At 58.4% G+C, this 94,971-nt stretch carries 80 protein-coding genes, 2 tRNA genes and 1 other RNA gene; 35 read left to right on the top strand and 48 right to left on the bottom strand.

Translation table 11 applies throughout. The features are described from left to right. Positions 1-236: hypothetical protein (locus JFT58_RS30485; RefSeq protein WP_219858566.1), on the top strand; the 236-nt coding region annotated here is incomplete at its 5' end. A 28-nt stretch (positions 237-264) separates the two neighbouring features. Here the strand turns inward: JFT58_RS30485 and msrQ are convergent. The 9 genes from msrQ to mrcB all read right to left on the bottom strand — a co-directional run bounded on the left by msrQ (position 265) and on the right by mrcB (position 10,081). Then, positions 265-885 (bottom strand): protein-methionine-sulfoxide reductase heme-binding subunit MsrQ, encoded by a 621-nt coding sequence (msrQ, locus tag JFT58_RS25180; protein WP_054898036.1) that lies wholly within the window; start codon positions 883-885, stop codon positions 265-267. Beyond that, positions 885-1,898 (bottom strand): protein-methionine-sulfoxide reductase catalytic subunit MsrP, encoded by a 1,014-nt coding sequence (msrP, locus tag JFT58_RS25175; protein WP_054898035.1) that lies wholly within the window; start codon positions 1,896-1,898, stop codon positions 885-887. The genes msrQ and msrP overlap by 1 nt, the downstream gene beginning before the upstream one ends. Before the next feature lie 63 nt (positions 1,899-1,961). Continuing rightward, positions 1,962-2,819 (bottom strand): CDP-diacylglycerol--serine O-phosphatidyltransferase, encoded by an 858-nt coding sequence (gene pssA / locus JFT58_RS25170; protein ID WP_014719927.1) that lies wholly within the window; start codon positions 2,817-2,819, stop codon positions 1,962-1,964. Positions 2,820-2,962: 143 nt separating this feature from the next. Further along, positions 2,963-3,979, bottom strand: a complete 1,017-nt coding sequence (gene ilvC, locus JFT58_RS25165) for a ketol-acid reductoisomerase (protein WP_003194132.1) — start codon at positions 3,977-3,979, stop codon at positions 2,963-2,965. 46 nt (positions 3,980-4,025) lie between these two features. Continuing rightward, positions 4,026-4,517, bottom strand: coding sequence for an acetolactate synthase small subunit (gene ilvN / locus JFT58_RS25160; protein WP_003176102.1), 492 nt, complete (start codon positions 4,515-4,517; stop codon positions 4,026-4,028). 2 nt (positions 4,518-4,519) lie between these two features. Further along, positions 4,520-6,244: an acetolactate synthase 3 large subunit gene (locus JFT58_RS25155; protein WP_014719928.1), complete on the bottom strand. Its 1,725-nt coding sequence runs from the start codon at positions 6,242-6,244 to the stop codon at positions 4,520-4,522. A gap of 432 nt (positions 6,245-6,676) precedes the next feature. Continuing rightward, positions 6,677-7,006 carry a YqcC family protein gene (locus JFT58_RS25150; RefSeq protein WP_034127027.1) on the bottom strand — a complete coding sequence of 110 codons (330 nt, stop codon included), beginning with the start codon at positions 7,004-7,006 and terminating at the stop codon, positions 6,677-6,679. Further along, the gene (locus tag JFT58_RS25145) at positions 7,006-7,740 is read right to left on the bottom strand and encodes a tetratricopeptide repeat protein (protein ID WP_034127026.1); all 735 of its coding nucleotides are present in this window, start codon (positions 7,738-7,740) and stop codon (positions 7,006-7,008) included. Before JFT58_RS25145 ends, JFT58_RS25150 begins: the two co-directional genes overlap by 1 nt. A gap of 16 nt (positions 7,741-7,756) precedes the next feature. Then, the gene (mrcB, locus tag JFT58_RS25140; RefSeq protein WP_034127025.1) at positions 7,757-10,081 is read right to left on the bottom strand and encodes a penicillin-binding protein 1B; all 2,325 of its coding nucleotides are present in this window, start codon (positions 10,079-10,081) and stop codon (positions 7,757-7,759) included. Positions 10,082-10,199: 118 nt separating this feature from the next. Here mrcB and JFT58_RS25135 point away from each other — a divergent pair, with 118 nt between their 5' ends. The 3 genes from JFT58_RS25135 to JFT58_RS25125 all read left to right on the top strand — a co-directional run bounded on the left by JFT58_RS25135 (position 10,200) and on the right by JFT58_RS25125 (position 12,670). Beyond that, positions 10,200-11,756 (top strand): bifunctional aminoglycoside phosphotransferase/ATP-binding protein, encoded by a 1,557-nt coding sequence (locus tag JFT58_RS25135; protein WP_054898034.1) that lies wholly within the window; start codon positions 10,200-10,202, stop codon positions 11,754-11,756. Between the two features lie 92 nt (positions 11,757-11,848). Continuing rightward, a complete protein-coding gene (locus tag JFT58_RS25130; protein WP_034127023.1) occupies positions 11,849-12,193 on the top strand; it encodes a pentapeptide repeat-containing protein in 345 nt (114 codons plus the stop codon). Positions 12,194-12,397: 204 nt separating this feature from the next. After that, positions 12,398-12,670, top strand: a complete 273-nt coding sequence (locus JFT58_RS25125; RefSeq protein ID WP_003194139.1) for a TfoX/Sxy family protein — start codon at positions 12,398-12,400, stop codon at positions 12,668-12,670. 243 nt (positions 12,671-12,913) lie between these two features. Here the strand turns inward: JFT58_RS25125 and JFT58_RS25120 are convergent, their stop codons facing one another. From JFT58_RS25120 to JFT58_RS25110, 3 genes are read right to left on the bottom strand one after another with little or no spacing between them, the layout of a single operon-like run. Beyond that, positions 12,914-13,681, bottom strand: a complete 768-nt coding sequence (locus tag JFT58_RS25120) for a heme ABC transporter ATP-binding protein (protein ID WP_054898033.1) — start codon at positions 13,679-13,681, stop codon at positions 12,914-12,916. Continuing rightward, positions 13,681-14,718 (bottom strand): FecCD family ABC transporter permease, encoded by a 1,038-nt coding sequence (locus tag JFT58_RS25115; protein WP_054898032.1) that lies wholly within the window; start codon positions 14,716-14,718, stop codon positions 13,681-13,683. The genes JFT58_RS25120 and JFT58_RS25115 overlap by 1 nt, the downstream gene beginning before the upstream one ends. After that, complete coding sequence (locus JFT58_RS25110; protein WP_054898031.1) at positions 14,715-15,593, bottom strand: heme/hemin ABC transporter substrate-binding protein; 879 nt, start codon at positions 15,591-15,593, stop codon at positions 14,715-14,717. The genes JFT58_RS25115 and JFT58_RS25110 overlap by 4 nt, the downstream gene beginning before the upstream one ends. Before the next feature lie 156 nt (positions 15,594-15,749). Here JFT58_RS25110 and JFT58_RS25105 point away from each other — a divergent pair, with 156 nt between their 5' ends. Further along, positions 15,750-16,067, top strand: coding sequence for a Rieske (2Fe-2S) protein (locus JFT58_RS25105; protein ID WP_034127019.1), 318 nt, complete (start codon positions 15,750-15,752; stop codon positions 16,065-16,067). Here the strand turns inward: JFT58_RS25105 and sfsA are convergent. Both sfsA and JFT58_RS25095 read right to left on the bottom strand, forming a co-directional pair. Further along, positions 16,064-16,777, bottom strand: a complete 714-nt coding sequence (gene sfsA / locus JFT58_RS25100) for a DNA/RNA nuclease SfsA (protein ID WP_054898030.1) — start codon at positions 16,775-16,777, stop codon at positions 16,064-16,066. The genes JFT58_RS25105 and sfsA overlap by 4 nt on opposite strands. Then, a complete protein-coding gene (locus tag JFT58_RS25095) occupies positions 16,777-17,949 on the bottom strand; it encodes a pyridoxal phosphate-dependent aminotransferase (RefSeq protein ID WP_054898029.1) in 1,173 nt (390 codons plus the stop codon). The genes sfsA and JFT58_RS25095 overlap by 1 nt, the downstream gene beginning before the upstream one ends. Before the next feature lie 320 nt (positions 17,950-18,269). On the opposite strand from JFT58_RS25095, the gene dksA reads away from it, so the two are divergent. The 13 genes from dksA to JFT58_RS25030 all read left to right on the top strand — a co-directional run bounded on the left by dksA (position 18,270) and on the right by JFT58_RS25030 (position 36,924). Beyond that, positions 18,270-18,713: an RNA polymerase-binding protein DksA gene (dksA, locus tag JFT58_RS25090; RefSeq protein WP_003194150.1), complete on the top strand. Its 444-nt coding sequence runs from the start codon at positions 18,270-18,272 to the stop codon at positions 18,711-18,713. Between the two features lie 83 nt (positions 18,714-18,796). Beyond that, positions 18,797-19,684: a tRNA glutamyl-Q(34) synthetase GluQRS gene (gluQRS, locus tag JFT58_RS25085; protein ID WP_034127016.1), complete on the top strand. Its 888-nt coding sequence runs from the start codon at positions 18,797-18,799 to the stop codon at positions 19,682-19,684. A gap of 62 nt (positions 19,685-19,746) precedes the next feature. Further along, the gene (locus JFT58_RS25080) at positions 19,747-19,923 is read left to right on the top strand and encodes a hypothetical protein (protein ID WP_003176118.1); all 177 of its coding nucleotides are present in this window, start codon (positions 19,747-19,749) and stop codon (positions 19,921-19,923) included. Then, positions 19,907-22,861, top strand: a complete 2,955-nt coding sequence (locus JFT58_RS25075; protein WP_161975095.1) for a sensor histidine kinase — start codon at positions 19,907-19,909, stop codon at positions 22,859-22,861. Before JFT58_RS25080 ends, JFT58_RS25075 begins: the two co-directional genes overlap by 17 nt. 22 nt (positions 22,862-22,883) lie before the next feature. Next, complete coding sequence (locus tag JFT58_RS25070; RefSeq protein ID WP_014719942.1) at positions 22,884-24,320, top strand: sigma-54-dependent transcriptional regulator; 1,437 nt, start codon at positions 22,884-22,886, stop codon at positions 24,318-24,320. A gap of 695 nt (positions 24,321-25,015) precedes the next feature. Continuing rightward, positions 25,016-26,419, top strand: a complete 1,404-nt coding sequence (locus JFT58_RS25065; protein ID WP_003194157.1) for a polynucleotide adenylyltransferase PcnB — start codon at positions 25,016-25,018, stop codon at positions 26,417-26,419. Between the two features lie 2 nt (positions 26,420-26,421). Then, entirely contained in the window at positions 26,422-26,904 is a 483-nt protein-coding gene (folK, locus tag JFT58_RS25060) for a 2-amino-4-hydroxy-6-hydroxymethyldihydropteridine diphosphokinase (protein WP_054898027.1), read from the top strand. A gap of 321 nt (positions 26,905-27,225) precedes the next feature. After that, positions 27,226-28,026 carry a 3-methyl-2-oxobutanoate hydroxymethyltransferase gene (gene panB / locus JFT58_RS25055; RefSeq protein ID WP_034127012.1) on the top strand — a complete coding sequence of 267 codons (801 nt, stop codon included), beginning with the start codon at positions 27,226-27,228 and terminating at the stop codon, positions 28,024-28,026. Continuing rightward, a complete protein-coding gene (gene panC / locus JFT58_RS25050) occupies positions 28,023-28,874 on the top strand; it encodes a pantoate--beta-alanine ligase (RefSeq protein ID WP_054898026.1) in 852 nt (283 codons plus the stop codon). The genes panB and panC overlap by 4 nt, the downstream gene beginning before the upstream one ends. Before the next feature lie 223 nt (positions 28,875-29,097). Continuing rightward, positions 29,098-30,762, top strand: a complete 1,665-nt coding sequence (gene pgi, locus JFT58_RS25045) for a glucose-6-phosphate isomerase (RefSeq protein WP_054898025.1) — start codon at positions 29,098-29,100, stop codon at positions 30,760-30,762. 105 nt (positions 30,763-30,867) lie between these two features. Next, positions 30,868-32,805, top strand: coding sequence for an acetate--CoA ligase (gene acs / locus JFT58_RS25040; RefSeq protein WP_054898024.1), 1,938 nt, complete (start codon positions 30,868-30,870; stop codon positions 32,803-32,805). 92 nt (positions 32,806-32,897) lie between these two features. Further along, positions 32,898-33,914, top strand: a complete 1,017-nt coding sequence (locus JFT58_RS25035) for a class I SAM-dependent rRNA methyltransferase (protein ID WP_054898023.1) — start codon at positions 32,898-32,900, stop codon at positions 33,912-33,914. Between the two features lie 88 nt (positions 33,915-34,002). Continuing rightward, a complete protein-coding gene (locus tag JFT58_RS25030) occupies positions 34,003-36,924 on the top strand; it encodes a DUF748 domain-containing protein (RefSeq protein WP_198834697.1) in 2,922 nt (973 codons plus the stop codon). A gap of 284 nt (positions 36,925-37,208) precedes the next feature. Here JFT58_RS25030 and JFT58_RS25025 read toward each other — a convergent pair whose 3' ends face one another. From JFT58_RS25025 to rlmE, 16 genes are all read right to left on the bottom strand, one after another. Continuing rightward, on the bottom strand, positions 37,209-37,829 hold the full coding sequence (locus JFT58_RS25025; protein WP_054898021.1) for a BON domain-containing protein: 621 nt from the start codon (positions 37,827-37,829) through the stop codon (positions 37,209-37,211). Positions 37,830-38,123: 294 nt separating this feature from the next. Continuing rightward, a complete protein-coding gene (pnp, locus tag JFT58_RS25020; protein WP_003194180.1) occupies positions 38,124-40,229 on the bottom strand; it encodes a polyribonucleotide nucleotidyltransferase in 2,106 nt (701 codons plus the stop codon). A gap of 195 nt (positions 40,230-40,424) precedes the next feature. After that, on the bottom strand, positions 40,425-40,694 hold the full coding sequence (gene rpsO, locus JFT58_RS25015) for a 30S ribosomal protein S15 (RefSeq protein WP_003177875.1): 270 nt from the start codon (positions 40,692-40,694) through the stop codon (positions 40,425-40,427). Positions 40,695-40,809: 115 nt separating this feature from the next. Continuing rightward, positions 40,810-41,727 (bottom strand): tRNA pseudouridine(55) synthase TruB, encoded by a 918-nt coding sequence (truB, locus tag JFT58_RS25010; RefSeq protein WP_014719950.1) that lies wholly within the window; start codon positions 41,725-41,727, stop codon positions 40,810-40,812. Positions 41,728-41,730: 3 nt separating this feature from the next. Next, positions 41,731-42,126 (bottom strand): 30S ribosome-binding factor RbfA, encoded by a 396-nt coding sequence (rbfA, locus tag JFT58_RS25005; RefSeq protein WP_003176137.1) that lies wholly within the window; start codon positions 42,124-42,126, stop codon positions 41,731-41,733. A 159-nt stretch (positions 42,127-42,285) separates the two neighbouring features. Next, the gene (infB, locus tag JFT58_RS25000; protein ID WP_003194185.1) at positions 42,286-44,802 is read right to left on the bottom strand and encodes a translation initiation factor IF-2; all 2,517 of its coding nucleotides are present in this window, start codon (positions 44,800-44,802) and stop codon (positions 42,286-42,288) included. 27 nt (positions 44,803-44,829) lie between these two features. Further along, positions 44,830-46,311: a transcription termination factor NusA gene (gene nusA / locus JFT58_RS24995; RefSeq protein ID WP_003194187.1), complete on the bottom strand. Its 1,482-nt coding sequence runs from the start codon at positions 46,309-46,311 to the stop codon at positions 44,830-44,832. A gap of 47 nt (positions 46,312-46,358) precedes the next feature. Then, positions 46,359-46,817 (bottom strand): ribosome maturation factor RimP, encoded by a 459-nt coding sequence (gene rimP, locus JFT58_RS24990; RefSeq protein WP_032873230.1) that lies wholly within the window; start codon positions 46,815-46,817, stop codon positions 46,359-46,361. Positions 46,818-46,957: 140 nt separating this feature from the next. Then, positions 46,958-47,034 (bottom strand) — tRNA-Met (locus tag JFT58_RS24985). 96 nt (positions 47,035-47,130) lie between these two features. Further along, positions 47,131-47,216 (bottom strand) — tRNA-Leu (locus JFT58_RS24980). A gap of 22 nt (positions 47,217-47,238) precedes the next feature. Next, complete coding sequence (secG, locus tag JFT58_RS24975; RefSeq protein ID WP_003194191.1) at positions 47,239-47,622, bottom strand: preprotein translocase subunit SecG; 384 nt, start codon at positions 47,620-47,622, stop codon at positions 47,239-47,241. 4 nt (positions 47,623-47,626) lie between these two features. After that, a complete protein-coding gene (gene tpiA, locus JFT58_RS24970) occupies positions 47,627-48,382 on the bottom strand; it encodes a triose-phosphate isomerase (protein WP_003194193.1) in 756 nt (251 codons plus the stop codon). A gap of 66 nt (positions 48,383-48,448) precedes the next feature. After that, positions 48,449-49,786 carry a phosphoglucosamine mutase gene (gene glmM / locus JFT58_RS24965; protein WP_003194195.1) on the bottom strand — a complete coding sequence of 446 codons (1,338 nt, stop codon included), beginning with the start codon at positions 49,784-49,786 and terminating at the stop codon, positions 48,449-48,451. Between the two features lie 16 nt (positions 49,787-49,802). Next, complete coding sequence (gene folP, locus JFT58_RS24960) at positions 49,803-50,654, bottom strand: dihydropteroate synthase (RefSeq protein ID WP_054898020.1); 852 nt, start codon at positions 50,652-50,654, stop codon at positions 49,803-49,805. Positions 50,655-50,662: 8 nt separating this feature from the next. Beyond that, positions 50,663-52,573 (bottom strand): ATP-dependent zinc metalloprotease FtsH, encoded by a 1,911-nt coding sequence (gene ftsH, locus JFT58_RS24955; RefSeq protein WP_034127004.1) that lies wholly within the window; start codon positions 52,571-52,573, stop codon positions 50,663-50,665. A gap of 200 nt (positions 52,574-52,773) precedes the next feature. Continuing rightward, positions 52,774-53,424, bottom strand: a complete 651-nt coding sequence (gene rlmE / locus JFT58_RS24950) for a 23S rRNA (uridine(2552)-2'-O)-methyltransferase RlmE (RefSeq protein WP_014719954.1) — start codon at positions 53,422-53,424, stop codon at positions 52,774-52,776. A gap of 107 nt (positions 53,425-53,531) precedes the next feature. Here rlmE and JFT58_RS24945 point away from each other — a divergent pair, with 107 nt between their 5' ends. Beyond that, complete coding sequence (locus JFT58_RS24945) at positions 53,532-53,840, top strand: YhbY family RNA-binding protein (protein WP_003176146.1); 309 nt, start codon at positions 53,532-53,534, stop codon at positions 53,838-53,840. A 9-nt stretch (positions 53,841-53,849) separates the two neighbouring features. Here the strand turns inward: JFT58_RS24945 and JFT58_RS24940 are convergent, their stop codons facing one another. The 8 genes from JFT58_RS24940 to grpE all read right to left on the bottom strand — a co-directional run bounded on the left by JFT58_RS24940 (position 53,850) and on the right by grpE (position 64,322). Then, a complete protein-coding gene (locus tag JFT58_RS24940; RefSeq protein ID WP_054898019.1) occupies positions 53,850-54,254 on the bottom strand; it encodes a hypothetical protein in 405 nt (134 codons plus the stop codon). Between the two features lie 28 nt (positions 54,255-54,282). Then, positions 54,283-54,759 carry a transcription elongation factor GreA gene (gene greA / locus JFT58_RS24935; protein ID WP_032873232.1) on the bottom strand — a complete coding sequence of 159 codons (477 nt, stop codon included), beginning with the start codon at positions 54,757-54,759 and terminating at the stop codon, positions 54,283-54,285. 2 nt (positions 54,760-54,761) lie between these two features. Further along, positions 54,762-57,983: a carbamoyl-phosphate synthase large subunit gene (gene carB, locus JFT58_RS24930; protein ID WP_054898018.1), complete on the bottom strand. Its 3,222-nt coding sequence runs from the start codon at positions 57,981-57,983 to the stop codon at positions 54,762-54,764. Between the two features lie 105 nt (positions 57,984-58,088). Next, a complete protein-coding gene (gene carA, locus JFT58_RS24925; RefSeq protein WP_003194208.1) occupies positions 58,089-59,225 on the bottom strand; it encodes a glutamine-hydrolyzing carbamoyl-phosphate synthase small subunit in 1,137 nt (378 codons plus the stop codon). A 259-nt stretch (positions 59,226-59,484) separates the two neighbouring features. Further along, on the bottom strand, positions 59,485-60,291 hold the full coding sequence (gene dapB, locus JFT58_RS24920) for a 4-hydroxy-tetrahydrodipicolinate reductase (protein ID WP_054896113.1): 807 nt from the start codon (positions 60,289-60,291) through the stop codon (positions 59,485-59,487). 10 nt (positions 60,292-60,301) lie between these two features. Beyond that, positions 60,302-61,426 carry a molecular chaperone DnaJ gene (gene dnaJ, locus JFT58_RS24915; RefSeq protein ID WP_054896114.1) on the bottom strand — a complete coding sequence of 375 codons (1,125 nt, stop codon included), beginning with the start codon at positions 61,424-61,426 and terminating at the stop codon, positions 60,302-60,304. Positions 61,427-61,742: 316 nt separating this feature from the next. Beyond that, positions 61,743-63,659, bottom strand: a complete 1,917-nt coding sequence (gene dnaK, locus JFT58_RS24910; protein WP_014719959.1) for a molecular chaperone DnaK — start codon at positions 63,657-63,659, stop codon at positions 61,743-61,745. Positions 63,660-63,761: 102 nt separating this feature from the next. Beyond that, positions 63,762-64,322, bottom strand: a complete 561-nt coding sequence (gene grpE / locus JFT58_RS24905; protein ID WP_034126999.1) for a nucleotide exchange factor GrpE — start codon at positions 64,320-64,322, stop codon at positions 63,762-63,764. Between the two features lie 254 nt (positions 64,323-64,576). Here grpE and recN point away from each other — a divergent pair, with 254 nt between their 5' ends. After that, the gene (gene recN, locus JFT58_RS24900; protein WP_054896115.1) at positions 64,577-66,250 is read left to right on the top strand and encodes a DNA repair protein RecN; all 1,674 of its coding nucleotides are present in this window, start codon (positions 64,577-64,579) and stop codon (positions 66,248-66,250) included. Positions 66,251-66,335: 85 nt separating this feature from the next. On the opposite strand, the gene fur is transcribed toward recN, so the two are convergent. Then, positions 66,336-66,740 (bottom strand): ferric iron uptake transcriptional regulator, encoded by a 405-nt coding sequence (gene fur, locus JFT58_RS24895; protein ID WP_003194220.1) that lies wholly within the window; start codon positions 66,738-66,740, stop codon positions 66,336-66,338. Positions 66,741-66,838: 98 nt separating this feature from the next. Here fur and JFT58_RS24890 point away from each other — a divergent pair, with 98 nt between their 5' ends. Beyond that, positions 66,839-67,366: an outer membrane protein assembly factor BamE gene (locus JFT58_RS24890; protein ID WP_054896116.1), complete on the top strand. Its 528-nt coding sequence runs from the start codon at positions 66,839-66,841 to the stop codon at positions 67,364-67,366. A gap of 305 nt (positions 67,367-67,671) precedes the next feature. On the opposite strand, the gene JFT58_RS24885 is transcribed toward JFT58_RS24890, so the two are convergent. Beyond that, positions 67,672-67,974 (bottom strand): RnfH family protein, encoded by a 303-nt coding sequence (locus JFT58_RS24885; protein ID WP_034126996.1) that lies wholly within the window; start codon positions 67,972-67,974, stop codon positions 67,672-67,674. After that, the gene (locus tag JFT58_RS24880; RefSeq protein ID WP_003194226.1) at positions 67,967-68,401 is read right to left on the bottom strand and encodes a type II toxin-antitoxin system RatA family toxin; all 435 of its coding nucleotides are present in this window, start codon (positions 68,399-68,401) and stop codon (positions 67,967-67,969) included. The genes JFT58_RS24885 and JFT58_RS24880 overlap by 8 nt, the downstream gene beginning before the upstream one ends. Positions 68,402-68,568: 167 nt before the next feature. On the opposite strand from JFT58_RS24880, the gene smpB reads away from it, so the two are divergent. Further along, complete coding sequence (gene smpB / locus JFT58_RS24875) at positions 68,569-69,051, top strand: SsrA-binding protein SmpB (protein ID WP_003176160.1); 483 nt, start codon at positions 68,569-68,571, stop codon at positions 69,049-69,051. Between the two features lie 27 nt (positions 69,052-69,078). Here smpB and JFT58_RS24870 read toward each other — a convergent pair whose 3' ends face one another. Continuing rightward, positions 69,079-69,846 carry an FCD domain-containing protein gene (locus tag JFT58_RS24870; RefSeq protein WP_014719963.1) on the bottom strand — a complete coding sequence of 256 codons (768 nt, stop codon included), beginning with the start codon at positions 69,844-69,846 and terminating at the stop codon, positions 69,079-69,081. Between the two features lie 251 nt (positions 69,847-70,097). On the opposite strand from JFT58_RS24870, the gene JFT58_RS24865 reads away from it, so the two are divergent. From JFT58_RS24865 to JFT58_RS24845, 5 genes are all read left to right on the top strand, one after another. Continuing rightward, the gene (locus JFT58_RS24865) at positions 70,098-71,792 is read left to right on the top strand and encodes a lactate permease LctP family transporter (RefSeq protein ID WP_054896117.1); all 1,695 of its coding nucleotides are present in this window, start codon (positions 70,098-70,100) and stop codon (positions 71,790-71,792) included. Between the two features lie 70 nt (positions 71,793-71,862). Then, positions 71,863-74,673 (top strand): FAD-binding and (Fe-S)-binding domain-containing protein, encoded by a 2,811-nt coding sequence (locus JFT58_RS24860; RefSeq protein ID WP_198834696.1) that lies wholly within the window; start codon positions 71,863-71,865, stop codon positions 74,671-74,673. Positions 74,674-74,809: 136 nt separating this feature from the next. Further along, positions 74,810-75,088 (top strand): hypothetical protein, encoded by a 279-nt coding sequence (locus JFT58_RS24855; RefSeq protein ID WP_003194233.1) that lies wholly within the window; start codon positions 74,810-74,812, stop codon positions 75,086-75,088. Positions 75,089-75,182: 94 nt separating this feature from the next. Beyond that, positions 75,183-75,579: a transfer-messenger RNA gene (gene ssrA / locus JFT58_RS24850) on the top strand. 186 nt (positions 75,580-75,765) lie between these two features. Next, positions 75,766-77,022, top strand: a complete 1,257-nt coding sequence (locus tag JFT58_RS24845) for an integrase domain-containing protein (protein WP_150804664.1) — start codon at positions 75,766-75,768, stop codon at positions 77,020-77,022. Between the two features lie 164 nt (positions 77,023-77,186). Here JFT58_RS24845 and JFT58_RS30480 read toward each other — a convergent pair whose 3' ends face one another. The 5 genes from JFT58_RS30480 to JFT58_RS24825 all read right to left on the bottom strand — a co-directional run bounded on the left by JFT58_RS30480 (position 77,187) and on the right by JFT58_RS24825 (position 81,768). After that, a complete protein-coding gene (locus JFT58_RS30480; protein ID WP_150804663.1) occupies positions 77,187-77,456 on the bottom strand; it encodes a hypothetical protein in 270 nt (89 codons plus the stop codon). Then, positions 77,453-78,433 (bottom strand): integrase domain-containing protein, encoded by a 981-nt coding sequence (locus tag JFT58_RS24840; RefSeq protein WP_198834695.1) that lies wholly within the window; start codon positions 78,431-78,433, stop codon positions 77,453-77,455. The genes JFT58_RS30480 and JFT58_RS24840 overlap by 4 nt, the downstream gene beginning before the upstream one ends. Further along, the gene (locus JFT58_RS24835; protein ID WP_198834694.1) at positions 78,417-78,770 is read right to left on the bottom strand and encodes a hypothetical protein; all 354 of its coding nucleotides are present in this window, start codon (positions 78,768-78,770) and stop codon (positions 78,417-78,419) included. The genes JFT58_RS24840 and JFT58_RS24835 overlap by 17 nt, the downstream gene beginning before the upstream one ends. Beyond that, positions 78,757-80,163: a YfjI family protein gene (locus JFT58_RS24830; RefSeq protein ID WP_198834693.1), complete on the bottom strand. Its 1,407-nt coding sequence runs from the start codon at positions 80,161-80,163 to the stop codon at positions 78,757-78,759. Before JFT58_RS24830 ends, JFT58_RS24835 begins: the two co-directional genes overlap by 14 nt. A gap of 1,068 nt (positions 80,164-81,231) precedes the next feature. Further along, positions 81,232-81,768, bottom strand: a complete 537-nt coding sequence (locus JFT58_RS24825; protein WP_034115120.1) for a LasR-specific antiactivator QslA — start codon at positions 81,766-81,768, stop codon at positions 81,232-81,234. Positions 81,769-82,491: 723 nt separating this feature from the next. Between JFT58_RS24825 and mads1 the strand changes: the two genes are divergently transcribed. From mads1 to JFT58_RS24785, 8 genes are all read left to right on the top strand, one after another. After that, positions 82,492-82,758 carry a methylation-associated defense system helix-turn-helix domain-containing protein MAD1 gene (gene mads1, locus JFT58_RS24820; protein ID WP_224795703.1) on the top strand — a complete coding sequence of 89 codons (267 nt, stop codon included), beginning with the start codon at positions 82,492-82,494 and terminating at the stop codon, positions 82,756-82,758. Next, a complete protein-coding gene (locus JFT58_RS24815; protein ID WP_034115122.1) occupies positions 82,758-85,502 on the top strand; it encodes a DUF499 domain-containing protein in 2,745 nt (914 codons plus the stop codon). Before mads1 ends, JFT58_RS24815 begins: the two co-directional genes overlap by 1 nt. Beyond that, entirely contained in the window at positions 85,502-86,509 is a 1,008-nt protein-coding gene (locus JFT58_RS24810) for a hypothetical protein (protein WP_198834692.1), read from the top strand. The genes JFT58_RS24815 and JFT58_RS24810 overlap by 1 nt, the downstream gene beginning before the upstream one ends. 67 nt (positions 86,510-86,576) lie before the next feature. Beyond that, positions 86,577-89,789: a DUF1156 domain-containing protein gene (locus JFT58_RS24805; protein WP_198834691.1), complete on the top strand. Its 3,213-nt coding sequence runs from the start codon at positions 86,577-86,579 to the stop codon at positions 89,787-89,789. Beyond that, complete coding sequence (locus JFT58_RS24800; RefSeq protein ID WP_034115125.1) at positions 89,786-90,304, top strand: hypothetical protein; 519 nt, start codon at positions 89,786-89,788, stop codon at positions 90,302-90,304. The genes JFT58_RS24805 and JFT58_RS24800 overlap by 4 nt, the downstream gene beginning before the upstream one ends. 9 nt (positions 90,305-90,313) lie before the next feature. Further along, on the top strand, positions 90,314-93,088 hold the full coding sequence (locus JFT58_RS24795) for a DEAD/DEAH box helicase (protein ID WP_198834690.1): 2,775 nt from the start codon (positions 90,314-90,316) through the stop codon (positions 93,086-93,088). Between the two features lie 75 nt (positions 93,089-93,163). Beyond that, complete coding sequence (locus JFT58_RS24790; RefSeq protein ID WP_150804655.1) at positions 93,164-93,595, top strand: hypothetical protein; 432 nt, start codon at positions 93,164-93,166, stop codon at positions 93,593-93,595. 713 nt (positions 93,596-94,308) lie between these two features. Beyond that, on the top strand, positions 94,309-94,611 hold the full coding sequence (locus JFT58_RS24785; protein WP_054897182.1) for a hypothetical protein: 303 nt from the start codon (positions 94,309-94,311) through the stop codon (positions 94,609-94,611). 262 nt (positions 94,612-94,873) lie between these two features. Here the strand turns inward: JFT58_RS24785 and JFT58_RS24780 are convergent. Then, a partial coding sequence (locus JFT58_RS24780) for an IS3 family transposase (RefSeq protein WP_146186410.1) occupies positions 94,874-94,971 on the bottom strand: 98 nt, incomplete at its 5' end.

The following is a 94,971-nucleotide window of genomic DNA, read 5'->3' as shown; positions in this document are numbered from 1 at the left end:
AGTGGTTATTTTCAGAAGTTTTCGAAGATTTCTTCAACAACTTCAACCACTTGCGCTTGCGATCTCTCGTAAGCGGGAGGCGAATTCTACAGCGTTACACGCTGCTGTCAACACCTCTTTTTCAACTCCCTTTTGGCCTCGATGAACTGAAGCAACTTGCTGCCGAAAACTGCGTAACTCATTGTTTGCCAAGGAGTTTTCCGTTTCGACTGCGCCGGAAGTGGGGCGAATTATAGGCCTCCAGAATCTGCCGTCAAGGCTTAATTACGCTTTTGTTGCAGAAGGCGCTTTTTTAGCAATAAGGCGAGGGATTCGACGCATTACCGGCGGCACGCGGATCAACAGAAGTAGCGCACCTATAGAAGCGTAGATAGCCCACTCCTTCAGATCCGCCCGCACTATCCACAGCATGTGCAGCAAACCGAGCCCAAGAATCACATAGACCAGACGGTGCAGCTTCTTCCATCGACTCCCCAACCGACGCTGGCTATAGCGGTTCGACGTAACGGCCAACATAAGGAGAGCAACAAACCCCAGCGCCCCCACAATGATGTAGGGCCGCTTGCTCAACTCTACGCCGAGCTGCGACCAATCCAGCCCCAGGACAAACACACAATAGGCCGCCAGGTGCAGCACAACATAAGCAAAGCACCACAGCCCCAACTGTCGTCGCACTGCTATCCACCCCGCCCAACCGCTCAACTTCTGCAGCGGCGTCATAGCAAGCGTGATCAGCAATAAAATGAGCGTCCCCAAACCCAGGCGATCAACGAGCACCTTGCCTGGATCAGGCCCCAGCGCAGAACTCCACGCTTCATACAACCAGAGCAATGGCCACACTGCTGCGGCTACAAACACGCCGATGCGCCAGATGGGATAGCGCATCAGTAGTTCTTCCGCAGATCGAGGCCTGTATATAAAGAAGCGACCTCATCCGAATAGCCATTGAACATCTGCGTCTCGCGCACATTCGGACTAAACAGGCCGCTCGGCAGACGGCGCTCCCGCGCCTGGGTCCAGCGCGGGTGATCGACCGTAGGATTCACATTCGCATAAAACCCATACTCATCAGCTGCAATACTCTGCCACGTCGTTTTCGGCTGCTCACTGACCAGACTGATACGCACGATGGACTTCACACTCTTGAAGCCATACTTCCACGGCACCACCAAGCGCAACGGTGCACCGTTCTGGTTAGGCAACTCCCGCCCGTACATGCCCACAGCGAGGATCGCCAACGGATTCATCGCCTCATCCAGGCGCAGCCCTTCCACATAAGGCCAATCGATCAAGCCGAAACTTGAGCGTTGCCCAGGCATGCTCTTGGGATCCTGAAGGGTTTCAAAACGGATGTACTTGGCTTTGGAGGTTGGCTCGACCTGCTTGAGCAACGCCGAGATGGGAAAGCCTATCCACGGAATCACCATGGACCATGCCTCGACGCAACGCAGGCGGTAGATGCGCTCTTCCAGCGCATAGGGTTTCATGAAGTCTTCCAGGGCATAGCGCCCAGGTTTTGCGACTTCACCATCAATCACCACACTCCAGGGCTGCGTCTTGAGCGAGCCCGCATTCGTTGCCGGGTCGCCCTTGCCTGTCCCGAACTCATAGAAGTTGTTGTAGTGAGTTGCGTCCTTGAATGGCGTGATGGCCTCATCTTTGACCGTCACCGACTGCCACTTCGCATTCGGAAGTTTTTCCGTAAACCAGTTGGGCGCACTGCCCGGCTCGACGTCGGCATACCGCGAAGCATCGCCGGCACTGGCCCAACGCGGCAAGCTGCTGGCGGCAACACCGGCAAGCGCACCACCGAGCAGGCTGCGGCGAGAGAGATAGAAAGATTCAGGCGTGACATCCGATTCGTGACAATCGGACGCTTTGGGTAATTTGATTAACATGGTAACTCCGCAGCGTTGGAGAACTGATGCACCAATAGACTGCGGAGTATGGGGGAAATTACATTAAGACAATGTTTTGTCCCGACGCAGACGCAACAAGTACTGAATCGGGCCAGAAGCCGCATAGGCCAGGAACGCCAGCAGCAGGATACGCGGTGGATCACTGAACACGACCGCGAACACCAGCACCACCACAAGGATGGCCACGAAAGGCACGCGCCCCTTGAGGTCAAATTCCTTGAAGCTGTTGTACTTGATGTTGCTGACCATCAGCATGCCGGCCGCTGCCACCATCAGGGCAACCAGGAACGACATCTTCGATCCCTGAATCCCGTAGTCACTGAACGCCCATACAATCCCCGCGACAACACCCGCCGCTGCCGGGCTGGCAAGGCCGATGAAGTAGCGCTTGTCGGCAGTCCCTACCTGGGTGTTGAAGCGCGCCAGGCGCAAAGCGGCACCCGCGACATAGATGAAGGCAACCATCCAGCCGACCTTGCCCATGTCACCCAATGCCCAGGCAAACGCCAGCAGTGCGGGGGCAACACCAAAGGCAACCATGTCCGACAACGAGTCGTACTCGGCGCCAAAAGCACTTTGAGTATTGGTCATACGCGCCACGCGACCATCCAGGCCGTCGAGCACCATGGCCACGAAAATTGCGATAGCAGCAAAGCCAAAGTATTTGCTGGCACTCGCCGCATCACCCGCCGCCAGCGCGCTCTGGGCACTCATGGAGTTGATGATGGAGTAGAAGCCGGCGAACAGATTCGCCGTGGTGAACAGGTTGGGCAGCAGATAGATGCCACGATGCCGGACCTTGCGGCCTTCGGCGTCATGCCCTTCTTCGACATGTTCATCAATCGGCAGCATGCTTTCGGCGTCGGAAGCCTGGTTTGGCTCTTCGGGACGTTCGCTCATGGACTTTACCTTGCAACGGTGTGAAAAATTCGACAGATACTTGCAGCGAGTGTTCGCCTGCAAACGATGCAGCTTTATACCAGAACCAACCCCTCAAACGAAAAAACGCGGCCTAAGCCGCGTTTTCCCTTGATGCGTACGACTTAGTTCTTGGCTTTGTCGACGATCTTGTTGGCACCGATCCACGGCATCATGGAGCGCAGTTGCTCGCCGATGACTTCGATACCGTGAGCGGCGTTGTTACGACGCTTGGCGGTCATCGAAGGGTAGCCGGTAGCGCCTTCGCTGATGAACATTTTGGCGTATTCGCCGTCCTGAATACGTTTCAGGGCGTTGCGCATGGCCTGACGGGACTCGGCGTTGATCACTTCCGGACCGGTCACGTACTCGCCGTACTCGGCGTTGTTGGAGATCGAGTAGTTCATGTTGGCGATACCGCCTTCGTACATGAGGTCAACGATCAGCTTGAGTTCGTGCAGGCATTCGAAGTAGGCCATTTCCGGCGCGTAGCCAGCTTCAACCAGGGTTTCGAAACCAGCTTTTACCAGCTCAACGGTACCGCCGCACAGAACGGCTTGCTCACCGAACAGGTCGGTTTCGGTCTCGTCCTTGAAGGTAGTTTCGATGATGCCGGTACGACCGCCACCCACGCCAGCAGCGTAGGACAGTGCAACGTTCTTGGCGTTGCCCGACGCATCCTGGTAGATCGCGATCAGGTCAGGGATACCGCCGCCTTTGACGAACTCGGAGCGCACGGTGTGGCCCGGTGCTTTCGGCGCGATCATGATCACGTCGAGGTCAGCGCGCGGCACGACCTGGTTGTAGTGAATCGCGAAGCCGTGGGAGAAGGCCAGGGTAGCGCCCTTCTTGATGTTCGGCTCGATTTCGTTCTTGTACAGCGAGGACTGGAACTCGTCCGGGGTCAGGATCATGACCAGGTCGGCAGCCGCAACAGCAGAAGCAACGTCGGTCACTTTCAGGCCATGGGCTTCAGCCTTGGCGACAGTGGCCGAGCCTTTACGCAGGCCAACGGTCACGTCAACGCCAGAATCTTTCAGGTTGCACGCTTGAGCGTGACCCTGGGAACCGTAGCCGATGATGGCGACTTTCTTGCCCTGGATGATCGACAGGTCACAATCTTTATCGTAATAAACTTTCATGAGGTTCCTCTATATATCCAGGCCGTAAGGCCATTCGCTAATTGGGTTAGATGCTGAGTACTTTGTCGCCACGGGCAATCCCGGTGACACCACTGCGTACGGTTTCCAGAATCGAGGCCGTCCCGATCGACTGGATGAAGCTGTCCAGTTTGTCGCTGGTACCGGTCAGTTGAACGGTATAAACGCTGGCGCTCACATCGACGATCTGCCCGCGATAAATATCGGTAGTGCGTTTGATCTCGGCGCGCTGGGCACCCGTGGCCTTGACCTTGACCAGCATCAGTTCGCGCTCGATGTGAGCGCTTTCCGACAGGTCGACCAGCTTGACCACTTCGATCAGCTTGTTGAGGTTCTTGGTGATCTGCTCGATCACCTCATCGTGGCCTACGGTGGTCAACGTCAGGCGCGACAGGGTCGGGTCTTCGGTCGGGGCCACGGTCAGGCTTTCAATGTTGTAGTTGCGTTGCGAAAACAGGCCGACAACACGGGACAAGGCGCCGGGTTCGTTCTCCAGAAGCAGGGAGATAATATGCCGCATGATTAAGTACGCTCCGTCTTGTTCAGCCACATGTCGCGCATAGAGCCGTCTTTGATCTGCATCGGGTAGACGTGCTCGCTGGTATCCACCTGAATATCGATGAACACCAGGCGGTCCTTCATGGCGAACGCTTCTTCCATCTTCGGCTTCAGATCTTTCAAATCAGTGATGCGAATGCCGACGTGCCCATAGGCTTCAACCAACTTGATGAAATCCGGCAACGATTCCATGTAGGAATGGGAGTGACGGCTACCGTAGCTCATGTCCTGCCATTGACGAACCATGCCGAGCACGCCGTTGTTCAAGCAGACGATCTTCACGGGAAGACCGTATTGCAGGCACGTCGACAGTTCTTGGATGTTCATCTGGATGCTGCCTTCGCCGGTGACGCAGGCAACGTCGGCATCCGGGAAGCTCAGTTTCACCCCCATGGCCGCAGGGAAACCAAAGCCCATCGTGCCGAGGCCACCGGAGTTGATCCAGCGGTTAGGCTTGTCGAACTTGTAGTACTGCGCCGCGAACATCTGGTGCTGGCCAACGTCGGAGGTCACAAAGGCGTCGCCCTTGGTCACTTCGCACAGGGTTTCGATCACGGTTTGTGGCTTGATGATGCTGCCGTCGCCCTTGTCATAAGGGAACAGGCCGCGATCACCGCGCCATTCGTCGATCTGCTTCCACCAACTGGCAACGGACTCCTTGTTCGGCGTTTCGCCGATGTCCTTGAGTGCAGCGACCATTTCGGTCAGTACACTTTCTACAGGCCCCACGATTGGCACATCGGCCTTGATGGTCTTGGAGATGGACGCCGGGTCGATGTCGATGTGGATGATCTTGGCATTCGGGCAGAATTTGCTCGCGCCGTTGATCACTCGGTCATCGAACCGCGCGCCCACGGCGAGGATCACATCGGCGTGGTGCATGGTGAGGTTGGCGGTGTAGCTGCCGTGCATGCCGAGCATGCCGACAAACTGACGGTCCGAACCCGGGAATGCGCCGAGGCCCATCAGGGTGTTGGTCACCGGCAGGTTGAGCAGCTTGGCCAGTTCGGTGAGTGGCGCGGAACCGCCGCCCAGAATCACGCCACCGCCGGAGTACAACACGGGGCGCTTGGCCGCCAGGAGCATTTCTGCCGCCTTGCGGATCTGCCCCGAGTGCCCACGGACGGCCGGACTGTAGGAACGCAGCTTGGCTTTCTTGGGAAAAACGTATTCGAATTTTTCGGCCGGGTTGGTCATGTCTTTCGGGATATCGACCACCACAGGGCCCGGGCGACCGGACTGTGCGAGGTAAAACGCCTTTTTCATGACTTCCGGGATTTCCGACGCGTGCTTGATCATGAAGCTGTGTTTCACAATCGGGCGGGAAATACCGATCATGTCGGTTTCCTGGAAAGCGTCGGTGCCGACCATGGTGCTAGGCACCTGGCCAGAGATGATCACCATCGGGATGGAGTCCATATACGCAGTCGCGATGCCGGTGATGGCATTGGTTGCGCCTGGGCCGGAGGTTACCAGTACCACGCCGGCTTTACCGGTGGCACGGGCGTAACCGTCAGCCATATGGGTCGCGGCCTGTTCGTGGCGAACCAGGATGTGGGTAACAGCCGGTTCCTTGAACAGTGCGTCGTAGACATGCAGCAGAGCACCACCTGGGTACCCGTAGATATAGTCGACGCCTTCGTCACGCAAAAAGCGGACGAGCATCTCACCGCCAGATAAAAGCTCCACGTTGTTCACCTCTAAAACGCCAGAATACCGTCCGTTAAAAAACCGACGGGTCTTAATAGGTTTACTTCTCAACAGAGCATGAGCGACGGTGGTCGCCGACTACGTCAGCACTGACTGAGCAAGTATTGGGATCGTCCCAAGTGTTGCGGGCTTTTCCCACCCAGCGCGAGGTAACGCGTTGCGGGTGTTACAGGTCGGCGCGGATGTGCGCCTCATGATCTGCTGAGCGGGCCTGCTTCTGGCAGTCCCGATACAGCGGACTTTGGATTCTTCTGTTTCACGCCCTTCAAGTCAAGCAATAATTGCGCTTTTTTCCAACTAAGCGCATGAGAACGCAGAAGAAAGGGCTTTGAGGAGGGATAAAACTCGCCTGAATGTCGTCAAGCGGTAGAAATGTGCGCAAGACTGCCGGAAAAACCGGCAGTCAGGCAATTAACGAGCGTCGGCGATCAATTGATCGAACTTTTTCAGCGCGTTACGCAAGCCGAGGCTCTCCCGCGGCCGGTCGGCGTAGACCATCTCGGCCATTTCCAGGATCCCCGACGCATTCGGCAAGGGCAGGTCCTGTTCCAGGATTTGCTTCATACGCGCGAGGAAGATCCACTGCAGCCATTGGTGGAAGTCCAGAGTATCGACGGAAAAGGGTTCGACACTGCTGAGGGCTTCAACACCAGGGGATACTTCATCCCACCAGCCCTGCACGCGCAGTTCGCGCTCGATCAACAATAACTGCTCGGCAATCGCGGGAAAACGCGCATCCATCAGAGGCTGACCTTGGCTTTTTGCCGCGCCTGGGCGGCACCCGCTGCATCGCCCTGGGCGGCACGCGCATCCCCGATCAAGGCCCACAGGCTGGCTTGCAGGTCTGGGCGCCCATTGGCCAGGCTCAGGCCACGGCGAGCGAATTGCTCCGCCTGGGGCGCATCGCCCTGAGCCATGCGCACCTGGGCCAGGCGATAGAGCACTTGTGGCTCACGCGGCGCCACGCGCTGGGCACGTTCAAGGCTCGACGAGGCGCCATTCAAATCGCCACCCGCCTGCTGCTGCTGAGCGGTGGTGAGCAACGCCAGCACCGGGCCATCAAGTTGTTCGTCCGCCGACAACCCGCCCGCACTGGACGATGACGGAATACCGCTCGGCGTCGAAGGCATGTTGTAGGTGCCCTGATTGACCGGCGCGGTTTGAATCGGCGTGGAGTTCACCGGCCCGGAAGTGCTTGGGCCTGGGGTCCATGGCTCGGCACTGATAGGCGCCGAGGTTGCAGCCCCACTGCCGGGCACCATCACTACGACGCCGGAATCCTGGGGAATTGCCTGGGTTGCAGCTTGGGCAGGCCGTTTGACCACGGTCTGACGGAAGCCGCCATTGGCCGAAATGCGGTCGTTATTGGAAACGGACGTGCTTGAGTCCACCACAGGGATAGAGCCGCGCTGCACGCTGGAGCAACCGCCGAGCAAAACCAGAGCCGTAATTGCTGGAATCCACAACTTGTTCACTTGAAACCCTCTTTGCTTAATTCATCCAGCCCTTGACCCAATCCATCACCGATTCCGCGTCAGCAGGTGTACTGCCACCGCACGCGGCACCGGGTGGTGGTTCGCTGCCGCGAATATACGGCATCTGCACCGCGCCCGGACAGTTGGCATCGGAGCCTTGGCCGGTGTGCGGATCAATCCAGGCCTGCACAATATTGTCCGGCTGCGGCATGTTGAGCGGCAACGGGTCAGCCTTGCGCATGAAACTGGTCCATACCTGCAGCGCGCCGGTGGCACCGGTGAACGGCGTCTTGCCATTGTCGTCGCGCCCCAGCCATACCACGGCCAGTACATCTTGGCCGAAACCTGCGAACCAGCTGTCGCGGGAGTCGTTGCTGGTACCGGTCTTGCCCGCCAGGGTCAGGTTCGACGGCAGCACGCTGTAGACCGAACGCCCCGTACCCTCGCGCATCACGCGCTGCATGGCGTTCTGGATGAGGTAGATGGAGCCCGCGTCGAAGCGCTGCTGAATCTGGAACGGGTAACGCTTGAGCGGTTCGCCATCGGCGGTCAGCACACTGCGAATACCGCGCATCGGCGTATTGAAGCCACCATTGGCCAGGGTCTGGTACATGGTGGTCACTTCCATCGGCGTCATGGCCGCAGCGCCCAGGAGCATGGACGGGAACGCCGGGAATTCACGTTCGACTCCCAGTCGCGCCAGAGTCTTCAGCACGTTCGGCACACCCACTTCAAGCCCCAGACGCGAGGTCGAGATGTTGTAGGAATGCGCCAATCCTTGATACAGGAACACCGTGCCATGGGAACGGCGGTCGAAGTTCTTGGGCGTCCATACCTGGCCATCCGCGCCTTTGATCGACAGCGGGTCATCGGACAGCCAACTGGTCAGCGTGTACTTGCTGGGTTTTTCCAGTGCAGTGAGATAAACCGCAGGCTTGACCAGCGAGCCAATCGGCCGCACGGCATCCAGTGCGCGGTTGAAACCGGCGAAACTGGCCTGGCGGCTGCCGATCATGGCCTGGACCTCCCCGGTTTCCGGATTGGTCACGACCATGGCGGCCTCGACTTCATCCGAGCCCTTACGGCCAGTCAGGCGCTTGAAGGTGTCGTTGACCGACGCTTCGGCCTTCATCTGCAAGATGGGGTCGAAGCTGGTGAAGATCCGCAGCCCCTCTTCGGTCAAGTCTTCGTCGCGGTAGTCTTCGCGCAGTTGGCGCTTGACCAGGTCGATAAAGCCCGGGAATGAGCTATCCGCCAGCTTGCCGCGGGTTGTCACACCCAGTGGCATTTTCTTGGCAGCGGCCACTTGCTCAGCGGTGGCGACACCCTGCTGCTCCAATACATCGAGCACCAGGTTGCGACGTTCAAGCGCACGCTCCGGGTTGCGGCGCGGGTTGTAATAGGACGGCCCCTTGACCATCCCCACCAGCAACGCAACCTGATGCAATTTCAACTCGGACAACGGCTGCCCGAAGAAGAACTGGCTGGCCAGGCCGAAACCGTGCACGGCGCGCTGGCCATCCTGACCGACGAATACCTCGTTGAGGTAAGCCTCGAGGATTTCCTGCTTGCTGTAATGCAGCTCCAGCAACATCGCCATCATGGCTTCGGTGAGTTTACGGGTCAGGCTGCGTTCGTTGGTCAGGTAGAAGTTCTTGACCAGTTGCTGGGTCAGCGTACTGCCGCCCTGGGTCATCTTGCCGCCGGACGTGTTGACCCAGATAGCACGGGCGATCGACTTCGGCGACACACCCCAATGGCTATAGAAATCGCGGTCTTCGACAGCGACCAGGGTTTCGAGCAGATACGGCGGTACCTGATCGAGCTTGATCAGGATGCGATCTTCAAGGTTCTTCGGGTAAATACCGCCGATCAGCAACGGTTCGAGACGCACCACCGGCAGCTTGGAGCCATTGAGCGAGGACAGCTCAGCCACATAATCGCCAGAGAAACGCACGCGCACCGGCTGGGCTTTTTCCAGGCCTTCGTAGAACTGGAAGCCACGGGTGTTCAGGTCGACGGTATTACCGCTGACCGCCGCAGCGCCAGGGCCATTGCTCACGGGTTCGCGGCGGTAGCCCAGCGCATCGAGCTCGGTAAGGAAGTCTTCCTTGCTCAGCTTCTGACCAGAGAACAGCTCCAGCGGGCGTGCATACACCTTGGCCGGAATCGTCCAGCGCTTGCCGGAGAATTTTTCCTGCACCACGGCATCGAGGTACACCGCAAGGCCGGCGACCGCCACAAGGCCCACAAGGCCAAGCTTGATCACCCAGCCCAGCCAAGGGCGCGGGCCGCGGGAAGGAGGTTTTTTACGGGAACGGGGAGATCGGGTTCGAGTCATGGCGGCGGATTATACGCACTTTATTGATGATCAACATGAGCCGGACAGCGGTTTGCACGACTGGCATCAGCAGCCATAATGCCCCCCATGATTTTCCCCCGACTTTGAAGGATCGCCCGTGAGCCAGACCCTGATCGCTGCCCTGCAAAACCCGGCCTTGTACCCTCATCCGGTTGACGCGTTTCAAGTCATCGAGACCCATATTTCCTGGGTGATACTGACGGGCCCCTATGCATATAAGCTGAAGAAACCGATGAACTTCGGCTTCCTGGACTTCACCAATCTGGACGACCGCGGGCATTTCTGCCACGAGGAACTGCGCCTCAACCAGCGCCTGACCGAAGATTTGTATCTTGAAGTGTTGCCGCTTACCGGCACTGCCGAGGCGCCGCAACTGGGTGGCGATGGCCCGGCCATCGAGTACGCGCTGAAAATGCGCCAGTTCCCGCAAAGCCAGATGCTCAGCACCCTGCAAGCCAACGGCGAACTGACCAGCGCGCACATCGATGAGATGGCCAAGCAGATTGCGCAATTCCACCTCAGCGCCCCCAAAGTCCCGCAAGATCACCCCGCCGGCACGCCGGAAGAGGTGATGGCTCCGGTACGCCAGAACTTTGACCAGATCCGCCCGTTCCTCAGCGACAAGGCCGACCTGACTCAGCTGGAGGCTCTGCAAGCCTGGGCTGAAAGCAGCTTCGAACGCCTCAAGCCTTTGCTTGCGCAGCGCAAGCTCGATGGCTATACCCGCGAATGCCACGGCGACATTCACCTGGGCAACGCCACGCTGATCGATGGCCGCGTGGTGATCTTCGACTGCATCGAGTTCAACGAGCCTTTCCGCTTTACCGACGTGTACGCCGACACCGCTTTTTTGGCGATGGACCTGGAAGATCGTGGCCTGAAATGCCTGGCACGGCGCTTCATAAGTCAGTATCTGGAATTGACCGGCGACTACCAGGGCCTGGAGCTCCTGAACTTCTATAAAGCCTACCGTGCATTGGTGCGCGCCAAGGTTGCGCTGTTCAGCATGCCGAGCGAAGCCAACCCCGTGCAACGCGCTACCACCCTGCGCCAGTACCGCAACTACGCCAACCTGGCGGAAAGCTACAGCACTATCCCTTCGCGCTTCCTGGCAATCACCCATGGCGTTTCAGCCGTGGGCAAGAGCCACGTGGCCATGCGCCTGGTCGAAGCCCTGGGCGCGGTACGCCTGCGTTCGGATGTAGAGCGCAAGCGCCTGTTTGGCGAACAACAGGTAGAGAACACCCTGCAGGCCGGTATCTACAATCAGGACGCCAGCGCTGCCACCTACGCACGCCTGAACGAGATTGCCGACACCGTGCTGCGCGCCGGCTACCCGGTGGTGCTGGATGCCACTTTTCTGAAACGCGCACAGCGTGAGGCCGCCGCTCAGGTTGCCGAAGCCACTGGGGCGCCGTTCCTGATCCTCGACTGCAACGCCCCGCAAGCCGTTATCACCAGTTGGCTGGCACAACGCCAGGCGGATAAAAACGATCCGTCTGACGCCACACTGGCCGTTATCGAAGAACAACAAGCCAGTCGTGACCCGCTGACTGCCGAGGAGCTGCTGCTCAGCAAGCGTGTGGAGACCAATGAAAGCGGGACGCTCGACGCGTTGGTCGGGCATATCCGTCAACACCTGCCGGGCCTGTAAGAAATATTTCTTGGTCGCGTCGTCGTCTTCGGCGCGCGACCCAGCGATAGTGGCACTATAATGGCTCTATAACGCCAACCAGAGTCGCGATCATGAGTCAGCCAAAGCTTCTTGATACCCCGCTCTACGCCTTCCTGCACAAGGACGACATCCGCGGCTTCAACCAGGAGCGCCCTGAAAATGGCCCCATCGACATGCGCGGTGGCGACTTTCGAGGGCTGGACCTGCGCGACCTGAACGCCACCGGTATTGACTTCACCGACGCCTATTTTCGCTCTGCCGACCTGCGCGGCCTGGACTTGCGTGGCTGCTCACTGGAAGGCGCCAGCCTGGCCCATGCGCAGATTTCGGGTGCTTATTTCCCGCCCGAACTCACGGCTGACGAAATACTCATGTCGGTCAATTTCGGCACTCGCCTGCGCTACCGCACCAAGTAACCCCACACACCGAGTACCGGCCAGCCCCCCTGCCTGCCGGGCACTTTGCGCCTGCCTGCGAGCAAGCGCCGTCGCGCCATCCTTATAAGCTTTTCAGCCCTTTCTGATCAAAGAACCACGCTTTTCCTACTGAGCGCTACACTCATTTTCAGGCTGCCTGGTCACGACACCCACCGCACCATTCGGCCAACGCAAGGAGGCTTGATGAACGATGAGCTGCAACACCTGAAAAACCTTGGCAAGACGTCAGCGCAGTGGCTGCATGCGGTGGGCATCCACAGCGCGTCCGACTTGCGTCGGCTAGGGGCGGTCGATGCCTACCGAGCCGTGCGCACGCGCGGGTTTCGAGCTTCGAAGGTTCTGCTGTATGCCATTGAAGGGGCATTGATGGATGTGCACTGGAACGACATACCCACGGAGCGCAAGGAGGCCTTGAACCGTCAGTTGGAAGCGATTTCAGTGCATCAGAAGAACTAGAGCGGCACTCAAACCCAGTGTTGATGGGCATTGCAAACGAGCGTTTGAGAAAAATGGATGAAGCAGAAAAACAAATGTTGACTCTCAAATGAGAATCGTTATGATTATCACAACTGGTCGCGAGATCAGCCGATAACTGAAAGACCATTGGTTCGGACTCTCAGATTATCTCCTCATCAGGCTAATCACGGTTATTTGACCCGGCTCTTGCCGGGTCTTTTTTTGCCCGCGAATTAACCGGCCTTAACGCGCAATGATCAACGGATGCCCACGCTCCGGATGCGGCTGTACCAATACATCCAGACCGAATACAGCCTTCAGTGGCTCTGGTTGCAGGACTTTAGAGGGCGTATCCAACGCGTGGGGGCGGCCGTTTTCCAGCAACAGGATCCGGTCGCAGTAGCGCGCCGCCAGGTTCAAATCATGCAGGATGACCAGCACCGCAGCGCCTCTGTCGGCAAAATGTCGGATAGCTTGCAAGGTGGTGTGTTGGTGCAGAGGGTCGAGCATTGATGTGGGCTCATCCAGCAGCAACGTCTGCCCTGCCTCACCCGGCCATAACTGCGCCAATACCCGTGCCAGGTGCACACGCTGCCGCTCGCCACCCGACAAGGCCAGGTAACTGCGGCCACTCAGGTGGCCTACATCAGCAGCCTGCAGCGCGGCGTTGATGATTTCGTCGTCGCGCAATCGCCCGGTCTGATGAGGCAAGCGGCCCATGCCCACCACCTCTTCGACACGAAAGGCAAAGTCCAGGGTGGAGGATTGTGGCAGCACCGCCAGGCGCTGAGCACGTTGCACACCTGTCATGTGCTTGAGCGCCTGCTGATCCAGCCACACCTTGCCCTGATCCGGCTGCAGCTCCCCGCACAGCGCCCCAAGCAAGGTACTTTTACCGGCGCCATTGGGGCCCAGCACGCCCAGCACTTCGCCCGGCAATAGGTCCAAGGTGACATCGGCCAGCACGGTCTTACCACCGCGCCGGATCTGCAACGCTTCTACCCGCAACATCAGGCGCGCCCTCGTAATAATAAATAGAGGAAAAACGGCGCACCGATAAACGCAGTGACAATACCGATCGGCAGCTCCGCCGGCGCCAACGCCAGACGCGCCACCAAATCAGCAAACAACAGCAGGCTCGCACCCGCCAGCACTGAAGCCGGCAACAATACCCGATGGTCCGGGCCCGCCAGCAGCCGCACCAGATGTGGCACCACCAACCCGACAAAACCAATCATGCCCGCCGCTGCTACTGCGGCGCCAACGCCCAGGGCCGTGCAGAACACCAACTCGCGCTTGAGCCCCTCGACATCAATACCGAGATGGTTGGCCTCGGACTCACCCAGCAACAACGCGTTCAGCGCCTTGGCCCGGCGCGGTAACCACAGCGCCACCCCTGCACTCACCAGCAGCAAGGGCCACAACCTTGAATAACTTGCGCCATTGAGGCTGCCCAGGTTCCAGAACGTGAGGGTGCGCAAGGTGGCATCGTCCGCCAGATAGGTAAACAGGCCTACGGTGGAACTGGCCAGGGCCGTCAGCGCGATACCGGCAAGCAACATCGTCGCGACATTGGTCTGGCCATTGCGACGCCCCAGGCGATAGACCAGTGCCGTGACGCCCAGGCCACCGAGGAAGGCGCATAGCGACAACAGGTACGGCCCGAAAGCATCCGGCAGCCCGCCAAATAGCGAGCCACCGACAATCGCCACCGCCGCTCCCAGCGCGGCACCGCTGGATACCCCTACCAAACCAGGGTCGGCCAGCGGGTTGCGGAACAACCCCTGCATCGCCACACCCGACAATGCCAGCACACCGCCGACCGCCAGCCCCAACAGGGTCCGCGGCAGGCGAATCTGCCCCAGGATCAACTCGGCCTGCTCCAACCCCTGGGCCTCTATCGGTACGCCCATCAGTTTTAGCGCAGCCCTGAGCGTGTCCACTAACGGCAGGCTGACCGGCCCCAGTGCCAATGAGAGCCAGATCGCCAATACACACAGCAGCGACAGCCCGATAAACAGCGTTTTTGGCTTAACCAGAGTGGTCATGGAGCAGGCTTAGGCTGGGACGGATAAAAACCGGCAGACAGTTTCTCCAGGCTTTGCGGCAGTCGGGGCCCAAGGCCGCCTACCAGCAAGGTCGGATCCAGTTCGAAGACACGGCCACTCTTGGCTGCCGGCGTAGAGGCAAGGATCGGATTTTCCTTGAACAAGGCTGCGCGCGCCGCGTCACCGGTCAAGGCGCGATCGGCAAATACCAGCACCTCAGGGCTCAACCCTCCCAGCGATTCGACGGAAAACGGCTTGTATCCCACATGCGTGGCGAGATTACGCCCCCCAGCCTGCTGCAACATCCAATCAGCGGCGGTGTCCTTGCCCGCGATCAGCGGCTTGCCACCGGCATGGCCGAGCAGCAACAGCACGCCTGGAGCCTTTTGCGTGGCCTGGGCCTTGGCCACCCAATTTTTTTGCTGTACCAACGCATGCTCATACCCGGCAAACAAGGCATTAGCCTGGGCCTCACTGCCGAGCAGTTTCCCCAAGTGTGCAAGGTTGCCTTTGAGCGTGGGCAAATCCGGCTGGGCCGAGAACATCTCCACCTGCACCCCTGCACTGCGAATCTGCGCCAGCACCGGCGGTGGCCCCATTTCCTCCGTACCCACAAGGATTTGCGGGCGCAGGCTGAGAATGCCTTCGGCCGACAACTGCCGCTGGTAACCAATGCTCGGCAAGGCCTTGAGCGAGGCGGGATGCTGAGTGGTGGTATCCACCCCGACCAACTTCGCTTCACCGCCCATGGCCACCACCCATTCCGATAGCGCCCCGCCGGCACTGACCCAGCGTTGCGGCAGTTCAGAGGCGTGCGCCCCAGTGTTGATCAGCAGTGAGGCAACAAGCGCAATAGCGCTGGTACTCAGGCGCATAACAGGGTTTCCTTCCTAGGGCAGGGCCACTCAAGCACTCATTGATGTGACAGATAACCCCTGCCAGGCATCGTATTGAGCACCCAGTCAGCTGACGGGCGAAGCGGGCATTTGATAATTGTTTGCATTTGAACGTCAAGGCACTTAAGGATTGAAATGAAGTTTCTCTGCACCTCAGGCGACCTCGCCCCCAACAGCAGCCGCGGTTTTGATATCGATGGCCACAGGCTGTTGGCGGTGCGTCGGGACGGCATTGCGTACTTCTATCTCAACCGCTGCCCTCATCGCGGCATCCCGCTGGAATGGCAACCTGATCGCTTCCTCGACGACAGCGCCAGCCTGATCCAATGCGCCACCCATGGCGCGTTGTTCCTGATTGAAAGCGGCGAGTGCATCGCCGGGCCCTGCGCAGGCCAACACCTCACGGCCCTGCCCGGTCGCGAAGACGAACAGGGATTGTGGGTCGATCTCTAGCCGCCCAGCAGCACCTTCAACCGACGCTCGACGTAAATCTCCTGCGGCGTGACCCGTACGCCGTAGGCGAGCACCTCCACACCTGCAGCCTTGGCCTCACGTAGCGCCGCCGCATAACCGGCATCGATTTCCACAGCCGGGCGGACCGCGTCGATCCCCGACAGGTTCACGCAATACAACTGCACCGCCCGTATACCGTCGCGAGCCAGATGAGCCAGCTCACGCAAGTGCTTGGCACCGCGCTGCGTCACCGCATCGGGGAAAGCCGCCACTGAGCTGCCATCAAAGCCCAGGGTGACGCTTTTGACCTCGACAAACGCAGCGCCTTGGGGGTAATCCAGGCGAAAGTCGATGCGGCTTTTCTCCTGGCCATAAGGCACCTCACGCGTCAACGCAGTAAAGCCGTTGAGCTCAGTGATCACACCGGCCAGCAAGGCTTCTTCCACCAACTGGTTGGCACGCGCGGTGTTGACGCACGCCAGCCGGCCCTGGGGCGTTTCGGCAATTTCCCACGTGCCAGGCAGCTTGCGCTTGGGATCCGTAGAACGGCTGAACCAGACCTGGCCACCTTCGACCATGCAGTTGAGCATCGAACCGGTGTTAGGGCAGTGAATGGTGAGTAACTCGCCGGTAACGGTTTCGATATCGGTGAGAAAGCGCTTGTAGCGGCGGATCAGCCGCCCTTCTTCAAGAGGAGGATTAAAACGCATCAGCCTTGCCAACTCCGCAAACCACGGGCAATCCGCTCCACCGCTTCTTGCAGCCGATCGAGGTTTTGCGTGTAGGCAAAACGCACATGGTGCCCCGCCTGGTAGCGACCGAAATCCAACCCGGGCGTAAAGGCCACATGCTCGGTTTCGAGGAAATGACGGCAAAACGCGAAGGCATCGCCGCCGAACGCGCTGATATCGGCATACAGATAAAAGGCTCCCTCGGGCTCCACGGCGATACCGAACCCCAGCTCACGCAGAGCCGGCAGCAGGAAGTCTCGGCGGCGACCAAATTCGGCACGGCGCTGCTCCAGAATCTCCAGAGTTTGCGGGGTGAAACAAGCCAAGGCGGCATGTTGGGCCATGCTTGGCGCACTGATGTAGAGGTTCTGCGCCAACTTCTCCAACTCACCCACCGCTTCAGGGGGCGCCACCAGCCAACCGAGGCGCCAGCCGGTCATGCCGAAATACTTCGAAAAACTATTCAGGACAAAGGCGTCATCATCGACTTCCAGCACGCTGGCGGCGTCGGTGCCGTAGGTGAGTCCGTGATAAATCTCGTCGACCACCAGGTGACCGTTGCGCGCCTTGATGGCGCCCGACAGCCCAGCCAACTCGTCCCGGGTGAGGATCGTGCCGGTGGGGTTGGCGGGCGACGCCACCAGTGCGCCGACACTGTCCTGGTCCCAATGCCTGGCCACCAGATCGGCGGTCAACTGGTAGCGTACGTCTGGTCCGACCGGCACCAACTGCGCCGCGCCTTCCACAAGGCGCAGGAAGTGTCGGTTGCAGGGGTAGCCTGGGTCCGCCAGCAGCCAGTGCTTACCCGGATCCACCAGCAAGCTGCTGGCCAGCAATAACGCGCCGGAGCCACCGGGGGTGACCAGGATGCGCTGCGGGTCGATGCTCAAACCGTAGCGTTGCTGGTAGAAACCACTGATGGCTTCGCGCAACTCCGGCAAGCCACGGGCGGCGGTGTAGCGCGTCTTACCGTTTGCCAACGCGGCTTGGCCGGCCTGGATGATCGGTTCGGCGGTGGTGAAGTCAGGCTCGCCGATTTCCAGGTGGATCACGTCGTGACCGGCGGCCTGCAGCTCATTGGCACGCGCCAGTAACGCCATGACATGAAAAGGTTCGATGGCGCGACTACGCGCACTGTAGGGCTGAGCCATTAGCCTTCCTTAGACGGTGAGGACAAAATCTGGATTCTACCGAACCCTCACGGTAAAACATGCTCTATTGCCTGATTGGGGCTGCAAGTGCACCCTGCGCGCGCTCGTAAAACAGCTAAAATCAACATTCGAGGCGATACATACCCAGTCATGGCGGGCTGCTGCAGTTTGCAACCCCTTTGCCTTGGGCCTCGACAACCGGGAGTAGCGCACCCTGAATCTATCTGGTAAGTTCGCCCGCTTGCAGCCGCAGGGCCGGCAGGTGTCGGTGACGTTGCAATCCTGCGCAATGGATTAGAAGAGTGAGAGGCGGTCTATTCATGTCCACCCAAGCAAAGCAACAGCAGACTCAAGGCCTCGGCGGCTTCGAACCCTATGTCGAAAAAAAGGGCGAGGAGTACATGGGCGAGCCCATGCGCGAGCACTTCACCAAGATCCTCAACAAGTGGAAACAGGACTTGATGCAGGAAGTCGACCGTACGGTTGACCATATGAAGGATGAAGCGGCCAACTTCCCTGACCCGGCCGATCGCGCCAGCCAGGAAGAAGAGTTCGCCCTCGAACTGCGCGCCCGCGATCGCGAGCGCAAGTTGATCAAGAAGATCGACAAGACCCTGCAACTGATCAAAGACGAAGAATACGGCTGGTGTGAATCCTGCGGCGTCGAAATCGGTATTCGCCGACTGGAAGCCCGTCCAACCGCGGACCTGTGCGTAGACTGCAAGACCTTGGCTGAAATCAAGGAAAAACAGGTCGGCAAGTAACTTTGCCGAGCTGAACGAATGGAGCGTGCGAACGCTCCATTTTTGTTTCTGGCGTTTACCGGTTATGCAGTAGTATCCGGGCCATGACAGCCTCTACCTATATTGGGCGTTTCGCCCCCACACCCAGCGGCCATTTGCACTTCGGTTCCCTGGTTGCCGCCCTCGCCTCCTACCTCGATGCACGCGCCCACCACGGCCGTTGGTTGATGCGCATGGAAGACCTTGACCCTCCCCGTGAAGAGCCCGGCGCTCAGGCGGCGATCCTGCATGCGCTGGAAAGCTATGGCTTTGAATGGGATGGCGAACTGGTTCGCCAGAGCGAGCGGCATGATGCCTACGCTAAAGTGCTCAACGACCTGTTCAACCACGGCCTGGCCTACGCCTGCACCTGCTCGCGCAAGCAATTGGAGCCCTACAACGGGATTTACCCAGGCTTGTGCCGCAATGCCGGCCACGAACAGCAGGATGCCGCGATCCGCCTGCGCGTGCCCGAGTTGGAATATCACTTTGTCGACCGCGTCCAGGGCGAGTTCCGGCAACATCTGGGGCGCGATGCCGGCGACTTCATCATTCGTCGGCGCGATGGCCTCTACGCCTACCAACTGGCGGTGGTGCTCGACGACGCCTGGCAAGGTGTAACCGATATCGTACGCGGCGCCGACCTGCTCGACTCCACGCCGCGCCAGCTTTACTTGCAAGAACTGCTCGGCCTGCGCCAACCCCGTTACTTGCACGTGCCGCTGATCGTGCAGCCAGACGGCAACAAGCTGGGCAAGTCCTACCGCTCTCCACCGTTGACAGCCGACCAGGCCACGCCTTTGCTGCTCAGAGCGCTGCGTGCCCTTGGCCAACAGCCCGACGCGCAGTTGCAGTACGCCAGCCCACGAGAACTGCTGGATTGGGGCATTGCACACTGGGACGCCACCCGCATCCCGCGCACACTGACCCTGGCCGAAGCGCAATTGAGTTGAAGGCGCTTGCAGGTTGCCCATCATCCGTTAACATCGCGGCAGATTTTTAATCAGAGGCCAACATGTACATCTATCGTTTGGTCCTGCTGCTGGTCGTCGGGATCTACCTGTTCTCCCCCGCCATCATGGATTGGTGGATCGACGCCACGGGCGCCTGGTATCGCCCTTATCTGCTATGGCTGATCCTGATCGTCGTGACCTTCATCCTGCAGAGCCAAAAAGATGCCGATGAGCTTTAGTCTCACCCAGATGCTGCTGATCAGCGCCGCCTACCTGGCTGCGTTATTCGGCGTGGCCTGGATCAGTGAGCGCGGAATGATTCCGCGGGCGATCATTCGCCATCCGCTGACCTACACCTTGTCCCTGGGCGTCTACGCCAGTGCCTGGGCGTTCTACGGCACGGTTGGGCTGGCCTATCAGTACGGCTACGGCTTTCTCTCCAGTTACCTGGGGGTGTCCGGCGCGTTCCTGCTGGCGCCGGTGCTGCTGTATCCGATCCTGAAAATCACCCGGACTTACCAACTGTCCTCCCTGGCAGACCTGTTTGCCTTTCGCTTTCGCAGCACCTGGGCCGGCGCGCTGACCACCATCTTCATGTTGATCGGCGTGCTGCCGTTGCTGGCCCTGCAGATCCAGGCGGTGGCCGACTCCATCAGCATCCTGACTCGCGAGCCCGTGCAACATCGGGTTGCCCTGGCGTTCTGCGCGCTGATCACCTTGTTCACCATCTTCTTTGGTTCTCGCCATATCGCCACCCGTGAGAAACACCAGGGCCTGGTGTTTGCGATTGCCTTTGAGTCGGTCATCAAGCTGATCGCCATCGGCGGCGTCGGCCTTTACGCGCTTTACGGTGTGTTCGACGGGCCGCAACAGCTGGAGCTGTGGCTGCTGCAAAACCAGACCGCCCTCGCCGCCTTGCATACGCCATTGCAGGAAGGCCCATGGCGAACGCTGCTGCTGGTGTTCTTCGCCTCGGCGATCGTGATGCCGCACATGTACCACATGACCTTCACCGAGAACCTCAACCCGCGCTCGCTGGTCAGCGCCAGCTGGGGCTTGCCGCTGTTCCTGTTGCTGATGAGCCTGGCGGTGCCGCTGATCCTGTGGGCCGGCCTGAAACTGGGGGCCACCACCAACCCTGAGTATTTCACCCTGGGCATCGGTATTGCCGCCAACAGCCCGGCTCTGGCGCTGCTGGCCTATGTCGGGGGGTTGTCGGCCGCCAGCGGGTTGATCATCGTCACCACGCTGGCACTCTCGGGCATGGCGCTCAACCACTTGGTACTGCCGCTGTACCAGCCGCCAGCCGAGGGTAATATCTACCGTTGGTTGAAATGGACCCGACGCGCGCTGATCGTCGCGATCATCATGGCCGGTTACGCGTTTTATCTGCTGCTGGGCGCCGGGCAGGACCTGGCCAACCTCGGCATCGTCGCGTTTGTCGCCACCTTGCAGTTCCTGCCGGGCGTGTTGTCGGTGCTGTACTGGCCGACCGCCAATCGCCGTGGCTTTATTGCCGGGCTGCTGGCCGGGATCCTGGTGTGGACCGTGACCATGCTGCTACCGCTGGTCGGCAACTTGCAGGGCTTCTATATCCCGTTGCTGAACATGATTTACGTGCTGGACGACACCAGTTGGCACATGGCTGCCATCGCCTCGCTGGCCGCCAACGTACTGATGTTTACCCTGATCTCGCTGTTCACCAACGCCAGCGCCGAAGAAACCAGCGCCGCCGAAGCCTGCGCGGTGGATAACGTGCGCCGCCCGCAACGCCGCGAACTGCATGCGGCCTCGCCCCAGGAGTTCGCCACACAACTGGCCAAGCCCCTGGGTGCCAAGGCCGCACAAAAGGAAGTTGAACAGGCGCTACGCGACCTCTACCTGCCATTTGACGAGCGCCGCCCCTATGCCCTGCGCCGCCTGCGTGACCGTATCGAAGCCAACCTGTCTGGGTTGATGGGGCCGAGCGTGTCCCAGGACATGGTGGAAACCTTCTTGCCCTACAAGGCCGGTGGCGAAAACTACGTCACCGAAGACATCCACTTCATCGAAAGCCGGCTTGAGGATTACCACTCGCGCCTCACGGGCCTGGCGGCCGAACTCGATGCCCTGCGCCGTTACCACCGCCAGACTCTGCAGGAACTGCCGATGGGCGTGTGTTCCCTGGCCAAGGACCAGGAAATCCTGATGTGGAACAAGGCCATGGAAGAACTCACCGGCATCGCCGCCCAGCGGGTGGTGGGTTCGCGCCTCAATACCCTGGGCGATCCCTGGAAAGAGCTGCTGCAGGGTTTCATCAACCTGCCAGACGAGCACTTGCACAAACAGCACTTGGCCCTCGACGGCCAGACCCGCTGGCTCAACTTGCACAAAGCGGCCATCGACGAACCTCTGGCGCCGGGTAACAGCGGCCTGGTGCTGCTGGTAGAAGATTTGACCGATACACAGATGCTCGAAGACAAGCTGGTGCACTCCGAACGCCTGGCCAGCATTGGGCGCCTGGCGGCCGGCGTTGCTCATGAAATCGGTAACCCGATCACCGGTATCGCCTGCCTGGCGCAAAACCTGCGGGAAGAGCGTGAAGAAGACGGGGAAATCACCGAAATCAGCGGGCAAATCCTTGAACAGACCAAGCGGGTTTCACGCATCGTCCAGTCGTTGATGAGCTTTGCCCACTCCGGCGCCCATCAGAATCAGGACGAAGCGGTGTGCCTGGCCGAAGTGGCCCAGGATGCCATTGGGCTGTTGGCCTTGAACCGGCGCAATTTCGAAGTACAGTTCTTTAACCTGTGCGATCCGGAGCATTGGGTCGATGGCGACTCACAACGCCTGGCCCAGGTGCTGATCAACCTGCTGTCCAACGCCCGCGACGCGTCGCCGGCCGGCAGTGCTGTACGCGTCAAGAGCGAGGCTTTCGAGCACACGGTCGACCTGATCGTGGAAGACGAAGGCAGCGGCATTCCACAGAACATCATGGACCGATTGTTCGAACCCTTCTTCACCACCAAGGACCCCGGTGAAGGTACCGGTCTGGGCCTTGCACTGGTCTATTCCATCGTTGAAGAGCATTATGGACAAATCACCATCGACAGCCCGGCTGACACACAAAGCCAACGCGGCACCCGTATCCGGGTGACCTTGCCGCGTCATGTCGAAGCGACGTCCGCTGTGAACTGAGACCGTCGAGAGAATTGAATCAATGCCGCACATTTTGATCGTCGAAGACGAAACCATTATCCGCTCTGCCTTGCGTCGCCTGCTTGAACGTAATCAGTACCAGGTCAGCGAAGCCGGCTCGGTGCAGGAAGCCCAAGAGCGATTCAGCATTCCCACGTTCGACCTGATTGTCAGTGACCTGCGCCTGCCAGGCGCCCCGGGCACCGAGCTGATCAAGCTGGGCCAGGGCACCCCGGTGCTGATCATGACCAGCTACGCCAGCCTGCGCTCGGCGGTGGACTCGATGAAGATGGGCGCGGTGGATTACATCGCCAAGCCCTTCGATCACGACGAGATGCTCCAGGCCGTGGCCCGCATCCTGCGTGACCGTGTGTCGGCCAGCAGTGCGCCTGCCGAGCCACGCCCCACCGGCAAGACCAGCGGCGCCGAAAAACCAGGCGCCAACAACAGCAATGGCGAGATCGGCATCATCGGCTCCTGCCCTCCGATGCAGGACTTGTACAGCAAGATCCGCAAGGTGGCGCCAACCGACTCCAATGTATTGATCCAGGGCGAGTCGGGCACCGGCAAAGAGCTGGTGGCCCGCGCCCTGCACAACCTGTCCAAGCGCGCCAAGGCGCCGATGATCTCGGTGAACTGCGCGGCGATCCCCGAATCCCTGATCGAGTCCGAGCTGTTCGGCCACGAGAAAGGTGCGTTCACTGGCGCCAGCGCCGGGCGTGCGGGCCTGGTGGAGGCCGCGGACGGCGGCACCTTGTTCCTTGATGAAATTGGCGAGCTGCCCCTGGAAGCCCAAGCGCGTTTGCTGCGCGTGCTGCAGGAAGGCGAAATTCGTCGCGTGGGTTCGGTGCAATCGCAGAAGGTCGATGTTCGATTGATCGCGGCGACACACCGAGACCTGAAGAGCCTGGCCAAGATCGGCCAGTTCCGTGAGGACTTGTATTACCGCCTGCATGTCATCGCGCTCAAATTGCCGGCCCTGCGCGAGCGCGGCGCCGACGTCAACGAAATCGCCAACGCGTTCCTGTTGCGTCAAGGCGCACGCATTGACCGCACCGACCTGAAGTTTGCCGCGGACGCCGAGCAGGCGATCCGTCACTACTCGTGGCCAGGGAACGTGCGTGAGCTGGAGAACGCCGTCGAGCGCGCCGTGATTCTGTCGGAGAGCCCGGAGATTTCTGCCGAGTTGCTGGGCATCGACATCGAGCTCAGCGACCTGGATGACGACGACTTCATCGGCCTGGCCCCGCAGCAGGGCGGCGGTAGCAATACCAGCCATGAGCCGACGGAAGATTTGTCACTGGAAGACTACTTCCAGCACTTCGTGCTCGAGCATCAGGACCATATGACCGAGACCGAACTGGCCCGCAAACTGGGTGTAAGTCGCAAGTGTTTGTGGGAACGGCGTCAGCGCCTGGGCATTCCACGGCGCAAGACCGGGGTGGCCAGCGAAAGCTGAGAGCGCAGCCCCACAGGTAACACCTGCTGATGTGAAAAAACTGTTACCGCTGAATTTTCACGTAACAAAAGCCGGGGCTTACGGTAACGAAGCCCCGGCTTTTTTTTGGCCCTCAATCTGGCGAAACCAGCCCAAACCCCCGGTTTTGCTGGACGGCGCAAAAGTTGGCACGCACCCTGCTATATGCTTAGTACAAAAACAATAACAAGCTTTGTACAAGACAATAAAAATAAGACGAATCGACTCACGCATAACAAAAACAACACGGCGGAGGCGCAGCTAACTGATTCTTTTGGAGAGGCGTTGCATTTGGGGCTTGCCCCGCAACCAGGCCGAGAACAACAAAAACTGCCCTAAGGCAGAGCCTGAACTGGTTGGATCGTAGATCAGCAACACAGCGACCAAAGCAATCCGTTTGCTCTTGGCTCCCGATTGGGAGTGTCATGAAGGAAGCTTCGTGGCGAGGGCGATCAACAAAAACAAGAAGCCCGACATCAATAATAAAAATAGAGCACGCAACTACTTCTGGGGGAGCTTCGGCTCCCCTTGTAGTTTCCGGGATTTGACCTTCAAACGCTTATGGCGCAATGCCTTTAGCTTGTTCCTACACCATCCCCTGACTAAATGCTAGAATCCCCGCCCATCATGCGGTCATTCTTCGTTATGGCCGAACATTCCTTCAAACAGTGCATCCCATGCTGAAGAAGTTGTTCCAGTCATTCCGTTCTCCCTTGCGTCGAACGCAACACAAACGCAGCACGCCTGAAGTGCTCAATAGCAGCCAGCATTCGCTGCAGCGCGCTCAATTCAGCCGTTATGCAGTGAACATCGTCGAACGTTTGCAGAACGCCGGCTACCAGGCCTACCTGGTGGGTGGTTGCGTACGCGACATGCTGCTCAACATCACGCCCAAGGATTTCGACGTCGCCACCAGCGCCACGCCTGAACAAGTGCGCGCCGAGTTTCGTAATGCACGAATCATCGGCCGGCGCTTCAAGCTGGTGCATATCCACTTTGGTCGCGAAATCATCGAGGTCGCAACGTTCCGCGCCGGTCACCCGCAAAACGATGAAGAGGAGGACACTAACCAGTCTTCCCGCAACGAGAGCGGGCGCATCCTGCGCGATAACGTGTATGGCACCCTGGAAGAGGACGCGCAACGTCGCGACTTCACCATCAACGCCTTGTATTACGACCCGGTCAGCGAGCGCATCCTCGATTACGCCAACGGCGTACACGACATTCGCAACAACCTGATCCGGCTGATCGGCGATCCTACGCAGCGCTACCAGGAAGACCCGGTGCGCATGCTGCGTGCCGTGCGATTCGCCGCCAAGCTCAACTTCGGCATCGAAAAACACACCGCCGCGCCGATTCGCGAACTGGCGCCGATGCTGCGGGAAATCCCCTCGGCACGCCTGTTTGAGGAAGTGCTCAAGCTGTTCCTTTCGGGCTACGCCGCCGACACCTTTGAAATGCTGGTGGACCTGCAGTTGTTCGACCCCCTGTTCCCGGCCAGCGCCGAGGCCTTGGAGTACAACCCGACGTACACCCACACCTTGATCAGCGAAGCCTTGATCAACACCGACCTGCGCATCAAGCAGAACAAACCGGTGACCCCGGCGTTCCTGTTTGCCGCCTTGTTGTGGCCGGCCCTGCCCAAACGCGTACTGCGCCTGCAGGACCGTGGCATGCCGCCGATCCCGGCCATGCAGGAAGCGGCTCACGAGCTGATCGCCGAACAGTGCCAACGCATCGCCATCCCCAAACGTTTCACCATGCCGATCCGCGAAATCTGGGACATGCAGGAGCGCCTGCCACGCCGCAGCGGCAAGCGCGCCGATCTGTTGCTGGACAACCCGCGCTTCCGTGCCGGCTACGACTTCCTGCTGCTACGCGAAAGCGCGGGCGAGCAGACCGATGGCCTGGGCGAATGGTGGACCGATTATCAGGACGCCAATGACAGCCAGCGCCGCGAAATGATTCGTGAACTGGGCAGCAAAGGTGATAGCGCCGGCGAAGGCCCGAAAAAGCGTCGCCGCAGCGGCACCAAGCGTAAACGCAGCAGTGCCGATGCCTCGGGCGCTGCGGGCGAATAAACGTGGAACGTATCTACATCGGCATGGGCAGCAACCTGGCTGCCCCGGAGCAACAATTGCGCAGCGCGATCGAGGCGCTGGCGCAATTGCCTGGCACTCAGCTCGCCGGTGTGTCCGCCTTCTATCAAAGCGATTCACTGCTGCCCGGCCAGCCGCCCTACACCAACGCCGTTGCGGCGCTGGACAGTCACCTGCCGCCATTGGACCTGCTCGATGCGCTGCAAGCCATCGAAAACGATCAGGGCCGCGAACGCCTGGAACGCTGGGGCCCGCGCACCTTGGACCTGGATATCCTGCTGTTCGGTGATCGCCTGATCGATGAGCCGCGCCTCAAGGTGCCGCACTACCAGATGCATCTGCGCGCGTTTGTGCTGTATCCGTTGGCTGAGTTGGCGCCAGCCGACCTGCAGCTGCCTGACGGCCAGCGTTTGAGCGACCTGCTCACCGCCTGCCCGTTCGTCGGCCTGGAACGCCTACCTCTGTAGGAGCGAGCTTGCTCGCGAAAATCACCAACGATAACGCGCTCAGCCTGATTAAACGCGGCGCCTATGGTTTCTTCGCCAGCAAGCTCGCTCCTACAATCGCGTCAGTAACAGCGGTAACACCGCCATCGTAACAATGCGGTAACACATCCAATTGACTTCCCGTGTCCTCCTCACGACTATAGGCGTCCCGCTGCCGCCAACCCGGCGCGACAGGGCGCAATCCAGGCCTTATAAGCACTGCTTTCAAGACAGTGCGCCTGTATAAACGAAGACTCACGCGCGTTACTCGCTGTTTCCAAGCGCCTGAACGAGGACCCTTTCATGCCAGACATTACCCTGACCACCTTGCAGAGCCTCAAGCTCAAAGGTGAAAAAATCACCATGCTGACCTGCTATGACGCCACCTTCGCCCACGCCAGCTGCCAGGCTGGCGTCGAAGTGCTGCTGGTGGGCGACTCCCTGGGCATGGTTCTTCAAGGGAATGACAGCACGCTGCCTGTGACCACCGATGAACTCGCCTACCACACCGCCAGCGTCAAGCGTGGCAACGATGGCGCCTTTATCATCGCGGACCTGCCGTTCATGGGTTACGCCACCCTTGAGCAAACCTTCCTGAACGCCGGAAAGCTGATGCAGGCCGGCGCGCACATGATCAAAGTCGAAGGAGCCGTGTGGCTGGCCGAGTCGATCCGGCTGCTGGCCGAGCGCGGCGTGCCAGTGTGCGCGCACATGGGCCTAACACCGCAGTCGGTGAATATCCTCGGTGGCTACAAGGTTCAGGGCCGCAATGAAGCCCAGGCCCGCCAGATGCGCGCCGATGCCATCGCCCTGGAACAGGCCGGTGCAGCGATGATTCTGCTGGAGTGCGTGCCTAGCGAACTGGCTGCCGAAATCACCCAGGCCGTCAAAGTGCCCGTGATCGGGATTGGCGCCGGTTCCGCCACCGACGGCCAAGTGCTGGTCCTGCACGACATGCTCGGCCTGTCGATCACTGGCCACGTGCCCAAGTTCGTGAAGAACTTCATGGCTGGCCAGGACAGCATCCACGCCGCCCTGAGCGCCTACGTCAGCGAAGTCAAAAACGTGACGTTCCCAGGCGTTGAACACGGATTCTCGGCATGAACACCGTTAAAACCGTCCGCGAACTGCGGGCTGCCGTAACCCACGCCCGTAGCGCCGGCAAGCGCATCGGCTTTGTACCCACCATGGGCAACCTGCACAGCGGCCACGCCACCCTGGTGACCAAGGCCGCGCAGCAAGCGGATTTCGTGGTGGCGAGCATTTTCGTCAACCCGCTGCAATTCGGTGCTGGCGAAGACCTGGACAAATACCCGCGCACGTTGGCCGCCGATCAGGAAAAACTCCTGCAGGCCGGCTGCAACCTGCTGTTCGCGCCCACGGTCGAGGAAATGTACCCCGATGGCATGAACGGCCAGACCCTCGTCAGCGTGCCTCAGCTGTCCGAAGGCTTGTGCGGCGCCAGCCGCCCAGGGCACTTTGAAGGGGTGGCCACGGTGGTCAGCAAGCTGTTCAACATGGTCCAGCCGGACATGGCCGTATTTGGCCAGAAGGACTACCAGCAGTTGGCGGTGATCCGCGCCATGGTCCGCGACCTGAACATGCCGATCCAGATCATCGGCGAGCCCACCGTGCGCGCCGAGGACGGCCTCGCGCTGTCATCACGCAACGGTTACCTCACCGATGAGCAACGGGCGGTCGCGCCAGTGCTGTACCGCGCGCTCAGCCAGATCGCCACGGCCATCAAAAGCGGCGATCACGATTTTGCCAGGCTTCGCGCCGAGCACATCCAGCAGATTGAAGCCGCGGGGCTGCGCATGGACTACCTGGAAGTGCGCCAAGGCGTGCATCTGCGCCCGGCCACGGCTGAAGATCGCGATGTGGTGATCCTGATCGCCGCTTATCTGGGGGCAACACGCCTCATCGATAACCTGCACCTGAACCTCGCCTGACGCCCGCTTTACCTCAACCTGTTGCCCCGACGGCTGTGCCGGTATAAAAAAGTACCGGCCACAGCGCAGACAAAGCCAAGACATATCCACACGCTAGGTTTAATGTAACTGCCCTGCGCTATGGTTAGCGCTGTCTGGAACCCAATCCTTGCGATAAGACTGGATGTTCCGGGCTTTGAAGTGTCCTAAAGGCAGTCCCCGTAATAAAAGGAAACCCGCAGCGATGGCGTACTACCGCACCCCTCATGACGTTACCGCGCTGCCCGCCTGGCAAGCGCTTGTTCAACATCGCCAAGCCATGCAGGATTTCAGCATGCGCGAGGCGTTCAATGCCGATCCTCAGCGTTTTTCCCAGTTCACCTTGAGCAGCTGCGGACTTTTCCTCGATTACTCGAAAAACCTGATCACCAGCGAAACCCGCGACCTGTTAGTGGGCCTGGCCAAGGAAGTCAATCTCAAGGCGGCGATCGACGCGCAGTACGCTGGCGAATCGGTCAACTCCTCCGAGGGCCGCCCTGCCCTGCACACCGCCCTGCGCCGCCCGGTGGGCGACAAGCTGTCGGTCAACGGCGTGAACATCATGCCGGACGTGCACAAGGTGCTGAACCAGATCACTGACCTGGTCGGCCGTATCCACGACGGCCTGTGGCGCGGCTACACCGAGAAGCCGATCACCGACGTGGTGAACATCGGTATCGGTGGCTCATTCCTCGGCCCGGAACTGGTCTCGGAGGCCTTGCTGTCCTACGCCCATAAAGGTGTGCGTTGCCACTACCTGGCGAACATCGACGGCAGCGAGTTCCACGAACTGACCATGAAGCTGCGCGCCGAGACCACGCTGTTTATCGTCTCGTCCAAATCCTTCAACACCCTGGAAACCCTGAAAAATGCCCAGGCCGCCCGCGCCTGGTACCTGGCCCAAGGGGGCTCGGAAGCCGAGCTGTATCGCCACTTCATCGCCGTCTCGAGCAACAATGCCGCGGCCGTGGCCTTCGGTATTCGCGAAGAAAACATCTTCCCAATGTGGGACTGGGTCGGTGGGCGCTACTCGCTGTGGTCTGCCATCGGCTTGCCAATTGCCCTGGCTATCGGCATGTCCAACTTCAAGGAACTGCTGTCGGGTGCCTACACCATGGACCAGCACTTCCTGAACGCGCCGTTCGAAGCCAACATGCCCGTGCTGCTGGGCTTGCTGGGGGTGTGGTACGGCAACTTCTGGGGTGCGCAGAGCCATGCGATCCTGCCGTACGACCATTACCTGCGTAACATCACCAAGCATTTGCAGCAGTTGGACATGGAATCCAATGGCAAGAGCGTGCGCCAGGACGGTACGCCAGTGTCCACCGATACCGGCCCGGTGATCTGGGGCGGCGTAGGCTGCAACGGCCAGCACGCTTACCACCAGTTGCTGCACCAAGGGACTCAACTGATCCCGGCCGACTTCATCGTGCCGATCGTCAGTTTCAACCCTGTGTCCGACCACCATCAGTGGCTGTACGCCAACTGCCTGTCCCAGAGCCAGGCGCTGATGCTCGGCAAGACCCGCAGCGAGGCCGAAACCGAGCTGCGTGAGAAGGGCCTGCCGGAAGCCGAAGTACAGAAGCTGGCACCGCACAAGGTGATCCCGGGTAACCGTCCGAGCAACACCCTGGTGGTCGAGCGCATCAGCCCGCGTCGCCTTGGCGCACTGGTGGCTATGTATGAACACAAGGTGTTCGTGCAGAGCGTGGTGTGGGGCATCAACGCCTTCGACCAATGGGGCGTTGAACTGGGCAAGGAGCTGGGCAAAGGCGTGTACAACCGCCTGACCGGCGCCGAAGAAACCTTGGCCGAAGATGCGTCGACCCAGGGCCTGATCAACTACTTCCGCGGTCGTCACCGCGGCTGAAGCCGTTCATTCAAGGTCAACGTGCGTTTGGACGTTGGCCTTGAACCCTCCCGTCCCAGGGTGCATCTTTATGACTTGTCGCAAAAACAAGAATAAGGAGCGCTCATGTTCGATATCAGCACCTTTCCCACCGCCGATGCCGTCCGCCGGGCTGCGCAGCTCAGTCAAGAGGACTACCAGCGCCTCTATCGCCAATCCATCGACCAGCCAGACACCTTCTGGGCCGAACAGGCCAAGGGCTTTCTCGACTGGATAAAACCTTGGCACAGCGTGCAGCAGTCAGACATCCACACCGGTGCCGCCCAATGGTTTGCCGGCGGTCAGTTGAACGTCAGCTATAACTGCATCGACCGCCACCTGGCGCAACGCGCCGATCAGCCGGCCTTCATCTGGGAAGGCGACGATCCGTCAAAATCCTGCACGATTACTTACCGTCAACTGCACCAAAACGTCAGCCGTCTGGCCAATGTGTTGAAAAGCCGAGGCGTGAACAAAGGTGATCGGGTGTGCATCTACATGCCGATGATCCCCGAGGCGGCCTACGCCATGCTGGCCTGCACGCGAATTGGCGCAGTGCACTCGGTGGTGTTTGGTGGTTTCTCTCCTGACGCCCTGCGCGACCGCATCCTCGACGCTGATTGCCGCACCGTGATCACCGCCGACGAGGGCGTACGCGGTGGCAAGCCCGTGGCGTTGAAACATAACGTCGACAAAGCCCTGGCCAGTTGTCCGAACGTCAGCACGGTACTGGTAGTGGAGCGCACCGGGGCGAGCGTGAATTGGCACGAGGGCCGCGACCTCAAGTACCAAGCTGCCCTGGACGCCGCCAGCGACAACTGCCCACCCGAGCCGATGGACGCTGAAGACCCGCTGTTCATCCTCTATACCTCCGGCAGCACCGGCAAACCCAAAGGCGTGTTGCACACCACCGCTGGCTACCTGCTGCAAGCGGCGATGACCTTCAAGTACGTGCTCGATTACCAGGAAGGCGAAGTGTTCTGGTGCACCGCCGACGTGGGCTGGGTCACCGGCCACAGCTATATCGTCTACGGCCCGCTGGCCAATGGCGCCACCTCGCTGATGTTCGAAGGCGTGCCGAGTTATCCGGACAGTTCGCGCTTCTGGCAGGTCATCGATAAACATCAGGTGAATATTTTCTATACCGCGCCCACCGCCCTGCGCGCCCTGATGCGTGAAGGACACGGCCCGCTGCAGAGTACATCCCGCGCCAGCCTGCGCCTGTTGGGCAGCGTAGGTGAGCCGATCAACCCGGAAGCCTGGGACTGGTATTTCAACGCCGTCGGCGAACAGCGCTGCCCGATTGTCGATACCTGGTGGCAGACCGAAACCGGCGGCATCATGCTCAGCCCGCTGGTCAGTGCCCAGCGCATCAAACCGGGCTGCGCGACACAGCCCATGTTCGGCGTACAACCGGTGTTGCTCGATGAACATGGCAAGGAAATCAGTGGCGCCGGCAGTGGTGTACTCGCCATCAGATCAAGCTGGCCGGGGCAGATTCGCAGCGTCTACGGCGACACGCAGCGCATGATCGACACCTACTTCAAGCCCTACCCCGGCTACTACTTCACCGGGGATGGCGCACGGCGCGATGAAGACGGCGACTACTGGATCACCGGGCGGATCGACGATGTGATCAACGTCTCGGGCCATCGCATCGGCACTGCTGAAGTGGAGAGCGCCCTAGTGCTGCATGATCAGGTCGCCGAAGCCGCCGTGGTGGGCTACCCCCACGACGTCAAGGGCCAGGGTATCTACGCTTTTGTCACCCCCATGAATGGCGTCGAACCCAGCGACGCGTTGAAAAAGCACCTGTTGGAATTGGTCAGCAAGGAGATTGGCAGCTTCGCCAAACCGGAATTGATCCAATGGGCCCCTGCCCTGCCGAAAACCCGCTCCGGCAAGATCATGCGGCGCATCTTGCGCAAAATCGCCTGTAACGAACTGGACAGCCTGGGCGACACCTCGACCCTGGCAGACCCCAGCGTGGTGGACGGTTTGATCGACAAACGCCTCAACCGATAGCGCCAGGATTATCCCCGGCCTGTGCAGGCCGGGGTTAGCTGTTAAACTTCGCGCCCCATTTTTCTTATTCATCAACCAGCAAGGCGCGCTCCATGACTCCCTTGAATCAGGCGCTGCGCGCCGCCCTCGATCACCGCCAAAACCTGATCAACACGCTGCACGCCCAGGGTACGGACTGCTATCGGCTGTTTCACGGCAGCCAGGAAGGCGCCGGCGGCTTGACCATCGACCGCTACGGCCCGCAATTGCTGGTACAAAGCTTCCACCAGTCCCTGGAAACTGCAGACCTGCTGGACCTGCACCAACTGATCAACCAATACATGGGCCTGGAATTGTTGCTGGTGTACAACGACCGTGCCCGCGGCAACTCGCGCATCGACCGCGAAGACACGGTGTACCGCGCGGAGCCTGGCGCCTTGGAAGACCTGGTCGGCCACGAGTGGGGCCTCAACTACCGTGTGCGCGGGCGCCACGCCGGGCAAGACCCACTGCTGTTCCTCGACCTGCGCAACACCCGGGGCTGGGTCAAGGACCACAGCGCCGGCAAAAGCGTGCTGAACCTGTTCGCCTATACCTGCGGTGTAGGTTTGAGCGCGGCAGCGGGCGGCGCACGCGAGGTGTGCAACCTGGACTTTGCCGAGGGCAACCTGGCAGTGGGGCGTGAAAACGGCCAGCTCAACCCGCAGTTGCCGAGCATGGAGTTTGTACAATCCGATTACTTCCCGGCCATTCGCCAACTGGCGGGCCTGCCCATCACCCAGCGGCGCGGGCAGAAGCTGCCGAGCTATCCGCGCCTGGAGCAACGCCAGTACGACCTGGTACTGCTCGATCCTCCCGCCTGGGCCAAGAGCGCCTTCGGCACGGTCGATTTGTTGCGCGACTATCAAAGCCTGCTCAAACCCGCACTGCTGGCCACCGCCGACAATGGCGTGCTGATTTGCTGCAACAACCTGGCAAAGGTCAGCATGGAAGACTGGCGTGAGCAGGTGCTGCGCTGCGCAGAAAAAGCCGGGCGCCCGGTGCGCGAATGGCAGGTTATGACACCTGGAGCCGACTTTCCCTCCAGAGACCAACAGCCTCCGCTGAAGACGCTGATCCTGCATTTGTAGGAAGTTTCCCAGCGCCCACGGTTCTTCGGAACCGAATTCCCGTGCCATACTCCAAGGCACTCTCGTTCGACATAGATGGCGTTCACCCATGCCCAAAGGATTGATCCGCGCCGTAGGCGCCTTGTTGACCGCCCTTGCTTTGTACAGCTTGCTGGGCTTTCTGATATTACCCGGCATCGCCCTTCGCATTGCCAACCAACAGTTGGCCAATTACGCCACGGTGCCGTCGCGAATCGAGCGCATCGAGCTCAACCCCTTCAGCCTGGAACTGACGCTGTGGGGCCTGAAGATCGGCGAGCCAGGCAAAGAGCAAGTAGGTTTCGAACGCCTCTACGCCAACCTGCAGATCGACAGCCTCTGGACCCGCGCCCTGCACCTGGCCGATGTGCAACTGGACAAGCCCAAGACCGAACTGCTGTTCGACAAGTCCGGCCAACTGAACCTGGCGCAGTTGTTCAAACTGCCACCGAGCGAGCCAACCCCGGCCGATCCCGATGCCAAGCCGTTCCCACTGCGTATCGACAGCATCAAGCTGGCGGGCGGCAACCTGCACTTCCAGGACCTACGCCCCAGCGAGCCCATCGAATTCCTCTACGACGAACTCGACTTCGAGCTGAAAAACCTGAGCACCTTGCCTGACGACAATGCCGACATGACGCTGGTCGCCGCCGGCCCCGAAGGTGGCCAGATCGACTGGAAAGGCAACTTCAGCCTGGTACCGATCACCTCCGAAGGCACCTTGAAGGTGACCGACGGCAAAATGAAAGCCTGGTGGCCGTATGTACGTGACGCCCTGCCACTGGTTCTGGAAGACGGGGTGCTCAACTTCAGCACTGACTACAAATTCAGCCTGGCCAAAGAAACCGAGCTGAACCTGACCAACACCGCCGCCAGCATCGCCCCCTTTGCTATAAAGGCCCCCGATGGCCGGCCACTGGCGCGCCTGGAGCGCCTGGACGTCAGCGAAACCACGGTAGACCTGGCCAAGCAGCAGGTCATTGTCGGCAAGATCCGCAGCAACAAGCTGGAAACCTGGGCCGCCCGTGAGGCCGATGGTCAACTGGATTGGCAGAAGCTGTTCGCCAGCCAACCGAGCAAACCGGCCAAGACTCCGGAACCAACCGCTGCCGACGCGCCGTCGGCGCAACCGGCGGTCCCGAGCAAGCCGTGGCAAGTGCTGCTCAAGGACGTGCAACTGCGTAACTATCAGGTGCACCTGGCCGACCGCCAGGCTAAACCTGCAGTCGCGCTGGAACTGGGCCCGTTGAATGTCGACGTACAGAACTTCGACAGCCTCAACCAGAGCCCCTTCGCCTTGAAGGTCGACACCGGCCTGGGCAAGCAAGGCAAGATCCAGGCAACCGGCGAAGTTAACCTCAACCCGGTCAGCGCCAAGCTGAAAGTGAACACCCAGGACATCGACCTGCGGGTCGCCCAGGCCTATATCAGCCCGTTTATTCGCCTGGAATTGCGCAGCGGCATGCTCGGCAGCAACCTGGACGTAAACCTCAAAAGCACCGAGCCACTGGCCCTTCAGGTCACCGGCCGCGCCCAGGTTGACCAGTTGCATACCCTGGACACCCTGAAGACCCGCGACTTCCTCAAGTGGCAGCGCCTGGTGCTAGAGGGCGTGAACTACCAGCACGGCCAAAGCCTGTCGATCGACAAGGTCAACCTGTTGCAGCCGTATGCGCGCTTCATGATCAACGAAGATCGCACCACTAACATCGACGACCTGCTGATTCCGCAGCCGGCCGACAGCGGCAGCAAGTCGGCAGCCAAACCTGCCGCTAGTAACGACAAGCCCCTGGGCATTCATATCGGGCAGATCGCGATCAACGACGGTTCGGCCAACTTTGCCGACTTCAGCCTCACCCCCAACTTTGCCACCGCGATTCAACAGCTCAACGGCCAGATTGGCACCATCGACAGTCGCCAGGCCAAACCGGCCAGCGTCGATATCAAGGGCAAGGTGGACCGTTACGCGCCAGTGACGATCAAAGGCAGCGTGAACCCGTTTGATCCGATGGCCGCGCTGGACATCGCCACCAGCTTCAAGCGTGTCGAGCTCACCAACCTGACGCCTTACTCAGGTAAATTCGCAGGCTTCCGCATCCGCAAGGGCCGCCTGAATCTCGATCTGCACTACGTGATCACCAAAGGCCAATTGAAGGCTGAAAACAAAGTGGTGGTCGAGCAACTGCAGTTGGGTGAAAAAGTCGACAGCTCTGATGCCGTCGACTTACCGATTCGCCTGGCCGTCGCCCTGCTCAAGGACTCCGACGGCAAGATCTCCATCGAACTGCCGGTAAGCGGCGACCTGAACAACCCGCAATTCAGCGTGATGCCGATTGTGTGGCAAACCCTGCGCAACCTAGTGGTGCGCGCGGCAACCGCGCCCTTCAAGTTCATTGGCGGGCTGGTCACTGGTGGCGGCTCTGAAGACTTGGGCAATGTGTCGTTCGCCGCTGGCTCCAGTGAACTGAACAAAGACGCCGAACGCGCTCTGAACACCCTGGCCAAGGCGCTGAAAGAGCGCCCTGCCCTGCGCCTGGAAATTGAAGGCACAGCCGCCGCCAGCAGCGACGGGCCGTTCCTGGCCGCACAGCGACTGGAACGTGAATACCAATACAACTATTACAAGATCCTCCAGCGCCGTGGCGACAAAGTGCCAGCCCAGGCCTCGTTGCTTGAGGTACCGGAGAAGGAAAAAGCACCATTGCTGGAAGGCATCTACCGCACCCGCCTCAAACAGCAACCCCCGGCCGAATGGAAAGACCTGGGCAGCGATGAGCGCTCGGCGAAGCTCAAGGACGGTGTGATCAAGTTTTGGAGTGGCAGTGACGTGCTACTGCGCCAGTTGGGGCAGGACCGAGCCAGCACGATCAAGGATTACCTGGTGGACAAGGGCCAGTTGGAAGATGACCGCGTGTACTTCATCGATGCGCAGCTGGGGCAGGCCGAGAAAGATGGCCGAGTGATCACTCCAATGCACCTGGATGCTGAGTAACTTCTAAGCACCACCCATCCTGATGTGGGAGCTGGCTTGCCTGCGATAGCATCACCTCGGTGCAACTGAATGACCGAGGTGCCAGCATCGCAGGCAAGCCAGCTCCCACATTTTTTTGGCCTGATCATTCTGTTTCAGCCTGAAATAGAACAGGCCCCGACACAAGTGCCGGGGCCTGTAATGACCACATCCGTGTGGCCGGTCGCATGAACTCCAGAGGTGCGTCAGGTGGATATCTAACTCACCCTAAGCCGCCGCTATTCAGTTCAAACGAAACGTCAGCGTTACTCTGCTTTCAGGCCGTCGGCCGATACAGCTTTAACGCCTTTGATTTTCTTGGTGATCGCTACAGCCGTTTCTTTCTGCGAAGCGGTCACAGCGGTAGGCGACGACAGGGATACAACACCTTTGTTGGTTTCAACCTTGATGTCGGTGCCAGGAATGCCTTTTTCAGTTACCAAGTCAGCCTTCACTTTGGTAGTGATCCAGGTATCGCTGGTGGTCTCTTTAGCGTCGTGGGCAGCGCCTTTGGTTTTGTCGATGCCGTCAGCTTTGGTAGCGCCGCCAGCCAGCAAGCCGTCAGCAGAAACAGCAGTCACACCTTTGATTTTCTTGGTGATCCCTACAGCCATTTCTTTCTGCGAATCCGAGATAGCTACGTCGGAGGACAGGGAAACCACACCTTTGTTGGTCTCAACCTTGATGTCCGAACCTGGAATGCCTTTTTCGGTCAGCAGGTCAGCTTTGACTTTAGTGGTGATCCAAGTATCCGAAACGCTTTCCTTAGCCTTGGTCGCTTCACCCGCCGCCAAAGTCATAGGGGCTTGGGAAGTCTGAGCAAAGGCTACGTTAGCACCCATGGCCAGGGTCAGAGCGGTAGCAGTAGCGAGAGCGAACTTCTTCATACGAGTAACTCCTGTTTTATTAAAAGTCTGCAGGCGTAAACCTTCATGCTGCAGCGCTACCAGGGATATTGCAGGCAGTGTGCCAACTCGCCGAACGGATTAAATTCATTAATAAACAACGAGTTATGAAATCTATGAATTTTCGAAATCGTGCAACTTGCATGAAGCCCGTCGTGCCTGCATGCAAGTTGCGGCTTTTGGGCGACGCTAAACAGCTGATTCTGCTTCATTTTCTCGCGCCCATAAAAAAAGGACTCCGAGGAGTCCTTTTTTCAGCGTGAAGCCTGCGGGTGATTAAACGCCCGAAGCCTTGGCTGCTGCTACGTCCTTGATGGACAGCTTGATACGGCCGCGGTTGTCCACGTCCAGTACCAGCACTTCCACTTCCTGGCCTTCTTTCAGAATGTCGGTCACTTTCTCAACACGAGCATCGCTCAGCATGGAGATGTGAACCAGACCGTCTTTGCCCGGGAGGATGTTGACGAACGCGCCGAAGTCGACGATGCGCTCAACCTTACCAACGTAGATCTTGCCGATCTCAGCCTCAGCGGTGATACCCAGGACGCGCTGGCGTGCTGCTTCAGCCGCTTCCTTGGTTTCGCCGAAGATCTTGATCGAACCGTCGTCTTCGATGTCGATCGAAGCCTTGGTCTCTTCACAGATCGCACGGATGGTCGCGCCGCCTTTACCGATGACATCACGGATTTTGTCGGTGTCGATTTTCATCGCGATCATGGTCGGAGCATTTTCCGACAGTTCGGTGCGGGACTGACCAATGATCTGGTTCATCTGGCCGAGGATGTTCAGGCGCGCTTCCAGGGCTTGGCCCAGGGCGATTTCCATGATCTCTTCGGTGATGCCTTTGATCTTGATGTCCATCTGCAGCGCGGTCACACCTTTGGCGGTACCGGCTACTTTGAAGTCCATGTCGCCCAGGTGGTCTTCGTCACCCAGGATGTCGGTCAGGATGGCGAACTTCTCGCCTTCTTTAACCAGGCCCATGGCGATACCGGCAACCGGCGCCTTCATTGGCACACCGGCGTCCATCAGAGCCAGGGAAGCACCGCAGACCGAAGCCATGGAGCTGGAACCGTTGGACTCGGTGATTTCCGATACGACACGGATGGTGTACGGGAACACGTCAGCGGCAGGCAGCATGGCCTGAACCGAACGACGAGCCAGACGGCCGTGACCGATTTCACGACGACCCGCGCCGCCCATACGACCACACTCGCCCACCGAGAACGGAGGGAAGTTGTAGTGCAGCATGAAGGGGTCTTTTTTCTCGCCTTCCAGGGTGTCCAGCAGTTGTGCGTCACGGGCAGTACCCAGGGTCGCAACGACCAGGGCCTGGGTTTCGCCACGGGTGAACAGCGCCGAACCGTGAGTCTTCGGCAGAACGCCGACTTCGATGTTCAGCGGACGCACGGTGCGGGTGTCGCGACCGTCGATACGTGGCTTGCCGTTAACGATGTTTTCGCGAACGGTGCGGTATTCGATCTCACCGAAAGCAGCTTTGACTTCGCTGGAAGAAGGCTGGCCTTCTTCACCGGACAGCTTGGCAACGACCTGGTCCTTCAGCTCACCCAGGCGAGCGTAGCGGTCGGCCTTGACGGTGATGGTGTAGGCGTCGGAGATGGCAGCGCCGAACTCGGAGCGGATAGCGCCCAGCAGTTCGGTGGCTTCCGGGGCAGCAGCCCAGGTCCAGGTCGGCTTGGCAGCTTCGGCAGCCAATTCTTTAACCGCGTTGATCACAACCTGGAACTCGTCGTGAGCAAACAGTACGGCACCCAGCATCTGGTCTTCGGTCAGCTCTTTGGCTTCCGATTCAACCATCAATACGGCTTCGGACGTACCGGCAACGACCATGTCCAGGCTCGAGGCTTTCTGTTGCTCGTAAGTCGGGTTCAGCAGGTAGCCGGTGCTTTCGTGGAACGCAACGCGGGCAGCGCCGATCGGGCCATCGAAAGGAATACCGGAGATGGCCAGGGCAGCCGAGGTACCGATCATCGCAGCGATGTCCGGATCGGTCTTCTTGCTGGTGGAAACGACGGTGCAGACAACCTGCACTTCGTTCATGAAGCCTTCTGGGAACAGCGGACGGATCGGACGGTCGATCAGTCGGGAAGTCAGGGTTTCTTTCTCGGAAGGACGGCCTTCGCGCTTGAAGAAACCGCCAGGGATCTTACCGGCAGCGTAAGTCTTTTCCTGGTAGTGAACGGACAGAGGGAAGAAGCCCTTGCTCGGGTCAGCGGTCTTGGCGCCAACAACGGTCACCAGTACGGTCACGTCGTCGTCAACGGTAACCAGCACTGCGCCGGAGGCTTGACGGGCGATACGGCCTGTCTCGAGGGTAACGGTCGACTGACCGAACTGGAATTTTTTGATAACCGGGTTCACGGTGTCCTACCTTCTTTGTGGCTCTTGGGGGAACTTGTCTTCTTGCGAAATTCTTGGGCAATGCCGGGAATCGGCCCGACGCTCGTCCAGGGTAAAACGTGTATCCAGATAAAACTTGAGGCTGGGAGCCTACCACGGGCCACCGGGAATCCCGATGACACGCGGCAGACAACCAACCTCTAGCGCAATCGCTTATTAGCGACGCAGACCCAGGCGACCGATCAGAGTCTGATAACGACCCAGATCCTTGCCTTTCAGGTAGTCCAGCAGCTTACGGCGCTGGTTTACCATGCGGATCAGACCACGACGGGAGTGGTGGTCTTTACCGTTGGCCTTGAAGTGACCTTGCAGTTTGTTGATGTTGTGGGTCAGCAGTGCAACTTGCACTTCTGGCGAACCAGTGTCACCAACAGCTTGCTGATAGTCAGCTACGATTTGTGCTTTTTCTTGAACGTCGAGAGCCATGAGGCAATCCTTTTTTCAGGAAACCACCCAAAGGGCAGTTTCAACAGGCCAGGGACAAATCCCTGTATCTAAAAATGAGTGTTGACCATGCCTGTTAACAGCCACACTCGTTCGGTCATTCTGACCGAATCAGCCGACGCGGCGCGATGCGCCCGTCTTCGCTCACTTCACCGATACCGATAAAGCGACCGTTATGATCCTGTACTCGCACCATGCCGAACTTCGGGGCATCCGGGGCGCGTACCGGCTGGCCGTTGAGCCAGTAGAACGCGCTGTGCTCCGAGAAGTGCAGCAGCGGCCAATCGAGCAAACCGCTGTCCGATGGCATGAGGAAGCGATCAACCGCTTCATTGCCGCCCTCGGCGTGTACCGCTTCCAACTCTTCCAGCGTGACCGTCTGGGCCAGACTGAAAGGCCCGGCCTGGGTGCGTCGCAGTTCTGCAACGTACGCGCCGCAACCGAGCTTTTCACCAATATCTTCCACCAGAGTACGGATATAGGTGCCTTTGCTGCAGTCCACGGCCAAACGGGCAGTGTCGCCTTCACAAGCGAGCAATTCCAAGCGCGCAATAGTAACAGAACGCGGTTCGCGCTCCACTACTTCGCCCGCACGTGCCAGCTTGTAAAGTGGCTGGCCATCGCGCTTGAGTGCCGAGTACATCGGCGGTATCTGACTGATTTGCCCACGAAAAGCGGGTAAGGCAGCTTCGATATCCGCACGACCAACGGTCACGTCGCGAACCTGCAAAACATCACCTTCGGCATCCGCCGTGGTGGTGGTCTTGCCCAGTTGCATCAGGGTTTCGTAACCCTTGTCGGAATCAAGCAGGTATTGCGAAAACTTGGTGGCCTCGCCAAAGCACAACGGCAATACACCGGTGGCCAATGGATCAAGGCTGCCGGTATGCCCGGCCTTCTCGGCGTTGAGCAGCCAGCGAACCTTCTGCAACGCGGCATTGGAGGTAAAGCCAATGGGTTTGTCGAGCAGAATGATGCCACTGACGTTGCGACGAATACGTTTGACCTGAGCCACCGCTTACTCCTTGGCGTCTTCAGGTGTGGACGGATGCTGGCTGTCTTCAGCCACGGCGCGCTCGATCAGGGCCGACAGGTGCGCGCCACGCACGACGCTTTCGTCGTAGTGGAAGTGCAACTGTGGAACGCTGCGCAGCTTCATTTCACGGGCCAACTGCATACGCAGGAAACCTGCGGCGGAGTTGAGCACCTTGATGCTTTGCGCGATTTCTTCGCTGTTGTCCTGCCCCATTACGGTGATGAAGATCTTGGCGTGACCCACGTCACGGCTCACTTCAACAGCGGTAATGGTGACCAGGCCAACGCGTGGGTCTTTGACTTCGCGGCGGATCAGTTGGGCCAGCTCACGCTGCATCTGATCGCCGATACGCTGGGTACGGCTGTATTCTTTTGCCATGTCTTGTTACCTGTTACTGCCACACGGTGAAACCCGTGGGGTCTGAAAGCGGCAAACGCCCGGCCTGACAAAAGCCAGACCGGGCGTTGCGTTTAGAGTCCTGACACTGTGCGGGGCATCTGCATGCCCACACGCTGCGCGGCTCCTGAAGTGCGCGAGTTAGAGGCTGCGAGCAACCTGAACCTTCTCGAAGACTTCGATCTTGTCGCCAACCTTGACGTCGTTGTAGCTCTTGACGCCGATACCGCATTCCATGCCGGCACGTACTTCGGCAGCGTCATCCTTGAAGCGGCGCAGGGATTCCAGCTCGCCTTCGAAGATAACGATGTCTTCACGCAGTACACGGATTGGACGGTTACGGTACACAGTGCCTTCAACCACCATGCAGCCGGCGATCGCACCGAATTTCGGCGAGCGGAACACGTCACGCACCTCGGCGATACCCAGGATGTTCTCCCGGACGTCGCTGCCAAGCATACCGGTAAGGGCTTTCTTGACGTCTTCGATGATGTCGTAGATGACGTTGTAGTAACGCATGTCCAGGCCTTCCTGCTCGACGATCTTGCGAGCGCCAGCATCGGCACGCACGTTGAAGCCGAACAGTACAGCGTTGGAAGCCAGTGCCAGGTTGGCGTCGGATTCGGTGATACCACCGACACCGCCACCGACAACGCGCACTTGCACTTCGTCGTTACCCAGGCCGTTCAAGGCGCCGTTCAACGCTTCGAGGGAACCACGAACGTCAGACTTGAGGACGATGTTAAGCGTCTTCTTCTCTTCCTGGCCCATGTTCTCGAAGATGTTTTCCAGCTTGCCGGCGTGAGCACGGGCCAGCTTGACCTCGCGGAACTTGCCTTGACGGAACAGAGCCACTTCACGGGCTTTCTTCTCATCAGCCACTACGCTCATCTCGTCGCCAGCGTCCGGCGTACCGTCCAGGCCGAGAATCTCGACTGGGATAGCAGGACCTGCTTCCTTGATTGGCTTGCCGTTCTCGTCGAGCATGGCACGTACACGGCCGTAGTTCGAACCGACCAGTACCATGTCGCCTTGGCGCAGGGTACCGTCTTGGACCAGCACGGTGGCAACCGGGCCACGGCCCTTGTCGAGACGGGACTCAACCACGACGCCACGGCCAGGAGCCGATGGAGTAGCGGTCAGTTCCAGGACTTCGGCTTGCAACAGGACCGCTTCGAGCAGTTCGTCAACGCCGGTACCCATTTTCGCCGAGACCGATACGAATGGCGTCTCGCCACCCCATTCCTCGGACGTCACGCCGTGAACCGACAGTTCGCTACGGATGCGATCGAGATCGGCGCCCGGCTTGTCGATTTTGTTCACGGCAACGACCAGAGGAACACCGGCAGCCTTGGCGTGCTGGACAGCTTCAATGGTCTGCGGCATTACGCCGTCGTCCGCTGCAACCACCAGGATCACGATGTCGGTCGCCTTGGCACCACGGGCACGCATTGCGGTAAACGCGGCGTGACCTGGGGTGTCGAGGAAGGTGACCATGCCGCGCTCGGTTTCAACGTGGTATGCACCGATGTGCTGGGTAATACCACCGGCTTCGCCCGCAGCAACCTTGGCACGACGGATGTAGTCGAGCAGGGAAGTCTTACCGTGGTCAACGTGGCCCATTACGGTCACAACCGGTGCACGGGAAACTGCCTCGCCTTCAAACTTCAGGGACTCGGCCAGGGAATCTTCCAGGGCGGTGTCGCTGACCAAGGTCACTTTGTGGCCCAGCTCTTCAGCAACCAACTGGGCAGTTTCCTGGTCCAGTACCTGGTTGATGGTGGCTGGAGTGCCCAGCTTGAACATGAACTTGATGATTTCAGCAGCCTTGACCGACATTTGCTGGGCCAGATCGCCCACAGTGATGGTCTCGCCGATCTTCACTTCACGCACGACAGGGCCGGTTGGGCTCTGGAAACCGTGGGCGTTGCGCTTCTTCAGCTTGGCCTTGCCGCGACCACCACGACGGAAGCCATCGCTTTCTTCGTCGGTGGTACGTGGGGCAACGCGTGGCGCAGGCGCTTTCTCTTTGACCGAGGCGCGGTGCGGAGCGTTTTTACGCTCGCCATCGCCACCACCACCGCGACGATTGTTGTCGTCAGCACGTGGTTTGTCCGGACGACGAGGCTCGTCGCGCTTGCGGGCGTCTGCTGCAGGAGCAGGTGCGGCGGCAGCCGGGGCAGCCTCACGCACAGCTTCAACAGGGGCGGCGACCGCGTCAGTGGCAGCAGGTTGCGCAGCAGCAGGCTGGCGACGCGCTTCTTCTTCGGCGCGACGCTTGGCTTCTTCTTCAGCCTTCTGACGTGCAGCATTTTCTACTGCGCGACGTTCTTCCAGCTCGCGTTTGCGCTCGGCTTCGATTTCTTCCGGGCTGCGCTGTACGAAGACTTTCTTCTTGCGTACTTCAACGCTGATGCTCTTGCTACCTGCAACCCGCAGGGTGCTGGTGGTTTTGCGCTGCAATGTAATCTTGCGCGGTTCTTCCACTTTCGCCTTGTGGCTGCTCTTCAAGTGAGTCAGCAAAGACTGCTTCTCACTATCGCTCACACCTTCATCGGCGGCGGTGTGCGGCAGACCTGCCTCACGCATCTGCTGCAACAGGCGCTCTACCGGTGTTTTGACCTCATCGGCCAGTTGTTTCACCGTGACTTGCGTCATGCACTTCTCTCCTCAGGCCGCGCCTAATTACTCGAACCAATGGGCTCGGGCGGCCATGATCAACTTGCCGGCACGATCTTCGTCAATGCCGTCGATGTCGAGCAGATCGTCAATAGACTGCTCGGCCAGGTCTTCGCGGGTAATTACGCCGCGCACCGCCAGTTCCATCGCCAAATCCTTGTCCATACCCTCAAGCGAGAGCAGGTCTTCGGCCGGATGGGCGTCTGCCAGCTTTTCCTCAGTAGCGATGGCTTTAGTCAACAAACGATCCTTGGCCCGAGCGCGGAGCTCGTTGACGATATCCTCGTCAAAGCCGTCGATGTTGAGCATTTCTTCCAACGGTACGTAGGCAATCTCTTCCAGGCTGGTGAAGCCTTCATCTACCAGCACCTGTGCCAGTTCTTCATCGACTTCCAACTCTTCGATGAAGTTGCGCAGGATGTCACCGGTTTCAGCTTGCTGCTTAGCCTGGATGTCCGATTCGGTCATCACGTTCAGGGTCCAGCCGGTCAGTTGGCTGGCCAGACGCACGTTCTGACCACCACGACCAATGGCCTGAGCCAGATTGTCTGCGCCAACGGCGATGTCCATTGCATGGGCATCTTCGTCAACGATAATTGCCGCCACTTCAGCTGGCGACATGGCGTTGATCACGAACTGCGCCGGGTTATCGTCCCACAGGACGATGTCCACACGCTCACCGCCCAATTCGCCCGACACTGCCTGGACGCGCGAACCGCGCATCCCGATGCAAGCGCCTTGCGGGTCGATGCGTTTGTCCTTGGAGCGGACCGCGATCTTGGCACGCGAACCCGGGTCACGGGACGCAGCCATCACTTCGATCAGGCCTTCGGCGATTTCCGGCACTTCGATACGGAACAGCTCAATCAGCATTTCCGGCGCGGTACGCGACAGGATCAACTGCGGGCCGCGGTTCTCGGTGCGGATTTCCTTGAGCAGCGCACGCAGACGCACGCCGACACGGAAGGTTTCGCGAGAGATGATGTCTTCGCGGGCCAGCAACGCTTCGGCGTTGTTGCCCAGGTCAACGATCACATTATCGCGGGTAACTTTTTTCACGGTGCCAGAGATGATTTCACCCAGGCGTTCGCGATAGGCGTCAACGACTTGAGCGCGCTCGGCTTCGCGAACCTTCTGCACGATGACCTGCTTGGCGGTCTGTGCAGCAATACGGCCGAATTCGATCGACTCGATCTTTTCTTCGACAACATCGCCAACCTGAGCGCCCGGATGCGTTTGCGCAACCTTGCTTGGCCAGGTTTCGATGGCCGGATCATCAAGATCGTCCTCTTCGACCACCGTCCAGCGACGGAAAGTCTCATAGGCACCGGTGTGGCGGTTGATTTCCACACGCAGATCTACTTCGTCTTCAAAACGTTTCTTGGTAGCAGTGGCCAGGGCCAGCTCCAACGCTTCAAAAATCACGCTTGCCGGTACACCCTTTTCATTGGATACCGACTCAACAACCAGCAGTACTTCTTTGCTCATCGTACGCCTCGCCTTTCGCAAGCCATTGGATCCGCGGGATCCGCGTCTCAGTCAAAACTGGGAATAATGTTGGCCTTGTCGATCATATCGATCGGCAACAGGAACTCGTGGTCTTCTACCTGCACCACGACATCCTGCTCTTCTACACCGCGCAGAAGGCCCTGAAAGTTGCGTCGCCCTTCAAAGGGGGAGCGCAGCTTGATCTTCACTTGTTCACCGGCATATTTAGCAAACTGCTCGATAGTGAACAGTGGGCGTTCCATGCCTGGCGAGGAAACTTCAAGGGTGTATTCAACGGAGATTGGATCTTCAACATCCAGCACACCGCTGATCTGACGGCTGACAATGGCACAATCGTCCACCAGCACGCCGCCCTCTTTATCGATATAAACGCGCAACATTGAGTGGCGACCTTGAGCCGAAAACTCAATACCCCAGCATTCATAGCCTAGGGCCACGACCACCGGGGCCAACAAGGCCTGCAACTCTTCTAGCTTGCTCGACACCTGAACCCCCTCGTGCATGTATGTGCATGCTGTGCAAAATAAAAAAATGGGCGAAACGCCCATCCTTGAAACGCCGTCGAACAGCGGCGTTGAAAGTGTCCAGCTAACAAAAAGCCCCTTAAAAGGGGCTCCGCTAAAACTGGTTGCGGGGGCCGGATTTGAACCGACGACCTTCGGGTTATGAGCCCGACGAGCTACCAGACTGCTCCACCCCGCGACAAAGCTGGGGCGGAAGTATACGACCGATCCCTTACAGGGTCAATGTAACCTTCCACCTACAAGAAAGCCCGCAACAGCGGGCTCTCCTGATAATTGGTACCGAGAAGGGGACTCGAACCCCTACACCCTATGGGCACAACCACCTCAAGGTTGCGTGTCTACCAATTCCACCACCTCGGCAATACAGCGCTTACAACCCTTCCTACTTCTGCTCTTGAGCTGGAGGTACGTCAGTCGCTGGAGTAGCCGACTTTTGCTCTTGAAGCACCGGGACATCATCAGAAGCCGGTTTTGCTTTTGGAACTTCCAACACCGCTGGGTTTGGCAAACCTACTTGAGTCAGCACATGAGCTTTCTCTTTAGCAAAGTAACCTAACCCTAAGCTGGTTATGAAGAAACCTGCGGCAAGTATAGCAGTAAACTTACTAAGAAAGGTAGAGGAACCTTGGCTTCCGAACACAGTATTTGAAGCACCTGCACCGAAAGACGCACCAGCATCCGCACCTTTACCCTGTTGCAACAAAACCAGAGCAACTACGCTCAGGGCAGCCAACAGATGAAAAACGACTACGACTGTTTCCAGCATTTTTTCAGTTTCCCGCGGCGCGACAGATCGCACCGAACTCATCTGCATTCAGGGAAGCTCCACCAATGAGCCCCCCATCGATATCCGGCATGCCGAACAGTTCGACCGCATTGGCCGCCTTCACGCTGCCGCCGTATAGAAGCCGCACACCTTGTGCGACTTCAGAATTCTCTGCCGCCAACTGCGCGCGGATGGCTGCGTGCACATCCTGCGCCTGTTGCGGTGTAGCAGTCAGCCCGGTGCCAATGGCCCAGACCGGCTCGTAAGCAATAACTGCCTTTGCAAATGCACCAACACCCAGCTCCTCGATGATGCTGCCCAGCTGACGCGAGACAACTTCAAGAGTCTTGCCCGATTCGCGCTGCTCAAGGGTCTCCCCTATGCACAACACCGGAATCAAGCCACAAGCCTGTGCTGCGGCGAACTTGCGGTTGAGCGTCCCATCCCGCTCGCCCATCATCTGGCGACGCTCGGAGTGCCCGACAAGCACATAGGAACAACCCGCATCAACCAGCTGACTCGGCGAAATCTCGCCGGTCAACGCACCTTGCATCGGCTCTACCGCAGAGTTCTGCGCGCCGACCTGAATCGACTTGCCCTTCAAGCCATCAACCACTTGGTTGATATGCAAGCAAGGCGGGAACACCGCGACGTCAACACCGCTAGGCAAGGCCAAGTGACGAAGGCCGTTGATCAGCTCAGCGACACTGGCGCGGGTACCGTGCATCTTCCAGTTACCAGCTACCATAGTGCGACGCATGCTGTACCCCGTCGGTCAAAGTGGGCGCAGATGTTACCCAACCACATCATCACTGGCAAGCCGAATTCAGGCGCAAACTTCAGTTACCAGTTTTGCCAGGTCTTCGGCATGGCCGCGAACCTGTGTTTCGTCCTCGCCTTCGACCATCACACGCACCAGCGGCTCTGTGCCGGACTTGCGCAGCAACACACGCCCGCGCCCCGCCATTGCCTGGGTCACGCGCTCGCAAGCCTCTTTGACAGCAGGGTGCTCGATGGGGTTTTCGCCACCGGCAAAACGCACATTGAGCAGCACTTGCGGGCACTTGCGCAGGGCTTGACGCGCCTGGGCCAGGCTCTCCTCGCGGCGACGCAGGGCCAACAGCACCTGTAGCGCGGCGATGATCGCGTCACCCGTGGTGGTGTGCTGGAAGCAGACCACGTGCCCGGAGTTCTCGCCGCCGACCAACCAGTTACGCTCCAGCAGCTCGGCGATCACGTAGCGGTCACCGACATTGGCGCGAATAAAGGGAATCCCCAGTTCTGCCAACGCCAATTCCAGCCCGAGATTACTCATCAGGGTGCCGACCACGCCACCTTGCAGCTTGTTACGCTCATGCAGGTCACGGGCAATGATGAACAACAGGTCATCACCATCCACGATCGTGCCAGTGTGATCCACCATCAGCACGCGGTCGCCATCGCCATCAAAAGCGATGCCCAGGTCCGCATGCTCAGCCAGCACAGCAGCCTGCAGCTGCTCCATGTGGGTGGAACCGCAGTTGTCGTTGATGTTCAAGCCGTTGGGCTGAGCCGACAGCACGGTGACCTGTGCGCCCAACTCCTTGAAGACGCTCGGCGCCACCTTGTAGGTCGCCCCATGGGCGCAATCGACAACAATCTTCAAGCCTGCAAAATTGGTGCTGCTCGGGACGCTGCTTTTACAGAATTCGATATAGCGGCCTGACGCGTCGTTAATGCGCGACACCTTGCCCAGCTTGCTGGACTCGACCACCGTCATCGGCGCGTCCAGCAGCTCCTCGATCATCAACTCGATCTCGTCAGGCAGCTTGGTGCCTTGCCCCGAGAAAAACTTGATGCCATTGTCATCATGAGGATTGTGGGAGGCGCTGATCACAATACCGGCTTCAGCGTGGAAGGTACGCGTCAGGTAAGCGATTGCCGGCGTGGGCATAGGCCCCAACAGCATCACATCGGCCCCGGCGGCGGACAACCCGGCCTCCAGCGCAGACTCAAACATGTAGCCCGAAATACGGGTGTCCTTGCCCACCAGGATGCGACACGCGCCCATGCTGCGGAACGCCATGCCTGCCGCCCAACCCAGCTTGAGCATGAAATCAGGAGTGATCGGAAATTCGCCGACCCGACCACGAATGCCGTCGGTGCCAAAATATTTTTTAGTCATAAGTGCTCCATCATTCTTATTCAGCTGATTCTACAGCAGCGAGCATGCGCACCACATCGACCGTTTCGGCGACATCATGCACACGCAAAATACGTGCGCCCTTGGTCACGGCAAGCGCCGCAAGCGCCAAGCCGCCATACAGGCGTTCGCCGACCGGGCGATTCAGGGCGAGCCCTATCATGCTCTTGCGCGAAACACCGACCAACAGCGGGCGACCAAGGGCGTGCAGCGCTTCCATGTGTTTGAACAGGCTTAGATTGTGCTGCAGGGTCTTGGCAAAGCCAAACCCCGGATCGAGGATGATCTGCTCCGGCGCAATACCCACAGCCACACATTGGGCAATCCTCTCAGCAAGAAACCCACTCACCTCGCCGACCAGATCGTCGTAGTGCGGATTGTCCTGCATGTTGCCGGGCTCACCCAGCATATGCATCAGACAGACGGGCAGGCCCGTTGCGGCGGCCGCATCAAGGGCTCCATCACGCTGCAGCGAACGCACATCGTTGATCAACCCAGCCCCCAGCCGCGCGGTTTCGCGCATCACTGCCGGGGTGGAGGTGTCTACCGAGATGATGACATCCAGCTCACGGGCAATACGTTCGACCACGGGCGCCACCCGCTCTAGCTCCTCCAAAGGAGAAACAACGCGGGCGCCGGGGCGGGTCGATTCCCCACCCACATCAATCAGGGTCGCACCGGCAGCCACCATAGCCTCCGCATGACGCAACGCGGCATCCAACTGGCTGAAGCGGCCACCATCGGAAAAGGAGTCAGGGGTTACATTGAGGATGCCCATGACATGCGTCCGGGCCAAATCAAGAACCCGGTTGCCGCAAGGCAACCGGGTAGAGGACAAAGCAGAAGTCATTTCAAACCTTAGTGATCAGCTGCCGGGCCGCCGATAGGCGTTTCAGGGCGCTCATTCTGCACCACAGGCGGAGTGCCCGAAGTACCCGAACCACCTTCCCAGTCGCGCGGCTCACGCGGCGTACGGCCCGACATGATGTCGTCGATCTGGTCGGCATCGATGGTTTCGTACTTCATCAACGCATCAGCCATGGCGTCCAGCTTGTCACGGTTGTCAGTCAGGATCTGCTTGGCCGTGCCGTAGCACTGGTCAATGATGCTGCGAACCTCGGAGTCGATCAGCTTGGCTGTCTCACCCGAGAAGCTGGCGCTTTGCCCACCGCCGCCACGGCCGAGGAACACTTCGCCTTCTTCTTCGGCGTACATCAATGGGCCGAGTTTTTCCGACAAGCCCCACTTGGTCACCATGTTTCGTGCGATCTGGCTGGCACGCATGATGTCATTGGAGGCACCAGTGGTCACACCGTCGAAGCCAAGGGTCATTTCTTCAGCAATACGGCCACCATACAGCGAGCAGATCTGGCTGATCAGCGCACGCTTGGAGAGGCTGTAACGATCCTCTTCCGGCAGGAACATGGTCACGCCCAGTGCCCGACCACGGGGAATGATCGACACTTTGTAGACGGGGTCATGCTCTGGCACAACGCGACCTACAATGGCGTGGCCGGCCTCGTGATAAGCGGTGTTCTGCTTCTCTTTCTCGGACATGACCATGGATTTGCGCTCGGCGCCCATCATGATCTTGTCTTTCGCCAATTCGAACTCTTTCATCTCAACGATGCGCTTGCCAGTACGGGCAGCGAACAGCGACGCCTCGTTGACCAGGTTTGCCAGGTCAGCACCGGAGAAGCCGGGAGTACCACGGGCGATCACAGCCGGAGCCACGTCGTCACCCATCGGCACCTTGCGCATGTGTACTTTCAGGATCTGCTCACGGCCACGGATGTCCGGCAGGCCGACCACAACCTGGCGGTCGAAACGGCCCGGACGCAGCAACGCAGGGTCCAGCACGTCCGGACGGTTGGTTGCGGCGATGACGATAATGCCGTCATTCATCTCGAAACCATCCATCTCTACCAGCAACTGGTTGAGGGTCTGCTCACGCTCATCGTGACCGCCACCCATGCCAGCGCCACGATGGCGACCAACGGCATCGATTTCGTCGATAAAGATGATGCATGGCGCGTGCTTCTTGGCCTGCTCGAACATATCGCGAACGCGGCTGGCGCCGACGCCGACAAACATCTCGACGAAGTCAGAACCGGAAATCGTGAAGAAAGGCACCTTGGCTTCGCCGGCAATCGCCTTGGCCAGCAAGGTTTTACCGGTACCCGGCGGGCCCACCATCAGCACACCGCGAGGAATACGGCCACCCAGGCGCTGGAACTTGCCCGGATCACGCAGGAACTCGACCAACTCGCCGACTTCTTCCTTGGCTTCGTCGCAACCTGCAACGTCAGCCAGGGTGGTCTTCACCTGATCTTCGGAGAGCAGGCGCGCCTTGCTCTTGCCGAAGCTCATCGGCCCGCCCTTGCCTCCCGCACCACCTTGCATCTGGCGCATGAAGAACATGAACACGGCGATAATCACCAGGATCGGGAAGCTGGCCACCAGGAGCTGGGTCCAGATGCTTTGCTGTTCAGGCTGCTTGCCTTCCACAATGACCTTGTTATCCACCAGGTCACCGATGAGACCGTTGTCCTGAATGGCAGGACGAATGGTCTTGAAGCTGTCGCCATCGTTGCGCTTACCGGTAATCACGTAGCCATCAACCGCTACGCGCTCGACCTTGCCATCCTTAACTTGCTGGATGAAGTCGGAATAGTTGAGGGTCTGCGGCTCGTTAGGGCTGGAGAAGTTGTTCATCACCGTCACCAGGACAGCCGCGATGATCAACCACAGGATCAGATTCTTTGCCATATCGTTCAATTAACTACCCTCTGAAGCAAGCTCCGCTACTGGCGCGCGCTTCGCATGATATTCACCGGCCTAACTTACTACATTACCTACAACTCTGGCAGGCGCCGTCTGTAACCCTTTGTGAAACTTTGACTACACAATATTCGTAAAGCTTCGTGACGAAAGCGATATAAAAAAACCTATCGCCCCCCTCGAATTTCTCAAAAACGCTCTTCACTTGCCGCGCCTTCGACACCGCGGAAGCCACGGCACAGCAGATACTGCTCCCTGGACCGGTCACGGGATGAGTCCGGCTTGCGTGTCTGTACCTTGTCGAACAACTTGCGAATGTTCTTGTGGTACTCGTCGAAACCTTCGCCCTGGAACACCTTCACCAGGAAATCGCCACCCGGACGCAACACCCGACCCGCCAGATCCAGCGCCAGTTCACACAGGAACATGGCACGCGGCATATCAACAGCCGGTAATCCACTCATATTGGGGGCCATGTCGGAAATCACAAGGTCTACCTGCGAATTTCCCACAGCCTCCAGGATCTCGGCCAATACTTTGTCCTCGGTAAAATCGCCGTGAACAAAGGTCACGTCCGGGATGCTATCCATCTCGAGGATGTCCGAAGCGATCAATCGGCCTTGCCCACCAATCAGACGACTGGTCACCTGGGACCAGCCACCGGGGGCCGCGCCGAGATCAATAACGCTCATGCCTGGACGAATCAATTTGTCCTTGTCCTGGATCTCCAGCAGCTTGTAGCTGGCCCGGGAACGGTAGCCGTCCTTTTGCGCCTTTTTGACGTAAGGATCATTGAAATGTTCTTGTAGCCACTTAAGGCTGGTTTTGGAACGGGCCACGGGCCACCTCGAAAAAATAAAACGGGTCGTGATTAACTGGGCGGTCCCGGACTCGCTCGGGTAAACTGGCCGCCGCTTTTTACAAGATCAGACGCAGGGGTCAGATTATGCCGCTCACTCAAGAGCAGAAGAAACAGTACAAATCCATTGGCCACCATCTGAAACCAGTTCTGATTGTGGCAGACAACGGTTTGACTGAGGGTGTGCTAGCCGAATTCGAGCGCGCACTGAACGATCACGAACTGATCAAGATCAAGGTCAACATCCTTGATCGCGAAGCGCGCCTGGCTGCCGTTGCAGAACTGTGCAAGGTCGGCAAAGCGGACCTGGTTCAGGTCATCGGCAAGATGGCGCTGCTGTATCGCAAGAACTTCAGCGTCAACAAGCAACTGTCGAACGTTCATCGCTTCAAATGATGAAAAGGGTCAAGGGCGTGCTTCGCGCGCCCCGCCACTCCATCCCGGCGCAGGCTGCGCAACCAGCACCAAGCCAGAGAACCCTAGCACAAGATAGCTGAACAACTGCCAGCGCAACGCTTGCGGCAGCCACACATGCACCATACAAAACATTGCGCATGCATACAGCGCCATCAACAGCAGTTGGCCGCGAATATCCCGCCACAAACTCTTCAAGCCTTCGGCCGTGATCAGCACCAACGCCTGAAGCATCACGCACGCCGCCGCAAAACCCACCAGCAACGCACTCAGCAATCCGTCGATCTCATCGATCAGCAGCGGCGCCAGGCCAATCAGGCCCAACGCCGGCAACACGCCAATATGTAACAGCCATAGGCCACCCACCCAAAGCATCTGAGAGAGCTGCCAAAGCATGGCGCCCGCACGCAGCGGGCGCCGCCTTTCAGATGTGACGAACTTCGACAATCTCGTACTCAATGACACCGCTCGGCGTTTTCACGGCAACCACGTCGCCTTCTTCCTTGGCAATCAAGGCGCGAGCAATCGGTGAGCCGACAGAGATCTTGCCTTGCTTGAAGTCAGCCTCATCCTCACCCACGATCTGGTAGGTCACGCTTTCGTCGGTCTCGACGTTGGCGATTTCCACGGTCGTGCCGAAAATCACCTTGCCGGTATGCGGAATGGTGGTGACATCGATGATCACCGCATTCTGCATACGGCCTTCGATGTCACGAATCCGCGCCTCGACCATACCCTGCTGCTCGCGAGCAGCGTGGTATTCGGCGTTTTCCTTCAAGTCACCCAGTTCGCGGGCCGTACCGATGTCCTGGCTCAGCTTTGGACGTACGACCTTGGTCAGATGGGCGTGCTCCTCTTCCAGGGCGCGCGCGCCCTGAACGGTCATCGGGTATTTGGTTATGCTCATGCCTTCAATCCTGCGTGTAGATCCTGCAAGCGACGCACGGTCTTTTCCGGACCGAACTTCAGCGCTTCACAGATAGCTTCGCCAGCAGCAATGGTAGTGGTGCAGTAAATCTTGTGCTGCAAGGCATTACGACGAATGGAATAGGAGTCCGCGATCGACTGGCGACCTTCGGTGGTGTTGATGATCAGGGTGACTTCGTCATTCTTGATCATGTCGACCACATGCGGACGGCCTTCCGTCACCTTGTTCACGCGACGTACTTTCAGGCCGGCAGCTTCGATCAGCTTGGCGGTCCCGGCGGTAGCCACGACTTCAAAACCCAAGTTGATCAGATCGCGGGCGACCCCTGCAACCAGTGGCTTGTCGTCATCACGTACGCTGATAAACGCAGTACCGCCGGTCGGCAGCACTTCGCTGGCACCCATCTGGGCCTTGGCGAACGCTTCACCGAAGGTATCGCCCACGCCCATCACTTCACCGGTGGACTTCATCTCTGGGCCTAGGATCGGGTCCACCCCAGGGAATTTGGCGAACGGGAACACCGCCTCTTTCACACTGTAGAAGTTCGGAATGATTTCCTTGGTAAAGCCGATTTCCTTCAGGGTCTTACCGGCCATCACACGCGCAGCGATCATGGCAAGGGACACACCGATGCACTTGGACACGAACGGTACGGTACGCGAGGCACGCGGGTTGACTTCGATGACGTAGATGTCTTCGCCTTGCAGCGCCAACTGTACGTTCATCAGGCCGACCACACCCAGTTCCAGGGCCATTTTCTTGACCTGTTCGCGCATCTCGTCCTGAATGTGCGCCGGCAGCGAGTACGGCGGCAGCGAGCACGCGGAGTCACCGGAGTGAACGCCGGCTTGTTCGATGTGCTGCATGATGGCGCCGATCACGACGTCAGTACCGTCGCAAACCGCGTCCACGTCCATTTCGATGGCGCAGTTGAGGAAGTGGTCCAGCAGCACCGGGCTGTCGTTGGAGACTTTCACCGCATCACGCAGGTAGCGCTTGAGTTCTTCTTCTTCGTAGACGATTTCCATCGCCCGGCCGCCCAGTACGTAGGACGGACGCACCACCAGCGGGTAGCCGATCTTGCTGGCCGCACGGATGGCTTCGTCTTCGCTGCGCACGGTGGCGTTCGGCGGCTGACGCAGGTTCAGGCGCTCAACCATCTGCTGGAAGCGCTCACGGTCTTCGGCACGGTCGATAGCGTCCGGGCTGGTACCGATGATCGGTACGCCGGCAGCTTCCAGGGCACGCGCCAGTTTCAACGGGGTCTGGCCGCCGTACTGGACGATCACGCCTTTAGGCTTCTCGACGCGGCAGATTTCCAATACATCTTCCAGCGTTACCGGCTCGAAGTACAAGCGGTCGGAAGTGTCGTAGTCAGTGGAAACCGTTTCAGGGTTGCAGTTGACCATAATGGTCTCGTACCCGTCTTCGCGCAGGGCGAGGGCGGCGTGTACGCAGCAGTAGTCGAACTCGATACCTTGGCCGATACGGTTCGGACCGCCACCCAGGATGATGATCTTGTCGCGGCCTGTCGGCGCGGCTTCGCACTCTTCCTCGTAGGTGGAGTACATGTAGGCCGTGTCGGTGGCGAACTCTGCGGCGCAGGTATCAACGCGCTTGTAGACCGGGAAGATATCCAGCTTGTGGCGATGAGTACGCAGGTTCTTCTCGGTCACACCCAGCAGCTTGGCCAGACGCTGGTCGGAGAAACCTTTGCGCTTGAGGCGGAACATCAGGTCGCGGTCGATAGACGACAGACCCAGCGTCTTGACCTTCTCTTCTTCCTTGATCAGATCTTCGATCTGCACCAGGAACCACGGGTCGATCATGTTCATGCCGAAGATATCTTCGACGCTCAGGCCGGCACGGAAGGCGTCAGCCACGTACCAGATACGCTCGGCGCCCGGCACGGTCAGCTCGCGCTTGAGGATGCTCATGCTTTCCGGGCTGCTCAGGTCGAGCTTCTCGTCCAGGCCGCAAACACCAACTTCCAGGCCGCGCAGGGCTTTCTGCAAGGATTCCTGGAAGGTGCGGCCGATCGCCATGACTTCACCAACAGACTTCATCTGGGTGGTCAGGCGCGCATCAGCCTTGGCGAATTTCTCGAAGGCAAAGCGCGGCAGCTTGGTCACGACGTAGTCGATAGACGGCTCGAAAGACGCCGGCATAGCGCCGCCGGTGATTTCGTTTTGCAGCTCGTCCAGGGTGTAGCCGATAGCCAGCTTGGCGGCGATACGCGCAATCGGGAAGCCCGTCGCTTTCGAGGCCAGGGCCGAAGAACGCGATACACGTGGGTTCATCTCGATCACGACCATGCGGCCGGTGTCCGGGCAGATGCCGAACTGAACGTTGGAACCGCCGGTTTCAACGCCGATCTCGCGCAGTACCGCCAGGGAGGCGTTACGCAGGATCTGGTATTCCTTGTCGGTCAGGGTCTGTGCCGGAGCCACGGTGATCGAGTCACCGGTGTGCACGCCCATCGGGTCGAAGTTTTCGATGGAGCAGACGATGATGCAGTTGTCCTTCTTATCGCGGACCACCTCCATCTCGTATTCTTTCCAGCCGATCAGCGACTCGTCGATCAGCAGCTCTTTGGTCGGCGACAGATCCAGGCCACGGGCGCAGATTTCTTCGAACTCTTCACGGTTGTAAGCGATACCGCCGCCGGTGCCGCCCATGGTGAACGACGGACGGATGATGCATGGGAAGCCCAGGGTCTCGAGGACCGCGTTGGCCTCTTCCATGCTGTGGGCGATACCGGAACGCGGGCACGCCAGGCCGATGGACTTCATGGCCTTGTCGAAACGCGAACGGTCTTCAGCCTTGTCGATGGTGTCGGCATTGGCGCCGATCATCTCTACGCCGAACTTTTCCAGGACGCCTTCGCGCTCCAGGTCCAAGGCGCAGTTCAGAGCGGTCTGGCCACCCATGGTTGGCAGCAGCGCGTCCGGACGCTCTTTTTCGATGATCTTGGCAACGGTCTGCCACTTGATCGGCTCGATGTAGGTGGCGTCGGCCATGGCCGGGTCGGTCATGATGGTGGCCGGGTTGGAGTTCACCAGGATGACGCGGTAGCCCTCCTCGCGCAGGGCTTTACAGGCCTGGGCGCCGGAGTAGTCGAATTCGCAGGCCTGGCCGATCACGATCGGGCCAGCGCCGAGAATCAGGATGCTTTTTATGTCTGTACGTTTTGGCATGGGTTTGTCACTCAAATCCGCAGGTCAGTCGGCAAGCCGTCTTGAACAATCTTTGAAGAGCCTGCGGGGGCCACCGCAATCCGGGGCCGCCCGCAGGCCACTCAGTCAGCGTCGCTTGGCCATCTCATTGATGAAACGGTCGAACAGCGGCGCTACGTCGTTCGGGCCCGGGCTGGCTTCAGGGTGGCCCTGGAAGCTGAACGCGCTCTTGTCGGTGCGCTCGATGCCTTGCAGGGAACCGTCGAACAGCGACTTGTGAATGGCGCGCACATTGCTCGGCAGGGAGGCTTCATCCACCGCAAAACCGTGGTTCTGGCTGGTGATCATCACAACGCCAGTGTCCAGGTCTTGTACCGGGTGGTTGGCGCCGTGGTGGCCGTGGCCCATTTTCAGGGTCTTGGCGCCGGAGGCCAAAGCCAGCAACTGGTGGCCAAGGCAGATGCCGAACACCGGAATCTCGGTCTCCAGCACGTCCTTGATGGCCTGGATAGCGTAGTCGCATGGCTCAGGGTCACCCGGGCCGTTGGACAGGAACACACCGTCCGGCTGCATCGCGAGCACATCGCTGGCAGGGGTTTGCGCGGGCACCACGGTCACACGGCAACCGCGCTCGACCAGCATGCGCAGGATGTTGTACTTGACGCCGTAGTCATAGGCGACCACGTGGTAAGGCAGATCGGCAGCCTCGATAGTCGCGTGGCTGTCGGTCTTCAGATCCCACACAGTGGAACGCCACTCGTACTTCTCTTTGACGCTGACGACTTTCGCCAGGTCCATGCCCTTCAGGCCAGGGAAACCTTGCGCCGCGGCAATCGCCGCCTCTTCGGAGATATTGTCACCGACCATGATGCAGCCGTTCTGCGAGCCTTTTTCACGCAGGATGCGCGTGAGGCGGCGCGTATCGATACCGGCGATCGCCACAACGTTGTTGGCTTTCAGGTAATCGGACAGCGACATCGTGTTACGCCAGTTGCTCGCAACCAGTGGCAGGTCACGAATCACCAGGCCCGCCGACCAGACACGATCAGACTCGACATCTTCCGGCGTAGTGCCGGTGTTGCCGATGTGCGGATAGGTCAGGGTAACGATCTGTTGGGCGTAGGAAGGATCGGTAAGGATTTCCTGATAGCCGGTCATGGCAGTGTTAAACACCACCTCTCCAACGGTCTGACCGTCGGCTCCAATGGCTTCGCCGCGAAAAATGCTGCCATCAGCAAGGGCGAGTATGGCTGGCTTAGTCAAGAAGACCTCCCGTAAATAAAGCCTGAAAGGGCGATCGCAGGTTGTAAAAAAGCGGAGTGACGTATGGACACGTCACCCCGCTTCTTCACTGAATTATTCTGCGCGCTTTTAGTGGACACACTAAAGCTGTAGCTTACAGAAAAAGGCTTTTTTGGTCCACCGCTAATGAGCCTTAAAGGCAGGGGAATGCGACAGGACGTCGCCTAGCGGGTAAAAACGGGGCCACAGGATAATCCTGAGCCCCCGTTTTAGCTACTGCTTAGTGCAGGTCCAGCACGTCACGCATGTCGTACAGGCCCGGCTCGCGGCCGTCCAACCAAAGCGCAGCACGCACCGCGCCCTTGGCGAAAGTCATGCGGCTGGAGGCTTTGTGCGTGATCTCCAGGCGCTCGCCTTCGGTGGCGAACAGCACGGTGTGATCGCCAACCACATCACCACCGCGCACGGTTGCAAAACCGATGGTGTCGCGTGCGCGCTCACCGGTGTGGCCTTCACGCCCGTATACCGCCACTTTCGACAAGTCGCGGCCCAGCGCATCGGCAATAGCTTCACCCATGCGCAACGCAGTGCCCGACGGAGCGTCGATCTTGTGACGGTGATGAGTCTCGATAATCTCGATATCAGCCTCGTCACCTAGCACGCGCGCCGCCAGGTCCAACAACTTCAGCGACAGGTTCACGCCCACACTGAAGTTGGCGGCGAAGACGATCGGAATATCCTTGCCCGCCTCCACTAGCAACTGTTTCTGCTCGGCACTCAAACCGGTGGTACCAATCACCATGGCCTTGCCCGCCCTACGGCAGAAGGCCAGATTTTTCAGCATCACTTCCGGCAAGGTGAAGTCGATCAGCACGTCGAATTCGTCCGCCACCTGCTCAAGGTTGCCAGACAACGAAACACCGATGCGACCCAACGAGGCCAACTCACCTGCGTCCGCGCCGATCAACGTACTGCCTGGGCGAACAATCGCCGCCGTCAGCCCGGAGGCCGGCGAGCGTTGCTGCACCGCCTCGACCAGCGTCTTGCCCATGCGCCCGGCAGCGCCCATTACGGCTATACGTCGCATATTCAGATCCTTACAGGTCGCCGAAGAAGCGTTTTACACCGTCGAAGAAGCCCGTAGTCTTCGGCGAGTGCGAGTCATCGCCTTCCAGCGAGCTGCGGAACTCTTCCAGCAGTTCACGCTGACGACGATTCAGGTTCACCGGAGTTTCCACCGCCACACGGCACATCAGGTCGCCAGCACCGCCACCGCGCACGGGCGCAACGCCCTTGCCACGAATGCGGAACTGCTTGCCGGTCTGAGTCCCCTCGGGAATCTTGAGCTTGACCCGACCATCCAGCGTCGGAATCTCCAGCTCGCCACCCAGGGCCGCATCAACAAAGCTGATCGGCACTTCGCAGAACAAGTGCTTGCCGTCACGCTGGAAGATCGAGTGCTCGCGCACATTGATCACCACGTACAGGTCGCCCGTGGGGCCACCCTGGGCGCCCGCCTCGCCTTCGCCCGACAGGCGAATACGATCACCGGTATCCACACCCGCCGGTACTTTCACCGACAGCGTCTTGTACTCTTCGACGCGGCCTTCGCCGTGGCAGGAATCGCACGGATCGGAAATGATCTTGCCCTGGCCATGGCAACGCGGGCAGGTTTGCTGCACCGAGAAGAAGCCCTGCTGCATGCGCACCTGCCCGATACCGCCGCAGGTCGGGCAAGTGATCGGCGAGGAGCCTTTCTTCGCACCCGAGCCGTCGCACGGCTTGCAGTTGACCAGCGTCGGCACACGGATATTGACACTGGTGCCGCGCACGGCTTCTTCCAGGTTCAGCTCCAGGGTGTAACGCAAGTCACTGCCGCGCTGAGGGCCACCACGCTGGCCGCCCCGGCCGCCGCCGAAGAAGTCGCTGAATACGTCGCCGAAAATATCGGAGAAGTTCTGGCCACCAAAACCGGCACCGCCGCCACCCATGCTCGGGTCGACGCCAGCATGGCCATACTGGTCGTAAGCCGCACGCTTATTGGGATCACACAGGCATTCGTAGGCCTCGTTGGCCTCTTTGAACATCTCTTCGGATTCTTTGTTATCCGGATTACGGTCCGGGTGGTGTTTCATCGCCAGGCGACGGTAGGCCTTCTTCAGGTCCGCCTCGCTGGCGCCACGCTCCACACCCAATACTTCGTAATAGTCACGCTTTGCCATAAGTCTTTGCACTCTTAAGGACGTTCGACCTGGCCCTCCTGAACCCTGCCAAACTCGTTGAGCCCCAATACAGGCCCGGACCCAACTCACGTCAATTCAACGATCCTGGTCATTACTGCTTTTAGCCAGGGAGCCGGCCAAAAACGCGGTGACTGTCATTCGGAAAGCAGGAGCATTCCCGTTCACACCGCCAGCATCCGAGCGTTGTCGCATGCTGTAAAAATTCGCATACCCCAGACACGCCAACGCGGGAGCAAGCTCCCGCGCGGCGACATCCTACCAGTCACCGCTTGTGCGCGGTCAACCGGGCGACAACTTACTTGTTGTCTTTAACTTCTTCGAACTCGGCATCGACAACATCGTCGTGCTTGGCTTCAGGCTCTGCTTGTTGCGCAGCGCCGTCAGCCGGCTGGCCTTGCTCGGCGTACATTTTCTGAGCAACTGGCGCGGAGACTTTCGACAGTTCCTCAACCTTGGCTTCGATGGCAGCCTTGTCGTCGCCTTTAATAGCGGCTTCCAGGGCAACCACTGCTGCTTCGATTGCAGTTTTCTCTTCGTCGGTCACTTTGTCGCCAGCATCAGCGATCATTTTGCGCGTCGAGTGAACCAGCGCGTCACCCTGGTTACGGGCGCCTGCCAACTCTTCGAACTTCTTGTCGGCTTCAGCATTGGTTTCAGCATCACGGATCATCTGTTGAATTTCTTCATCAGACAGGCCGGAGTTGGCCTTGATGGTGATCTTCTGCTCTTTGCCGGTGGCCTTGTCTTTCGCGCCGACGTGCAGGATGCCGTTGGCGTCGATGTCGAAGGTCACTTCGATTTGTGGCACGCCACGTGGTGCTGGTGGAATCTCAGCCAGGTCGAACTTGCCCAGGGACTTGTTCTGTGCGGCTTGCTTACGCTCGCCCTGCAGCACGTGGATAGTCACGGCGCCCTGGTTGTCATCGGCAGTCGAGAACACCTGGGATTTCTTGGTAGGAATCGTGGTGTTTTTCTCGATCAGCGCAGTCATCACGCCACCCATGGTTTCGATACCCAGGGTCAGCGGGCTTACGTCCAGCAGCAGCACGTCTTTCACATCACCGGCCAGTACGGCACCCTGGATGGCAGCACCCATGGCAACGGCTTCGTCCGGGTTCACGTCTTTACGGGCTTCTTTGCCGAAGAACTCGGTGACCAGCTTCTGAACCAGTGGCATACGGGTCTGACCGCCCACCAGGATCACGTCGTTGATCGAGCCAACGTCGATACCGGAGTCTTTCAGCGCGATGCGGCAAGGTTCGATGGTGCGCTGAACCAGGTCTTCAACCAGTGCTTCGAGCTTGGAACGCGAGATCTTCACGTTCAAGTGCTTAGGACCGGTAGCGTCTGCAGTGATGTACGGCAGGTTCACGTCAGTCGACTGAGCGGAAGACAGCTCGATCTTGGCTTTTTCAGCGGCTTCTTTCAGGCGCTGCATGGCCAGCGGGTCACCCTTGAGGTTCATGCCGCTTTCTTTCTTGAATTCGTCAACGAGGTAGTCGATCAGACGAATGTCAAAGTCTTCACCACCCAGGAAGGTGTCACCGTTGGTGGCCAACACTTCGAACTGGTGCTCGCCGTCAACTTCTGCGATCTCGATCACGGAGACGTCGAACGTACCGCCACCCAGGTCGTAAACGATCACGGTGTGGTCGCCCTTGGCCTTGTCCATACCGTAAGCCAGCGCGGCTGCGGTTGGTTCGTTGATGATACGTTTTACATCCAGGCCCGCGATGCGGCCGGCGTCTTTGGTGGCCTGACGCTGGCTGTCGTTGAAGTAGGCAGGAACGGTGATCACCGCTTCAGTCACTGCTTCACCGAGGTAGTCTTCGGCGGTCTTCTTCATCTTTTTCAAGATTTCAGCCGAGATTTGCGGCGGCGACATTTTCTGGCCGTTCACTTCAACCCAGGCGTCACCGTTGTCGGCCTTGGCGATTTTGTAAGGCACCATCTTGATGTCTTTCTGTACGACTTCTTCGTCGAACTTACGACCGATCAGACGCTTTACCGCGTACAGGGTGTTGTGCGGGTTGGTCACCGCCTGACGCTTGGCCGATTGACCGACGAGGATTTCACCGTCGTTGGCGTAAGCGATGATCGACGGAGTGGTACGTGCGCCTTCGGCGTTTTCAATAACTTTTGCAACGCCGTTTTCCAGCACGGAGACGCAGGAGTTGGTGGTCCCCAGGTCGATACCGATAATTTTGCCCATGATTTACTCTCCCGAAACTTGAATTTGGTTGCCGCAGCAGTTTTGGCTAACTGCGGTAGCACTTAAACGCTTGACTTATAAATGGGGGCCTTGCGGCGGATTTCAAGCCTGCTCATCAATAGAAGGTGCAACGGGTGAAGGAGCCTTGCTCACCACCACCATTGCCGGACGCATCAGGCGACCGTTGAGCTGGTAACCCTTTTGGAACACCTTGATGACGCTATTGGGTTCCAGGTCATGGCTTTCCTGCATGGCCATGGCTTGGTGATGTTCTGCATTGAACGGCTCGCCGGCTTGCGGATCGATAGCTTCCAACTGATAACGTTTCAGGGTGTCCTGGAACATTTTCAGGGTCAGCTCGATGCCTTCGCGCATTGGGCGGATGTTTTCATCGTCCGGGTTGGACAACTCAAGACCACGCTCCAGACTGTCGATGATCGGCAGCAGGTCACCGGCGAATTTTTCCAGCGCGAACTTGTGAGCCTTCTCTACATCCTGCTCGGCACGGCGGCGGACGTTCTGCAGATCGGCGGCAACACGCAACGATTGATCCTGCGCAGCGGCCAATTGCTCTTCGAGCACTTGCACACGAGTCGCCAGTTCATCACCGGCAGCCGAATTGGCGTCTGGAGTTTGCGTATCCTGCGTCTGTTCGTCAGCCATAGATTTCTCCTTTCAAAATCATGCGCGAACTCAACTCGCGCTTCTGCTCCGGTATATGGGGCCACAATTTTCAGGTTCAAGGGCGCAGGCGTTACCAAAAGTCTTTCGATTGACCTGGATCATTTCCTTCTCGCTCATTCCACATCGCGCTAAAAAAATTCGAGACTCAAGCAAATCGAGCTAAGCGTCAGGATTGTCAGGCCTGAACAAAACACTGTATAAATAACCAGACCTAAAGCCTGGGAGCGGCCGTCATGCTCGTGCACCTGTCTGTACATAACTACGCCATCGTTGAACATCTGGATCTTGAACTGGATCGCGGGATGAGCGTAATCACAGGCGAAACCGGCGCCGGCAAGTCGATCATGCTCGACGCCCTCGGCCTGACGCTTGGCGACCGCGCCGACAGTGGCGTGGTACGCCCTGGCTCCGACAAGGCTGACATCCTGGCCACCTTCGACCTGGCGGACATACCCGAAGCCGAAGCATGGCTGGCCGAGCGCGACCTTAATAATGAAGGCCCCTGCATTCTGCGCCGGGTGATCACCGCCGAGGGGCGCTCCCGCGGCTATATCAACGGCACGCCTTGCCCACTGGGCGACCTGAAAGCCCTGGGCGAATTGCTGATCGATATCCACAGCCAGCACGAACACCAATCCCTGCTGAAAACCGATACCCACCGTCGCCTGCTCGATGAGTACGCCGGCGCCACCGATCTTTCCCGGCAAGTTCAACTGGCCGCCCAACGCTGGCGCCAGACACGCCAGGAACTGGAACGCCTCTCCAACTCCGGCGACGAACAACGCGCCCGCCACCAGTTGCTCAGCTACCAATTGGAAGAGCTCGAAAGCCTTGGCCTGGGTGAGACAGAGCTGGAGCAACTTGAGCAGGAACACAAGAACCTGACCAACGCCGAAACCTTGCTGGGCATCTGCCGCCAAGTGGTCGAGCAATGCAGCGAGAGCGACTCCGGCAATGTGCTCAACGCACTGACCGCCAGCCTCAACCGCCTGTCCAGCGTGAACAATGCTTCCGGCTCACTGAGCGAAGCGACCACCCTGCTGACCAGCGCGCAGATCCAGGTTGAAGAGGCCGTGGGCGAACTCAATCGCTTCCTGGACCACTTCGACGCTGACCCAGCTCGCCTGCAGGAAATAGAAGAGCGCCTGGACACTATTTATACCCTGGCTCGCAAGCATCGAATCCAGCCGACCGAAGTCGCAACCATGCAGCAGAAACTGCTGGATGAAATCGAAACACTCAACGCGAACGACGAATCCATCGAACGACTGGGCGAGGAGCTCGCTTCGTTTGCCCGTCATTATCAGGAAAAGGCCCGGGAGCTGAGCGCTCTGCGCCAGCAGGCAGCGACTAGCCTGGCAAGCGCCGTTGAGCTGGAAATCCAACGCCTGGGCATGCCAGGCGGGCGCTTCACCATCGAGTTGCATCCCAACGCCACTCAAGAATTGCAGCCCCATGGGCTGGAGCACGTCGAACTGCTGGTGAGTGCCAACCCCGGGCAACCGCTCAAGGCCCTGGCCAAAGTGGCCTCCGGCGGCGAACTCTCGCGCATCAGCCTGGCGATCCAAGTGATTACCGCCCAGACCTCACGGGTACCCACATTGGTATTCGATGAAGTGGATGTGGGCATTGGCGGGCCAACCGCAGAAATTGTTGGCCAATTGCTGCGTCGCCTGGGGGATCGCGGCCAGGTGCTTACGGTGACCCACTTGCCGCAAGTGGCAGCCCAAGGGCATCAGCACCTGTTTGTGCATAAGGTGCGCGGTAGCGACGCGACACACACCGCCGTCTCCAAGCTGAACAAGTCGGAACGGGTGGAAGAAGTGGCGCGGATGCTCGGCGGTATCGACTTGACCAAGGAGTCCTTGGCTCACGCGAAAAAAATGGTGGTGGCCGCGAAGGCTTGAAGCGACATTTTCCACTCTATAGAAAGCACGAAGGCGACCCGAGGGTCGCCTTCAATCGTTTCGCAAAGCAAAACTGCGTCGATTTTTACTTTTTCTTACGGATGTACAACACGAGATTGTGATCGACCAAATCGAACCCGTGCTCCTCAGCAATCTTGTGCTGCAGCGCTTCGATTTCAGGGCTGGTGAACTCGATAACCTCATTGGTATCCAGGTCAACCATGTGGTCATGGTGACCACCGTCAGCCAATTCAAACACCGCATGACCGCCGTCGAAATTATGACGAACCACCAGCCCTGCGGCTTCAAACTGGGTCAGTACACGGTAGACCGTGGCCAGGCCGACGTCCTCGTTAGACTCCATCAGCGCCTTGTAAACATCTTCGGCACTCATGTGGCGCTGCTCAGCAGAATCGAGCATTTGTAGAATCTTGACTCGTGGCAGAGTCACTTTGAGACCGGCTTTGCGTAGTTCGCTATTTTCAACCATGGTTAGCTTTCTCGCGGATGCTGCTTCGCAGCTTCTCTTAATACGGGTATGATCGGCGTTTACGTTGTCCCAGCCAAGATAGTGGAAGTCGCCCACCGATGCAAAACACCAAGCTCTTGCTAACCAGTTTCACCTTTGTGGGACTGCTCGCACTCGCCGGTTGTTCATTCCCCGGGGTTTACAAAATCGACATCCAGCAGGGCAATGTCGTCACGCAGGACATGATAGACCAGTTACGCCCGGGAATGACCCGACGGCAAGTACGGTTTATCATGGGTAATCCCCTGCTGACCGACACTTTCCATGCCGATCGCTGGGATTATCTCTACAGCCTGCAGCCGGGTGGCGGTGAACGCCAGCAGGAGCGCGTCAGTGTCATCTTCAATGGCAATGACCAGCTCGTGAGCCTGTCCGGTGACTTCATGCCCGGCGTAAGCCGCGATGAAGCCTTGCTGGGCAAGGACAGCGGCGCCAACGTGACCGCACCTGCGCAAGAAGCCGAAAAACCGAAATCCGAGGTACCGGCCAAGCCAGGTTCGTTGCTGGACACCATCCAGAAAGACATCGACAACGTGGAAACCGTGCCCGTCCCGACGCCTCAGCCTCTGGACACCAGCCCGCAATAATTTTGCGCTCGATAAAAAGCCCGGCATGCCGGGCTTTTTGTTGCCTGCCATCTACATAGGCATCTACATAACCTTGGTGCGACGCTGAACCTGTGGGAGCTGGCTTGCCTGCGAAAGCAATCTGACAGTCGACCAGGATCCTGGATCAGATCGAGTACATATCCGCTATCGGAACCGCCCCCTTCCACATTTGGATCGCGGGCATCAGGTAGATATGCGCTGGCTATCAGGGCGTCATCGCAGGCAAGCCAGCTCCCACAGTTGGATCGCGGCGCTCCAGATAGCTAGGCTGCCATTTGGCAAGCTCAAGAGTTCGCTTGCCTGGCCAATGCCGCCTTGGCCGCACGCAACCTGCGCACCTCTTTAGGGTCGGCCAGCAAAGGCCGGTAGATCTCAATACGGTCGCCCGCTTGTACGAAACGCGTCCCGGCATCCGCGACAACCTTGCCAAATATACCCACCGGGCAATCAGCCAGATCAACATCAGGAAAATGGGCCGCCATTCCCGACGCTCGCACCGCCTCGCGCAAACTAGTGCCTTCAGCCACCTTTACCCCCAGCAACACCTGGCGATCCTCGGCGGCGAACACCACCTCAATCTCAACCATGCAGTTGCTTGGCGCGCTGACAGAACGCGTCCACCAGGGTATTGGCTGCCTGATTGAACAAAGGCCCCAACGTCGCACGAACAATCGGCCCGGCATAATCAAACGAAAGATCCAGGCTGATCTTGCAGGCCTTGTCCGTCAGCGCCTTGAACACCCACACGCCATGTAGCTGGGTGAACGGCCCTTCCTGCAGGTTCATTTCGATGGATTGGCCCGGCACCAGCACATTGCGGGTCACAAAATGCTGGCTGAGGCCGCCCTTGGCCACCCCCACACTGGCAACCATGTGCTCGTCACTGCTCTCCAGAACCTCGGCTGTCGAGCACCAAGGCAGAAACTCTGGGTAACGCGCCACGTCGTTGACCAGGTCATAGAGCGCCTGGGCCGGATAGGGCAACAGGGCCGAACGTTGAATATGCGTCGTCATGTGAGCGTTACTTCCACTGCTTAAGGCAAACATCGCGAAAGAACAGCCCAATCCGCGAGAGAAAAAAACCAAAGAACTGCCCGCATTGTCCGGGATTCGTCCAACTCGCTCAAGCACACAGGTTGACCGTAGCCGACACGCTCGCAACTCCCTATAATGCCGCCCCTATGGCTAAACAAAAGAAACACCCCACAGGGACCATCGCGCAAAATAAAAAAGCGCGACACGATTACTTCATCGAACATCGGTTCGAGGCTGGTCTGGTCCTGGCCGGCTGGGAAGTAAAAAGTCTGCGTGCCAGCAAACTGCAGCTGGTCGACAGTTATGTGCTGCTCAAGGATGGCGAGGCATGGCTGCTTGGCAGTCATATCACCCCGTTGACCACCGCGAGCACCCACGTGATTGCCGACCCGGTGCGTACGCGCAAGTTGTTGCTCAATGCCCGCGAACTCGAAAAGCTCGCCGCAGCCGTGCAGCAAAAAGGCTACGCGTGCATCTGCTTGTCCTGGTACTGGAGCAAGCACCTGGTCAAATGCGAGATCGCATTGGGCAAGGGCAAGAAGGAATACGACAAGCGCGACACCGAACGCGAGCGCGATTCCAATCGCGAACTGCATCGCGCCGTGCGCAACAAAGGCAAGGAAGAGTAATCCTTGTGACGGTGTAGCCCACGCGGGCTACATCCCTTTGCGTCGCTCCGCCCGAGCCACGCGTTGAACCTCCTGACGCACCTCCTCCAACACCTCCTGCACATACAGCAAATGCCGTGTCGAGACTTCGCGCGCTTGCTCCGCCCGCCCCTCGATGATGGCCAGGTACAAGTCCCGATGCTGATTGATCAGCATGTCGCGGGTCTCGGTACGCTGCTGGTACATGCCACCAATATTCGTCACCACGTTACGCTTGAGTAGGTCGAACAGCCCGCGAATGGTGTGCAGCAACACGGCGTTATGACTGGCTTCGGCAATCGCCAAGTGAAACCTTGCATCCGCAGCACCCTCCTCCACTCGGCTCACCTCGTCGGCGCGCGCATAGCAATCCTGCAACGCTTCAAACGCTGCGGTCAGCCGTTCACGGTCAACCTCCGTGGCGCGTAACGCCGCGTAGTAGGCACACGAAGCCTCAAGGGTCTGGCGAAACTCCAGCAGATCGCGCTGCGCTTCGGGATTGCTTTCCAACAAGTGCAGCAGCGGATCGCTGAAGGTCGAACCTAGGGAGTCCACCACATAGTTGCCACCGCCCTGGCGACTGACCAGCAACCCCTTGGCCGCCAGTTTCTGAATCGCCTCACGCAACGACGGGCGCGACACACCAAAGCGCTCAGCCAACGCGCGCTCGGCCGGCAAGCGCTCGCCCGACTTCAGCGTGCCCTCGAGAATCATCCCCTCAAGCTGCTCGACAATATCGTCAGACAAACGGCGCTGACGCACCTGATCAAACCCCATAACTCACTCTCCACCATCCCGACCACTCGCCGGGGCCCCTATTCTGGCCTATCGACGTGCCGGCAGCACCTATCAGAACGCCTTCAATTTCGCCGATCAGAACACTCCGCCTCCCGACCTACGACCAAAGTTTCGCAGGCGGCAAATTGACACACCCCTGCCCAGGCTCTTAATCTAGCCCACAGCGATTGTAAATTGGTATTACCAATTACCCAAGCTCACCAAACAACAACAATCAGGGGCCACCCCATATGCAAACCTGGCAACAGCTTTACAGCCCACTCGGCAGCCTCGGCCTATCCGCACTGGCCGCCGTCATTCCCATCGTATTCTTCTTCCTGGCGCTGGCCGTGTTCCGCCTCAAAGGCCACGTGGCCGGCAGCATCACCCTGGCCCTGTCGATCCTGGTCGCCATTTTCGCCTTCCAGATGCCGGTAGACATGGCGCTGGCTGCGGCCGGTTATGGTTTTGCCTACGGCCTGTGGCCCATCGCCTGGATCATCGTCGCGGCAGTATTCCTGTACAAATTGACGGTCAAGAGCGGCCAGTTCAAAATCATCCGCAGCTCCGTTCTGTCGATCACCGACGACCAGCGCTTGCAGGTGTTGTTGATCGGTTTTTGCTTTGGCGCCTTCCTCGAAGGTGCGGCCGGTTTCGGCGCGCCCGTGGCGATCACCGCCGCGCTGCTGGTAGGCCTGGGTTTCAACCCGCTGTACGCCGCAGGCCTGTGCCTGATCGCCAATACCGCGCCTGTGGCCTTCGGCGCATTGGGCATTCCGATCATCGTCGCCGGCCAGGTCACCGGTATTGACGCGTTCAAGATTGGCGCCATGACCGGCCGCCAACTGCCGCTGCTGTCGCTGTTCGTGCCGTTCTGGCTGGTGTTCATGATGGACGGCCTGCGCGGCGTTCGCGAAACCTGGCCTGCAGCCCTGGTGGCCGGCTTGAGTTTTGCCGTCACCCAATATTTCACCTCGAACTTCATTGGCCCGGAATTGCCGGACATCACCTCGGCACTCGCCAGCCTGATTGCCCTGACGCTGTTCCTGAAAGTCTGGCAACCCAAGCGCACCGCAGGCGCACAAATTGCCGGCGCTACATCCAGCGTGGCGGTCACCTCCAGCGCCGGCGGCTTCGGCTTGCCGCGCAACACCGTGGTTTCGCCCTACAGCCTGGGGCAAATTTTCAAGGCGTGGTCGCCGTTCCTGATCCTCACCGTACTGGTGACCATCTGGACCCTCAAACCCTTCAAAGCCCTGTTCGCCGCGGGCGGTTCGATGTACGGCTGGGTGTTCAATTTCGCGATCCCGCACCTGGATCAACTGGTGGTTAAAGTCGCGCCCATCGTGACCAACCCAACCGCCATCCCGGCCGTCTTCAAGCTGGACCCGATTTCGGCCACCGGCACTGCGATCTTCTTCTCGGCACTGGTCTCCATGCTGGTGTTGAAAATCGACGTCAAAACTGGTCTTACCACTTTAAAAGAGACCTTCTTTGAGCTGCGCTGGCCGATCCTGTCCATCGGCATGGTGCTGGCGTTCGCCTTCGTCACCAACTACTCCGGCATGTCCTCGACCATGGCCCTGGTTCTGGCCGGCACGGGTGCTGCCTTCCCGTTCTTCTCGCCATTCCTTGGCTGGTTGGGGGTTTTCCTGACAGGCTCCGATACCTCATCCAACGCCCTGTTCAGCTCATTGCAAGCCACTACCGCTCACCAGATCGGCGTCAACGACACCCTGCTGGTAGCCGCGAACACCAGCGGTGGCGTGACCGGCAAAATGATCTCGCCGCAATCGATCGCCGTGGCCTGCGCCGCCACCGGCCTGGTGGGCAAGGAATCCGACCTGTTCCGCTTTACCCTCAAGCACAGCCTGTTTTTTGCCACCATCGTCGGGCTGATCACCTTGGCGCAGGCGTACTGGTTCACCGGTATGCTGGTGCACTGAGGCCTGCACGTAATAGGGTAAGAATCGACGCCGGGGCACCCTTCCGGCGTCTGCTATTTCTGGAGGACCGATGAGCCTGCCTGCTGCTTTCCTGAGAGACGTCGCACAACTGATCCCGCAAGATCGCCGCTTCGACGATCCACTTTCCACCCTCGCCTTCGGCACCGACGCCAGCTTCTACCGACTGATCCCACAGCTGGTGATCCGCGTGGAGTCAGAAGACGAAGTGGTGACACTGCTGCAACTGGCCCAGCGCGATCGCGTGCCGGTGACCTTCCGCGCCGCAGGCACCAGCCTCTCGGGCCAGGCCATCAGCGACTCGGTACTGATCGTACTGGGTGATAACTGGAACCACCGCGAAATTCGCGGGCAAGGCACCCAGATCCGCCTGCAACCCGGCGTCATCGGCGCCCAGGCCAACGCCTGGCTCGCACCGTTCGGACGCAAGATCGGCCCGGACCCTGCGTCCATCAATGCTTGCAAGATCGGCGGTATCGTCGCCAACAACGCCAGTGGCATGTGCTGCGGCACGGCGCAAAACACCTACCACACCCTGGCGGGCATCCGCCTGGTACTGGCCGATGGCAGCCGCCTGGACACCGAAGATGCCGCCAGCGTGCAAGCCCTCCGCCAGTCACATAGCGCACTGCTTGAACGCCTGGCTACATTGGGCCGCGAGACACGGGCAAATACTGAGCTGGCGGCAAAGATCCGCCACAAATACCGACTGAAAAACACCACCGGCCTGTCACTCAATGCCTTGGTGGATTTCGATGACCCGCTGGATATCCTCAGCCACCTGCTGGTCGGCTCCGAGGGCACCCTGGGATTTATCAGTGCGGTCACCTACGACACCGTGATCGATCACCCCAACAAAGCCTCGGCGCTGATCGTCTTCCCGGACGTCGAAACCTGCTGCAACGCAGTCACCGTGCTGAAAACCCAGCCAGTCTCCGCCGTTGAACTGCTGGACCGACGCAGCATGCGCTCGGTGCAGGACAAACCAGGCATGCCTGCTTTCGTACAGCACCTATCGGAAAACGCCTGCGCACTATTGATCGAATCCCGCGCCGCTTCGCCATCGCTGCTGCACGAACAACTGACGCGCATCATGGCCTCCCTGGCGGCGTTTCCCGTGGAGCAACAAGTCGACTTCACCGAAGACCCACTGGAAAACGCACGCCTGTGGGCCATCCGCAAAGACACCTTCCCCGCCGTAGGTGCCGTGCGCAAAACCGGCACCACCGTGATCATCGAAGACGTGACCTTCCCGGTAGAACAACTGGCGATTGGCGTGAATCGCTTGATCGCACTGTTCGACAAACATCACTACGACGAAGCCATCCTTTTCGGACACGCCCTGGAAGGCAATCTGCACTTTGTGTTCACTCAAGGCTTCAACAGCAGCGAAGAAGTCGCACGCTATCAAGCGTTCATGGACGACGTCGCGCAACTGGTTGCCGTGGAGTTCGGTGGCTCGCTGAAGGCTGAACACGGCACCGGCCGCAATATGGCCCCTTTCGTCGAACTGGAATGGGGCAGCGACGCCTATCAATTGATGTGGCAACTCAAGCGCCTGCTCGACCCCAACGGCATCCTCAACCCGGACGTGGTACTCAGCGAAGACCCGCAGATCCACCTCAAACACCTCAAGCCGTTGCCCGCCGCCGATGAGCTTGTGGATAAGTGCATCGAGTGCGGGTTCTGCGAGCCGGTGTGCCCCTCAAAAGGCCTGACCCTGAGCCCGCGCCAGCGCATCGTGATCTGGCGCGACATCCAGGCGAAAAAACGCGCAGGCGTGGACACCACCGTACTGGAAGCGGCCTACCACTACCAAGGCATCGACACCTGCGCCGCCACCGGCTTATGCGCGCAACGTTGCCCTGTAGGCATCAATACCGGCGACCTGGTGAAAAAGCTGCGCAGCCGCGAAGCCGACCGTACGAAAACCGCCGACTGGCTCGCCAGCCATTTCGCCACCGCACTGCAAGGTGCGCGCTTTACCCTGCACGTCGCCAATGGCGCACGCATGCTGCTGGGCGCCCCACGGCTGGCCAAGCTCTCGAGCACACTGACCAAGCTGTCCAAAGGGCAAATTCCGCAGTGGACCAACGCCATGCCGCAGCCCGAAAAAGCCATCCGCTTCAGCCCGGCAGTGACGGACGCGCACCCGCGCGTGGTCTATCTGGCCACCTGTGTCTCCCGCGCCATGGGCCCGGCAGCCGGCGATAAAGAGCAGATGTCGCTGTACGACAAAACCCGCCAGTTGCTGGAAAAAGCCGGCTACCAGGTAGTCTTCCCCGACAACCAGGACAGCCTCTGCTGCGGCCAACCCTTCGCGTCCAAAGGCTACGCCGAGCAGGCCGAACACAAACGCCAGGAACTGATCGGCGCCCTGCTCCACGCCAGCCGCGGCGGCCTCGACCCGATCTACTGCGACACCAGCCCCTGCACCCTGCGCCTAGTGCAAGAATTGGGAGAAACGCGCCTGGACCTCTACGACCCCGTGCGCTTTATCCGCACCCACCTGATGGACCGCCTCGACTTCACACCCCAGGAAGCGCCCATCGCCGTGCACGTCACCTGCAGCACCCAACACCTGGGCGAGAGCCAGGCCCTGATCGAACTGGCGCGACGCTGCGCAAAAACCGTGGTGATCCCCGAAGGCATTCATTGCTGCGGCTTTGCCGGCGACAAAGGCTTCACCACCCCGGAACTCAACGCCCACGCCCTGCGCTCGCTCAAGGATGCCGTGCAATATTGCAGCGAAGGCATCTCCACCAGCCGCACCTGCGAGATCGGCCTGAGCCAACATGGCGGCATCGACTACCACGGCCTGGTCTACCTGGTAGACCGCGTCACCCGCGCCCGCGCCCACTGACCCGGCAAAAAAACCGAACCCTCGCGCGCCGGCGCAGTCATCTGCATAGGCCTCGACAAACGAGGCCCATCAGTGATGTCGCTGGCAGCGGTTGCACGCCAGCAGCGTCGAGCCCTTTTGCGCAAGGAGACACCCTATGAAGCGTTCCGCTCTTGCTGGCTTGTTCATGACCGCTGCGATGCTCGCCTCCCCCGCTTTCGCCGCCAGTGACAAAGACCTGTGCCAGATCAACCTGGACAAAATCAACAACGGCAAAGCCCTGCTCGCCACCGACACCAGCGGTAAAAGTGGCGAAATAGACACCGCCGTCTCCCAGGCCAAGGCCGCCCACGCCGCAGGTGACGAGAAGAAGTGCATCGAAATCACCTCCAAGGCCCTGCAAGACCTGCAGAACAGCGAGAAAGGCGGCCAGTAAGCGAGAGGGCCAACCTTCGGGTTGGCCTTCGCTGACGTTTTGGCGTACACTGCACAGGCTTGTCACTCACTAAGAAACAACGAGTTACAAGCACGGGGCCGTTTAGGATTCGACGCCGGTCGCGAAACTTTAGGTGCATGCCGAGTTGGTAACAGAACTCGTAAATCCACTGTTGCAACTTCTTATAGTTGCCAATGACGAAAACTACGGCCAGGAATTCGCTCTCGCTGCGTAAGCAGCCTTAGCCCTGAGCTTCTGGTACCTTCGGGTCCAGCAATCACCAGGGGATGTCTGTAAACCCAAAGTGATTGTCATATAGAACAGAATCGCCGTGCAGTACGTTGTGGACGAAGCGGCTAAAACTTACACAACTCGCCCAAAGCACCCTGCCCTTCGGGTCGCTGAGGGTTAACTTAATAGAAACGGCTACGCATGTAGTACCGACAGCGGAGTACTGGCGGACGGGGGTTCAAATCCCCCCGGCTCCACCACTTCAACATCTAAAGACGTCCACGGACGTCTTTTTTTGTGTCTGAAATCCAGTAAAAACAAGGGTTTAAGGGCCATTGGCTTCCGTAGAAGAATTTAGAATTCCAAGCTTTTTGGTATCCCATTTGGTATCCCGGACCCACCGGTGCTATTTTTGGGATACCAAAACGGTGTCGGAGGTAGCTCTCATGCCTACTAATGCAACCCGCCTCTCAGACCGCCAGCTCAAGGCAGTCAAGGCAACAGGAAAAGACTTCGTTCTCACTGACGGCGACGGCCTGCAGCTCAGGGTCAGAGCCAGTGGCTCGATGATATGGAATTTCAACTACCGCGAGCCGGTAATCAAAAATCGCCTCAATATGGCGCTGGGCCCTTACCCGGCTCTTTCGTTGGCGAACGCCAGAAAGAAAGCTCAAGAAGCACGCGAACTACTGGCGCTAGGCATTGATCCCAAGGCTCACCGCGATGAACTCAGGCAAGCCAAGCTGGCGAAGACCGAACACACATTCGAGAAGGTGGCCACCGCCTGGTTCGAGCTGAAGAAAGACTCCGTAACCAAAGCCTACTCCGAAGACATTTGGAGATCGCTGACGCTTCATGTATTCCCAAGCATGAAAACAACGCCGCTCTCTCAAATCACTGCTCCGATGGTCATCAAGATCCTTCGTCCAATCGAGGCCAAAGGGAGCCTCGAAACCGTGAAACGATTGAGCCAACGACTCAACGAGATCATGACCTACGGGGTCAATTCCGGACTGATATTCGCGAACCCCCTCAATGGAATTCGGGCGGTGTTCAAGAAACCCAAAAAAGAGAACATGGCTGCGCTACCACCTGAGGAGCTTCCCGAGCTCATGATGGAAATCGCGAACGCCAGCATCAAGCGCACGACCCGCTGCCTGATCGAATGGCAACTGCACACGATGACCCGCCCTGCCGAAGCAGCCACCACACGATGGGCAGATATCGACTTCGACAAGCGCATTTGGACCATTCCGCCAGAGCGCATGAAAAAGCGTCGGCCGCACACAATCCCTCTTACCGATCAGGCACTTTCGTTACTGGAGACGCTCAAGCAACTCAGCGGTAACCGAGAGTACGTGTTCCCCTCAGATAGAAATCCTCGCACCCATGCCAATAGCCAGACCGCCAACATGGCGCTGAAACGCATGGGCTTTCAGGACCGTCTAGTCAGCCACGGCTTGCGCTCGATGGCGAGCACTATCCTGAATGAGCATGGCTGGGATCCGGAGCTGATCGAGGTCGCACTGGCGCATGTCGACAAAGACGAAGTTCGGAGCGCCTACAACCGGACGGATTACATGGAACGCCGGCGTCCGATGATGGCCTGGTGGAGTGAACATATCCAGAAGGCGGCCACCGGCAGCCTGTCGGCATCGGCCATCAATCAAACCAGGGACCGCAACGTCGTACCGATTCGCTGAGGTCCAAAGGTACGCGACGCCGGCCACGATCCGTGTCGTGTAGCAGGGAGAAAGGAGTGACGACGGTCGCTAGATCTCTGGTATGTCTGCGCCTCTTCAGCCAAGCCCCTGAGTATGGGAAGGCTCCGCATTCCCATACTCAGGGGCTCACGCTTAAAGGTCTATCAGGCAACCACGACTTTTGCCTTTCTACGGCGGATCAACCCCGCTGTTAACTCGTAGTAGTAGATGGTAGCTGGAGCTGAGCATCGCAAATAGTGCTCCAGAAACCATCTCACGTGTTTTTCCCTCCAGGACCAGGGAGTCGCGCAACCCCAGCGCTCACGAATCACCTCGTGCATCCTTTCTGCTTGTCTGATGTGCCGCTGCCGCGTGGCATGCGCACCTTTGAGCACGGGGCACAGAAACAACGCTATGTCGAACTCAGACGTCATCGCCGACCTCCGATGTAGGCACTCACCACATCGATGCGGTTATGCCCCAACTCTTGGCTGATCTGCTGTCGCGCCCACAGATCAAGCTCTCGATCTTCGCGATGAACACGAACGCCATTTACAGGTGCAGAAAAGCCGGTCATCTGCTCATAGCGCTCACAGGCGTAAGCCGCCCGCAGCTCATGAAAGCCTTTCAATCCATTCTCATGCAGGAGATCTCGTGCAGGTCGCACGACTGCCTGTAAGAAATCTTTATAGCTTTCATCAGGTGCTAACAGGTTCCGACTCCCCTTGGGTGAAGCCTCCGTGGCCATATCGAGGGCAACACGGACTTGATCCGTGACCGCGATCCAACGCGGTGCTGATGCGCCTGACCGGCCGCCTTTGGTGCCGTCCTGGATGTTGATCTTGCCCAGGCGCCCGGCCTCACGTTGCAGTCGGGGCAGGTCCGCCAAGATCGATTCACGCAGGCGCATACCAGTCTCCCGGGCCAGATGCACAATTGCGCCCACTCGTTGCTGACCTCGCTCTGACAGTGCGCGTGCGATCAACTCGATCTGAGCACGATCTTGGCCTTGCGGTGCCTCCCCGCGCACGCTTGAGCGCTGCAAACCCAGCGTCTTGCTCGGACTGGGGATTTTGACGTACTGATCACCGCGCAGCGCGGCCATCGTTCGGTTCACGCTGGACAGTCGGTTCTGCGCGGTGGCAATGCCGACGTTGCCCTGATCAACCTGCTCCCGCACGTGGACGGCATACCGCATGAGGATCTCGCGGTCTATCTGGCGCGCGTCGTTGACCCTCGGTCCTTCATCGGATCGACACCAATGCACGAACGCCTGCCAGCGATCACTATGGGCTTTGACGGTAGCAAAATGGCCGTCGCCAAACAGGTCTTTCAGTGCTTGCGGTCCAGCAAAGCTAAGCTGGCGACCGAAGCCGAAATTGCGCCCCGCTCGCTTACCGACCCGAGCCATTTTTCTGTTCCTGATCGACTGCCGCGAGATCATGCAAAAGGGCTCGCCAGTGCGCACTTACAATCGCGGACTGAGCCCAATCAGTCGGGCGAAAACACAGCGTGTTGTCGGTGACGTAAAGATGCGCACCCTCCTCTTTCAACCATTGAATAATGGCTGTCGTAGAGGCGATAGCTTTATGGGTGGTGGCGACACTGGCGACAGCGGCGACAACCCTTGTCCTGCCTGGTTTTGAGCGTGGCGACAAAGTGGCGACACTCGCGGCGACAAACTGCGCTTTTGGCTTTTTTTGGCGCTGAGCCAGATGGTTGCGCAGCGCCTCATCAAGATTGAACATGGCGCACCTCGAAGGTGTGGCCGTCGGTAATCAGCCAATGATGATCAAGCAACTCAACCAACAGCCTGGAAGCATGACGACTGCTCTTACGGGCAAAACGGGGACCGTTGCGATTCAGCTCTCGAATACTGAAGCGCTTCCAACCCTTGACCTGCAGCCAGCGCAGCAGCCGGTCCGCCTCTTCCTTAACTCGACACACTGGCTCCTGCTCAGTCAGGCGCTGGATCTCGGTGAGGTAGTAGCCGACTAAAGCGGAGGCCCGCTGGATATGGTCGACCTCCACGACGCTGCTCTCCTCCACAACTGCAAGAACGCCGGCGATGCGTAGCAGGTTATCGGCTGCCTTTGATCCGCTGGGCCGTACGCTGGCCAGCTCGCCAAACTCCCCCAGCTGAGCTTCGATAGCATCATGCAAATCAATCCAGCGACGACGCGCCAGCGGACTGAGGCTCAGCTTTGACAGCTGCAAGGCTCCGTCAGCGGAAAGTGACCAAGGCTGATAAAACAGAGCCGAAAGGCGGTGATGATAGCGCTTGAGGGCGGCGTCTTTGGACAAGTCGACAGCCTGGTAGCTACGTTGCCCGGCTAGACTGGTTGGCCAGGTCATCAAGCAGCGCCCTAGAATGCCTTGCCCCTGCAGCAACGGGTCACTGAGTAACTGCATGGCCAAATACGGTTGCAGCATCAGGTGCAGGCTCAGGCGTCGGTCATAGGCTCGTAGGCTTTCGCCTGCCATAGAGCGAGCACGATCAATCGGGCTACCGTCCCAGAGTGACGACAAGGTCGTGACCGCTTTCAAACGGTTGTCCCGACTCATGGTGCTGCTGCCGAGGAATTGTCCGCCCTCGTCACAGAACAGCCCCATGCTCGGCAAGTCATGGCAGAGCCCCTTGATCAGGGCCTCGATCGTCGGATCTGTGGTGATCAGCCGAGGGGCCGAAGGCTCCGCTTCAAGCGGTACGCTGTTTGTGGGGGCGGGATCGGCAGGATTGATACGCTGCGCTTGTCGCTGTGCGGCACGGTACCGAAAGAGCTGCTCACGATAGTGTTGCCACTGTTCACGCTCCCATTGGCGCGCTGGCAGCAGTGCGGATCGGTCTGCCGCGGTCTTGCGATCACCGGACGCAGCCACCGTGATCAGGTACAACGACAGGGGATAATGTCTCCCGTCGAGTTGTAAGCCCGCATGACCTTGAGTGGCCAGGGCCGAGGCAGCCAACACCGACTGCGCGGCCAGTGCTTGGGGCACGCCGATGACCTCGGCCATGCGCTGAACCGCAGGCCCAAGAATCCCACCCAGTGCCTGCACCGGATAAGGCTGGGGCACGGGGTTCGACTCAATCAACGGTCGAGGTGGTCGTGGTAGTTCAAGCTTCGGATCTAACTGCTGCATGGGCCCTCTCCTCGTTCATTACTGGTTGTCCTCACGTAGTCCCGCCACGGCTGTTGAGTGTTATCAGGGATCAAGGCCCCTGCGGCCTGTGAGGTGTTCACTGACGCGGAACGAACGGCTCCTTACGACCGGGAGCAAGGGCATAAACCCATGAATCTGGCCTCCTTAGACGCATCCGAAGATGCGGGCGGGTGGAGGCTGTGCCGGCTGACGAGTTCGGCGCCTGGAGATCATGGGGGGGAGAAGGCAAAGACCTAGACACCTGGGGCATGCCTGACTGTCAGTCAGGTGCAGCCTTTTCATTGGCTGCGGCACCGGTGCCTGTGTAGTTGCGGATGGCGACGAATCAGATTTGTCAGGCCGATTGTCACGAGGAGAGTTGCGGCAATGCCCTGTACGACGTGGCTTGCAGCAGTGCTACGAGCGCCCGTCTCTTTCCAGGAGAAAGAGACGGGCGCAGTCTGGCGCAGCGAAGTGTGCAGAGAGGTGAGGTTGCTGCAGAGCAGCGAGGTAGGTCCATTGTCTGCCGCAGTGGGCAGATTGGTAGAATAGGCATCCATCACTCTTGGGGAGTGACCGTGCGAGCCGCCGGACGCTAATCGCACTTGGGGAAGAACCACCACGCAAGTGGCGTAGCCTTGAAGGTTCTGGCTACCTGGGCAGGTGCTGTCAACGACAGCGATCCGTGCGCCAATTTTTATACCCACTCGAAAACGCGGTCAAGCGTCACGGCCAAAGCGCCCAAAAAGTGGCGACTGTCGCCACTTTTGTCGCCACGTTCCAGGCCACGTCAGGCGTGGGTTGTCGCCGCTGTCGCCGGTTTCGCCACATCTCTACCCATAGCCCTACGAAAGCTCGGCTCTAACGCTGACTCTGCGTTGCGCTCGATAGAGATCGTGGGAAATTAATCGGGTAAAAGAAGACGTGGCGCTAATCAAATATGAAATGGAAGGGTGGAACGAGGTAGCTTCGAGAAAAAGCGAGTGAACCCTCCGATCGGCGCGATCAAAGATCGCTTGATCAGAGGGTTTGGCGGGAAAAGAAAAGTCTCAAGCGTCAATTAGAGCCTCAAGCATCGAAACTGGCTGGTCGAGATGTAGTAGCTTCACGGAGATTGAGCAGCGTCTGCTGCAAACGCAGCAGAAAACCGGCCTCGAACGCCTCCTGAAAGTCACCAGGACGATGACGTTTTCGGTTCTGCGCCAGCGCCCACCATAACGGTAATGACGAGCCTTTGAGCCAGGTCTCAGCACACCGAACGCCATCCTTGATCGTCGGAGCGAACTCATCGCCCCAGGGGGTTTGGATCGCGGGCGAACCTTCAGCGGACGGGACAGAGACGTACTCACCGAGCTGTTGATGAACGCGCTGAGCGGGTATGCCAGTCAAATATCGAAAGGCCTTGTCGAAAAGCACTGCCGCGTCATCCAGCAGCTCAACAGCCAGCTCAACGTCCTGCGGAAAATGAAGCAGAATACTCTGCGCGCCATTAAGCCGAAGCGTGGCAGCCTGCCGTAATTTAACTGCGGCATCTTCGGGGGTAAGCGAAGCAGTATCGATGGTGTTGGGTTTAGGTAGGCCGATTAGAAGCGAGAGATCAAACATCGCGGAATCCTCCGAGATAGTTTGAAGTACGAAACAAACAGCCGGAGCGGCGCACGAGCTTGAAAGGGGGACGGGGCATTTTCCTTATCTCCTTGGTTTGATTAAGGAGTGCCATTCACCGTTGCGACACGAATGGGTGGCACACCGTACAGGGGTCGCAAACCGGAAACCAAGGAACCCGGCCAGGCCGAAGCCTGCCCTGCACGGTGCGCCATAGAAAAGCAGCAGCTAGCACTTGAAGTGCTGACTGTGCGATATGGCACGTACCGCGCCTTGGTTTCGATACAGGTTGCGACACCCGATCGCGGGATTGACCGCGATGGGGCAAAGCGTAAATGTGAAGTCGCGACAACACAAGCATGAGCGTCAATAAGCACCGCATCAGACCTAGCGTCCTATTCGACTTGGACAACGGTATGTGTGGCAACCTCATTGGCAGGCCGCAGCACGCAGGGTCCGATCAAAACCCTTGTCCCGCTGCACGTTTGCATGATGTCCGGCGTAGATAGTTTGGCTCTTGAAGCTGACACTCATTAATTTAAGCAATTAACCTTTGGCGACCTGAACGCTTTCATGCAGCCGGTTGCAGGGACGCCAATGCCGCATCTATTGATCCTCACTAGCGTCGTGCGTCAGTCAATATCTTGAAAAATCTACGCAAAACATGCAATTCTTGCCGCAGATTTGAAAATTTTACACTACCCTGTCGTCGTTTGACCTTGAATGGCAACCACCATGCTCATAAATAGCAGTGAAGGCGAGATCCTCACCATTAAACAGGTCGCCGACTACCTGAAGGTTACGGAGCGGACGATCTACAGGCTGGCTGCAGCCAAGAAAATCCCTGCTTTCAAAGTAGGTGGAACTTGGCGTTTTTCGCGTGCTGACATCGACAGCTGGATCAAGCTGCAGTCCTTAGAAGGGCTCGATGCTGGACGCGAAGGAGATGACGTAGCCAAAGACCAAATGAATGATGGGGAGCGCAAGTAATGCTAGGACTGATACTACGAGATGAATTTCGGGGTAAACGGCTTAGAGGGACAGCTATTGAGCTCTCTAACGATTCAAACACTGGCGCGACGCAGATCGCAGCTCAGCAGTTTCTGGAGATCACCTATCCGACGCACGACCTGCTAAAGGGTATAGAGGCAGTTGGCCCCGATAAGGGGCGCCCCGTCGTGGTAATCGGTGAGCGCGGCTTGGGTAAGTCCCACTTAATGGCTGCGCTCTACCACTCCGTTAACGACGCGGCATCGACCAGGGCGTGGCTCAATTCTTGGGCCGGTGCGCTGGGTGATGCCAACATCGGGAAGATCGCCCTTCGGGAAGGAATGTTAGTCATTGGCGAGAGTCTGCACCGCCAACGCTACAAATTTCTTTGGGACTTATTGTTCGAGCGCCATCCGCGTGGTGAATTCATCAAAGGCAAGTGGGAGGGTATGGGCGCAGCCCAAACCGATATTCCCTCTGACAAGCTTATCATCGAGCTGCTCGAACACACGCCAACAATGCTGCTACTCGACGAATTCCAGACCTGGTACGACGGCCTGACCAACACTAAGCAATACCCTTGGAAAAATTGGGCGTTTAATTTCATCCAAATACTGTCGGAGATCGCCAAGGAACGCCCTGATCTTCTGGTGTTGGTTATTTCTGTGCGCAACGGGGGTAGCGATGCCTACCAACAGGTGCACCGTGTCAACCCAGTCGCTATCGACTTCAAAGCAGGTGGCAACGCCGAGCGAATTCAGCGGGATCGGCGGCGAATGCTGTTGCACCGTCTGTTCGACAATCGCATGCAAATTGCCGATGGAACCATCGAATCTCTGATCGCTCAGCACGTGGCCGAGTCTTTTCGTCTGCTCGACGTCCCCCCAGCCGAGCAGGACCGCAAGCGCCGCGAATTCACTGAGTCTTGGCCATACGCGCCTCACCTGTTGCGCCTGCTGGAAGAGCAGGTTCTTATCGCTACTGACGCGCAAGAAACCCGCGACATGATTCGCATCTTGGCCAATCTTTACAAGAGCCAAGGCGAAGCAGTTCCGGTGCTCACTGCTGCGGATTTCCGGCTCGACGATGATGCATCGGGCATTGGTGCACTGCTGGATTCGGTATCCAACGAGCATCACCGAAGTCTGCGTGAGAAAGCGCAGCACAACATCATCTCGGTCACCGAAGCGGTGTACGACCACGCCAACTTGGCGCCACACCTGCAAGAAATTGTGGGTGCGTTGTGGCTGCGCTCAATTGCCGTCGGCAACCTTGCCGGGGCCGACCCCGCCACACTGCAGGTAGATATAACCAGGGACAAGCCGGTGGACAGCAATGCCTTTCAGGTTGAGCTGGCGACCATTCTCGAAAACAGCTTCAACATCCACCAGGATGGTTCGCGCCTGGTCTTCCGAGAAGAGGAAAACCCGCGTGCAAAACTCATGGCCTGCGTCCGGAACGACAAGCTGTTCACTGACGGCTCCGATCAAGCACAGCTAGCCAAACAGGTGTGCTACGTCATCGGTGGCAGCGATGAGGTAGCCAAGACCTTCCGCGTGATCGCTCTACCTAAATCTTGGCAGAACGATCCTTGGACATCGCTGGGTGAAACTGAACAGCCTGAACGATGGGACGACCGTTTACCCATTCTGGTATTGCCGGAAGAGCCAGAAAAGATCGAACAGACTTTAGGCCGCTGGCTCAGGGATCATCTACAGAAGCGTCGCAACACCATTCGCTTTCTTATGCCCCGAGCCGGCTCCTCCAATGCCTTTCTGGATCGCGATCTGCTCATCCTCGCACGCGCCGAGATGAAGGCGCAGGAGTGGAGTAGCCAAAACCTCGAGTATAAGAAACTGCATAAGGAATTCGAGAGCACGCTGCGCGAAAACCTGAAAAAGCGTTTTGACCGCTTTGCTGTCCTGCACCGCTACGACCACCAAAGCCCGCAGCAGTCTTTGTTCAGTGTGGAGCATCTGAAAAAGCAAGGCGCGCAAATCCCTGAAGGCATCGAGGAGACATTGATCAACGATCTCTTCGTACCTGAAGATTTTGAAGACCTCGTGCTTGAAGCCTCCTCAGAAAACGCATCAGTAGGAAAATTGCTGCGTGAGCTGCAAGAGCCTCGCCCAGCAGGACAAGACTGTATTCCTTGGCTGGGTGAAACAGCGATGAAGGAGCGTATCCTCCGCCTGTGTGCACGCGGCAAGATTGCCATCAACCTGCGTAACCTTGAAAACCTGCAAACTCACGCAGGCGAAGATGAAGATACCGCATGGCGACGTTTGCGGCCTAAGCTCTCCTTTACCGGACGTCAGCTTGATGAGGTGTATCTGATGGAGCCCTCGGCAGTATCCGCCACAGGAGGCAGCGCACCGTCTGTGCCACTGCCGCTCGTAGGGGACAATGGCGGTGACATCTTTGGCGGACGAACGAGTACATCGCAACCCTCGTCAGTCGATGGCGACAATCGTTTCGGGCGCGTCGCGCCGACGGACAACGGCGGCATTTTCGGTGGCAACACAGAGAACACCACTAAGCTACGCATCCCGTTCTCTAATCCGCCCACTTCGCCTCTCAACCTGATTGGCAAGCTTGAAGGCTGGGGCATAGGCCCAGCCACCCCTCTGGCAGAAGTCTCGCTAAAAGTATCTGCTGCAACAGGCGCGCAGCTAAAGGAACTGCTCAAAAAGCTACCTGATGGCATGACATTCGAGCTGAGCCTTGAGAAGGAGGACAACTGATGCCGCTCGATGCAGGTATATTGCAAAAACTGACCCAAGGCACGCCTTCCGAAGCTTGGCGCTTGATCATTGAACGCACCATCAACATTGCCTCCAGGCCACTAGCTGAGGGCAATGCGCCAGGGGAGGTGATAAAGCGCGAGCGCGAAATTGCAGAGCTCGATCTCTTCCTGGCGTCCAGCGGATGGGATTTGTGGCAGGCCTTCGGGCAGCCCAATATCAGTGGCGTAGAACGCACATCGGAGCGCCTCGCACGGTGGTGGGATGAGCCCTTTTCGGCCCGGGCAGTCTTAATACTGGATGCCCTGAGCCTGCGTGAGCTTCCGTGGTTATTGCAGGGAGCTAAAGAGCGCGGTTTTACTATTCATGGAGTTACTGCCACGGCATCTGAGCTACCCGGTGAAACAAACGAGTTTGCCCGCGCACTGGGATTGGCCAGCCGAAGTCAATTGCAAGCCAACGGCGGCGGCTTGGCGCATAAACTACAACCGGCGCAGACAGAAAGCATTGATCTCCCCTGGAAAGATTGTGAAGGTTTACTCGACAATGCCTCAGGCGCGAAGAACTGGGTGTTCTGGCACCACTGGCCGGACGCCAAGTTGCATGATTACGGTGCAGGCCAAGGGCTGGAACTACTGACTAAGGACGCCGCACAGCAGCTTTCCAGCGACGACTTCTGGGCTTTTGTCGAACACCTAGCCACCGGGAGACGTTTAATTATCACTTCCGACCACGGCTACGCCGCCACCGGCTACTTCCCAGATGCCGATGGTGATGTCGCGACACATCTAAAACAAACATTTTCGAGCGGACGCAGCAAGGTAGGCAGAAGTGGTCCCGGCCCCTTCGTCCCACCGGTCGCATTGCAAATAGACGGTCCGCATGGCCCACACCTGTTGGCACTGGGTCGAAGAAAATGGCGCAGCCAGGGCGGTTACCCGACGCTCACACATGGTGGCTTGTCGCTGTTGGAAGTTCTGTCGCCTTTCATAGAACTATCGAAGTAGGCATATAGCCTTCGTAGAGAACATGCGCGAACAGTCGTGCACGCAAGAAAAACTAAGGAAGCTTTGAATGGCCACCAAAAAACAGTTGCTCGCTCAAGAGGTTGCTAAGGCAGTCGGCGCGGGCAAGGCCGTCGCGCTAGAAACAGTCGATTTCAACGACCCCAAGCGCCCTAAGACCTGCCTAGAAGTGGACTTCCCCATCCTGCCTGTCAATCAGGTAGCGATCATAGAGGGCAATGCAGGCAAGCCGATCTACCAAATGTCGAAGTGGTGGGCACGACGTCGCTCCAGTGTGTTCCGCTCTATGTTGATAGCGGCGGCAACGAAGGCTCCGGAAGACAAATCGCATGCCGCCCGACTCGTGTGGGACAACTACTACGCCAACCATCAGAAGAAAGGCACATTCAAGCACCTGAAGGTGGCGGACATCTTCATGGGTGGCGGCACCACACTAGTGGAAGGCTCTCGCCTCGGTATGCAGATGGTCGGCAACGACCTCAATCCGGTAGCGTGGTTCGTGGTCAAGCAAGAAATGGCTGACGTCGATCTCGGTGATGTGAAGAAACTCCTCGCTGACATTGAGGCAGAGGTCAAGCCGCAGATCATGCCTTACTACTATTGCGACGGCCCTGATGGTGAAAAAGGCAAGTGGACCCACCTCCCAACGGACAAGGTAATGCCAGCCGGTTTCGACCCGCTCGCCATTCCGCGTGAAGAGCGTAAAAACTATAGCTATGAAGGACCAGAGATCATCTACACCTTCTGGTCCAAACACGGGCCTTGTCAGGTAACGGGTTGCGGTCATCGTACTCCGATCATGACCAGCCCGGTGATGGCGGTAAAAACACTCACGGTCAAGCACTGGAAACATTCGTGCGGTAAGTGTGGTGAAGCGTTCGACGTAGAGGAAGATGCCGCTCGCATGGCACCTGACGCATTGCTCTACGTCTCACCAAGCGAATATCCCTATTCCGTTCTCGACCGTAAGAAGGGCGTGATTTGTCCACAATGCGGCCACACGGCCTTGGTCAACCTCGGCAAAGGTAAGAATAAGAAGGTGGAACTGAGCCTGCTGGTCCATCCGCAGTGGCTCGCAGGCGAAGCAAAGCAAGATGCCAACGGCCAGCCCTTTGGTGGCTCTGCGCAGGATGACGTAGCGGCTACTACGCGATGGGATGCAGCACGCGCCAAAAAGATTCGCCTCTTGGAAGTGCGCGGCGCCCTGCCGGCAGAAGTGACCGACCCGGAAACCGGAATTAGTTTCGCTCCGGAAAGCGGCACCGTACCAAAGAGATCACACTACGCCTGTGGAGCCTGCGGCACGGTGCAGGATGTACTGACCACCGTCAAGGCCACTGGCAAGACAGGACCGATGGCAGCCTATGCAGTGCAAGGCTATGCGCCCAAACGCGGTGCGTCAGGTAAACCTTACAATGGACGCTTTTTCGCAGCCTACGGCACAGCGCAAGCACAGCAGCACGACACTGCGCTTGCTGAATGGGAAGCGCGCAAAGATGCCGATCTGAAAGAATACTGGCCACGTTCGGAGCTTCCCTACGGCTTCATGACCCACCACTTGCAAGGTGGCGTGCCAAATCACGGCTTCACCCACTGGTGGACCATGTTCAACCCTCGCCAGTTGCTTGTCCACGCACAGCTACTAAAAGCCATCGGTGAAGTAGGGAACTACGACTGGGCAGTACGGGAGTTTGTGCTAGGTGCGTTTCAGCAATACCTGCGTAATCAAAGTCTATTCACTTTGTGGAATGTCCAAGGCGACAAGCTAGAACCCCAGTTTGCGAACAACAACTATCACCCGAAATCGACGGTGGTAGAGAACTGCGTCTTTCCCTCATTGGGTCGAGGCAACTGGGCATCCAGTACTGAAGGTATTCTCGAAGGCCGCGAATGGGCTGTTCAGCCATGGGAGGCGGTGAGCATTGAGGCACTGAAGCGCAAAAACCCTGTACTGGCTGACCAACTGAGCGGCAAGAGTGAAAAAGTCATGCCGGGGGATCCGGTGCAGGCTGTGGATCTGTATCAGGGCTCGTCGACTGATCTGGCCCAGCTTGAAAGCAGTAGCCTTGACCTAATCATCACCGACCCACCGTTTGGCGGGCTGTTGCACTATTCGGAGCTTGCAGATTTTTTCTACGTCTGGCTGCGTTTGGCACTTAAGAATAAGTACCCAGAAATCTTCGGCCCAGAGTACACCCCCAAGTCGTTGGAAGCAGTGGCCAACCGCGCCCGCGAGCCGGAAGATCCAGATGGTTTCTACCAGCGATTGCTCACGCAGTGCTGGCGTGAGGCGCATCGGCTCTTGAAGCCCGGCGGCATTCTCGCCTTCACATTTCACCATAGCGAGGATGAGCCGTGGGTAGCGGTGCTGGAATCACTTTTCGACGCCGGCTATTACCTCGAAGCAACGTATCCGATCCGCTCCGACGAAACTAAAGGAGACGGCGAATTCGGCTCCAAGACTATCGAGTACGACATCATTCATGTCTGCCGCAAGCGAACCGAGGAACCTAAACCCGTGAGCTGGGGACGCATGCGCCGCGAGGTGATGGCTGACGTGCGGCAGTTACAGGCTATGCTGGAGAACCATGCCAAGGAAGGACTGCCTGCAGCTGATATCCAGGTCATCCGCCGCGGCAAGGCGTTGGAATATTTCTCGCGCCACTATGGCAAGGTCTATGTGGATGAAGGCCGGACTATTTCCGTTAGGGACGCGCTGGTCGGTATCAATCAACTCATTGACGAAGACGCCGATAAGGGTAAAGAACCTCCGCCCGTGAACGCCGAACCGATGACCCGTCAGTTCCTCCGCACCTTCGGTACGGCCACCGAAATGAAGCGCGACCAGTTACAGAAATTCTTGCGCGGCACGATTACTACACCTGATGACTTTGAGCAGCGTGGTTGGTGCAGCGAAGTGAAGAAGGTTTTCACCCGCACCGCGCCTCTCGATTTCGCCCGTGACTGGCAAGGCAAACACAAACGTAAGCTGATTTCCGACCTTGACCAGGCATTGGTGCTGATCGGTGCTTGTGTAGACGGCAGCGGAGTCAATGCCTCAGACACGCTAAAAAATGAGAATTTCAAGGCACACGTGGCCTTGAAACCGTTGTTGGAATGGCTGCAAAAAAATGGCCCAGATCAAATCACACGCAATGCTGCTTCACGTGCGCTGTCGATCTACATCACGTGGCAAAGTAGCCAAGCACCCAAACCACGGCAGGTATCGTTGTTCGATGACGATTGGGAGTATGCGCAATGAGGCAGGTCCTCGATACAGTGTGGCAACGGCGCGGCACAAGTTGGTTGTGGGATGAGGAAGCGCGCAATCAAGTTTGCAAGGCGGAAGAAGTATGGAGCTTGCGTCAGTTTCTATTGTCCGCGCAGGCACCGGGTAAGCCAAGCCATTGGCCCGATGACCTGCCCAGCAACAATAGCCGGACACTGATAGTGGCCGGACTTGAGGGTAGCCTTGACTTACTAGCCCCGGATCAGGGTGAAGTCTGGCTCGGAGATACCATCAAGCGTGCCATCCTCTCGTTTCAGGATGAATACGCCGGCGAGGCCGCATTGATATTCTGGTTGCCGCAGAAGCACGGACGTCTCAAGGTGCAAGCCTCGACCGATGCAGTGAGCTGGCTATGCGAGGCACCAAATCGAGGTCAACAGCTTGACTTTGGCCGCCTCCTCTGGGGGGAAGCCAATGAGTACCCACAGGAAATACTACTGCGCGAAGGGGCTCAAACTGCGGGTCTGTTCCATTTGCGGATTACTTGAGGTCGGCGCGTGCATACAGAAGACTTGTTCCAGCCCGGTGAGCGCATCACTCACCACGAGTATGGCCAAGGAGTCGTTCTTGATCTCCCACGTGATGGCTACGTGCGCGCGTTCTTTGGCGTCGGCGAACGACGAGTACCAGATGCGTCACTACGACGCGAACTCTCGCGCACTGAGCGCATCTTGCGCACCGTAGATGGTAGTGCAGAACGGGGGCGCAAAGCGTGGCTGTGCTATGAGGCGCACGCGCTGCCAGTGATGGAAAGCGCCTCGGCGCTTACTTCAGCTCGCATAGATCTGCTTCCACACCAGGTAGTACTCACCCACCGCATTGCCACCGCCTCGCCTCGGCGCTATCTGATTGCCGATGAGGTAGGGCTGGGAAAAACGATTGAAGCAGCGCTCATCCTGCGCGAACTGGCCAGCCGTGGCGAGTTGACACGAGCGCTAATGGTCGTACCTGCGGGCTTGGTGAACAACTGGCATCGAGAACTGAACGAGGTATTCAACCTCGATTTTGAAGTGTTCGGCTCCGAGGGCGATATCACCGACCGCAAAACCAATGCCTTCGCTAAACACGATCGACTGATTGCCAGCATCGACACCCTGAAGCGCCCGGCTCGAATCAAACGTCTGTTGGATGCCCCACGCTGGGACTTGGTGGTGTTCGACGAAGCACACCACCTGACTGCACATCGCATGGGCGGCAAGGTACGCAAGACCGAGAATTACAAGTTGGCCGAGGCATTGAAGGACCATGCACGTGATCTCTTGCTGTTGTCCGCCACCCCACACCAAGGGGATCACTTCCAGTTTTGGATGCTCGCACAGCTTTTGAATCCTACGCTGTTTGGTAGCCCGGAGGATATGCTTGAACACCGTCATCGGCTCAACACGGTGATGTTCCGTCGCACAAAGGCCGATGCCTGCCAACCCGATGGCTCACCGCTGTTTGCGCGGCGTTGGGTGCACACCGAGTCCTTCCTGATGAATCAGGAAGAGCGGCTGTTCTACGAAAAGCTGCGCGAGTATCTGGAGGACGGCTTTGATCTGGCGCGGCGCCAGGGTAACCAGGGACGTGCTCTGGGCTTTCTAATGGCGATTTTCCAGAAGATCGCGGCATCAAGCTTTTCCGCGGTTCGTCGCACGCTCAGACGTCGCCTGCTGATGTTGACGCTGCACGAGGCGTTGCTGCGCGACAAGGAGCTGGATATTGAGGGTCGCGAAAGGCTCACAGAAGAAGCTCGCGCTTTGATCCACGAAGATTTTGGTCTCGCCTATGACAACATCGGTCGCAGCGAGGTTGATCGGGTTCTAGCTGATCTCAAGTATAGGCTGGTGAAGAAACTGGACGAAGAGGCATTAGAGATGGCCTCTGACCCCTACGGTGGCGAGTATTTGTCCACGGGTGCCGAGGATGCTGCATCCACAATGATTGATTTGCATCTTCCTGAGGAGCGCTTGCGTATTGGCGACTTGCTGAACATCTTCCCGCAGCTGCGCGAGACCAAAGCGCAGAAGCTCCTTGACGGTCTGGGCCATCTATGGCGGCAAAACCCGAACGAAAAGATTGTAATCTTCGCCACTTACCTAGGCACAGTGGACCTGATTGCCCGTGAGATCGAGCACACCTTTCCTGGCCAAGGAGTGGCAGTGTTGCGCGGTGGCGACCACGGTACCAAGCTGGCAGCAGAACGACGTTTCCGCCAAAAGGATGGCCCTCGCGTTTTGGTGTGCACAGCGGCGGGGCGAGAAGGTATTAATCTGCAGTTCGCACGTGTCCTATTCAATTTCGATCTACCGTGGAACCCCATGGACATGGAGCAGCGTATCGGACGCATTCATCGCTATGGCCAGCGCGACACCGCACAGGTATACAACTTGGTACTGTCGGACACCATCGAGGGTCGAATTTTCTTACTACTTGATGAAAAGCTAGTCGAAATTGCGCGCACGGTCGGCAAGGTGGATGACCAAGGTAATATCGCTGAAGACTTGCGCGCCCAGATTCTTGGACAGCTTTCCGAGCGACTGAATTATGACCGGCTTTACCAAGAGGCGCTCTCGGATCCCGAACTGAAGCGAACTCAGGTGGAGCTTGAAGCCGCACTGTCAAATTCTCGCGAGGCTCGGCAAGTGGTATTCGACTTGTTCCAAGACCTCGATGGTTTCAGCCTCGACGATTACCAGCCGTTCTCGGACGTGTCGTCAAGCTTGAATAGGCTGGTCCGATTCTTGTCGGTAGCGGTGACAGATAACCAACAACAGTTGGTCAAGGTCGACGATGAAACATACGATTTGGTGTTTGCTGACGGAAGCCGTCGAACTCGTTTCACCCTGAACCGGGACGCGGCCACCAGTCAGAGGGATCTGGAGCTGCTTGGTCTGGATCACCCGTTGATGCAGGAGGCACTTGGCCGATGGCGCAGCGTACCGCCGGAAGACATCGGCATTTCAGTAACTGCTGATGTGGACGAACCTGTGCTGCTATCGTTGTGGATAGTAGATGCGTCCGCTGGCAACGGAGAGCGCCGCACCGTCGTCCAACCCATTGCTGTCAAGCTAGACGGTACACGGGTTCCTGGAGTCGAACGACAATGCGAACGGTATCTACAGGCTCCTACGACATCGCCGAAACTACTACTAGAGCATCGACTCACGCTATTTTCTAATATCATTGAACCTGCCTTGGAACGAGATCTAAAACACAAAGGCGGATTTCTCAGCGATGGAAGCTACTCATTCGATTTAATTGGGTATGCTGAGATATTTCCAAATAAGTAATATTTTTCGCCGCCCATCAGGGCGGATGCTCGGCGCTACGTCTGACGTAGCTTTATAATTTAAAGGAAAACTACGATGGCACTTAAGTCTAAGGAATGGTTTTACAAACAATGTTTGGCTGAAATCAAGACTCACACACCCAACTCACACATGGCGTGGGCTGTGGTTGAAAAGGGTATTGGCCAATCTGATGGTACCCGGGGCCATGTGACACAAGCAGTGGGTGTTGCCCAGCAGTTCCTGCAAACCCACCCCGAACACATTGAAAACATCAGGTCAACTGATCCGACAAAGCCATATGACGTGACAAGTAATCCAGATCTTCAGAACGATTTAAGGACATGGATTGCTGACCAGAGTGGCCCCCTAGGACGCGCTACCTATGGGTACGACTACGACAAATTTAAGAGAAACACAACTGCAACCTTGGGAGGGACGCGAACTGGCGGTGGGGGTGCAGACGACGAGTTTAAGAGAGTGCTCCGCTTGATGGCGGAATACCTTTGATACACATATAGAAGAGGCCGTGACTGGAAAACGTGAGCAAATATAACTCCTAGCTCAAATAGTTCCCATGGCATTCTTAGCTCAAAGGGAGCAAGCTAACAACGGAGGATCTCGATGAAGCGTGCCATCTTTACTAGTGGAACGCTTCATTGGTCATTTCGACAACTCGACCTTGCTTGTAGAAACCGGAGTGACTTCCCATAAGTCTCGGCCGCTACTTTCTGATTCACTAAAGTGCATGCCCAACTTCGTATCGACCTGTTACTCTTGTGCGGAAAAAAATAATACCCGTCACCAGTGATTTGCAGAAATTCCCTAAGAACGGTGATTACTTCCTCAAATAGCCCGTGACATTGTCGCATCGCGCCAAGTCCTGACGGCAGGCCGACGTCGCCTCGAAATTGAGATCCCTTTAGCGCGCTTTATCCACCTACAGTAGGTTAGTTATGTTAAGTAATATTAAGACCACCCAAATAGTGCACTTTCTTGGACTGGCATGTTGGATCTAAGAACTGTTTCTGGATAGTCAGAAAAAGAAATACCCTGCCCATCCGCATAAACTTTCCATTCATCATGCCCTAGGCATTTTCTAGGCAGAATCAAAGTCATTGCCCTGGCGCCAACTTTTGACGTATTCTTTGATCCTTTACCTGTTCATAACAGCCTATATCCAGGCAGAATCCTCACCCCAGCTATCATTGCACCCGAATTCTATGAAACTTCTCAACACTTACGAAGACCGTGACGAAGCCGAAGACGCCGCCGAAAAGGTGACTGGAGATAAGCGGCTTGCCAGTGAACGAGACGCTACAGTAACTATATACAATCTGTTCGGTATCCCCAACTGGGGCAATTTCCACCGCTTGGGAATGTACAATCTTGGAGAGCTGAAGATTCTGCTGGATCACCGAGACGACTGGAAGCCCGCCGACCAAGCCAGGCATACCGAGATCATTACCACATTGAGGATGGTAGAAAAGAGTTACGGGACCAAATTGCCGGCACACTGGCTATAAAATAGTACTCATGGAGTCCTAGTTTCAAACCTTCCCTTTGAAGATATTTATCTTAATCTCCAGAAAGCGGCTCAAATAAAGTTTTTTGTTGCCGCTGCCTTCTTGACAAGAATACGAATGCATATCCCCTCCGGCCAAAAACCAAAAAACTCACTTTCTGAGGAGCTTCCGTATCCGTCCGGCCAAGTCATCTACCCAGCCCCGCGAGGCCAGGACATGGTGTGCACTTAAAATGATCTGACCCCGAAATGTTGGACGCCATCTATGCCCGCCGTGCTTGAGTCCTGTATTCCACAGGGCTCAGGCCACTTAGCTTCAGCCTGATTCGCGAATGATTGTAGTAGTGTATGTAGTCCTCTA

It is taken from the genome of Pseudomonas sp. MF6767 (assembly GCF_016405475.1).
Lineage (GTDB): Bacteria > Pseudomonadota > Gammaproteobacteria > Pseudomonadales > Pseudomonadaceae > Aquipseudomonas > Aquipseudomonas paracarnis.
This window is presented reverse-complemented; position numbering and strand designations above follow the sequence as displayed.

Bases quoted from the DNA above. Each gene is read 5' to 3' on its own strand.
- JFT58_RS25035 (WP_054898023.1), top strand. From the start codon at position 32,898: ATGACTCCCTTGAATCAGGCGCTGCGCGCCGCCCTCGATCACCGCCAA.
- pssA (WP_014719927.1), bottom strand. From the start codon at position 2,819: ATGAGCGAACGTCCCGAAGAGCCAAACCAGGCTTCCGACGCCGAAAGC.
- folP (WP_054898020.1), bottom strand. From the start codon at position 50,654: ATGACTTCTGCTTTGTCCTCTACCCGGTTGCCTTGCGGCAACCGGGTT.
- msrP (WP_054898035.1), bottom strand. From the start codon at position 1,898: ATGTTAATCAAATTACCCAAAGCGTCCGATTGTCACGAATCGGATGTC.
- JFT58_RS25070 (WP_014719942.1), top strand. From the start codon at position 22,884: ATGCCGCACATTTTGATCGTCGAAGACGAAACCATTATCCGCTCTGCC.
- rbfA (WP_003176137.1), bottom strand. From the start codon at position 42,126: ATGGCAAAAGAATACAGCCGTACCCAGCGTATCGGCGATCAGATGCAG.
- secG (WP_003194191.1), bottom strand. From the start codon at position 47,622: ATGCTGGAAACAGTCGTAGTCGTTTTTCATCTGTTGGCTGCCCTGAGC.
- JFT58_RS25075 (WP_161975095.1), top strand. From the start codon at position 19,907: ATGCCGATGAGCTTTAGTCTCACCCAGATGCTGCTGATCAGCGCCGCC.
- JFT58_RS24890 (WP_054896116.1), top strand. From the start codon at position 66,839: ATGCAAAACACCAAGCTCTTGCTAACCAGTTTCACCTTTGTGGGACTG.
- JFT58_RS24805 (WP_198834691.1), top strand. From the start codon at position 86,577: ATGGCCACCAAAAAACAGTTGCTCGCTCAAGAGGTTGCTAAGGCAGTC.
- JFT58_RS24845 (WP_150804664.1), top strand. From the start codon at position 75,766: ATGCCTACTAATGCAACCCGCCTCTCAGACCGCCAGCTCAAGGCAGTC.
- JFT58_RS24790 (WP_150804655.1), top strand. From the start codon at position 93,164: ATGGCACTTAAGTCTAAGGAATGGTTTTACAAACAATGTTTGGCTGAA.
- JFT58_RS24865 (WP_054896117.1), top strand. From the start codon at position 70,098: ATGCAAACCTGGCAACAGCTTTACAGCCCACTCGGCAGCCTCGGCCTA.
- JFT58_RS24855 (WP_003194233.1), top strand. From the start codon at position 74,810: ATGAAGCGTTCCGCTCTTGCTGGCTTGTTCATGACCGCTGCGATGCTC.
- JFT58_RS24815 (WP_034115122.1), top strand. From the start codon at position 82,758: ATGCTAGGACTGATACTACGAGATGAATTTCGGGGTAAACGGCTTAGA.
- acs (WP_054898024.1), top strand. From the start codon at position 30,868: ATGTTCGATATCAGCACCTTTCCCACCGCCGATGCCGTCCGCCGGGCT.
- dnaK (WP_014719959.1), bottom strand. From the start codon at position 63,659: ATGGGCAAAATTATCGGTATCGACCTGGGGACCACCAACTCCTGCGTC.
- JFT58_RS25095 (WP_054898029.1), bottom strand. From the start codon at position 17,949: ATGGCTCAGCCCTACAGTGCGCGTAGTCGCGCCATCGAACCTTTTCAT.
- JFT58_RS25115 (WP_054898032.1), bottom strand. From the start codon at position 14,718: ATGACCACTCTGGTTAAGCCAAAAACGCTGTTTATCGGGCTGTCGCTG.
- dnaJ (WP_054896114.1), bottom strand. From the start codon at position 61,426: ATGGCAAAGCGTGACTATTACGAAGTATTGGGTGTGGAGCGTGGCGCC.
- JFT58_RS25105 (WP_034127019.1), top strand. From the start codon at position 15,750: ATGAAGTTTCTCTGCACCTCAGGCGACCTCGCCCCCAACAGCAGCCGC.
- dksA (WP_003194150.1), top strand. From the start codon at position 18,270: ATGTCCACCCAAGCAAAGCAACAGCAGACTCAAGGCCTCGGCGGCTTC.
- infB (WP_003194185.1), bottom strand. From the start codon at position 44,802: ATGACGCAAGTCACGGTGAAACAACTGGCCGATGAGGTCAAAACACCG.
- JFT58_RS24825 (WP_034115120.1), bottom strand. From the start codon at position 81,768: ATGTTTGATCTCTCGCTTCTAATCGGCCTACCTAAACCCAACACCATC.
- panB (WP_034127012.1), top strand. From the start codon at position 27,226: ATGCCAGACATTACCCTGACCACCTTGCAGAGCCTCAAGCTCAAAGGT.
- mads1 (WP_224795703.1), top strand. From the start codon at position 82,492: ATGGCAACCACCATGCTCATAAATAGCAGTGAAGGCGAGATCCTCACC.
- rpsO (WP_003177875.1), bottom strand. From the start codon at position 40,694: ATGGCTCTCGACGTTCAAGAAAAAGCACAAATCGTAGCTGACTATCAG.
- JFT58_RS24830 (WP_198834693.1), bottom strand. From the start codon at position 80,163: ATGCAGCAGTTAGATCCGAAGCTTGAACTACCACGACCACCTCGACCG.
- gluQRS (WP_034127016.1), top strand. From the start codon at position 18,797: ATGACAGCCTCTACCTATATTGGGCGTTTCGCCCCCACACCCAGCGGC.
- JFT58_RS25025 (WP_054898021.1), bottom strand. From the start codon at position 37,829: ATGAAGAAGTTCGCTCTCGCTACTGCTACCGCTCTGACCCTGGCCATG.
- smpB (WP_003176160.1), top strand. From the start codon at position 68,569: ATGGCTAAACAAAAGAAACACCCCACAGGGACCATCGCGCAAAATAAA.
- JFT58_RS30480 (WP_150804663.1), bottom strand. From the start codon at position 77,456: ATGACGTCTGAGTTCGACATAGCGTTGTTTCTGTGCCCCGTGCTCAAA.
- JFT58_RS24840 (WP_198834695.1), bottom strand. From the start codon at position 78,433: ATGGCTCGGGTCGGTAAGCGAGCGGGGCGCAATTTCGGCTTCGGTCGC.
- fur (WP_003194220.1), bottom strand. From the start codon at position 66,740: ATGGTTGAAAATAGCGAACTACGCAAAGCCGGTCTCAAAGTGACTCTG.
- JFT58_RS24785 (WP_054897182.1), top strand. From the start codon at position 94,309: ATGAAACTTCTCAACACTTACGAAGACCGTGACGAAGCCGAAGACGCC.
- JFT58_RS25065 (WP_003194157.1), top strand. From the start codon at position 25,016: ATGCTGAAGAAGTTGTTCCAGTCATTCCGTTCTCCCTTGCGTCGAACG.
- recN (WP_054896115.1), top strand. From the start codon at position 64,577: ATGCTCGTGCACCTGTCTGTACATAACTACGCCATCGTTGAACATCTG.
- dapB (WP_054896113.1), bottom strand. From the start codon at position 60,291: ATGCGACGTATAGCCGTAATGGGCGCTGCCGGGCGCATGGGCAAGACG.
- ilvN (WP_003176102.1), bottom strand. From the start codon at position 4,517: ATGCGGCATATTATCTCCCTGCTTCTGGAGAACGAACCCGGCGCCTTG.
- JFT58_RS24810 (WP_198834692.1), top strand. From the start codon at position 85,502: ATGCCGCTCGATGCAGGTATATTGCAAAAACTGACCCAAGGCACGCCT.
- mrcB (WP_034127025.1), bottom strand. From the start codon at position 10,081: ATGACTCGAACCCGATCTCCCCGTTCCCGTAAAAAACCTCCTTCCCGC.
- JFT58_RS24835 (WP_198834694.1), bottom strand. From the start codon at position 78,770: ATGTTCAATCTTGATGAGGCGCTGCGCAACCATCTGGCTCAGCGCCAA.
- tpiA (WP_003194193.1), bottom strand. From the start codon at position 48,382: ATGCGTCGCACTATGGTAGCTGGTAACTGGAAGATGCACGGTACCCGC.
- JFT58_RS24945 (WP_003176146.1), top strand. From the start codon at position 53,532: ATGCCGCTCACTCAAGAGCAGAAGAAACAGTACAAATCCATTGGCCAC.
- JFT58_RS25030 (WP_198834697.1), top strand. From the start codon at position 34,003: ATGCCCAAAGGATTGATCCGCGCCGTAGGCGCCTTGTTGACCGCCCTT.
- ilvC (WP_003194132.1), bottom strand. From the start codon at position 3,979: ATGAAAGTTTATTACGATAAAGATTGTGACCTGTCGATCATCCAGGGC.
- JFT58_RS25125 (WP_003194139.1), top strand. From the start codon at position 12,398: ATGAACGATGAGCTGCAACACCTGAAAAACCTTGGCAAGACGTCAGCG.
- JFT58_RS25120 (WP_054898033.1), bottom strand. From the start codon at position 13,681: ATGTTGCGGGTAGAAGCGTTGCAGATCCGGCGCGGTGGTAAGACCGTG.
- JFT58_RS24880 (WP_003194226.1), bottom strand. From the start codon at position 68,401: ATGACGACGCATATTCAACGTTCGGCCCTGTTGCCCTATCCGGCCCAG.
- JFT58_RS25130 (WP_034127023.1), top strand. From the start codon at position 11,849: ATGAGTCAGCCAAAGCTTCTTGATACCCCGCTCTACGCCTTCCTGCAC.
- ftsH (WP_034127004.1), bottom strand. From the start codon at position 52,573: ATGGCAAAGAATCTGATCCTGTGGTTGATCATCGCGGCTGTCCTGGTG.
- JFT58_RS25150 (WP_034127027.1), bottom strand. From the start codon at position 7,006: ATGGATGCGCGTTTTCCCGCGATTGCCGAGCAGTTATTGTTGATCGAG.
- carB (WP_054898018.1), bottom strand. From the start codon at position 57,983: ATGCCAAAACGTACAGACATAAAAAGCATCCTGATTCTCGGCGCTGGC.
- glmM (WP_003194195.1), bottom strand. From the start codon at position 49,786: ATGACTAAAAAATATTTTGGCACCGACGGCATTCGTGGTCGGGTCGGC.
- JFT58_RS24885 (WP_034126996.1), bottom strand. From the start codon at position 67,974: ATGGTTGAGATTGAGGTGGTGTTCGCCGCCGAGGATCGCCAGGTGTTG.
- grpE (WP_034126999.1), bottom strand. From the start codon at position 64,322: ATGGCTGACGAACAGACGCAGGATACGCAAACTCCAGACGCCAATTCG.
- nusA (WP_003194187.1), bottom strand. From the start codon at position 46,311: ATGAGCAAAGAAGTACTGCTGGTTGTTGAGTCGGTATCCAATGAAAAG.
- pgi (WP_054898025.1), top strand. From the start codon at position 29,098: ATGGCGTACTACCGCACCCCTCATGACGTTACCGCGCTGCCCGCCTGG.
- JFT58_RS25110 (WP_054898031.1), bottom strand. From the start codon at position 15,593: ATGCGCCTGAGTACCAGCGCTATTGCGCTTGTTGCCTCACTGCTGATC.
- sfsA (WP_054898030.1), bottom strand. From the start codon at position 16,777: ATGCGTTTTAATCCTCCTCTTGAAGAAGGGCGGCTGATCCGCCGCTAC.
- JFT58_RS24860 (WP_198834696.1), top strand. From the start codon at position 71,863: ATGAGCCTGCCTGCTGCTTTCCTGAGAGACGTCGCACAACTGATCCCG.
- JFT58_RS24870 (WP_014719963.1), bottom strand. From the start codon at position 69,846: ATGGGGTTTGATCAGGTGCGTCAGCGCCGTTTGTCTGACGATATTGTC.
- JFT58_RS25080 (WP_003176118.1), top strand. From the start codon at position 19,747: ATGTACATCTATCGTTTGGTCCTGCTGCTGGTCGTCGGGATCTACCTG.
- JFT58_RS24940 (WP_054898019.1), bottom strand. From the start codon at position 54,254: ATGCTTTGGCAGCTCTCTCAGATGCTTTGGGTGGGTGGCCTATGGCTG.
- panC (WP_054898026.1), top strand. From the start codon at position 28,023: ATGAACACCGTTAAAACCGTCCGCGAACTGCGGGCTGCCGTAACCCAC.
- msrQ (WP_054898036.1), bottom strand. From the start codon at position 885: ATGCGCTATCCCATCTGGCGCATCGGCGTGTTTGTAGCCGCAGCAGTG.
- JFT58_RS24800 (WP_034115125.1), top strand. From the start codon at position 89,786: ATGAGGCAGGTCCTCGATACAGTGTGGCAACGGCGCGGCACAAGTTGG.